This is a genomic window from Enterobacter sp. kpr-6 (genome assembly GCF_900116015.1).
Lineage (GTDB): Bacteria > Pseudomonadota > Gammaproteobacteria > Enterobacterales > Enterobacteriaceae > Enterobacter_D.
In genome coordinates, this window is record NZ_FOYH01000009.1 from 57,672 (window position 1) to 163,831 (window position 106,160).

Annotated in this window: 104 protein-coding genes, 4 tRNA genes and 1 pseudogene (1 of these 109 only partly in view); 55 read left to right on the plus strand and 54 right to left on the minus strand. The window is 54.8% G+C overall.

All coding sequences use genetic code 11. The features are described 5' to 3' along the window. Positions 1-242, minus strand: partial view of a superoxide response transcriptional regulator SoxS gene (gene soxS, locus BM373_RS17910; RefSeq protein WP_090464505.1) — the 5' portion only. The gene continues 82 nt to the left of window position 1, outside the view; 242 of the gene's 324 nt are visible here — the first part of the coding sequence; the start codon lies at positions 240-242; its stop codon lies beyond the left edge, outside the window. Positions 243-325: 83 nt separating this feature from the next. Here soxS and soxR point away from each other — a divergent pair, with 83 nt between their 5' ends. The 4 genes from soxR (at position 326) to BM373_RS17930 (ending at position 5,361) form a co-directional block, all read left to right on the plus strand. Further along, positions 326-784 (plus strand): redox-sensitive transcriptional activator SoxR, encoded by a 459-nt coding sequence (gene soxR, locus BM373_RS17915; RefSeq protein ID WP_090464508.1) that lies wholly within the window; start codon positions 326-328, stop codon positions 782-784. Between the two features lie 271 nt (positions 785-1,055). After that, positions 1,056-1,724, plus strand: coding sequence for a glutathione S-transferase family protein (locus BM373_RS17920; RefSeq protein ID WP_090464512.1), 669 nt, complete (start codon positions 1,056-1,058; stop codon positions 1,722-1,724). A gap of 340 nt (positions 1,725-2,064) precedes the next feature. Continuing rightward, complete coding sequence (locus tag BM373_RS17925; protein WP_090464515.1) at positions 2,065-3,414, plus strand: NCS2 family permease; 1,350 nt, start codon at positions 2,065-2,067, stop codon at positions 3,412-3,414. A 300-nt stretch (positions 3,415-3,714) separates the two neighbouring features. Next, complete coding sequence (locus BM373_RS17930; RefSeq protein ID WP_090464517.1) at positions 3,715-5,361, plus strand: Na+/H+ antiporter; 1,647 nt, start codon at positions 3,715-3,717, stop codon at positions 5,359-5,361. 162 nt (positions 5,362-5,523) lie between these two features. On the opposite strand, the gene BM373_RS17935 is transcribed toward BM373_RS17930, so the two are convergent. After that, positions 5,524-6,411 (minus strand): LysR family transcriptional regulator, encoded by an 888-nt coding sequence (locus BM373_RS17935; RefSeq protein ID WP_090464520.1) that lies wholly within the window; start codon positions 6,409-6,411, stop codon positions 5,524-5,526. Between the two features lie 103 nt (positions 6,412-6,514). Here BM373_RS17935 and BM373_RS17940 point away from each other — a divergent pair, with 103 nt between their 5' ends. Together BM373_RS17940 and BM373_RS17945 are read left to right on the plus strand one after the other, a co-directional pair. After that, positions 6,515-6,925 carry a CidA/LrgA family protein gene (locus BM373_RS17940; RefSeq protein WP_090464523.1) on the plus strand — a complete coding sequence of 137 codons (411 nt, stop codon included), beginning with the start codon at positions 6,515-6,517 and terminating at the stop codon, positions 6,923-6,925. Then, entirely contained in the window at positions 6,918-7,607 is a 690-nt protein-coding gene (locus BM373_RS17945) for an LrgB family protein (RefSeq protein WP_090464526.1), read from the plus strand. The genes BM373_RS17940 and BM373_RS17945 overlap by 8 nt, the downstream gene beginning before the upstream one ends. 25 nt (positions 7,608-7,632) lie before the next feature. On the opposite strand, the gene BM373_RS17950 is transcribed toward BM373_RS17945, so the two are convergent. Beyond that, positions 7,633-8,910, minus strand: a complete 1,278-nt coding sequence (locus tag BM373_RS17950; RefSeq protein WP_090464529.1) for an ABC transporter substrate-binding protein — start codon at positions 8,908-8,910, stop codon at positions 7,633-7,635. Between the two features lie 112 nt (positions 8,911-9,022). Next, the gene (locus tag BM373_RS17955) at positions 9,023-10,318 is read right to left on the minus strand and encodes a Gfo/Idh/MocA family protein (RefSeq protein WP_090464532.1); all 1,296 of its coding nucleotides are present in this window, start codon (positions 10,316-10,318) and stop codon (positions 9,023-9,025) included. A 48-nt stretch (positions 10,319-10,366) separates the two neighbouring features. Between BM373_RS17955 and BM373_RS17960 the strand changes: the two genes are divergently transcribed. Next, complete coding sequence (locus tag BM373_RS17960) at positions 10,367-11,926, plus strand: hypothetical protein (protein ID WP_090464535.1); 1,560 nt, start codon at positions 10,367-10,369, stop codon at positions 11,924-11,926. Between the two features lie 215 nt (positions 11,927-12,141). Here the strand turns inward: BM373_RS17960 and actP are convergent, their stop codons facing one another. From actP to acs, 3 genes are all read right to left on the minus strand, one after another. After that, positions 12,142-13,794 carry a cation/acetate symporter ActP gene (gene actP / locus BM373_RS17965; protein ID WP_090464538.1) on the minus strand — a complete coding sequence of 551 codons (1,653 nt, stop codon included), beginning with the start codon at positions 13,792-13,794 and terminating at the stop codon, positions 12,142-12,144. Further along, a complete protein-coding gene (locus BM373_RS17970; protein WP_090464541.1) occupies positions 13,791-14,105 on the minus strand; it encodes a DUF485 domain-containing protein in 315 nt (104 codons plus the stop codon). The genes actP and BM373_RS17970 overlap by 4 nt, the downstream gene beginning before the upstream one ends. A 163-nt stretch (positions 14,106-14,268) precedes the next feature. Continuing rightward, on the minus strand, positions 14,269-16,227 hold the full coding sequence (gene acs, locus BM373_RS17975; protein ID WP_090464544.1) for an acetate--CoA ligase: 1,959 nt from the start codon (positions 16,225-16,227) through the stop codon (positions 14,269-14,271). A 414-nt stretch (positions 16,228-16,641) separates the two neighbouring features. Between acs and gltP the strand changes: the two genes are divergently transcribed. Next, positions 16,642-17,955, plus strand: coding sequence for a glutamate/aspartate:proton symporter GltP (gltP, locus tag BM373_RS17980; RefSeq protein WP_090464547.1), 1,314 nt, complete (start codon positions 16,642-16,644; stop codon positions 17,953-17,955). A 104-nt stretch (positions 17,956-18,059) separates the two neighbouring features. Here gltP and BM373_RS17985 read toward each other — a convergent pair whose 3' ends face one another. Further along, on the minus strand, positions 18,060-18,212 hold the full coding sequence (locus BM373_RS17985) for a Hok/Gef family protein (RefSeq protein ID WP_090464550.1): 153 nt from the start codon (positions 18,210-18,212) through the stop codon (positions 18,060-18,062). A 589-nt stretch (positions 18,213-18,801) separates the two neighbouring features. Here BM373_RS17985 and BM373_RS17990 point away from each other — a divergent pair. Then, a complete protein-coding gene (locus tag BM373_RS17990) occupies positions 18,802-19,533 on the plus strand; it encodes a response regulator (RefSeq protein WP_090464552.1) in 732 nt (243 codons plus the stop codon). On the opposite strand, the gene BM373_RS17995 is transcribed toward BM373_RS17990, so the two are convergent. The 6 genes from BM373_RS17995 to BM373_RS18020 all read right to left on the minus strand — a co-directional run bounded on the left by BM373_RS17995 (position 19,530) and on the right by BM373_RS18020 (position 25,693). Beyond that, positions 19,530-20,537, minus strand: a complete 1,008-nt coding sequence (locus BM373_RS17995; protein ID WP_090464555.1) for a carbohydrate kinase family protein — start codon at positions 20,535-20,537, stop codon at positions 19,530-19,532. The two genes, BM373_RS17990 and BM373_RS17995, sit on opposite strands and share 4 nt — an antisense overlap. Next, on the minus strand, positions 20,534-21,394 hold the full coding sequence (locus BM373_RS18000; protein WP_090464558.1) for a ketose 1,6-bisphosphate aldolase: 861 nt from the start codon (positions 21,392-21,394) through the stop codon (positions 20,534-20,536). Before BM373_RS18000 ends, BM373_RS17995 begins: the two co-directional genes overlap by 4 nt. 11 nt (positions 21,395-21,405) lie before the next feature. Next, positions 21,406-22,092, minus strand: coding sequence for a D-lyxose/D-mannose isomerase (locus BM373_RS18005; protein WP_090464561.1), 687 nt, complete (start codon positions 22,090-22,092; stop codon positions 21,406-21,408). 115 nt (positions 22,093-22,207) lie between these two features. Continuing rightward, positions 22,208-23,149 (minus strand): ABC transporter substrate-binding protein, encoded by a 942-nt coding sequence (locus tag BM373_RS18010; RefSeq protein ID WP_090464564.1) that lies wholly within the window; start codon positions 23,147-23,149, stop codon positions 22,208-22,210. Between the two features lie 32 nt (positions 23,150-23,181). After that, entirely contained in the window at positions 23,182-24,189 is a 1,008-nt protein-coding gene (locus tag BM373_RS18015) for an ABC transporter permease subunit (protein ID WP_090464567.1), read from the minus strand. Then, complete coding sequence (locus BM373_RS18020; protein WP_090464569.1) at positions 24,182-25,693, minus strand: sugar ABC transporter ATP-binding protein; 1,512 nt, start codon at positions 25,691-25,693, stop codon at positions 24,182-24,184. Before BM373_RS18020 ends, BM373_RS18015 begins: the two co-directional genes overlap by 8 nt. A 406-nt stretch (positions 25,694-26,099) precedes the next feature. Between BM373_RS18020 and BM373_RS18025 the strand changes: the two genes are divergently transcribed. Together BM373_RS18025 and yjdP are read left to right on the plus strand one after the other, a co-directional pair. After that, entirely contained in the window at positions 26,100-28,403 is a 2,304-nt protein-coding gene (locus BM373_RS18025; protein ID WP_090464572.1) for an ATP-binding protein, read from the plus strand. A gap of 71 nt (positions 28,404-28,474) precedes the next feature. Next, complete coding sequence (gene yjdP, locus BM373_RS18030; RefSeq protein ID WP_090464575.1) at positions 28,475-28,801, plus strand: DDRRRQL repeat protein YjdP; 327 nt, start codon at positions 28,475-28,477, stop codon at positions 28,799-28,801. On the opposite strand, the gene phnH is transcribed toward yjdP, so the two are convergent. Both phnH and BM373_RS18040 read right to left on the minus strand, forming a co-directional pair. Next, entirely contained in the window at positions 28,798-29,346 is a 549-nt protein-coding gene (phnH, locus tag BM373_RS18035) for a phosphonate C-P lyase system protein PhnH (RefSeq protein WP_090464578.1), read from the minus strand. The genes yjdP and phnH overlap by 4 nt on opposite strands. A gap of 164 nt (positions 29,347-29,510) precedes the next feature. After that, positions 29,511-29,846 (minus strand): zinc ribbon domain-containing protein YjdM, encoded by a 336-nt coding sequence (locus BM373_RS18040; RefSeq protein ID WP_090464581.1) that lies wholly within the window; start codon positions 29,844-29,846, stop codon positions 29,511-29,513. 568 nt (positions 29,847-30,414) lie between these two features. On the opposite strand from BM373_RS18040, the gene crfC reads away from it, so the two are divergent. Together crfC and BM373_RS18050 are read left to right on the plus strand one after the other, a co-directional pair. After that, positions 30,415-32,766, plus strand: coding sequence for a clamp-binding protein CrfC (gene crfC / locus BM373_RS18045; protein WP_090464584.1), 2,352 nt, complete (start codon positions 30,415-30,417; stop codon positions 32,764-32,766). Beyond that, positions 32,763-33,647 carry a diguanylate cyclase regulator RdcB family protein gene (locus BM373_RS18050; RefSeq protein ID WP_090464586.1) on the plus strand — a complete coding sequence of 295 codons (885 nt, stop codon included), beginning with the start codon at positions 32,763-32,765 and terminating at the stop codon, positions 33,645-33,647. The genes crfC and BM373_RS18050 overlap by 4 nt, the downstream gene beginning before the upstream one ends. A 37-nt stretch (positions 33,648-33,684) precedes the next feature. Here the strand turns inward: BM373_RS18050 and kdgT are convergent, their stop codons facing one another. Continuing rightward, positions 33,685-34,683 carry a 2-keto-3-deoxygluconate transporter gene (gene kdgT, locus BM373_RS18055; RefSeq protein ID WP_090464589.1) on the minus strand — a complete coding sequence of 333 codons (999 nt, stop codon included), beginning with the start codon at positions 34,681-34,683 and terminating at the stop codon, positions 33,685-33,687. A 683-nt stretch (positions 34,684-35,366) separates the two neighbouring features. Here kdgT and proP point away from each other — a divergent pair. Further along, positions 35,367-36,869: a glycine betaine/L-proline transporter ProP gene (proP, locus tag BM373_RS18060; protein ID WP_090464592.1), complete on the plus strand. Its 1,503-nt coding sequence runs from the start codon at positions 35,367-35,369 to the stop codon at positions 36,867-36,869. A 187-nt stretch (positions 36,870-37,056) separates the two neighbouring features. On the opposite strand, the gene BM373_RS18065 is transcribed toward proP, so the two are convergent. Further along, a complete protein-coding gene (locus BM373_RS18065; protein WP_090464595.1) occupies positions 37,057-38,010 on the minus strand; it encodes a nickel/cobalt transporter in 954 nt (317 codons plus the stop codon). A 228-nt stretch (positions 38,011-38,238) separates the two neighbouring features. Between BM373_RS18065 and BM373_RS18070 the strand changes: the two genes are divergently transcribed. Then, positions 38,239-39,318: an acyltransferase family protein gene (locus BM373_RS18070; protein WP_090464597.1), complete on the plus strand. Its 1,080-nt coding sequence runs from the start codon at positions 38,239-38,241 to the stop codon at positions 39,316-39,318. Positions 39,319-39,364: 46 nt separating this feature from the next. Here BM373_RS18070 and BM373_RS18075 read toward each other — a convergent pair whose 3' ends face one another. After that, positions 39,365-42,373, minus strand: coding sequence for an autotransporter family protein (locus BM373_RS18075; RefSeq protein ID WP_090464600.1), 3,009 nt, complete (start codon positions 42,371-42,373; stop codon positions 39,365-39,367). A gap of 197 nt (positions 42,374-42,570) precedes the next feature. Between BM373_RS18075 and BM373_RS18080 the strand changes: the two genes are divergently transcribed. After that, the gene (locus BM373_RS18080; protein WP_090464603.1) at positions 42,571-43,413 is read left to right on the plus strand and encodes an alpha/beta hydrolase; all 843 of its coding nucleotides are present in this window, start codon (positions 42,571-42,573) and stop codon (positions 43,411-43,413) included. A gap of 40 nt (positions 43,414-43,453) precedes the next feature. Here the strand turns inward: BM373_RS18080 and BM373_RS18085 are convergent, their stop codons facing one another. Next, positions 43,454-44,005 carry a flavodoxin family protein gene (locus BM373_RS18085; protein ID WP_090464606.1) on the minus strand — a complete coding sequence of 184 codons (552 nt, stop codon included), beginning with the start codon at positions 44,003-44,005 and terminating at the stop codon, positions 43,454-43,456. Between the two features lie 244 nt (positions 44,006-44,249). Here BM373_RS18085 and BM373_RS18090 point away from each other — a divergent pair, with 244 nt between their 5' ends. Beyond that, on the plus strand, positions 44,250-45,284 hold the full coding sequence (locus BM373_RS18090) for an MBL fold metallo-hydrolase (RefSeq protein ID WP_090464608.1): 1,035 nt from the start codon (positions 44,250-44,252) through the stop codon (positions 45,282-45,284). A 77-nt stretch (positions 45,285-45,361) separates the two neighbouring features. Here BM373_RS18090 and BM373_RS18095 read toward each other — a convergent pair whose 3' ends face one another. From BM373_RS18095 to BM373_RS18110, 4 genes are all read right to left on the minus strand, one after another. Continuing rightward, positions 45,362-45,706: a DUF1869 domain-containing protein gene (locus tag BM373_RS18095; protein WP_090464610.1), complete on the minus strand. Its 345-nt coding sequence runs from the start codon at positions 45,704-45,706 to the stop codon at positions 45,362-45,364. A gap of 10 nt (positions 45,707-45,716) precedes the next feature. Next, complete coding sequence (locus tag BM373_RS18100) at positions 45,717-46,049, minus strand: TehB family protein (RefSeq protein WP_090464613.1); 333 nt, start codon at positions 46,047-46,049, stop codon at positions 45,717-45,719. After that, on the minus strand, positions 46,046-46,408 hold the full coding sequence (locus BM373_RS18105) for a TehB family protein (RefSeq protein WP_090464616.1): 363 nt from the start codon (positions 46,406-46,408) through the stop codon (positions 46,046-46,048). Before BM373_RS18105 ends, BM373_RS18100 begins: the two co-directional genes overlap by 4 nt. A gap of 237 nt (positions 46,409-46,645) precedes the next feature. After that, positions 46,646-46,721: transfer RNA gene (locus BM373_RS18110), tRNA-Phe, on the minus strand. A gap of 171 nt (positions 46,722-46,892) precedes the next feature. Here BM373_RS18110 and BM373_RS18115 point away from each other — a divergent pair. Both BM373_RS18115 and BM373_RS18120 read left to right on the plus strand, forming a co-directional pair. After that, the gene (locus tag BM373_RS18115; protein WP_090464618.1) at positions 46,893-47,738 is read left to right on the plus strand and encodes an AraC family transcriptional regulator; all 846 of its coding nucleotides are present in this window, start codon (positions 46,893-46,895) and stop codon (positions 47,736-47,738) included. Between the two features lie 39 nt (positions 47,739-47,777). Further along, positions 47,778-48,380 carry a LysE family translocator gene (locus BM373_RS18120; protein ID WP_090464621.1) on the plus strand — a complete coding sequence of 201 codons (603 nt, stop codon included), beginning with the start codon at positions 47,778-47,780 and terminating at the stop codon, positions 48,378-48,380. Between the two features lie 2 nt (positions 48,381-48,382). Here the strand turns inward: BM373_RS18120 and BM373_RS18125 are convergent, their stop codons facing one another. From BM373_RS18125 to aspA, 5 genes are all read right to left on the minus strand, one after another. Next, positions 48,383-48,958, minus strand: coding sequence for a transcriptional regulator (locus BM373_RS18125; protein WP_090464624.1), 576 nt, complete (start codon positions 48,956-48,958; stop codon positions 48,383-48,385). A 47-nt stretch (positions 48,959-49,005) separates the two neighbouring features. After that, positions 49,006-50,772 carry a protein-disulfide reductase DsbD gene (locus BM373_RS18130; RefSeq protein WP_090464627.1) on the minus strand — a complete coding sequence of 589 codons (1,767 nt, stop codon included), beginning with the start codon at positions 50,770-50,772 and terminating at the stop codon, positions 49,006-49,008. Then, complete coding sequence (cutA, locus tag BM373_RS18135) at positions 50,748-51,071, minus strand: divalent cation tolerance protein CutA (protein ID WP_090464629.1); 324 nt, start codon at positions 51,069-51,071, stop codon at positions 50,748-50,750. Before cutA ends, BM373_RS18130 begins: the two co-directional genes overlap by 25 nt. 93 nt (positions 51,072-51,164) lie before the next feature. Further along, positions 51,165-52,466 (minus strand): anaerobic C4-dicarboxylate transporter, encoded by a 1,302-nt coding sequence (locus tag BM373_RS18140; RefSeq protein WP_090464631.1) that lies wholly within the window; start codon positions 52,464-52,466, stop codon positions 51,165-51,167. A 109-nt stretch (positions 52,467-52,575) separates the two neighbouring features. Beyond that, positions 52,576-54,012 (minus strand): aspartate ammonia-lyase, encoded by a 1,437-nt coding sequence (gene aspA, locus BM373_RS18145; RefSeq protein ID WP_090464633.1) that lies wholly within the window; start codon positions 54,010-54,012, stop codon positions 52,576-52,578. Between the two features lie 338 nt (positions 54,013-54,350). On the opposite strand from aspA, the gene BM373_RS18155 reads away from it, so the two are divergent. Next, positions 54,351-54,818 carry an FxsA family protein gene (locus BM373_RS18155; RefSeq protein ID WP_090464635.1) on the plus strand — a complete coding sequence of 156 codons (468 nt, stop codon included), beginning with the start codon at positions 54,351-54,353 and terminating at the stop codon, positions 54,816-54,818. Between the two features lie 28 nt (positions 54,819-54,846). Here BM373_RS18155 and yjeH read toward each other — a convergent pair whose 3' ends face one another. Next, positions 54,847-56,085 (minus strand): L-methionine/branched-chain amino acid transporter, encoded by a 1,239-nt coding sequence (gene yjeH / locus BM373_RS18160; protein WP_090464637.1) that lies wholly within the window; start codon positions 56,083-56,085, stop codon positions 54,847-54,849. A gap of 239 nt (positions 56,086-56,324) precedes the next feature. On the opposite strand from yjeH, the gene BM373_RS18165 reads away from it, so the two are divergent. The 3 genes from BM373_RS18165 (at position 56,325) to BM373_RS18175 (ending at position 58,822) form a co-directional block, all read left to right on the plus strand. Beyond that, positions 56,325-56,618 carry a co-chaperone GroES gene (locus tag BM373_RS18165; RefSeq protein WP_072570243.1) on the plus strand — a complete coding sequence of 98 codons (294 nt, stop codon included), beginning with the start codon at positions 56,325-56,327 and terminating at the stop codon, positions 56,616-56,618. A gap of 43 nt (positions 56,619-56,661) precedes the next feature. Then, a complete protein-coding gene (groL, locus tag BM373_RS18170) occupies positions 56,662-58,308 on the plus strand; it encodes a chaperonin GroEL (protein ID WP_090464640.1) in 1,647 nt (548 codons plus the stop codon). 160 nt (positions 58,309-58,468) lie between these two features. Continuing rightward, positions 58,469-58,822, plus strand: a complete 354-nt coding sequence (locus BM373_RS18175; protein ID WP_090464643.1) for a DUF4156 domain-containing protein — start codon at positions 58,469-58,471, stop codon at positions 58,820-58,822. Between the two features lie 45 nt (positions 58,823-58,867). Here BM373_RS18175 and yjeJ read toward each other — a convergent pair whose 3' ends face one another. Together yjeJ and epmB are read right to left on the minus strand one after the other, a co-directional pair. Continuing rightward, positions 58,868-59,725 carry a YjeJ family protein gene (gene yjeJ / locus BM373_RS18180; protein WP_090464647.1) on the minus strand — a complete coding sequence of 286 codons (858 nt, stop codon included), beginning with the start codon at positions 59,723-59,725 and terminating at the stop codon, positions 58,868-58,870. 144 nt (positions 59,726-59,869) lie between these two features. Further along, positions 59,870-60,898 (minus strand): EF-P beta-lysylation protein EpmB, encoded by a 1,029-nt coding sequence (gene epmB / locus BM373_RS18185; RefSeq protein ID WP_090464652.1) that lies wholly within the window; start codon positions 60,896-60,898, stop codon positions 59,870-59,872. Positions 60,899-60,939: 41 nt separating this feature from the next. On the opposite strand from epmB, the gene efp reads away from it, so the two are divergent. Together efp and ecnB are read left to right on the plus strand one after the other, a co-directional pair. Beyond that, the gene (gene efp / locus BM373_RS18190; RefSeq protein WP_090464655.1) at positions 60,940-61,506 is read left to right on the plus strand and encodes an elongation factor P; all 567 of its coding nucleotides are present in this window, start codon (positions 60,940-60,942) and stop codon (positions 61,504-61,506) included. Between the two features lie 167 nt (positions 61,507-61,673). Continuing rightward, positions 61,674-61,820, plus strand: coding sequence for a lipoprotein toxin entericidin B (ecnB, locus tag BM373_RS18195; protein WP_006178941.1), 147 nt, complete (start codon positions 61,674-61,676; stop codon positions 61,818-61,820). Between the two features lie 41 nt (positions 61,821-61,861). On the opposite strand, the gene BM373_RS18200 is transcribed toward ecnB, so the two are convergent. Continuing rightward, positions 61,862-62,461, minus strand: a complete 600-nt coding sequence (locus tag BM373_RS18200) for a helix-turn-helix transcriptional regulator (protein ID WP_090464658.1) — start codon at positions 62,459-62,461, stop codon at positions 61,862-61,864. A gap of 263 nt (positions 62,462-62,724) precedes the next feature. Here BM373_RS18200 and sugE point away from each other — a divergent pair, with 263 nt between their 5' ends. Further along, entirely contained in the window at positions 62,725-63,042 is a 318-nt protein-coding gene (gene sugE, locus BM373_RS18205; protein WP_090464659.1) for a quaternary ammonium compound efflux SMR transporter SugE, read from the plus strand. On the opposite strand, the gene BM373_RS18210 is transcribed toward sugE, so the two are convergent. Further along, entirely contained in the window at positions 63,039-63,569 is a 531-nt protein-coding gene (locus BM373_RS18210) for a lipocalin family protein (protein ID WP_090464662.1), read from the minus strand. The genes sugE and BM373_RS18210 overlap by 4 nt on opposite strands. A gap of 213 nt (positions 63,570-63,782) precedes the next feature. Here BM373_RS18210 and BM373_RS18215 point away from each other — a divergent pair, with 213 nt between their 5' ends. From BM373_RS18215 to BM373_RS18230, 4 genes are read left to right on the plus strand one after another with little or no spacing between them, the layout of a single operon-like run. Next, positions 63,783-65,318: a PTS transporter subunit EIIC gene (locus tag BM373_RS18215; protein ID WP_090464665.1), complete on the plus strand. Its 1,536-nt coding sequence runs from the start codon at positions 63,783-63,785 to the stop codon at positions 65,316-65,318. A 3-nt stretch (positions 65,319-65,321) separates the two neighbouring features. Then, positions 65,322-67,055, plus strand: a complete 1,734-nt coding sequence (locus BM373_RS18220; protein WP_090464668.1) for a sulfatase — start codon at positions 65,322-65,324, stop codon at positions 67,053-67,055. A 2-nt stretch (positions 67,056-67,057) separates the two neighbouring features. Further along, the gene (locus BM373_RS18225; RefSeq protein WP_090464671.1) at positions 67,058-67,927 is read left to right on the plus strand and encodes an aldose epimerase family protein; all 870 of its coding nucleotides are present in this window, start codon (positions 67,058-67,060) and stop codon (positions 67,925-67,927) included. A gap of 1 nt (position 67,928) precedes the next feature. Beyond that, positions 67,929-68,873 (plus strand): MurR/RpiR family transcriptional regulator, encoded by a 945-nt coding sequence (locus BM373_RS18230; RefSeq protein WP_256214687.1) that lies wholly within the window; start codon positions 67,929-67,931, stop codon positions 68,871-68,873. A gap of 54 nt (positions 68,874-68,927) precedes the next feature. Here BM373_RS18230 and frdD read toward each other — a convergent pair whose 3' ends face one another. Genes frdD through frdA form a run of 4 tightly spaced genes read right to left on the minus strand, consistent with a single transcriptional unit; the run spans position 68,928 to position 72,220 of the window. Next, positions 68,928-69,287: a fumarate reductase subunit FrdD gene (gene frdD, locus BM373_RS18235; protein WP_090464677.1), complete on the minus strand. Its 360-nt coding sequence runs from the start codon at positions 69,285-69,287 to the stop codon at positions 68,928-68,930. A 9-nt stretch (positions 69,288-69,296) separates the two neighbouring features. Further along, positions 69,297-69,692, minus strand: coding sequence for a fumarate reductase subunit FrdC (frdC, locus tag BM373_RS18240; RefSeq protein WP_090464680.1), 396 nt, complete (start codon positions 69,690-69,692; stop codon positions 69,297-69,299). A 10-nt stretch (positions 69,693-69,702) separates the two neighbouring features. After that, positions 69,703-70,437, minus strand: coding sequence for a succinate dehydrogenase/fumarate reductase iron-sulfur subunit (locus BM373_RS18245; protein WP_090464683.1), 735 nt, complete (start codon positions 70,435-70,437; stop codon positions 69,703-69,705). Then, positions 70,430-72,220, minus strand: coding sequence for a fumarate reductase (quinol) flavoprotein subunit (gene frdA, locus BM373_RS18250; RefSeq protein ID WP_090464686.1), 1,791 nt, complete (start codon positions 72,218-72,220; stop codon positions 70,430-70,432). Before frdA ends, BM373_RS18245 begins: the two co-directional genes overlap by 8 nt. A 238-nt stretch (positions 72,221-72,458) precedes the next feature. Between frdA and epmA the strand changes: the two genes are divergently transcribed. The 4 genes from epmA (at position 72,459) to mtgA (ending at position 77,576) form a co-directional block, all read left to right on the plus strand. Further along, positions 72,459-73,436 carry an elongation factor P--(R)-beta-lysine ligase gene (gene epmA, locus BM373_RS18255; RefSeq protein WP_090464689.1) on the plus strand — a complete coding sequence of 326 codons (978 nt, stop codon included), beginning with the start codon at positions 72,459-72,461 and terminating at the stop codon, positions 73,434-73,436. 201 nt (positions 73,437-73,637) lie between these two features. Beyond that, positions 73,638-75,974, plus strand: a complete 2,337-nt coding sequence (gene arcB, locus BM373_RS18260) for an aerobic respiration two-component sensor histidine kinase ArcB (RefSeq protein WP_090464691.1) — start codon at positions 73,638-73,640, stop codon at positions 75,972-75,974. A gap of 232 nt (positions 75,975-76,206) precedes the next feature. Further along, positions 76,207-76,860 (plus strand): isoprenoid biosynthesis glyoxalase ElbB, encoded by a 654-nt coding sequence (gene elbB / locus BM373_RS18265; protein ID WP_090464693.1) that lies wholly within the window; start codon positions 76,207-76,209, stop codon positions 76,858-76,860. Further along, entirely contained in the window at positions 76,857-77,576 is a 720-nt protein-coding gene (gene mtgA, locus BM373_RS18270; RefSeq protein WP_090464697.1) for a monofunctional biosynthetic peptidoglycan transglycosylase, read from the plus strand. The genes elbB and mtgA overlap by 4 nt, the downstream gene beginning before the upstream one ends. Positions 77,577-77,818: 242 nt before the next feature. On the opposite strand, the gene npr is transcribed toward mtgA, so the two are convergent. The 11 genes from npr to BM373_RS18325 form a co-directional block, all read right to left on the minus strand. Further along, positions 77,819-78,091, minus strand: coding sequence for a PTS phosphocarrier protein NPr (gene npr, locus BM373_RS18275; protein ID WP_047058971.1), 273 nt, complete (start codon positions 78,089-78,091; stop codon positions 77,819-77,821). After that, a complete protein-coding gene (gene rapZ, locus BM373_RS18280; RefSeq protein ID WP_090464699.1) occupies positions 78,088-78,942 on the minus strand; it encodes an RNase adapter RapZ in 855 nt (284 codons plus the stop codon). The genes npr and rapZ overlap by 4 nt, the downstream gene beginning before the upstream one ends. A 45-nt stretch (positions 78,943-78,987) precedes the next feature. Further along, positions 78,988-79,479: a PTS IIA-like nitrogen regulatory protein PtsN gene (ptsN, locus tag BM373_RS18285; RefSeq protein WP_090464702.1), complete on the minus strand. Its 492-nt coding sequence runs from the start codon at positions 79,477-79,479 to the stop codon at positions 78,988-78,990. 82 nt (positions 79,480-79,561) lie between these two features. Next, on the minus strand, positions 79,562-79,849 hold the full coding sequence (hpf, locus tag BM373_RS18290; protein WP_090464705.1) for a ribosome hibernation promoting factor: 288 nt from the start codon (positions 79,847-79,849) through the stop codon (positions 79,562-79,564). Between the two features lie 22 nt (positions 79,850-79,871). Next, complete coding sequence (rpoN, locus tag BM373_RS18295; RefSeq protein WP_090464708.1) at positions 79,872-81,305, minus strand: RNA polymerase factor sigma-54; 1,434 nt, start codon at positions 81,303-81,305, stop codon at positions 79,872-79,874. Between the two features lie 45 nt (positions 81,306-81,350). Continuing rightward, the gene (gene lptB / locus BM373_RS18300; RefSeq protein ID WP_090464711.1) at positions 81,351-82,076 is read right to left on the minus strand and encodes an LPS export ABC transporter ATP-binding protein; all 726 of its coding nucleotides are present in this window, start codon (positions 82,074-82,076) and stop codon (positions 81,351-81,353) included. 6 nt (positions 82,077-82,082) lie between these two features. After that, complete coding sequence (gene lptA, locus BM373_RS18305; protein ID WP_090464713.1) at positions 82,083-82,637, minus strand: lipopolysaccharide ABC transporter substrate-binding protein LptA; 555 nt, start codon at positions 82,635-82,637, stop codon at positions 82,083-82,085. Continuing rightward, the gene (gene lptC, locus BM373_RS18310; protein ID WP_090464716.1) at positions 82,606-83,181 is read right to left on the minus strand and encodes an LPS export ABC transporter periplasmic protein LptC; all 576 of its coding nucleotides are present in this window, start codon (positions 83,179-83,181) and stop codon (positions 82,606-82,608) included. The genes lptA and lptC overlap by 32 nt, the downstream gene beginning before the upstream one ends. Then, positions 83,178-83,744 (minus strand): 3-deoxy-manno-octulosonate-8-phosphatase KdsC, encoded by a 567-nt coding sequence (gene kdsC / locus BM373_RS18315; RefSeq protein ID WP_090464719.1) that lies wholly within the window; start codon positions 83,742-83,744, stop codon positions 83,178-83,180. Before kdsC ends, lptC begins: the two co-directional genes overlap by 4 nt. 13 nt (positions 83,745-83,757) lie before the next feature. Continuing rightward, the gene (gene kdsD, locus BM373_RS18320; RefSeq protein ID WP_090464722.1) at positions 83,758-84,744 is read right to left on the minus strand and encodes an arabinose-5-phosphate isomerase KdsD; all 987 of its coding nucleotides are present in this window, start codon (positions 84,742-84,744) and stop codon (positions 83,758-83,760) included. A 12-nt stretch (positions 84,745-84,756) separates the two neighbouring features. Further along, positions 84,757-85,734, minus strand: coding sequence for a calcium/sodium antiporter (locus BM373_RS18325; RefSeq protein ID WP_090464725.1), 978 nt, complete (start codon positions 85,732-85,734; stop codon positions 84,757-84,759). A 217-nt stretch (positions 85,735-85,951) separates the two neighbouring features. Between BM373_RS18325 and mlaF the strand changes: the two genes are divergently transcribed. The 7 genes from mlaF (at position 85,952) to murA (ending at position 90,748) form a co-directional block, all read left to right on the plus strand. Next, complete coding sequence (gene mlaF, locus BM373_RS18330) at positions 85,952-86,764, plus strand: phospholipid ABC transporter ATP-binding protein MlaF (protein WP_090464728.1); 813 nt, start codon at positions 85,952-85,954, stop codon at positions 86,762-86,764. 7 nt (positions 86,765-86,771) lie between these two features. Beyond that, positions 86,772-87,554: a lipid asymmetry maintenance ABC transporter permease subunit MlaE gene (mlaE, locus tag BM373_RS18335; RefSeq protein ID WP_090464732.1), complete on the plus strand. Its 783-nt coding sequence runs from the start codon at positions 86,772-86,774 to the stop codon at positions 87,552-87,554. 4 nt (positions 87,555-87,558) lie between these two features. Continuing rightward, positions 87,559-88,113 carry an outer membrane lipid asymmetry maintenance protein MlaD gene (gene mlaD, locus BM373_RS18340; RefSeq protein WP_090464735.1) on the plus strand — a complete coding sequence of 185 codons (555 nt, stop codon included), beginning with the start codon at positions 87,559-87,561 and terminating at the stop codon, positions 88,111-88,113. Positions 88,114-88,126: 13 nt separating this feature from the next. Then, the gene (gene mlaC, locus BM373_RS18345; RefSeq protein ID WP_090464738.1) at positions 88,127-88,762 is read left to right on the plus strand and encodes a phospholipid-binding protein MlaC; all 636 of its coding nucleotides are present in this window, start codon (positions 88,127-88,129) and stop codon (positions 88,760-88,762) included. Next, complete coding sequence (mlaB, locus tag BM373_RS18350) at positions 88,762-89,055, plus strand: lipid asymmetry maintenance protein MlaB (RefSeq protein WP_090464741.1); 294 nt, start codon at positions 88,762-88,764, stop codon at positions 89,053-89,055. Before mlaC ends, mlaB begins: the two co-directional genes overlap by 1 nt. Positions 89,056-89,180: 125 nt before the next feature. Then, positions 89,181-89,435, plus strand: coding sequence for a BolA family iron metabolism protein IbaG (gene ibaG, locus BM373_RS18355; protein ID WP_143102680.1), 255 nt, complete (start codon positions 89,181-89,183; stop codon positions 89,433-89,435). Between the two features lie 53 nt (positions 89,436-89,488). Then, positions 89,489-90,748, plus strand: a complete 1,260-nt coding sequence (gene murA / locus BM373_RS18360) for a UDP-N-acetylglucosamine 1-carboxyvinyltransferase (protein WP_090464746.1) — start codon at positions 89,489-89,491, stop codon at positions 90,746-90,748. Between the two features lie 78 nt (positions 90,749-90,826). Here murA and sfsB read toward each other — a convergent pair whose 3' ends face one another. Together sfsB and ispB are read right to left on the minus strand one after the other, a co-directional pair. Further along, the gene (gene sfsB / locus BM373_RS18365) at positions 90,827-91,099 is read right to left on the minus strand and encodes a DNA-binding transcriptional regulator SfsB (protein ID WP_090464749.1); all 273 of its coding nucleotides are present in this window, start codon (positions 91,097-91,099) and stop codon (positions 90,827-90,829) included. A 225-nt stretch (positions 91,100-91,324) separates the two neighbouring features. After that, a complete protein-coding gene (gene ispB, locus BM373_RS18370) occupies positions 91,325-92,296 on the minus strand; it encodes an octaprenyl diphosphate synthase (protein WP_090464752.1) in 972 nt (323 codons plus the stop codon). A gap of 256 nt (positions 92,297-92,552) precedes the next feature. Here ispB and rplU point away from each other — a divergent pair, with 256 nt between their 5' ends. The 4 genes from rplU (at position 92,553) to cgtA (ending at position 95,395) form a co-directional block, all read left to right on the plus strand. Further along, the gene (rplU, locus tag BM373_RS18375) at positions 92,553-92,864 is read left to right on the plus strand and encodes a 50S ribosomal protein L21 (RefSeq protein WP_062774179.1); all 312 of its coding nucleotides are present in this window, start codon (positions 92,553-92,555) and stop codon (positions 92,862-92,864) included. A 20-nt stretch (positions 92,865-92,884) separates the two neighbouring features. Continuing rightward, positions 92,885-93,142: a 50S ribosomal protein L27 gene (gene rpmA / locus BM373_RS18380; protein WP_002434222.1), complete on the plus strand. Its 258-nt coding sequence runs from the start codon at positions 92,885-92,887 to the stop codon at positions 93,140-93,142. Positions 93,143-93,235: 93 nt separating this feature from the next. Further along, on the plus strand, positions 93,236-94,201 hold the full coding sequence (locus tag BM373_RS18385) for a DMT family transporter (RefSeq protein WP_090464755.1): 966 nt from the start codon (positions 93,236-93,238) through the stop codon (positions 94,199-94,201). 15 nt (positions 94,202-94,216) lie between these two features. Continuing rightward, positions 94,217-95,395, plus strand: a complete 1,179-nt coding sequence (cgtA, locus tag BM373_RS18390; RefSeq protein WP_090464758.1) for an Obg family GTPase CgtA — start codon at positions 94,217-94,219, stop codon at positions 95,393-95,395. Between the two features lie 45 nt (positions 95,396-95,440). On the opposite strand, the gene dacB is transcribed toward cgtA, so the two are convergent. Then, positions 95,441-96,874 (minus strand): serine-type D-Ala-D-Ala carboxypeptidase, encoded by a 1,434-nt coding sequence (gene dacB / locus BM373_RS18395; RefSeq protein ID WP_090464761.1) that lies wholly within the window; start codon positions 96,872-96,874, stop codon positions 95,441-95,443. Between the two features lie 246 nt (positions 96,875-97,120). Between dacB and greA the strand changes: the two genes are divergently transcribed. Next, entirely contained in the window at positions 97,121-97,597 is a 477-nt protein-coding gene (gene greA / locus BM373_RS18400) for a transcription elongation factor GreA (protein WP_090464764.1), read from the plus strand. A 154-nt stretch (positions 97,598-97,751) separates the two neighbouring features. Here the strand turns inward: greA and yhbY are convergent, their stop codons facing one another. Next, a complete protein-coding gene (gene yhbY, locus BM373_RS18405) occupies positions 97,752-98,045 on the minus strand; it encodes a ribosome assembly RNA-binding protein YhbY (protein ID WP_143102681.1) in 294 nt (97 codons plus the stop codon). Between the two features lie 123 nt (positions 98,046-98,168). On the opposite strand from yhbY, the gene rlmE reads away from it, so the two are divergent. The 6 genes from rlmE (at position 98,169) to BM373_RS18435 (ending at position 103,752) form a co-directional block, all read left to right on the plus strand. Continuing rightward, complete coding sequence (rlmE, locus tag BM373_RS18410; RefSeq protein ID WP_090464768.1) at positions 98,169-98,798, plus strand: 23S rRNA (uridine(2552)-2'-O)-methyltransferase RlmE; 630 nt, start codon at positions 98,169-98,171, stop codon at positions 98,796-98,798. Positions 98,799-98,897: 99 nt separating this feature from the next. Further along, on the plus strand, positions 98,898-100,832 hold the full coding sequence (gene ftsH, locus BM373_RS18415; RefSeq protein WP_090464770.1) for an ATP-dependent zinc metalloprotease FtsH: 1,935 nt from the start codon (positions 98,898-98,900) through the stop codon (positions 100,830-100,832). Positions 100,833-100,917: 85 nt separating this feature from the next. After that, a complete protein-coding gene (folP, locus tag BM373_RS18420; protein ID WP_090464773.1) occupies positions 100,918-101,766 on the plus strand; it encodes a dihydropteroate synthase in 849 nt (282 codons plus the stop codon). Continuing rightward, on the plus strand, positions 101,759-103,096 hold the full coding sequence (gene glmM, locus BM373_RS18425) for a phosphoglucosamine mutase (protein ID WP_090464776.1): 1,338 nt from the start codon (positions 101,759-101,761) through the stop codon (positions 103,094-103,096). The genes folP and glmM overlap by 8 nt, the downstream gene beginning before the upstream one ends. 227 nt (positions 103,097-103,323) lie before the next feature. Beyond that, a complete protein-coding gene (gene secG, locus BM373_RS18430; protein ID WP_090464778.1) occupies positions 103,324-103,656 on the plus strand; it encodes a preprotein translocase subunit SecG in 333 nt (110 codons plus the stop codon). Positions 103,657-103,665: 9 nt separating this feature from the next. Continuing rightward, a tRNA-Leu gene (locus tag BM373_RS18435) sits at positions 103,666-103,752 on the plus strand. A gap of 119 nt (positions 103,753-103,871) precedes the next feature. Here BM373_RS18435 and argG read toward each other — a convergent pair. Beyond that, positions 103,872-105,218 (minus strand): argininosuccinate synthase, encoded by a 1,347-nt coding sequence (gene argG / locus BM373_RS18440; RefSeq protein WP_090464781.1) that lies wholly within the window; start codon positions 105,216-105,218, stop codon positions 103,872-103,874. A gap of 469 nt (positions 105,219-105,687) precedes the next feature. Here argG and BM373_RS18445 point away from each other — a divergent pair. The 3 genes and pseudogenes from BM373_RS18445 to BM373_RS21515 form a co-directional block, all read left to right on the plus strand. Further along, a tRNA-Met gene (locus tag BM373_RS18445) sits at positions 105,688-105,764 on the plus strand. A 47-nt stretch (positions 105,765-105,811) separates the two neighbouring features. Further along, positions 105,812-105,888, plus strand: a tRNA-Met gene (locus BM373_RS18450). A 208-nt stretch (positions 105,889-106,096) separates the two neighbouring features. After that, positions 106,097-106,160 (plus strand): annotated as a pseudogene (locus BM373_RS21515) (ribosome maturation factor RimP); the annotation flags it as partial.

The following is a 106,160-nucleotide window of genomic DNA, read 5'->3' on the forward strand; positions in this document are numbered from 1 at the left end:
CCTAAATCCATCGCGATATCAAAAATAGGCCGCTGTGTGGTGCGCAGCGCTTCTGCCGCCAGCAGTAATCGCCGCTGACGAATGTAATCCCCCAGGGTCTGATGCATCACCGTGCGGAACATCCGTTGCAGGTACCACTTCGAATAACCGGATTTTCTGGCGACCACGTCGATGTTCATCGGCTGATCGATATGTTCATCAATCCATTCAATAAGTGTCTGAATAATTTGCTGATGGGACATACATGCCTCTTTCTCAGTTCTGGATTCGTCGTTTTGTCTGCGGGCGAGTATAATTCCTCAAGTTAACTTGAGGTAAAGCGATTATGGAAAAGAAATTACCGCGTATTAAAGCGTTACTGACGCCGGGCGAAGTGGCGAAACGTAGCGGTGTTGCGGTTTCTGCTCTACACTTTTACGAGTCGAAAGGCCTGATCAAAAGCATCAGAAATAAGGGTAATCAGCGGCGTTATACGCGTGATGTGTTGCGATATGTCGCGATTATCAAAATTGCTCAACGCATCGGTATTCCGCTGGCGACTGTCGGTGACGCATTTGGCGTGTTGCCGGAAGGCCATACCTTAAGCGCAAAAGAGTGGAAACAGCTCTCATCGCAATGGCGTGAAGAACTGGACCGGCGCATTCACACGCTGGAGGCGCTCCGTGACGATCTGGATGGCTGTATCGGGTGTGGATGTCTGTCGCGAAGCGACTGCCCGTTGCGTAACCCCGGCGATGAACTGGGCGCGCAGGGCACCGGTGCCCGGTTGCTGGAAGATGACTGATTCAACGCACAAAACTAAAGCGCCACTGGGGCGCTTTAGTTTATTTCCGGTCTTTGTCTTTCTCTCTATCCCATTTTTTGGGAGGGTTTCCCCCGACATCAGCTCCCCTCAGTAAACTCAATCAGGTTGGAGGTTCCGGTTTGTGCTGACACTTTGATTGTATGACACGGCGATGACATTGCCAGTCATAAGGGTGAGTTTCTCGGCGAAATATTTTGCACAAAACCGGCGGTTTTTTGCCGCAAACGTGAAAACGGTAAGGGAGTCAATCATGATCACCATTCACCATTTAAATCAGTCCCGATCTCAGCGCGTGCTGTGGGCGCTGGAAGAGCTGGGCCTGCCTTATCATATCGAGCGCTATCAACGCGAAAAAACCATGCTGGCCCCCGAATCACTGAAGAAAGTGCATCCGCTGGGTAAATCGCCGGTACTGGAAGATGACGGGCTTATCATCGCCGAATCCGGGGCGATCCTTGAATATCTCCAGGAAACCTGGGACCCGCAGCAGACGCTCAAACCGGCGGGCAAAGAGCAGCGGCTGCAATACCGTTTCTGGCTGCACTACGCCGAAGGCTCGCTGATGCCGTTGTTGCTGATGAAACTGGTCTTTAGCAGCCTGGGTAAACCACCGGTCCCCCTCGGCTTTCGAACCCTGGGCAAAGCGCTGGGGCAGGGCGTACAAAAAGCGTGGCTTAACCAGCAACTGGAAGCGCATGCCCGTTATATGGAAGCGGAACTTGGCAATAATCCCTGGTTTGCGGGGGATGAACTGAGCATGGCCGATATCCAGATGAGTTTCCCGGTCTTCGCGCTGCTGGCCCGTGGGGGCATCGAATCGCTGCCCAACCTTAAGGCCTGGCAAAAGCGCGTGGAAATGCGTCCGGCCTGGAAACGGGCGATTGAGAAGGGCGGCCCGCTGGATATCCCCGGTGGCTGAAACATCATTAAAAATGATGAGCGCTGAAAATTGCGGCGAAAAGGCGACAAAAATGTTGCAAGGTTGCGCACCAACGATAACGTTTGCGCATCCACTGACCACTTCTTCGCCATCATAAGTGAAATTTAGTAAAAAGGCGCAAAGTTAAGTTGAAAAACCCCTGTGGAAGGCTAGATAATCGTTTGCCTTTTTTCTCAGCCGTTTTGTTTGCGCGGAGTTAAACGTTTGCTTTTTGTGGCGCGCCTTGCCGCAACGTAGCACAGGGAGATGACGTTTAGCTGGCAGTGGATTGTCCACCACGCAAATCAGCGTTTATAAAAATTCTCAGGGGATGTTTTCTATGTCTACGCCTTCAGCGCGTACCGGCGGTTCGCTTGACGCTTTCTTTAAAATCTCTGCGCGCGGCAGCACCGCCCGTCAGGAAATTGTAGCCGGTCTCACCACCTTCCTGGCGATGGTTTATTCCGTGATCGTCGTACCGGGTATGTTGGGTAAAGCGGGCTTCCCGCCTGCCGCCGTCTTTGTTGCCACCTGTCTGGTCGCGGGTGTGGGCTCTATCGTCATGGGGCTTTGGGCAAACCTGCCGCTGGCGATCGGTTGCGCGATCTCGCTCACCGCATTCACAGCGTTCAGCCTGGTACTGGGTCAGCAAATCAGCATTGAAGTGGCGCTGGGTGCTGTGTTCCTGATGGGTGTTCTGTTCACCGTCATCTCCGCGACTGGTATCCGTAGCTGGATCCTGCGCAACCTGCCGCAGGGCGTTGCGCACGGCACCGGGATTGGTATCGGCCTGTTCCTGCTGCTGATTGCCGCGAGCGGCGTTGGTCTGGTGGTTAAAAACCCGATTGACGGTCTGCCGGTTGCTCTGGGCCACTTCGCCAGCTTCCCGGTGATCATGTCGCTGATTGGTCTGGCGGTCATTATCGGTCTGGAAAAACTGAAAGTGCCGGGCGGCATTCTGCTGACCATCATCGGCATTTCGATTGTGGGTCTGATTTTCGATCCGACCGTGCACTTCTCCGGTATTTTTGCCATGCCGTCGCTGAGTGACGAACACGGTAACTCCCTGATTGGCAGCCTGGATATCGTCGGCGCGCTGAATCCGCTTGTGCTGCCGAGCGTACTGGCACTGGTGATGACCGCGGTATTTGACGCCACCGGGACTATCCGTGCGGTCGCGGGTCAGGCGAACCTGCTGGACAAAGACGGGCAGATCATTGATGGCGGCAAAGCGCTGACCACTGACTCCCTGAGCAGCGTGTTCTCAGGCCTGGTGGGTGCAGCGCCTGCGGCGGTCTATATCGAATCCGCAGCGGGTACCGCAGCGGGCGGCAAAACCGGTCTGACCGCGATCACCGTTGGCGTTCTGTTCCTGCTGATTCTGTTCCTCTCCCCGCTCTCTTATCTGGTTCCGATCTACGCAACCGCACCTGCACTGATGTATGTTGGCCTCCTGATGCTGAGCAACGTGGCGAAAATCGATTTTGCTGATTTCGTTGACGCCATGTCCGGGCTTATCACCGCGGTGTTTATCGTGCTGACCTGTAACATCGTGACCGGCATCATGATCGGTTTCGCCTCTCTGGTGATTGGCCGTCTGGTCTCCGGTGAATGGCGTAAGCTGAACATCGGCACTGTGCTCATCGCAGTGGCGCTGGTGGCCTTCTACGCGGGCGGCTGGGCGATTTAATCGTTTATTCCCCTCACCCTAACCCTCTCCCTCAGGGAGAGGGGACAGATCGAGCACGGACTGGCCTTTCCCCCTCTCCCTGAGGGAGAGGGCCGGGGTGAGGGTGACAGTCTGAGCACGAACCCGCCTTTCCCCCTCTCCCTGAGGGAGAGGGCCGGGGTGAGGGTCTGTCCCTCCCACATCATCTTTTTTCTTTTTTTAAGGCACATCCTGTTTCCCATGCGTTAATCTGCATGTTCTATTATGAGAGGCATGATGCCTCGCATCGATTTATAAAAAATCATCGCAAACAGGGAACGCATGGAAATATTCTTCACCATCCTCATCATGACCCTCGTGGTTTCGCTCTCAGGGGTAGTCACTCGTGTTCTGCCTTTTCAAGTCCCCTTACCGTTAATGCAAATCGCCATCGGTGCCTTACTGGCGTTACCGACCTTTGGCCTGCATGTAGAGTTTGATCCGGAACTGTTTCTGGTCCTGTTTATTCCGCCGCTGCTGTTTGCCGACGGCTGGAAAACGCCGACGCGCGAGTTCCTGGAACATGGGCGGGAGATCTTCGGCCTGGCGCTGGCGCTGGTGGTCGTCACCGTGGTCGGCATCGGCTATCTGATTTACTGGATCGTCCCAGGCATCCCGCTGATACCGGCCTTTGCGCTGGCGGCGGTGCTGTCACCGACCGACGCCGTGGCGCTGTCCGGCATTGTCGGCGAAGGCCGCATCCCGAAAAAAATCATGGGCATCCTGCAAGGCGAAGCGTTAATGAACGACGCGTCGGGCCTGGTGGCGCTGAAATTTGCGGTCGCCGTGGCGATGGGCACCATGGTCTTTACCGTGGGTGGTGCCACGCTGGAGTTCTTCAAGGTGGCATTTGGCGGCATTCTGGCAGGGTTTGTTGTTAGCTGGCTCTATGGTCGCTCGCTGCGTTTTCTCAGCCGCTGGGGTGGCGACGAGCCCGCCACGCAAATCGTTTTACTGTTCCTGCTGCCGTTTGCTTCTTACCTGATCGCCGAACACATCGGCTTTTCCGGCATTCTGGCGGCGGTGGCGGCGGGGATGACCATCACCCGTTCCGGCGTGATGCGTCGTGCGCCGCTGGCGATGCGCCTGCGCGCCAACAGCACCTGGTCGATGCTGGAGTTTGTCTTTAACGGCATGGTGTTCCTGCTGTTAGGTCTGCAACTGCCGGGCATTCTTGAGACTTCACTGGTGGCGGCGGAAGCCGATCCGAACGTTGAAACCTGGATGCTGTTTACCGACATCGTCCTGATTTACGCCGCGCTGATGCTGGTTCGCTTCGGCTGGCTGTGGACGATGAAAAACTTTAGTCGCCGTTTTCTGGATAAGAAGCCGATGGAGTTTGGTTCGTGGTCAACGCGCGAGCTGATGATCTCGACTTTCGCAGGCGTGCGCGGGGCGATTACCCTTGCGGGTGTGCTCTCTATCCCGCTGCTGCTGCCGGACGGTAACGTCTTCCCGGCCCGTTATGAACTGGTGTTCCTCGCGGCGGGCGTGATCCTGTTCTCGCTGTTTATCGCGGTGATTGTGCTGCCGATGCTGCTGCAACACATGGAGATCGGCGACCATATGCAGCAGGCTAAGGAAGAGCGTCTGGCGCGGGCAAAAACCGCTGACGTGGCGATTGTGGCGATTCAGAAAATGGAAGAGCGCCTGGCGGCCAACAGTGAAGAGAACATTGATAACCAGCTACTGACCGAGGTGAGTTCCCGGGTTATCGGTAATCTGCGCCGCCGTGCCGACGGGCGTAACGATGTGGAAAGTTCGATGCAGGAAGAAAACCTCGAACGCCGCTTCCGCCTCGCCGCACTGCGTTCAGAGCGCGCCGAGCTGTATCACCTGCGCGCCACCCGGCAGATCAGCAATGAAACGCTGCAAAAACTGCTGCACGATTTGGATTTGCTCGAAGCGCTGCTGATAGAGCATAAGTAAGGGAGTTTTCCCCTCACCCTAACCCTCTCCCTAAGGGAGAGGGGACAGATCGAGCACAGACTCGCCTTTCTCCCTCTCCCTCAGGGAGAGGGGACAGATCGAGCACAGACCCGCCTTTCTCCCTCTCCCTAAGGGAGAGGGCCGGGGTGAGGGTAAAATGACTTACTCCGCCGGCAGCCAAAACCCCTCGCAGCACTTCAGCCACGCATGTGCACTGTGCGACAAATACACCCCGTCGCGCCAGATCATCCCCAGTTCCCAGTGCAAATTGCTTTGCAGCGGGATCCACTTCAGCGTCTGCTTATCCAGCCGCTGGCAGATCGGCTCCGGCAGAATCGCAATCCCCACGCCTGCCTGCACCATCGCGGCCAGAAAATCCCACTGGCCGCTGCGCACCGCGATACGCGGTTTCACCCCATGCTGATTAAACAACTGCATCAACTGGCGGCTCAGGGCGAAATCTTCGTTGTAAATCAGTAGCGGATGTTCGGCCAGTTCTGCCGGGGAGAGCGCTTCGCATTCTAGCCAGTAGCCAGAGCGGGGCACCAGCACGCACAGCGGATGGCGGAAAAGGGGGAGGGTGGCAAGCCCGCTCTCTTCTTCCACCGGCAGCGCCGTCATCGCCAGATCCAGCTCGCCGTTGATCACCGCCTGCTGCACGGTCAGACCGCCGAACTCCGAAATCTTCAGTTCCACGCCCGGATAGCGCTGGCGAAAAAGACCGATCGGTCCCGCCATCAGCATCCCGACCATCGGGGGAATACCCAGCCGCAGCACGCCCTTATTGAGATGATTAATATCGCCAAGCTCGGCTTCAAGCTGGCGAAATTCCGCGAGGATCATAAGCCCGCGCTCAAACACCACGCGTCCGGTATCGGTTAACAATAATTTGCGCCCGTCACGAATAAGCAACGTGCAGTTAAGCTCATCCTCAAGGTTTTTAAGCATCTTACTGATCGTCGGTTGCGTGACGAATAAGCGCTCCGCTGCGCGAGTGAAACTCTGCTGACGCACAACCTCCACAAAATAACGCAGCGTTCTGATATCCATGATTATTCCCTGAGCCTATGCATCCGATGAGTTTAATTCATTTCAATCGCCAGTGGTGGCTCCTTATACTGGCCGCCTGACTTATTTTGATGGAAATATTTCCATGATGCTGGCGTTAAGCCGTGTTACGCCTGCCCTCCTGCGAGGCGCTCAGGTACCGGTTCAGGTCCTTCTCTACGTCGCGCTTTTTGTCTTCGCAGAATATCTGGTGCAATGGCTGCATTTACCGCTGCCCGCCAATCTGGTGGGAATGATGATCCTGCTGACATTAATACTGTGCCGGATTATTCCGCTTAACTGGGTGCGGGCGGGTGCACGCTGGTTACTGGCGGAGATGCTGCTGTTTTTTATTCCCGCCGTGGTCGCGGTGGTAAATTACGCGCAGCTCCTGCTGATTGATGGCTGGCGGATATTTACGGTCATTGCCCTCAGCACACTGATGGTATTAGGCGCAACCGCCTGGGTCGTCGATAAAGTCTATCAGTTTGAAATTCGCAGGCTGAAAAGTGAGTAGCTTTTTAATCGGCGTGCTGTATCTGGCTATCACGCTGATCATTTATTTCGCCAATAAACGACTCTACCGCCGCTGGCGCGCACTGCCTTTTATGCCGCTGGTACTCACGCCTATTTTGCTGGTGTTGATGCTGGTGCTCGGGCATATCTCTTATCAGAATTACATGGGCGAAACCCAGTGGCTGTTATGGCTGCTTGGGCCGTCGAGTATCGCCTTTGCCGTCCCGGTATATGACAACATGGCGATCATTAAACGCCACTGGATGTCGCTCAGCGCGGGCGTTCTGACCGCGACGGTGGTGGCGGTTACCAGCTCCATCTGGCTGTCGCGGCTGTTCACACTCTCCGATGAGATCCAGCGCAGCATGGCGGTGCGCTCCGTCACCACGCCGTTTGCGCTGGCGGCGGCCAAACCGCTCGGCGGTCAGCCGGATCTGGTGGCGCTGTTTGTGGTGGTGACGGGCGTTTTTGGTATGGCGGTGGGCGATATGCTGTTTTTACGCCTCTCAATTCGTGAAGGAATGGCGAAAGGCGCAGGATTCGGCGCGGCATCGCACGGGGCGGGCACCGCGCGTTCCTATGAACTCGGCCAGCAGGAGGGCGTGGTCGCAAGCCTGGTGATGATGCTTTCCGGCGTGGTGATGGTGCTGGTCGCCCCGCTGGTGGCGTGGCTGATGTTTTAGCCGCCGGTTGCCCGGCGGCGTCAGGTTAGCGGGTTAAACGGCGCATAATGCGCTCGGCCTGCTGGCGAAATTCCACCGCGGCCTGGGCGGGGGTCAACGTGCCGTGATCCATCTTCTCCCGCACGGCGGCAAACAGATCGACAATCTGTAAATCCTCGATCCACGGCGTCGCCACCACCGTCGTCGGCAGCGACTGCGCCTGGCGTAACCCGGCGACCACCGGATCGTTCGGATCGATAGTGCCATTATCGGTGAGCTGTTTTTCCGCCACTTTGCTAAGAGGAATGCCGCGCTCCAGCCCCAGCGCGGTGACCGCCTGTGGATCGTTAAGCAGGAAATTAATCAGCATGGCCGCTTCTTTGGGATGGCGCGTCGATTTCGCCACCGAAAACATCTGCGCAGTTTTGAAATAAATGCCCGCTTCTTTCGCACCCGGCTCCGTCACATAATCTCCGAGCACCAGTTTTGCAGGCGGCGTCAGATTATTAATGTACATGCGAATCGAAATATTCCAGGTGTAGGTTCCGCCCCATTCCCCGGCGATCCACGGCTTCATCTCATACAGATTGCCTTTGCCGTATGAGGACATGATTTTCGGGCGCGGGACAATATGTTCATCTGCCAGCCGTTTCACAAAACTAAACGCCTCTGCCCATTGCTCATCATTCCAGTTGAATTTCCCTTCCGGGCTGAACATCGACAGCGCGTATTTTTGCACCATGTAAGAATTAAGCAGCAATATCACATCCTGATCGACCATCGCGTAGGGGTAATATTTCTCGCCCAGTTTCTGCGAAAATATTTTTCCGGCAGCAAATAATTCATCCCAGGTTTTTGGGTAGGCGATCCCGGCTTTTTTCCAGGTCACGTCGTTGTAGAAAAATACCGGCGCATTCACCGAAATGGGCAGGCCGTTTAATTTGCCCTTAACTGTGGTGGAGAGCAGATCTTTTTGCTGATACTGGCTGAGATCGAGCGTTTCTTTCAGTTTGAAAAGATCGTAATACCCTTCGCCATTTTTAGAGAAAATCGGCAGCCAGGGCCAGTTAGTCTGCATGACATCAGGCTCGGTGCCGCTTGCCATTTGCGTGGTCAGGCGGGCGAGATGGCCGTCCCAGCCGGTATATTCCGCCCTCACGCGAATATCCGGGTATTTGTGCTCAAAGGCTTTAATAGCGCTCAGTGTGGCCTGGTGACGGCTGTTTCCGCCCCACCACGACATGCGTAATTCAACCGGCTCAGCGGCACAAACGCCACTGGCGAGCAGGGATAATGCGATAACGCCTGTACAGATTTTCTTCATGCTATGACTCCGGGACAGAGATTCTTATTATTGAAGTGGCGTGCAGGTGAGTAACCACAAAATACTGACCGGCAAAACGGGCGCGGCATCCTTCCGCCCCGTTGCCCGTGTATTACTGTTTTTTAAGACGTGAAACGAGTTCAAATTCGCGGAAGTTTACCGGGCGCTGCTGCTGCATTGAGATATTCCCGGCAATCCCGGTGAGGATAGACATTGCGCCCGCGCGGTGATCGGCGGCCCGCTTAAGGGGATCGTCACCCGGCTCGCCAAACAGATCCGCGAGCATGGCGTTATCGCCGCCGCCGTGACCGCCTTCGCCGAGGCTGAATTCTGCCTTCCATGGCGCGGCAAACATCGGGAACACGGTGATGTCACAGGCTTCGAGACTCCCTTCGTTTTCGCGCTCGCCGCCCGCGTTAACGTAGGATTTCTCAACGATTTTCATCTCCAGGCGGCCTTCGCTGCCGTTAAACACCACGTTCAGCCCTTCCCACGGCAGATAGGTATTAAGCGAGTAAGTGAGCTGCACCTGGTTCTGGTATTTCACCAGCACCGACATCGTATCTTCGATGGTGATGCCGTCGCTGAACACGCTCTGGTCGCGGAAGTAGTTATCTTCATGCTCGGCATCCAGATAGAGCGCTTTGAGCTGGGCGTTCTCCGCCATGTGCAGAGCGAACGGATCGTTCTGGGCCGTGCTGTAACCGTGGGCGCGCGGGTAGAACTGCGTCACGCCGCGCCGCTCGGCGTTCTCTTTGCCGTAAAAACGCAGGCTGCCTTCGGCGTACACCCGCTCCGGGTAGCTCGCCAGCCAGAAGTTCATCAGGTCGAAGTGGTGGGTAGATTTGTGCACCAGCAGGCCACCGCTGTTGCGTTTTTCCCGGTGCCAGCGGCGGAAATAATCCGCGCCGTGCTCGGTGTTCAGCAGCCATTCGAAGTGGACGGAATTGACCTCGCCAATGGTGCCGTTCATCAGCAGTTCGCGCACTTTGCTGTGGTGCGGCGCGTAGCGGTAGTTAAAGGTGACGCGTACCTGACGCCCGGTTTCTTCAATGGCGTCGAGAATGCGCAGGGCGCGTTGTTCATCGATGGTCATTGGCTTTTCGGTGATCACATCGCAGCCCGCGTGCAGGGCGCGCACGATGTAATCGTCATGGGTGCGGTCCATGGTGGTGACAATAATCACGTCCGGGCGCGTTTCCGCGATCATCGCTTCAAACTGCGAGGCGTGCCAGGTGGAAACGGGTTCCGCGCCCTCGTTTTTCAGAAGCTGATTGGCGTACTGCATTCGCGTCTGGTTGGTATCGCAAAAGGCGACCAGTTTCGCATTCGTCTTCCACTGCCCGCCGATGGCGGAAATATAAAGTCCGGCGCGTCCCCCGGTGCCGACAAGCGCATATTTTTTCATCCGATCCTCTATTATCATTCACCAAAGAAAAATAACCTGGATGAAGTGATGAAACGTATTCCGCATCAGTTAATGGAACTGAACAGCACGTTTATCTGGCACTGGCCGTGGTTTGTGCAGGGCGTTGCCAGCGCAAAACAGCACGGATTTACCGGCATCATTCTTCATCAGCAGGAGTTGCTGTCGATCCTCGCCACGCCGTCGCCGTTAAGTACGCGGCTGAATGTCGAAAATCTTATTCATCAACAAAATTACGCGGTGCAGTATTTAAAACGGGTCAGCCTTTATTTGCAGGAGCAGCAATTAACTTTCTGGCTGCAAGGGGAGGCCGCGCCCTCTGACGATATTATTAAGCGCAAATTCCCGGAATTTGCCTTCGATGAAAAAAGCGCCCCCGATTTCTGGCCGCATTTTTATGCCACCATTCTGACCTCGTTATTACCCGCGCTGCCGCACTTCGGCGGTCTTATTCTGAGCCTGACCACACCCTCGTTTCAGACTTCCGGCTGGCAGCAGGGCCTGCGCCAGGTCTGGAGTATGCTGCGCGCCCAGGGCAAAAAGCTGATCCTGCGCGACTTTATCGATCACTCCTGGCCGCGCCAGCAGCTCTCGTCGGTGCTCTCGCAACTGCCGGACGACGTGCGCGCCTCCATCAAGGCCACCGAACTCGACTATCACCCCGGCTTTGCCAATCACCCGCATATCGCCACGCTCCCCGGCCATAAAAAGTGGATCGAATACGATCTCTGGGGCACCGGTTACGGCTGGACGATCCTGCCCTGTTATCTCGGCGATGAGATCAGCGGGCGGCTAAGCTGGGCGCTGAGCGTCACCGATAACGAGGTGGAGGCCATCACCTCCCGCGTCACCTGGCAGTGGCTGCCGGACAGCCGGGTTACGGAGTCGGCCAACGCCATCAATCTGACGGGCCTGACGGCAGCGAACCAGCCGTCACTGTCAGTGTTCGATACCTGGAGCGAGCAGCACGGACTGCGTTTTCGCCAGCACGCCGACAAACAGCGGCTCGCCGCGCTTCTGCACTCCAGCTACGACTGGCTGTGCAAAACCCCCAATCTGCTCGGCAGGCGGCTGCATTACCAGAGCCAGGTGCCGTTGAGCCTCGCCCAGGCGCAACAGTTGCTGCATATGGACACCCGCAGCGCCAACTGGATGCAGGCCTATCAGCCGCTGATGCCCGCCGACGATCGCGCCCTCGGTGAAGAACAGCGCCAGCTCATTACGCTTGAAAAAGAAACCGCCTGCTTTCTTGCTGCGCACGCCGTGCAATCCCTGCGGGAACTGGCTCCGCGCATCGTCTGCGCCGACGACACGCTGGAGGTGCTGCTCGCCGCATGGCGCAATGCGGAAATTTACAGCCAGATGTTTTCCCGCGTCAGCGCCGCCGTCAGCGATCTGACCTGGGGCGATCACTATGGCGAACCGGGGCGCGAAGTGGCGCTGCGTCATCAGCAGGTGCTGTTGCGCTACGCCGACACGCTCGCCCGCTGGGTGGATGCGCCACCGCCAGGCAGCCCGCTGTTTTTGCCGCTGCTGCTAAGTCCCGAACGATTAAGCGATTTTGCCCGCAGCCTGACTGAACTGAGATAAGCATAAAAAGCCCCGGCGCGGTTGTCGCCTGACGGGAAGGCGCAAACGCCGCGCCTGCGGGCACAGGGCGAAAAAATGTGATGCTGTTGGCGAAACGGGGTTAAACCCTGTGAGGAAGATCGACTTTCGTGGTTTTAAAGACGTGATGCGGCTCACCTGGCGGGGCAGAAAATGTGATCTGAAAACCCGGCCATTGCTGGCCGGGGGAGGGAGGATTAATGTGCGCGGCCCTGCTCGATGCCGATGCCGGTTTGCGAGCGGATGAACTGGGCGCGGAATTTGTCACGCTCCAGATTCCCCTCAGCGGAGTTATCGGTAATTGAGAAGACCCAGATGCCAATAAAGGCCACGGCAATGGAGAACAGCGCCGGGTATTCATACGGGAAGATGGCGCTCTCATGACCGAGGATTTGCACCCAGATGGTCGGGCCCAGCACCATCAGTACCACGGCGGTGAGCAGTCCCAGCCAGCCGCCAACCATCGCGCCACGGGTAGTGAGCTTCGACCAGTACATTGAGAGCAGAATGATCGGGAAGTTACAGCTTGCGGCAATGGAGAACGCCAGGCCAACCATGAAGGCGATGTTCTGATTTTCGAACAGGATGCCCAGCAGGATCGCAATCACGCCGAGGACCAGCACGGTGATTTTTGACACCCGCAGTTCATCGCGTTCTGACGCGCCTTTGCGGAACACGTTGGCATACAGGTCGTGCGATACCGCCGATGCGCCTGCCAGCGTTAAGCCCGCAACCACCGCCAGAATTGTGGCGAATGCCACCGCCGAGATAAAGCCGAGGAACAGGTTGCCGCCGACGGCGTTGGCGAGGTGAACCGCCGCCATGTTGTTGCCGCCAATCAGTGCGCCCGTCGCATCTTTAAACACCGGATTTGCACCCACCAGCATGATTGCGCCAAAGCCGATGATAAAGGTCAGAATGTAGAAGTAACCCATAAAACCGGTGGCGTAGAACACGCTTTTGCGCGCTTCGCGGGCATCTGACACCGTGAAGAAGCGCATCAGAATGTGTGGCAGCCCGGCGGTACCAAACATCAGCCCCAGGCCTAATGACAGGGCGGAAATCGGATCTTTCACCAGCCCGCCAGGACTCATGATTGCCGACCCTTTCGGGTGCACCGCCATCGCTTCGGTGAACAGATTACTGAAGCTGAAGCCCACGTGACGCATCACCATAAAGGCCATGAAACTTGCGCCGAACAGCAGCAGCACGGCTTTGATGATCTGTACCCAGGTGGTCGCCAGCATGCCGCCGAACAGCACGTACATCACCATCAGCACGCCCACCAGCACCACGGCGACGTGGTAGTTCAGGCCAAACAGCAACTGAATGAGTTTGCCCGCGCCGACCATCTGCGCAATCAGATACAGCGCCACCACCACCAGCGAACCGCAGGCAGAGAGGGTGCGAATCGGCCCTTGTTTAAGGCGATACGATGCGACATCGGCAAAGGTATAGCGCCCCAGGTTACGCAGTCGCTCGGCGATCAAAAACAGAATGATCGGCCAGCCGACGAGGAAACCCAGCGAGTAAATCAGCCCGTCGTAGCCGGAGGTAAACACCAGCGCGGAGATGCCGAGGAACGACGCCGCCGACATGTAATCCCCGGCAATCGCCAGCCCGTTTTGCAGACCGGTGATGTTACCGCCTGCGGTGTAATAGTCGCTGCGTGTGCGGGTGCGTTTCGACGCCCAGTAAGTGATCCCAAGGGTAAAGGCCACGAACACCACAAACATAATGATCGCCTGCCAGTTGGTCGGCTGGCGCTGCACCGCGCCGGTCAGGGCATCGGCAGCATTGGCGGAAAGCGGAAGAAGAAGGGCGGCCAGCGCCGTCGTTAATTTCTTCATGATGCTTTTACCTCGCGGATCACCGCATTATTGAGACGATCGAATTCGCTGTTCGCGCGCCAGACGTAAACGCCGGTTAAGGCAAAAGAGATCAGGATGACGCCCACACCAATGGGGATCCCGCGCGTCACGCTGGTGCCCGCATGCAGCGGCGTACCGAGCCAGCCGGGTGCGAAGGCGATAAGCATGATAAAGCAGATGTAAATCACCAGGACGATCAGTGACAGGATGACGGCAAACCGTTGCCTTTTTTCAACAAGCTCCCTGAAATGCGCGTTATGTTCTATCCGCTGATAAATAGGGTCATTCATCACAGATTCTCCAGAGGTAGAGTGGTGGATGCAGAGTGTGTTGTTGTTATTAATGTAGGGCGCGAACAGTTCCCTCTCCTGGGGGAGAGGGTTAGGGTGAGGGCGGTTAGCATGGCTCGCCCTCACCCCGGCCCTCTCCCGCAGGGAGAGGGAGAAAGCGTCGTCAGGATGGCATAGTAATACCCTGCTTTTCTTCGAGCAGTTTTTCCACAACGCCCGGATCTGCCAGCGTCGAGGTATCACCAAAGTTGCTGGTGTCACCGGCGGCGATTTTTCGCAGAATGCGGCGCATAATCTTCCCGGAGCGGGTTTTCGGCAGCGAGTCCGTCCAGTGCAGCACGTCCGGCGTTGCCAGCGGGCCGATCTCTTTACGCACCCAGTTACGCACTTCGGTGTAGAGTTCAGGCGTAGGCTCTTCGCCGTGGTTAAGGGTCACGTAGGCATAAATCGCCTGGCCTTTGATGTTGTGCGGAATGCCGACCACCGCCGCTTCGGCGATTTTCGGGTGTGACACCAGCGCCGACTCGATTTCAGCCGTACCCAGACGGTGCCCGGAGACGTTCAGCACGTCATCCACGCGCCCGGTGATCCAGTAGTAACCATCTTCGTCACGGCGCGCGCCGTCACCGCTGAAGTACATGTTTTTGAAGGTGGAGAAATAGGTTTGCTCAAAGCGCTCATGGTCGCCAAACAGCGTGCGCGCCTGGCCCGGCCATGAATCAACAATCGTCAGGTTGCCCTCGGTCGCCCCGTCCAGCGGATTGCCTTCGTTATCCACCAGCGCAGGCTGAACACCAAAGAACGGACGGGTCGCAGAACCGGCTTTCAGCTCGGTCGCACCCGGCAGCGGGGTGATCATAAAGCCGCCGGTTTCGGTCTGCCACCAGGTGTCCATCACCGGGCATTTTTCATTGCCGATTTTCTTCCAGTACCACTCCCAGGCTTCCGGGTTGATAGGCTCGCCCACCGATCCCAGAATGCGCAGCGAAGAACGGTCGGTGCCTTCAATTGCTTTATCGCCTTCCGCCATCAGCGCGCGGATCGCCGTCGGCGCGGTATAGAGAATGTTGACCTGGTGCTTATCCACCACCTGCGACATGCGCGCGGGCGTTGGCCAGTTAGGAACGCCCTCAAACATCAGCGTCGTTGCGCCGCAGGCCAGCGGACCGTACAGCAGGTAACTGTGCCCGGTCACCCAGCCGACATCGGCGGTGCACCAGTAGATCTCGCCCGGATGGTAATCGAAGACATATTTAAAGGTAGTGGCGGCGTAGACCAGATAACCGCCGGTGGTATGCAGCACGCCTTTCGGTTTGCCGGTGGAACCGGAGGTATAAAGGATAAACAGCGGATCTTCGGCATTCACCGCGACGGGCTGATGCTCGCTGCTGGCGTCAGCAACCACATCGTGCCACCACAGATCGCGCCCTTCCTGCCAGTCGATATTCCCGCCGGTGCGTTTGAACACCACCACGTGCTCGATGGTTTTCACGTTCGGGTTTTTCAGCGCGTCATCGACGTTTTTCTTCAGCGGAATAGTGCGCCCGGCGCGTACGCCTTCGTCGGCGGTGATCACCAGCCGTGAGCTGGAATCCACAATACGCCCGGCAACCGCTTCCGGCGAGAAGCCACCGAAGATCACCGAATGCACCGCGCCAATGCGCGCACAGGCCAGCATCGCAACGGCGGCTTCCGGCACCATTGGCATATAGATGGCGACCACATCGCCTTTTTTGATGCCAAGGGTTTGCAGCGCGTTGGCGAACCGGCAGACATCGGCGTGCAGTTCGCGGTAGCTAATGTGCTTGCTCTGAGAGGCGTCGTCGCCTTCCCAGATAATGGCTGTCTGGTCGGCACGCTCCGCCAGATGACGATCAAGGCAGTTCGCCGCCAGGTTTAACTGACCGTCTTCAAACCATTTAATGGAGATATTACCGGGGGCAAAGGAGGTGTTTTTGACTTTGGTGTAGGGGGTCATCCAGTCAAGGATTTTACCTTCTTCGCCCCAGAATGCTTCAGGATCGCTGACGGATTGCTGGTATTTCGCCTCGTACTGCTCCGGGTTTATCAGGCAATTTTCCGCAATTCCAGCGGGAACAGAGTGTTTGTGTATTTGGCTCATGGCTTTTGTTCTCCTTGTAGGATGTTAATAATATGTCGCAAAAACGTTAATTGTAGGGGCTCTGAAAGCTTTGTTTATTATTTGCGCGGCAGATCACGCATTGCAGGACTGTCTGAAAAAACAGCAGATGATGCTTAGAGAGTAAATAATTTCTGATAATGACTATTTGGTGAGGTAAGAATAAAAACTTATCTATAACAGGTGGTTATGTACGATGAATGGTATAAATCCGGGTTATTATGCATTTAACCAGTGAAAGGCCCTGATCTTAAAGGGTTGCGCAGGATACCATGCAAATGGTACTGATACTGCGCGTTAAAAACCCCGCTTTTCTGCGAAACGCTACCCATACCCCCTTTCAGTATGTGTCGTTCCTGCTTCTGGAATGGCGCTTCATTGAGGATGTTTGTTGTTATGAAAAATGTGAAAGTCAGCCTGGCCTGGCAGATTTTGCTGGCCCTTGTGCTGGGTATTCTTCTGGGCAGTTACCTGCATTACCAAAGCGACAGCCGCGAATGGCTGATTGCGAATCTCCTGTCTCCGGCAGGCGATATCTTTATCCACCTGATCAAAATGATTGTGGTGCCTATCGTTATCTCCACGCTGGTGGTCGGGATTGCAGGCGTCGGTGATGCGAAACAGCTTGGCCGTATCGGTGCAAAAACCATTCTTTATTTCGAAGTGATCACCACGGTGGCGATCGTGCTCGGCATTACGCTGGCCAACGTCTTCCAGCCGGGGGCCGGGATCGACATGTCGCAACTGGCAGCGGTGGATATTTCGAAATACCAGAACACCACGGCGGAAGTGCAAAGCCACGCGCACGGGCTGATGGGAACTATCCTCTCGCTGGTGCCGACCAATATTTTTGCCTCAATGGCAAAAGGCGAAATGCTGCCCATCATCTTCTTCTCGGTGCTGTTTGGTCTGGGGCTTTCCTCACTGCCTGCCACGCACCGTGAACCGCTGGTGACCGTGTTCCGCTCCGTTTCCGAAACCATGTTTAAAGTCACCCATATGGTGATGCGCTATGCGCCAGTTGGCGTGTTCGCGCTGATCTCGGTCACCGTGGCGAACTTTGGTTTCGCCTCCCTGTGGCCGCTCGCCAAGCTGGTGATTCTGGTGTACATGGCGATCCTGTTCTTCGCGCTGGTGGTGCTGGGTGCGGTGGCGCGGATGTGTAAGCTGAGCATCTGGACGCTGATCCGCATTCTTAAAGATGAATTGATTCTGGCTTACTCCACTGCCAGCTCCGAAAGCGTACTGCCGCGCATTATTGAGAAGATGGAAGCCTACGGCGCACCGGCTTCGATCACCAGCTTTGTGGTGCCGACCGGTTACTCCTTTAACCTTGACGGCTCCACGCTGTACCAGAGCATCGCAGCGATTTTCATCGCGCAGCTCTACGGCATTGAGCTGTCGCTGGGCCAGGAAATCATCCTCGTGCTGACGCTGATGGTGACCTCCAAAGGCATTGCCGGCGTACCGGGCGTCTCCTTCGTGGTGCTGCTGGCAACGCTCGGCAGCGTCGGTATTCCGCTGGAGGGCCTGGCCTTTATTGCAGGCGTTGACCGACTCCTCGACATGGCGCGTACCGCCCTGAACGTGGTGGGTAATGCGCTGGCAGTGCTGGTAATTGCCAAGTGGGAACACAAATTCGACCACAAAAAAGCGCAGGCCTACGAGCGCGAAATGCTGGGTAAATTTGATAAGACCGCGAATCAATAATCCAGTCGCCCCGCACGCTCTGTGCGGGGCTTTTTGTACATAAGTAAAAGGGTGCAATAAGGCCACAGCCTCAACAGTGCGGGCGGGTTTCCCCGCCCGTAGAGTTAGCCCACAGCGCAGGCTAGTTTTGCCGCCACCTCCTGATTCTTATTCTTTATATTCAGCTCGCATAATTGACCGCGATGAATAAAAGAAAAAATCAGTATCGTCAGACACACTATTAACAGAATGCCTAAAACATATTTAAATGGCGTCATGCCTTTTACTCCTTGCAAACAAAAGGGTAAGAGGCTACTCTCCACTTGTTGAAGGTGGTTGAGAGTAGCCTCGGGTTAATGGAAACATTGCCCGGGGCTTTCAACTTTCTGCCTCTCACATACTCACCATCGTTCGGAATGACGTAGAGAAATGCTTAAGACAGAAAGCCTTAAGCACCCGCGAAATAGCATATCCCTCTTAAATAAAAATGAAAGAAAATTCGCGATGTAATTTCAGTGTGTTAATTACATTGCACTGGAATACGCGCCGCAAAATTAATCCCATCCTGTTAAATTAACCTGTAATAAATACTGGAAATATTTAAATAAGATTATGGTTAATACAGATAAATATATAAGGCGAAAGTTTCCTGAAAAAATAATTCACTGTGACGACATCCAGTTAATTTCGCCTTCTCATAGCCATGCTTGCACTGCAGGTTTTAGAGAAGAACGCGGGTCAAAACCCCGGCGGAGGAGAGACAGATGTGACCGGGGTTGAAAATCCGTTACGTGGACGCGTATTTTGCAGACGCCGTGCGCCAGACCAGCTAAAACTTACAGAAGAGTTCCTGGGCGGATACGGATGATGAAACCGGCAATACTGGTAGTGGATGACGACACGGCGGTATGTGAGCTGTTACAGGATGTGCTTCATGAGCACGTCTTTGCGGTGCACGTCTGCCATAACGGTGAAGATGCGCTGACCCTCGCGACTAACACGCCGGACGTGGCGCTGGTGCTGCTTGATATGATCCTGCCTGATATCAACGGTCTGATGGTGTTACAGCGTCTGCAAAAAGTGCGCCCGGATCTGCCCGTGGTCATGCTGACCGGCCTTGGCAGCGAGTCGGATGTGGTCGTCGGCCTTGAAATGGGCGCGGATGACTACATCGCCAAGCCGTTTAATCCGCGCGTGGTCGTGGCGCGGGTGAAAGCGGTGCTCAGAAGAATGGGCGCGCTGGCGGCCGATGTGCCTGCTGAAAGAAGTGCCGACCGGGTGTTCAACGGCTGGCGGCTGGATACCACGCGCTGCGAGTTGTCCAACCCGCAAAACACCGTGGTGCCGCTGACGCAGGGGGAATATGCCCTCCTGCTGGCGCTGGTGTCCCACGCCCGCCGGGTGCTTAACCGCGAGCAGTTGCTGGAGCTGACCCACAGCGAAAGCATGGATGTGTTCGACCGTACCATTGACGTGCTGATCATGCGGCTGCGGCGCAAAATCGAAATCAACCCGCACCAGCCGACGCTGATTAAAACCATTCGCGGCCTCGGCTACGTCTTTGCCGCCGATGTGCTTCACAACGAGCAGGCGGCTTAAGCGTTACCGGCGAGAAACGTTTTCAGCTCATCGAGGGTTTTCGCGCCGTCGATGGCATTGGCCGCCAGCAGACTGGCGCGCGCGCAGACATGGGCCAGCCGTACGCTGTCGGTGAGCGGCCAGCGCTCGTGACAGCCGTAGAGAAATCCGGCGCAAAACGCATCCCCCGCGCCGACACTTCCCACAATCTCGCTGGTGCTTAAATGCCATGACGGGATCCAGCCGCCAGCCTCCTGCGGCGTCTGTCCCCACGCGCCTTCCGGGCAGTGGATCACCACCCGCTGACGCACGCCCGCCGCCAGTAACTGTTGCGCCGCCTGCGCGATGTTCTCCACGTGCGGTTCATCGCTGGCGTGGCGGATCTCAAGCCCGCTAAATTCCCCGGCTTCGAGTTCATTAATCACCAGATAATCGAGATATTTCAGCGCCGGATTGACCAGCGGGCGATAGCGCGGATCGCCCTTGCGCGACACCAGATCCAGCGAGGTTTCAAATCCCAGCGCCTGCATCTGCGCCAGCAGGCGGGCGCTGCGCGTGCCAAATTCGTCATCCGGCATATCCAGGCTGTCTAACAGCAGCAGATAGCCGAGATGGAAAATCTTCATCGTCGAATCAAGGCGGTCAAAGGCCGGGAGATCCAGCAGGCGGTTCGCGCCGGGCGAGTGGAAAAAGGTGCGCTGCCCGTCGGGATCGGTCATCACCTGCGACATCGACGTAGGAGCAAAGGTGGTGCGCTGCACGTGCTGGCGATTGACGTGGTACTGCTCCAGCATCGCCATAATATAATCGCCATCGTTATCTTCACCCACCAGCCCGACCGCCTGAAGCGGCAGGCCGGTGCGCATCTTCGCCAGCGTCAGCAGCACGTTTAATGGCGCGCCGCCGGTTGAGCGCTCGCTGTGGACGATTTCCGCCAGCCAGCCGCGCTCCGGCCACTGCACGATCTGATGGACGTGATCCACCAGCATATTGCCCGCCGCGATGATGCCTTTTCGTTCCATCAGATTTTCCCCTGGCTGCCAAAAATACGCATCTGCTCCGCCACGGTGTCGGCAATCGCCTGCTCAATGCCGAGCAGCAGTTCGGCGAATTCATCGTAAATCGGCTGCCGGGTGGTCATCCGGCTTTCCACCGCGTCGAGCGCGGCCTGTGACATGCCGGTGTAGAAGTTGATTTTATGGATGCCGAGGGAGATGGCGTGTTTAAAATCCGCTTCGCTGATCCCTGAGCCGCCGTGCAGCACCAGCGGCAGCCCGGTTTGCTGGCGGATGGCATCAAGGCGCGCAAAATCGAGTCGCGGTTCGCCTTTATATTTGCCGTGGGAATTGCCAATCGCCACCGCCAGCGCGTCGATGCCGGTGCGGTCAACAAAATCCCGCGCCATCGCCGGATCGGTAAAATAGGCTTCGTCGGCGTGACCATACAGCGCGCCGCCTTCATCGCCGCCCACCGCGCCGAGTTCCGCTTCCACCGACACGCCGACTGCATGGCACATCTTCACCACTTCCCGGGTCTGGCGAATATTTTCTTCGTACTCCAGCGTCGAACCGTCGAACATGACCGAGCTAAACCCAAGCCGCAGGGCACGCACTACCGCCTCAAAATGCAGGCCGTGATCGAGATTAAGCACCACCGGAATGTCGTGCCGCGCGGCTTCAAACTTCACCGCTTCCACCAGCGAATCCAGCGACACGTACTTAAAATGCACTTCGGCGATATTGATGATAAACGGCGAACGCTCCTGTTTTGCGGCGGCGAACAGGGCGCGTAAAAAATGTGAATCCAGCACGTTAAACGCGCCGAGGGCATACTGGTGCTCACGGGCATGCGCCAGACCTTCGGCAAGAGAAATCAACGGCATAACAGTCTCCTTTAGCGGCGAAAGAGCGCGTATTCATTGCACAGCACCAGGTTCGCCGGTTCGTCTTCTTCAATATGGCTGAAGCGATCGATGGGTTGCAGAAAGTGGTTATCGTGGTCGTCGTCATTGACCGATGAGACTTCACCCACCAGCACATCGCCAAAGCCGTGCTCGCCCCAGAAGCTGTGATACAACCCCGGCGGCAGGCAGATACTTTCGCCGGGCGACAGGCGTAACTGGCTGCCCGCCGCGTGAGTCTGGCGCGCGCCGTCGATGGCGACGGTGACGTCAGTGGTATCGGTGAGTTCATCCGCGCCTGCGTTCCACAACTCAATAATCAGGTTGCCGCCGCCGCGATTGATGATGTCCTCGCGCTTGCGCCAGTGAAAATGCATCGGCGTCAGTTGCCCGTCGCGTACATGCATGATTTTTTCGGCATAGGTTTTGGGCCAGGGCGTGCCGTCGGGCGAGCCGTTGCGCAGGGTGAACAGCGTCAGCCCTTGTGTGGCGAAGGACTCGCCGCCAAACGCGGTGACATCCCAGCCGAGCTTGAGGGCAAAAATTTCCGCGGTGGCTTCGGGTTCAAGCTGCTGCCACCGGGTCGGCGGGTAGCTGGCAAACGGCGGCAGGTGAACGTCGTGCATGGAAAAAAACTGCCGGGTGTGGCCGAGGATTTCGTTGATTGCGGAGCGTTTCATGGGGCCTCCTGTGCAGGGGTTTTCCCCTCACCCTAACCCTCTCCCGGTGGGAGAGGGGATAGATTGGTGTTCTCCCTCTCCCCTGGGAGAGGGCCGGGGTGAGGGGGCAAAGCAATTACTTAACCGTCCAGCCCTTATACGTCCCCACGCTCTGCTTATCGATCATCGTCACCGGGATCAGCACAGGCTCTTTCGGCGCGGCTTTACCCTGCAGAATGTCGTAGCCGATCTCCACCGCTTTCGCCGCCATTACCTGCGGGTCCTGCGCCGGGGTCGCCACGAACAGGGAGTTTTCACGCTTGAGCGCCTCTTCGCCGTCCGGGGAACCATCGACGCCGACAATAAAGAACTCTTTACGCTGCGCCTGTTTCGCCGCCAGATCCGCGCCGATCGCCGTCGGGTCGTTGATCGCAAACACGCCGTCGATCTTCGGATTCGCCGCCAGCAGCGAGGTCATCACTTCCAGCCCGCCTTCACGACTGCCTTTGGCGTTCTGGTTCCAGGAGAGCACTTTGATATCCGGGTGGCGTTTGAATTCTGTCTGACAGCCTTCGACGCGGTTCTGCACCGCTGACACCGGCGGTCCGTTGATGATCACCACATCGCCTTTGCCTTTCAGACGGTCGGTGATGTATTTACAGGCAATCTCGCCCGCCTGGGTGTTGTCGGAAGTAATGGTCGCGTCCGCGCCTTCGGCGGCCACGTCAACCGCCACCACCACGATCCCGGCCTCTTTCGCCCGTTTCACCGCCGGGCCGATGCCCTTCGAATCCGCAGCGTTAAGGATGATCATGTCCACTTTCGCGGCAATAAAGTTGTCGATTTGCGATACCTGCTGGCCGAGATCGTAGCCGCTGGACACCAGCGTCACTTTCACGTCATCGCCCGCCAGCTTGCGCGCTTCCAGCTCAGCGCCCTTGGTGATCTGCACGAAGAACGGGTTCGCCAGATCGCCCACCGTCACGCCAATGGATTTCAGTTCTTTTGCCTGCACAAACGGGCTTGCGGCAAGCAGTGCGCCCGCACAGAGCGCAGTCACTAACGGTTTCAAACGCATATTCTTTTCCTCGAAGCTGTAGGGTTTTGTTGTTATGCACTTTGATGGTGTCGGGTACGGTATTTGTCGATCAGCACCGCAATGATGATCACCGCACCCTTGATCACCAGTTGCCAGAAATAGGAGACGCCCATCAGCGTCATGCCGTTGTTGAGCGTGGCGATGATCAGCGCCCCCACCAGCGTGCCGGTGATGGTGCCGATGCCGCCGACAAAACTGGTGCCGCCTAAGATCACCGCGGCGATGGCGTCCAGCTCGTAGCCCATGCCGAGGTTGCCGTTGGCGCTGTAGAGGCGCGAGGCGCTCATCACCCCGCCAAGCCCTGAGAGCAGGCCGCTCATGCCGTAAACGAACAGCAGCACCATCCAGACTTTGATGCCGGTGAGCCGCGCCGCCTGCATGTTGCCGCCGACCGCGTAGATATGAACGCCGAGCGTGGTACGTCTGAGGATGAACCAGCACACCACGATCACCGCCAGCGCAATCACCACCAGCCACGGCACCGGGCCGAGATAGTTGTTACCGATCCACTCAAAGCTGATGTCAGAGTTAATCACCGTGGTGCCGTCGGCCAGCAGATAAGCCGCCCCGCGTAGCGCCGTGTAGGTGCCGAGCGTGACGATAAACGGCGGCAGTCCGGCGAACGCCACCAGCGCGCCGTTGAACAGTCCGAGCACCAGGCCAAGCATCAGCGCGGCGGGAATGGAGAGCATGGCGAATTCGGGGATCAGCGACACCACCATCGCCCCTACCGCCGTGGTGCCGAGAATCGACCCCACCGACAAATCGATGCCGCCCGTCAGAATAATAAAGGTCATCCCGGCGGCGAGAACGATGTTAATCGACGCCTGGCGGGTGATATTGAGCAGGTTACTTTCGGTAAAAAAGTTCGGCGTGATAAAGCCAAAAACGGCGACGATGAGGATTAAAATCGGCAGGATGCCGACCGTTTGCATCAGATCGCCCATCAACTGCTTTTTCGCCGAGGAGGATTTTGCCGCCTGCTGCGGCGTGGTCACGGGAGTTTGCTTATCATTCATGATGCACCGCCTGATCGACGCCGGTGGCCAGCGTCATAATATTTTCCTGGGAAATATTTCCATGTTGCAGCTCGCCTGCGATGGCACCTTCGCGCATCACGTACACCCGGTCGCTCATGCCGACCACTTCGGGTAGCTCGCTTGAGATCATCAAAATCGCCACGCCTTTGCGCGCCATCTGGTTCATGATGCGGTAGATTTCGCTTTTCGCGCCGACGTCGACGCCGCGCGTCGGTTCGTCGAGGATCAGAATGCGCGGGCCAATCGCCACCCAGCGTGAAATCAGCAGCTTTTGCTGATTGCCACCGGAGAGACCACCCGCCCGCACCTGCGCATGGGGCACGCGGATATTGAGCAGCTTGATGGCGTCGTCGGAGATGCTCTGCGCTTTTTTGCGATCCAGCATGCCGAAATTGGCATCGCGCTCCAGCGTCGCCATGGTGATGTTTTCCGCCGCCGCCAGTTCTAAAAACAGCCCCTGCTCTTTGCGGTTTTCGGTCAAAAATCCGATCCCTAAATCGATGGCAGCGCGCGGGGAGTGGATCACCACCGGCTCGCCATCCACTTCAATCACACCGCCCGTGGCATGACGCACGCCGAAAATCAGTTGTGCCAGTTCTGAACGTCCGGCCCCGACCAGCCCCGCCAGGCCGACGATTTCACCGGCGCGCACGTGCAGGCTGACGGGCTTGATTTTGCCGCCGTCGGTCAGGTGATGGACGTTAAGACGCGGGTTGCCGAGCGGGATGTCGCGCTCTTTATTAAACAGATCGCTAAGCGGGCGGCCCACCATCATGCGCACCAGTTCGGTGGCGTTAAGGGATTCGCGCAGCAGGCTGCCGACATACTGCCCGTCGCGCAGCACGCTGACGCGGTCGGACAGTTCATACACTTCCGCCATGCGGTGGCTGATGTAGATAATCGCCATTCCCTCGTCACGCAGACGGAGGATCAGTTCAAACAGGCGGTGTGTTTCCCGCGAGGAGAGGGCGGCGGTGGGTTCATCCATCACCAGAATGCGGCTGTTACGGTGCAGCGCGCGGGCGATTTCCACCTGCTGCTGTTCGGCGATGGTCAGCCTCGACACCAGATCGCGGGCGCTGAATTGCGCGCCGAGGCGGTTAATCACCACCTGCGCCTGGGCGACCATCTCTTTGCGCTGCACCAGCCCGCCGCGCGACAGCTCGCTGCCGAGGAAAATGTTTTCCGCCACCGTCAGGTTCGGGGCGAGCTGCATCTCCTGATAAATCAGGGTAATACCTGCGGCTAATGCGTCTTTTGGCCCTTTGATGGAATAGGGTTTCCCGTCGATAAGGATCTCGCCGCTGGTGGCGGTGTACGCCCCGGCGAGGATTTTCATCAGCGTACTTTTGCCCGCGCCGTTTTCACCCATCAGCGCGTGGATCTCACCGGGATACACCGTCAGATCGACGCCTTTGAGCGCGTAGAATTTGCCAAAGGCTTTGGCAATATTGCGCATTTCGAGTACCGGCGTTTTGCTCATGGCGAGACTCCTGTGTGGGTCGATTCACGCAGTCAATCACGCCTCTGTAAATGCTCCATGTCAGACGCTGTTCATAATTGTCATATTGCGAAATAGTTAACGGGGATCACAATTACGTAACGGGAGAGTGTGCGAATCTCCACCCTCACCCCGGCCCTCTCCCTGAGGGAGAGGGGGAAAGGCCAGCCCGCGCTCGATCTGTCCCCTCTCCCTCAGGGAGAGGGAGAAGGGCCAGCCCTCGCTCGATCTGTCCCCTCTCCCTGAGGGAGAGGGGGAAGGGCCAGCCCGCGCTCGATCTGTCCCCTCTCCTTGAGGGAGAGGGAAGGGCCAGCCCGCGCTCGATCTGTTCCCTCTCCCTCAGGGAGAGGGTTAGGGTGAGGGTAAAAAAAACAACCACGGAGCCATCATGCCCTATCGCCGTAACCCCTTTTTCGCCAGCGCGCGCGGGCGGCTGCTGTTCTTCAACCTGCTGGTGATGGGCGTGACGCTGATGGTCAGCGGGGCGGCGGTTTTCGGCTTCCGCCACGCCAGCCTTATCCAGGAGCAGGTGCAGCAGCAAACGCTGGATGACATGACCGGCAGCATGAATCTGGCGCGGGACACGGCGAATGTCGCTACGGCGGCGGTGCGGCTGTCGCAGGTGGTGGGGGCGCTGGAATATAAAGGCGAGGCGGAGCGGCTGAAAGAGTCGCAAACCGCGCTGAAACGCTCGCTGGATCTGCTGGCCGCCGCGCCGCTGGCGACGCTTGAACCGCAACTGGTGGCGCGCATCACCTCGCGCAGCAACGAGCTTCAGCACAGCGTCACCCAGATGCTGGAGCGCGGGCAGCGCCGCCATCTGCAACGCAACGACCTGCTCAGTTCGCTGTACCAGAATCAGAGCTATCTGCGCCATGTGCAGACGATCAACGGGCGCACGGGCGCAACCGTGCCGGACCCGCGCCTGCTCGATGAGATGGATCGGCTGATCGACGCGGCGATCCAGTCGCCGTCGCCGCGTCCGACCGTGCTGGCGCTGAATGCCCTGGTGACACAATTGCCGACCGACAGCGCCGATCCAACGATCAACGCGATCCTCGCGGATTTTAGCGCCGAGCTACGCAAGCTCGGGCCGCTGGCGCAGCAGCTTGACGAGAGCGATCTGGCGATCAACTGGTACATGTACCACATCAAAGCGCTGGTGGCGTTTCTCAACAGCGACATTAATCAGTACGTCGAACGGGTGGCGCAGGCATCGCAGGAGCGCACCGCGCAAAGCCATCAGGAGTTGCGTTCTATCATCCTGTTTATCATCGCGTTTGCGGTGCTGGCGCTGGTGATCACCGGCTTTGCCGGCTGGTATATCTATCGCAACCTGGGCTCCAATCTGACGGCGATTTCCCGCGCCATGACCCGGCTGGCGCGTGGCGAGCCGGATGTCTCGGTGCCTGCTTTGCAGCGGCGCGATGAACTGGGCGAGCTGGCCCGCGCATTCAGCGTCTTTGCCCGTAACACCGCATCGCTTGAGCGCACCTCGCGGTTGCTGAGAGAAAAAACCACCCAGATGGAAATCGACCGCACCGTGCGCCAGGGCCTGGAAGAAGCCTTACTGCACAGCCAGAAAATGAAGGCTGTCGGGCAACTGACCGGCGGGCTGGCGCACGATTTTAATAATCTGCTGGCGGTGATCATTGGTAGCCTGGAACTGATCCCACCCGATTCCCCCGACGCCACGCGCATCAGCCGGGCGCTGAAAGCCGCCGAGCGCGGGGCGCTGCTGACTCAGCGTCTGCTGGCATTTTCCCGTAAGCAATCGCTGCACCCGCACGCGGTAGACATGCAGCCGCTGCTGGAGAACCTGAGCGAACTGATGCGCCATTCTCTGCCCGCCACGCTGACGCTTTCCATCGAAGCGCAAAACCCGGCGTGGGCGGCGTGGATCGATGTCGGACAACTGGAAAATGCGCTGATAAACCTGGTGATGAACGCCCGCGATGCGATGGAAGGTCAGAGCGGAGAGATTAAAATTCGCACGTGGAATCAGCGTGTTACCCGCAGCGATGGCCGCCGTCAGGATATGGTGGCGCTGGAGGTGAGCGATCAGGGCTGTGGCATGTCGCAGGCGATCAAAGCCCAGGTCTTCGAGCCGTTCTTTACCACCAAACAGACCGGCAGCGGCAGCGGGCTGGGGCTGTCGATGGTGTACGGTTTTGTACGCCAGTCGGGTGGCCGGGTGTCGATTGAGAGCGCGCCGGGGCAGGGCACCACCGTGCGACTGCATTTGCCGCGCGCGCAAACCCAGGCGGTGCGCCTGCCGGAGCCGGAACCGGTGCTGCCGGGCGATACCCGCGATATGCTGATTCTGGTGCTGGAGGATGAAGCCGACGTGCGCCAGACCCTGTGCGAACAGCTTCATCAACTGGGGTATTTGACGCTGGAAGCGCAAAGCGGTGAAGAAGCATTAAACCTGCTGGCGGCCTCTTCGGACATCGGTTTCCTGCTTACCGATCTGATGCTGCCGGGGCGTTTGAGCGGGGCGGAGGTGATCCAGTCCGTGCGCCTGCATTATCCCGATCTGCCGGTGCTGTTAGTCAGCGGCCAGGATTTACGCCCGGCGCACAACCCTGCGCTGCCGGACGTGGAGTTATTGCGCAAGCCCTTTACCCGTGTGCAACTGGCGCAGGCGCTGCGTAAGGCGGTTGCGGCGGTGGAGCGGCAACCGCGGCTTTGAGATTTCTCCGCTACTCGCTTTTTTCCCGGCGGATTAACGTGAAGCCAGCTCAGCACACAGAGACTGGCTCTATGACACGTTACGCGACCGTACTGATTTTCAGCTTCCTTTCGTTCACCAGCCAACTGGCGCATGCCGATGTGGTGGACGACGCCCTTGGCAACATCCAGCGGGCAATTAATGATGCCTATAACGGCAACGATTCGTCCCGCGATGATGAGGACGACAGACGCTATGACGATGACCGGCGACATCGCGACGAGGATCGCCGTCGGTATGAAGATCGCCAGCGTCAGCTTAAGGATCGGCGTCGACAGCTTGATGAGCGTCAGCGCCAGCTTGATGAGGATCGCCGCCAACTGGAAGATGACGCACGACGGCTGGAACAGGAGTATTAATACGCTTCGATGTGGGTGGTTGCCGGGATCGCCAGCAGGCGTTCACCGCAGGTGAGCAGCAGATCGAAACCTAACTGGAAGGCGTGCTCATGCTCGCTCAGCACGTTAATCAGGCTGCCCGGCAGTTGTGGCGCGACCATGCGTTCTTCGCGTATGCCCGCGCCGGTCAGACGCAACATCCGTCCACCGCTTAAGCTGGCGACCTGCAATACCAGCGTTCGGGCAGCCAGCGTGTGCAGTTGATCCGCACTGAGCGTCTCATCCGCCAGCGCAAACTCCGCCTGAGGGGGGTGATCAACCCGCACGGTGCGCGTATGTAAGCGCAGGTTTTGCGTGACCAGATCGTTTTCAAGTGCAGGGCTCATCCACAGCGCGGTGTCGCGGTCATTTAGCGTCATCAGCAGGGTGGTGGAGGCGAGGTTTAGCGGCTGCCAGCCATGTTTAAGCTGGTTGAGCGTGACGATCACGCCCGGTTCACTCATCGCTTTTAATAAACGACGCATATCTTGCTGTGCATCCTGCACGGGTTGACTCATTAAATGCATTCAGTTCTCCACGGTGGATTCGACCGTATCAGTACGGTGACAGGTATCCTGACCGGAGAATGTGACATTCAGGTTAACAGAAGATGACAAACAGATGAGGGGGCGGGCGCAGAGAAGATGAAACACGCCCGGCGATGACCGGGCATTGGGTATGGCGCGTTAAATCAGTTCTTTTTCACGAACTCGGATTTCAGCTTCATCGGACCAAAACCGTCAATTTTGCAATCAATATTATGATCGCCTTCCACCAGACGAATATTTTTCACTTTGGTGCCGATTTTCAGCATTGAAGAACTGCCTTTTACTTTCAGATCTTTAACGACGGTGACGCTGTCGCCATCGGCCAGCAGATTGCCATTGGCATCTTTCACAATTAAGGCATCGCTGTCGGCAGCGGGTTCGGCGTCGTTCCATTCATGGGCGCATTCCGGGCAGATGAACATGCCGTTATCTTCATAGGTGTATTCAGAATTGCATTTCGGGCAGTGGGGTAATGACATGATGATTCCTCGGTAAACGTGACGGGCACCCGTAAAAGAATGGCAGGTGACCAAAAAGGGCGCAGATTATACACCAATTCCCCACAGTTGTCGGTGCTATTATTTTTTTAAGAAAAACGGAGAAATGAGTGTATTGACACATCCTGTCACTCGGGTATGTGATGGTATTGCTCAGTTAAGATTGTTCTCAAGCCCGTAATTTGAATATTTTCCGGTGGAAATTGCCACTCCTGGTTAATTCATATATGGTGAGATAAGCACCCGGGTATTAAATAGAACACTGTCAGCACCTGCTGAGCATCTGCGGCGGGGGGTTAATTACCTCTCAAATCAGGTGGGTAAATAAATGAAGATATATCCTGGCGGCTCATAAAAATGCGCTACGCTCACACAGGCCCTCCTGCCCGGGCCTGCCAGTCAGACGAAGCGCGCAGACTAAATACTTATTTTTCCTGATTTTCATCAGGCAGTTATTTTCCACACGTAATTATAAAAGCCGAAACTTCATTAATAAAACAGCAAGGCTTAATAAAAGTTAGTAAATTTGCGTTAAGGAAAGACTTTTATCATGCACACACAGACAATCCTCGAATTAAGCCAGGAAGCCGAAAGGTTGCTTCAACTTTCATTGCATAATCTTCAGTCGCTTAAAGCGATGCCCACTGGCGCACTGGATGAAGCGTTAACGGGTGAGAAAAGCGATGTGGCCAATGTGCATCCCTTACATTTCAGCCCGCGTGGCATTGACGTTCAGCAGGCGACCTTAAATAACGAACTGCGAAAAATTACCCGTCTGGAAATGGTGCTGGCTATCGTCGGGACCATGAAAGCCGGTAAATCCACCACCATCAATGCCATCGTGGGCACGGAAGTGCTGCCCAACCGTAACCGCCCCATGACGGCGCTGCCAACGTTAATCCGTCATACGCCGGGCCAGAAAGAGCCTGTTCTGCATTTTTCTCACGTTGGCCCTATTGATACGTTAACGCAGCAGCTTCAGACGCGTCTTTTTGGCGTTGACCGGGAGAAGCTGGCGCAAAAGCTGGAGATTGATAAGGACATGTCCATTCTGCTTGAGCGTATCCAGCAGGGTGATGCCTTTGATAAACACTACCTTGGCGCGCAGCCTATTTTTCTGTGTCTGAAAAGTCTGAACGACCTGGTGCGCCTGTCGAAGGCGCTGGACGTGGATTTCCCGTTTTCTTCCTATACCGCTATTGAGCATATCCCGGTGATTGAGGTGGAGTTTGTTCATCTCGCCGGGCTGGCAAACGATATGGGTCAGTTGACCCTGCTCGACACGCCGGGGCCCAACGAAGCGGGGCAGCCGCACCTGCAACAGATGCTTAAAGAGCAACTGGCGCGGGCCTCTGCGGTGCTGGCGGTGATGGATTACACCCAGCTTAAGTCGATCTCCGATGAAGAGGTGCGCCAGGCGATTGCCGCCGTGGGGAAATCGGTGCCGCTGTATGCGCTGGTGAACAAGTTCGATCAGAAGGATCGTAACAGCGATGATGAAGAGCAGGTGCGGGCGCTGATCGCCGGTACGCTGATGAAAGGGCATATTACGCCGTCGCAGATTTTCCCGGTGTCGTCGATGTGGGGGTATCTGGCTAACCGCGCACGCCATGAGCTGAATCTGCGCGGTAAGTTGCCCGATCCGCAGGAGCAGCCCTGGGTGCAGGATTTTGCCGAAGCGGCGTTAGGCCGTCGCTGGCGGCTGGCCGATCTGCATGATATTCAGCACATCCACCACGCCACGGAACTGCTGTGGGAAGATTCGCTGTTTGAGCAGCCGATCAGAAAACTGCTGCATGCGGCCCACGCCAATGCGTCACTGTATGCGCTGCGTTCGGCCTCTCACAAATTGCTCAACTATGCGCAGAGCGCCCGCGAATATCTCGATTTTCGCTATCAGGGGCTGACCGTCGCGCTGGATACGCTTGAGCAAAATATTGCCCGCCTGGAAGAGGACACCCGGCTGTTGAAAACCTGTCAGGAACAGGTCAGCGACGAGGTGGGGCACGAAGTGGACGAAGCGCTGAACGCTGTCGAACTCTTCCTTAATAGTGAGCAGGCGACAATTACTAAGGCTATCGACAGCTATTTCAGCGATGGCAGCATGGCGGAGATGGTCAGCCAGAGCCAGGCCGGTTTCCGTGAAGATGAGGCGTTCGGCCAGGGCAAACTGGTGCTGGAAGATGAAAGCCAGGCGCAGATCGTGTTGAGTAAAATCCGCTCCTCCTGTGAGGCGATTTTACTGGTCGCCCAGGAGAGTATTACCCGCGAACTGGCGCAGCGTTTCGACCAGCTTAGTAACACGCTGACCCGCGCGCTGCATGATGCGATGCGCCCGATTGAGCTGCGCATTAAAGACGAGCTGCATCAGGCCGGGTTTCGTGCGCGGATCAGCTTACCGGCGTTTCAGGCCAGCGCCCTGAACTTTAATTCGCGCCAGCTTTTTGCCGATGCAATCGCCTCTGAGGATTTGCCTCTGGGCCAGTCGCGCGTGGGCGGTGTGCGTGAAAGCATGGCCCGCTGGCTGAATAATCCCGGCTGGGGCTGGAACGATTATGTCGTTACCCGGACGCGATATGTTATCGATATCAGGGCGTTACATAATAATCTGAACGAACATGTGGCCTGGTTTTGTGCACAAATTCGTAAAGCTTTAGCAGCCCAGGTCGATGTTTCAGTAACGGCAGGCATGGCGACGTTTTTTGCCGACTTTTCCCAAAGCCTGGCGGCATTGCAGGAGAGTCTGAGCGACAGTCTGGCTATCCGCCAACAAAACGAAGCTACGGCCCTGAAGTTTCGTCAGCATTTACGACAATGTATCTCGACAGCGGACTGGATCCATGAAGATGCCCGCCTGTTACGCGATGATATTCAAACTCTGTTCGCGGCAGATCAACCATGAAAAATCGACTACTGGATGGCCCCGGGAGAACACTGGAATGTATCCACCCTAAGTTTATCGTGGATCTGGTTCAGGGGATTGATGCGCCCCGGCAGGCGCAGGTGGTACCTCAGCAGCAGCTCTTCCGGGAGCGCTTAACGCAGGAGATCATGGCCCAGACGCAGTTGCGCCCGTGGGCGATGTCGGGCATGTACAACGAAAATGACGCGCTGCGCCTGGGGCTGGTGGAAAAACTCTCCAGCATGTTCGATCCCGGTCAACTGGCGCTGACCCGCATTACCCAGCGTCTGACGATGTTAAAGCAGAACGTGGAGCGTCGCGCGGCCCCCTCCGCCACGCTGGAAAAACAGTATGACGATTTGTGCGAGCATTTCAGCCGCCGCGCCGCGTGGAAAACAAAGGCGCTGACGCAGCGCGGGCTGATGGTACAGGCGGGTTTGCACAGCGAGCAGATTTTTACCCGCTGGCGCGCCGGGCAGTATAACGGCTGGTCGCTGGTCGGACGCTGCTATGTTGCCCTTGAGGAATTACGCTGGGGCGCGTTTGGCGATGCGTGTCGCCTGACCAATCCTGAAGTTTCTACCCTGTTAAAAGATAACCTGCGCGTAATGGCGGCTGATTTTCTGGCGCAGGGGATTGGCGCATCACCGGCAACCCGTCACTTTTATCATCAGTGGTTGAGTACGCCGACTTCACCGGGACTGATGGATTATAAAGACCTGTTAGGCTGGCTGGGGGACTGGTGCGATGCCGATCGTCATCCGGTGAGCTGGTCGGTGACCCAGAGCTGGCAGACGGTGGCGTTAGGGATGCCGAGACTTTGTTCGGCGGCGCGACTGGCGGATGCGCTGGTGGATGAGATCTTTAGTGAGGGTGTGTAACACCCCTTCCGTTTTGCGGAAGGGGCGAAGGCCATCGTTAATGGTTTAACGACTCTGTTCTTTCTTCCTGATTTTCCACCGCACCCTGCGGGTTACCGAAGCGCTTCGCATACAGCGCGGTAATAATCGGCACCAGAATCGCGGTTACAATGACGCTTGCTGCCACCAGCGCGGTTGCTGATGCTGCGACCGGTTCAAATGCCGGGTTAATTTGCGCGATGATCACCGGGTTCGCCACTGCCGCACCTGCCGCAGAAGAGGCAGCCACACCCGCAGTACCGTTACCGCCACCAATCAGTCGGTCTGCCAGAATCAGCGGAATACCGGTGATGATGATGACAGCCACGCCCAGCACGATGCCCAGCAGACCGGTATCCATAATCACTTTCAGGTTGATGGTGTTACCCAGCGCGAAGCCGAAGAACGGGATCAGCACCGGAGTCGCTTTGCTGAAGAAAGCGCGGAAATCGTGGTCCAGGTTGCCGAGTGCAAAACCGATCAGGAACGGCAGTACCGCGCCGACGAAGTGATGCGGTTCAAACGACGCCAGGCCTGCGGAACCGAGGATCACCATGGTCATCAGCGGACCGGATTCCAGTGACATCAGAACGAACGCGCCCGATTCTTCTTTGGTGCCGTACTGATTCATCAGGCTGGCGTACAGGCCGCCGTTGGTCATGTCCATCGCAGAGACGATAGCCAGTACGGAAAGACCGGCAAAGAAGCCCGCTTCAATACCGTGCTCAGGAATGAAGGTCGCGGCCAGCATCGCCACAATCCAGGCGACCGCGATTTTGGTGATCACAAGGGTGCCGGATTTGCGTAATACCGTGCCCGTTGCGCGTAAATCAATAGATGCACCAATACAGAAGAACCAAACTGCCAGAATCGGCACGGTGCCTGTAATCATGCCTTTAGTAAATGATCCAAAATAAGCGCCCGTGTCTGGCGCTAAAGTATTTAACAGCGCGCCGAGCAGCAGCGGAACCAGCATCATCCCACCGGGGATACGTTCGATTGTGGCCTTGATTTTCATTATGAATCCTCACTTTGATCACGACAGCAACGTGACGAAAGCTAATCAATTAATAATTAGTATATTCAACAAGTTATAAATCCTGGTGTCAGGGTCTTTTGTCTTTCACTGCAGAGGGTGATTTGCGCGCCTGCGGTGTCCTCACAAAGTTTGCCTGCCGTTATGATGCGATCTTTGGAATATTGATTCAACGAAAACGAAACAGTGTTTTAGTTATCTTCATCACATATTTCGCGTAAAGATTTTTCAAGACTGGCGTTATTAAAAATGCTGTAAATGAGATGTAAAAAATCAGGGTGGAATTTAAACTAGCAGAGTAATAATTTCCTCAGTGATTGCCCTCGCATTTAAACTGAATTAAGCCGATTCTAATTTTTCTGGAAAGAGTTTCCTGTTAGCCGCAGCGCGTCAGAAGAATTAATGCAGGCCGCAGAAGTATCCCTGTAATAAAAGGGGAAATATCTGTGAAGTTGATCACAAATATAAACCCTGATAGGGTAAAGAGGTCATTAACTGCCCGATGAGGCGTCAACAGGTTTGGTTGTCCAGGCTTTAACCAGCTCATGTAACTAAACCTGCTACGCTTGAAAGAGAATGCTGCTACACAGCGAGATTCACCGTACCGTGCTTTTTTGGAAAGCGCGCCAGTTAACTGTGCGGTTTTGGGCCTGCGAGGAGATAACATGTTAAAAAGGAAAAAGGTTAAGCCTATTACGCTGGGTGACGTCACCATTATTGATGACGGCAAGCTGCGCAAGGCCATTACTGCGGCATCGCTCGGTAATGCGATGGAATGGTTTGATTTTGGTGTTTATGGTTTTGTGGCTTACGCACTCGGTAAGGTGTTCTTCCCCGGTGCCGATCCCAGCGTGCAGATGATTGCTGCGCTCGGGACCTTCTCTGTCCCGTTCTTAATTCGTCCGCTGGGCGGATTATTCTTCGGGATGCTTGGCGATAAATATGGTCGTCAGAAAATCCTTGCTATCACTATTGTTATTATGTCGGTCAGTACCTTCTGTATTGGCCTGATCCCTTCTTACGCCTCTATTGGTATCTGGGCTCCGATCCTTCTGTTGCTGTGTAAGATGGCACAGGGCTTCTCGGTCGGGGGTGAATATACCGGGGCGTCGATCTTTGTGGCCGAATATTCCCCGGACCGTAAGCGCGGATTCATGGGAAGCTGGCTGGACTTTGGTTCCATCGCCGGGTTCGTACTGGGTGCGGGCGTTGTGGTGCTGCTCTCCACCGTGGTCGGCGAAGAGAACTTCCTCGCCTGGGGCTGGCGTATTCCGTTCTTCCTGGCGCTGCCGCTGGGTCTGATCGGTCTGTATCTGCGTCACGCACTGGAAGAGACGCCTGCGTTCCAGCAGCATGTGGATAAGCTGGAGCAGGGCGATCGTGAAGGGTTACAGGATGGTCCGAAGGTCTCGTTTAAAGAGATCGCCACCAAACACTGGCGCAGCCTGCTGACCTGTATTGGTCTGGTAATTTCCACCAACGTCACCTATTACATGCTGTTGACCTACATGCCGAGTTATCTGTCGCATAACCTGCATTACTCTGAAGATCACGGTGTGCTGATTATCATCGCCATTATGATGGGGATGCTGTTTGTCCAGCCGATTATGGGCCTGTTGAGCGACCGTTTTGGCCGTCGTCCGTTTATCATTCTGGGCAGTATTGCGCTGTTCCTGCTGGCTATCCCGGCCTTCATTATGATTAACAGCGATATTATCGGGCTGATCTTTGCCGGTCTGCTGATGCTGGCGGTGGTCCTCAACTGCTTTACCGGGGTGATGGCGTCGTCGCTGCCTGCGATGTTCCCGACACACATTCGCTTTAGTGCCCTGGCCAGCGCGTTCAATATTTCGGTGCTGATCGCCGGTCTGACGCCAACGCTTGCCGCATGGCTGGTGGAAAGCTCAGAAAACCTGATGATGCCTGCGTATTACCTGATGGTGATTGCGGTGATTGGTTTGATTACCGGGATCACGATGAAAGAAACGGCTAACCGCCCGCTGCGCGGCGCAACGCCTGCGGCCTCTGACATTCAGGAAGCCCGCGAAATCCTGCGTGAGCATCACGACAATATTGAGCAGAAAATCGAAGATATTGATAAAGAGATCGAGGAACTGCAACAGAAGCGTACGCGACTGGTACAGCAGCATCCCCGGATTGATGAGTAGGTTTTAGCTCAGGTTGCCCTCACGGGAAATCTGCCCCCTCACCCCGGCCCTCTCCCCAAAGGAGAGGGGGAAAGGCGAGTCTGTGCCCGATTTGTCCCCTCTCCCCAAAGGAGAGGGTGAAAGGCAAGTCTGTGCTCGATCTGTCCCCTCTCCCTGGGGAGAGGGTTAGGGTGAGGGGGACGTAAACCTAACACCCCGCCGCAATAAAATCCCCGTTCGCACTCACCGGGATCACCGTCAAAAACAGCACCGTTGCAAACAGGATCAGCGCTACCCCGGCGGCGATTTTCAACACCGGAACCACCCACTTCAGCCGCTGCGCATCGTCGCTAAACAGCGCTGCCGTGCGATTACGCGCGTAGCGCACCGCCAGCGACAGTCCCATAATCGACAGCCCCGTACCGAGCGACATCGTCATCACGGCGGCCATGCCCCAGGTGACCATTCCCAGCGCATTTGAAAACAGCAAAATCATAATTGCGCCGCTACAGGGCCGTGCGCCAATCGCCAGAATCACCCCAAGGCGCGCCTTTATGTCCCCCTCCGTCGCCGCGCCGACGCCATGATGCCCGCACTCGCAGTCCGGTGAGTGCCGGGCGTGCGGCGTCAGTGCGTGAATGCGCATTTTACGTGGCCGCATACTTCTGGCGGCCTGGTACATCACATACGCGCCAAAACTGCCGATAAGGAGCGCGCTGATTTTCTCGACGTACCAGCGGCTCTGACTGAGATCGCCGGCGGCAAGGTTAAAGCCCACCGCGAGAATAAACACAAACAGAATAGCGCTGACGCCCTGCATCAGGCTGCCAAAGAACGGGATCAGCCGCGCAGCCAGCCGGGGTTCGCTGTGGGTGCTCAGGTAAGTGGCGACGATAAACTTGCCATGCCCCGGCCCGATCGCGTGCAGTACGCCATAAACAAATGCGCCTGCCAGCAGCCACAGCCCGCCGCTCGTCTGATGGTTATTGAGCTGGAGCAGGTACATCACCAGATAGCGATGGAGCGTGATTTGCGCCGCGAGACACCATTGAATAAACGCGCCCCAGTGGGCGTGCAGGATCATAAACGCCAGTAGCGCGATAAAGGTTAAGGTGATTGCGCCAGGAATGCGCCACTGGCGGATAAGCGATTGGGTCGTCATAGGCGGCTCAGATAAAGGACGGTCCGGCAATTATAGACGCCAGACAGGGTTTCTTTTCCGTGAATATACTCTCGCTTTAGAATCATCTTATGGCTGAGATAAGCGGAAAACGGCGTCGTGGGACAAGCTGAACTACTTTGTATGATAGTATTCCGCAGGGCCAGGGAGTGATATAAATCCCACCTGTTTTCTGACGTCTCTATCAACTTTCACGCAAAGAATCTATTTATGAATCCTGGTGTATTACGAAGCGTTCAGGCCCTTCGCGGTCTGGCGGCGCTGAGCGTTATGCTTTTTCATTTTCGCTTTAATCTCAATGCCACCTGGCCGGGCCTTGGGGATAAATTATTTATATGGGGAGCATCGGGGGTCGATCTCTTCTTTCTTATTAGCGGCTTCGTCATCACCCTCACCATCAAGAAGACCCCGGCAGACTTCTCCGGCGTGCTGACGTTCTTTAAACGCCGGGCGCTCAGGATCCTGCCTGCCTATTACGTTATTTTGCTGCTCACCTTCTTTTTATCGGGTGCGATGAGCGTTTTCCACTATTCAGATAAAACCCTGAACTTCATCAGTTCTCTCATTTTTCAGCCGGCATATACCAACAACGCCCCTTTTTATATTGATGACAGCGGAATGTATAACATTCGCTGGACGCTGAATTACGAGATCTATTTTTATCTGGCAATTGGTGTTCTGGCATTAATACCGATGCGGTTATTTGCCTTTGCGAGCTATTTTATTCTGACGCTGATCGTCCTGCCGCTGGCCTGTGGACAGACATTTACGCTTTCTCCTGCCGGGTACGACCTGGGTATTAAACAGTTAAACCTGATCACTAACCCGATTATCTTCCTGTTTTTAGCGGGCATGGTGCTGGGCTATCTCTATCCCTTGCTTTTGCGCGCCAATGGCCGCGTGATGGCGGTTCTGCTGGCCGTATCGTTAGGGATGACGATCTGGTTTTTCAGCAACGGGCAATATCAGGGGCACGGGGTGCTCAGTTCTGGCTGGCTCTATTTCCTGATCCTCGCCTTTGCGATTGGCGCAGAAAAGACGCTGGGACGCTATGTGCCTGACGTGCTGGTGAGACTGGGCGATATTTCGTTCTCGCTTTACCTCATTCACACCCTGGTCAATAAGACATTACGGAAACGGTTAGAAGGCGTGGGGATGGAGCCGGGGTTACTGATGTTCATCGCCGCTATCGTACTGGCGTTGCTGTTTGCCTGGCTGTCATGGCGTTACATCGAAAAGCCTTTCCAGGCAAAGCGGGCGGGTCGTTCGCCGCTTCAAAAAGCATCATAAAAAAACGGGGCTGTTGCCAGCCCCGTGAGTCCTGATTCAAACAAACTTAGAACGATTTGTTTAAGCGCAGGCTGAAGGTATGCGCCTGATAACGTTCGCCTGCCTGCAGGTCATAACGTGCATCGAGGCTGATGTCATTGGCGTTGTACAGGGTGCTGCCGAGAGACAGGCCTGCCATATCTTTCACCGGCGTCGCCCCTTTGCTGGTGAATTGTGTTTCACCCAGGGTATCCGCCGCGAAAGTCGCGTTGCTGCTGGTGCGACGGTTATCGTACTGGTGGATCCAGGAGACCTGTGCGAACGGCGTCAGGCTACCCAGACCGGTATCGAAGGTTTTTGCCACGCGGGCACCGATATCGCTGGTCACCGACTGGGTGTGAGAGGCATCAACATCCAGCGCCATCCCGTTACCACCGGTTTCTTTGTAGCCGTCAACGTGCTGATAGCTGTAGGCCAATGCCGCCAGCGGGGTGACGATCACATCAGCAGGCAGCGTCAGCGGGTAGCCGAATTCGCTTTGCAGCGTTACGGACTGACCGTTGAATTTACCGTTTGCCGCGCCATCGAAGCCTGTGAAATCAGCGCGACGCACCGAGTCATAGTTCTGACGGTTTACTGCGGCCGACAGGTTCATAAACCACGGATTGCCGGTGTAGCCTGCGTAACCAATCACGCCGTAGTTATCGGCGGTAGAGGTGTTGCCGCTCAGGTTATCTTTACCGTGTACCGAGGTGTTGCTGTAGTTCAGCGCCGCACCGGCACGCCAGTTGTCGCCGAGCGCACGGTCAGCACCAAGGATCAGGCCGCCGAATTTCGCGCTGTAGCCGCTCACATCATCAGAGCTGTCCTGACGGGCATAACCACCGAACGGCTGGCCCCAGAGGATCCAGTCGCTGTAAGCATCACCGGTAGACACGCCGCTAATGCCTGCGGTCTGCGGATTGCGTGCTGAATCCATATGGTTGCCCACTACGGAGAGCGCGGTGTTGGTCGCAACGTTTGTCGCTGAGCTGGCGTTGATGTTCTGGCTGCCGGACAGAAGTTCACCGACGCGGTTCGCTTCTTTTTTGCCTTCAATCGCCAGTGAGGCGTTGTACAGCTCAAGCAGTTGCGGGGAGATGCCGGAGTAGTGGCCCAGACCGCCCAGTGATGCTGTGGCGTTAGGAATGGTTGCCCACTCAGGTTTCGGCGTCGGCTGAGGCGTCACAACCGGTGGCGTTACGACTGGAGGCGTAACCACTGGCGGCGTAGTCACCGGCGGGGTGACGACAACCGGCGGCGTCGTGTCCGGAGGGGTGACGACTGGAGGCGTAACCACTGGCGGTGTAACAACCGGCGGGGTCACGACCGGAGGCGTTACGACAGGCGGTGTAACCACAACCGGTGCGTTTTCCAGCGTGACAACCAGCGCGCTGTTAGTCCCGTCGTTATAGGTTGAGCCTTTAGCAACACCGTTATAACCCACGGCGGTGTAGTGCAGCGCGTCGGCGTTGTAGTTGGTGTCGGTGCTGTTTGCATCAATCACCACGTAACGCTGGCCTGCCGCGAACTGGTAGGTATTACCGGTACGGGCGAGGGAGACGCTGGAGCCGGATTCCACGTTAGCGGAGCCCGATACGTTCAGACGACCATAGCTGGCATCTGTGGTTTTATCACCGGTGGCAACGGCGGCATCGCTTACGCCCAGAATCAGCGCTGCCGCTGCATTCTGACGATAGTTGCCGGTGATGTTCACCGCGTCATTAACCTGCAGGGTTGCCGCGTCGTTGAGAACAGTGCCGCTGGCATTACTGCTGCTAATAGCGATGTTGTCGTTGAGCAGCATCGCGCCCGATCGGAAGATGACATCGCTTGAACTGGAAATTTCACCCACACCACTATTGCCAGTCAGAACACCCATGGTGCTGGTGCCGCCAGTGAATTCCAGCGCAGAACCGTTACCAGAATCAATGTTGCCGTTGATAGTTCCGGTGTTGGTGATAGTGATGCTGGAGCCACTGTTACCCGAGGCAGAAATCGCGAAGCTAGACCCGGTGATGGTGCCATTGTTGGTAATATTAGACGAGTTGGCACCATTATTATAATTGTAGGTATAGATACCGTAAGAGCCGTTGATGTCGCCATTATTAATAATGGTATTGGTATTGCTCGTGTTATTACGGTTATAAATACCGACGACTGAACCGGTTATATTCCCGTTATTGGTCAGCGTGTCAATTTCACCATCATTATAAATACCAGAGTAAGAACCGTTAATAGAACCATCATTGATTAAATCATTAATGATTCCCCGGTTGTAAATACCCATACTCGCATGGCTGGAAGAGTTATTTGAACTGGTAATGATACCGGAGTTTTTCAGCGTACCAATTGTGCCGCTGTTGGTGATGCCACCAGCAAAAGTTCCGCCACCATAATTTAAACCGAGGGAGGTAATGGTGCCTGCGTTATTCAGCACGTCGATAACGCCAGAGTTAGACACACCGCTGTTGCCAGAGATGGTGCCTGTTGCCAGGTTTTTCAGTGAGCCCAGGTGACCAGCGTTAACGATACCGCCGTTAGTGTTGTAACCTATGCCGCCGCCGCCGTAGTTATTACCGATTGGGCCGGTAATAGTACCGCTGTTAATCAGCGTACCGACGTCACTGCTTGCGGTCAGGTTTACGGCGCTCCCAGGATAATAGCCGCTGGAACCACCACCGACGTTGGCGATCGAACCTGAGTTATCGATAGTGGTAATCGTGCCTTCGTTCTGCAGCGCGTATGAATAGTTACTCAATCCCGACGTGTTGGTGGAAATCGCGCCCTTGTTATCAAGCGTGTTCAGCATGACACCCTGGCCAACGTTTAACGCCGTCCCGCCAGCGGGGCTGTTCACGGAACCCTGATCGGTGATGATAACCTTATCGTAGGAATGCGAAATTTGGACGTCAGACTCGGCCGTAGAGATCGTATAGTCACTCGGAATAGCCTGGGCATGCGGTGCCAGCAGTCCTTGCGCGGAGGTTAGTGCTACCAGCAATGTGCCATGCTGGCGAATGCGTGATTTCTTCATGGTGTACCGTGCGATGTCGCGCTTGTTATCGAAAAATGAAGCTGGTGTGAATTGCCTTCAGATTAATCTGATTTTCATCCAGTCGCAGAATATACATTTGGTTGCGAAAAAAACAATAAGCGATGCTTAACTATTTTACGGCGGGCACATTTCTGCTCTTAATATTTTACTTAAAGCAATCCCACGAAAGACTGGTAATGACAAAAATACATCCTATATTTTCATTTGCCGCATTGATAAATATAATTTTATTGTTGACGGCATGTGCGCAAAACGATCCCCGGGAAACCGCGCGGGTATTTACAAAAAAATCTGGGCTGACCAGTACACAATTTGCAACATCCTGGATCAATTTGCAGGGCTGGCAGCGGATCGCTCCGCCCGTTTCGCTGGTGCGTATTTACATTGAAGGGGACGGTTTTGCCTGGATGAGTCGTACGCAACCTTCTGCCGATCCCACCCCGCGAAATCCCGTTGGACTGCAACTGGCGGCAGCGGACAAGTCGGCCAATGTGATCTATCTCGCAAGGCCGTGTCAGTTTATCGGCCCGCCGTTACCAGCCGTCTGTACGACTCATCTGTGGACAGATAAACGTTTCTCATCTGAGGTGGTGCAGGCGATGGATGAGGCAATAAGCCAGGCGGTGCAACCTTATCCGCAGGCAAAAATTGAGCTGGTGGGGTACTCCGGTGGCGCGACGATTGCCGCACAACTGGCGGCGCGTCGGCGTGACGTGGTGTCGCTGCGTACGGTGGCGGGAAATCTGGATGTGGCGTACGTCAACGCGCTTCATCATGTCTCTGCGATGCCTGATGCACTGAGCGCCATCAACGTGGCGACGGATCTGAAAAACCTGCCGCAACTGCACATCAGCGGTGGGGATGACAGCACGGTGCCGCCTGCGGTGGCGACGCGGTTTCAGCGGGCGACGGGGACACAATGCGCGAAGGTGGTGAGTGTGCCGGGTATGCGTCACGGTTCGGATTGGGCGGCGGTCTGGCCGGGGCTGCTGGCAAGGCCGCTCAACTGCGAACCCTAAGCAAAAAAGGAGAGCGGGCGCTCTCCCTGGCAATAAAAAATTACTTCATACGGGCGGTAATGGCAGCCACGCGCTCACCATAGTGGTGGGCGGTTTGCAGATCGCCTGCCGGGATTTTATCCGCGCCAGCATCGGAAGGAGACTGCACCAGCAGGCCAACAGAACCGCCGAGATTATTGATATCGTCACGGGTGGAGGCCAGAGCGTTTGCCGGAGCCTGACCCAGGCTTACCCAGATCCCGCCGTGCTGTGAAGCGAGAGTTTGCAGGTAAATCAGGGTAACCTGCTTGTCACCGTTCAGGCTGGCGCTGTTAGTGAAGCCGCCAAAAATCTTGTCCTGCCATTTACGGGCAAACCAGGCCTTTGAGCTGGCGTCCGCGAATTTCTTGAACTGCCACGGCGCGCCGCCCATGTAAGTCGGAGAGCCTAAAATGATCGCGTCTGCGGCATCAAGTTTCGCCCAGTCCTGCTCGCTGATATTGCCTTCTTTATCAATCGCAATCAGCTCTGCTTTTGCGCCTTCCGCGACTTTTTCCGCCACTAACTGAGTGTGACCATAACCGGAATAATAAACCACAGCTATATTTGGCATATAAAACGTCCTGTATTATTGATAATTTATATAAATAAGAGGGTGACGTGCTTAAATACGTCGGTACGCATTATGAATTCCCCGCATATATAAATCCAGAAAATAACGCTCAGTGTTTTTGATGCTGTTGTTCAATTTATTTTCGTTCATGATTAAGCGGCATGCCTCTATCATCCACTGGCCCACAGGAAGGGATTTAAATATATACCATCAATGTAATAAACGTATTTATAAAGGATTTTATATGAATAACGTCCGGCCTTTGGTTTACCTTATTACCGCATTAACCTCCGCCAGCGTCATGGCACAAACGCCTGTCCCGGCGGTTTCCACCGTGGATGCGCATTATGTTGCGCCGTCCGGCAAAATCACGCTGGCCCCAGGCGATAAAATCGATAATCTGCATCAGCGAAATATGGAGCAGCCTTATATATTGCAGAAAATTGGCGAGCGGACGTATTACGTTCAGCGCTATTTTTATTCCACCACTTTCTACGTGGGCGACAAGGGCGTACTGCTGTTTGATGCTCCCGAAGGCCGGGGACAGTTTCTGCTCCAGGCGATCCGCGAGGTCACCCCGCTGCCAGTGACGACGCTGGTTTACTCCCATTATCACGTTGACCATATCGGTGACAGCCCGTTCTGGGTTAGCGAAGCGCAAAAGGCGGGCGCGAAACTGCATATCGTTGCAAGCGAGGCGACTGTTGAGAAAATGCGCTTTATGAACAGTCGCCTGCCTGTGGCGGATCGGGTGCTGAAAAGTGCGGACAATCGCTTCACCTTTGAAAATCTGACGGTAGAACTGCACCGTTTCCTGAAGGCGGCGCACACCGACGATCATTCGGCGTGGTTATTGAAAGAAGAAAAAGTGGTTCACAGCCCGGATCTGCTGAATCCTGATCAGTTGCCGATGATGGGCTTTGCGGTGTCCGATACCGTGGTGTATCACGACGCCAATCTGCTCCAGGTGGAAGCGCTCGACTGGAACTACTTTGTCGGCGGGCATGGCAACGTGGGTTCGCGCGATGACTTTCAGTTCCAGCGCCGTTTCCTGAACAATTTGCGTGAAGCGACGCTGAAAGCCAGAAAAGAAGAAGCATTCGGTAAATTTATGAATAAGACCGCCAATAACCACGCCGAGTTTGCCCGTGCGCAGCGCGAGGCGATCATTAAACGCGTCACCGAGGCGCTGCGCCCGCAGTACGGGCATATGTACGGTTATGATGCCTCGATGCCCGCCAACGTTGAGCTGGCGATTAGATTGGTGGGTTCTTATTAATACGCAATGTAGTGGGGCGCTAACCGGCTATTTCCCGCGCCAGCGCCAGAAACGTCGCAATGGAGATAACGACGGCATTACCATCCGCAGACGTTGTGATCGCCGTCGTCATCGTAGCCGCGCACGATATTAATCAGTTCTTTTACCGCGTCGGCGGCGGTCGTCTCGTCCGTCAGGTCGGCAAACGAGGCAAAATCCTTATCCACTGATACGCCGTTATTATTGTTGGTCACCGTGAGGGCGCAGCGCTCGTCGCTGCCCTCAGACGCACCGAGGTTTTCAAGCAGGTCGCTCACGGCGGCGGCGGCCACGGACGGCACATACAGCGCCATCGGTTTCAAATAGACCTTTTGAGCGCTGCGCGTTGTTTTGCGGTTCAGCACTGCCAGCGTATAGCCTTTGTTTTCAACCATTACATCCATTATTTCTGCCTCACTCCTCGAGAAGAATTTGTGGATCGACATAAAAATCCACACTGAAAATCACATCGTCAGTTTCTGCCTCAATCAGATGCCACTGCTCCGGCGGGAAGACGCCAAACTGACCGGCTTCAATGAGATAGCTTTCCACCGGTTCCAGGCTGTGTTCATCCGCAAAACGGCAAAAGCGTATTGCGCCACGCATTACCGCCAGCCGGGGATAAACGCCCTGGCGGGTGCCGGCATCCAGATGACGTTGCCAGATCCCGGCGGGTGCAGTTTCCCGTGTCCAGAAGGGCGTGCTGCGAACGTGAACGTAGTCTGCGGGGATTTCGATGCGGCTCACGATGACGTCCTGTTGGTATTTACCACCTGACCAAACCCTTTACCCGTAAGTTGTGCTTCCGGTTCGGCAAAGAAATCGATATTGAAATAGGTGTCATCTGTCAGAAGCTCAATGCGATGCCACTTCTGCGGCGGGCTGATGCCAAAAGTCCCCGCTTCAATCACCACTTCCATATCCGGTGTTAAGTTTTCACCGTCCGGGAAACCAAAATATTTAACCGCGCCGCGCATCACAGAGAGACGGCCATAGACGCCTGCTTTAGTGTTGTGATGGCTTAACAGCGCAGCGGGAACATTTGATTTATCAAAGAAAGATGTCGCGCGGGTATGCACGTAGTGGGCGGGAATGATCAAGCTCATAATCTTACCTCATGCTGTAAGCCCGTCAGGCTTAAGTTTGCGCGCCCCATGGAGCGCAGGTACGCGAATGATGTCGTTGAACGTAAAGATTAAAGTGCATTTAAAATACGCTTTTAAAAGCGCAGTTGCAAAGCGTGATCGATACCTCATTTTGGGAGGGAAGGGGTAGGCGAGGGAGGTAGGAGTTGGGATGCTGAAACGCAAAAACCCGCCTTTTGGGCGGGTTCTTTAGAATAGTGGTGCCCGGACTCGGAATCGAACCAAGGACACGGGGATTTTCAATCCCCTGCTCTACCGACTGAGCTATCCGGGCAACGGAGCGCATTAAACCTTAATCGCTCTGTGGCGTCAACCCTAATTCAGGAAAAGCCGTTCAGTTGCTTAACTTTGCGCCATTCTGCCGGAATCTCAGCCATTCTGCACAAATCTTCCAGACATTAGACGCGGGCACATCAATGCTACACTTCATCGTTCAGGAGGCGACATGGCAAAAGACTGGCTGGAACTGCGGCAGCATGCGGATACCGGCATCGAAACAATTCGCGCCCATTTTGAGGGGCACGCATACGATCCGCACTGGCATGACAGCTACCTGGTGGGAATGACGCTGACCGGCACTCAGCAGTTTCAGTGTCGTCGCGAACGCCATCGCAGCACGCCGGGAGATGCCTTTCTGCTTGAGCCGGGTGAGATCCACGACGGCGATGCGCCGGTAATGGGCGGCTTCACTTATCTGACGTTTTATCTGGACGAGCGCTGGCTTGGCCAGACGTTGCGCGGATTATACGAATCCGTTCCCGACAGCTATTCACTGCATTTTTCCCATACCATCGCCCGCGAACCGCAACTAGTGCGTGCCATCGCCGGGACGTTTACGGCGCTGCATAACGATGAAATGCGTATCGTGCAGCAAAGCAATATGGATGCCTTATTAAGCCAGCTTACTTACCATTGCCAGTGGCGTAAGCGCCTGCCTGCGCAACGGCAAAGCGCCGCCATCGCTCATCGTGCGCGGGAGTATTTGCATGCGCATATGGGTGACAATCTGGGCCTTGACGATCTGGCGCGGGAAACCGGCACCGACCGCTTTACACTGACGCGCTGTTTTAAGCGTGAGTTTCATTTAACGCCGCACGCGTGGTTGATCCAGTTACGTCTGGCACACGCCCGCGCGATGCTGGCGCAGGGTGAGCAGCCTGCCAGCGTCGCCGCCGCGTTAGGGTTTGCTGACCAAAGCCACCTCGGTCGCTGGTTTGTGCGTGTCTACCGGCTGACGCCCGCGCACTACCGACGTTTATGCACAAATCTTCCAGACGACGCCCGCAAATAACGCCACAGTCACAGGCAACATCAAAACGGAGAACAGCCTGTGGAGTGGTTATACGCGTATCTGCCTTTTTTACTTTTCGCTTTTGTCGCCTCGATAACGCCGGGGCCGACGAACATTTTGATTCTTACCAGCAGCCAGCGCTTTGGCATCAAAGCAACGTTACCGGCGGTGCTGGGCGCGTGCGTCGCCGCCAGCCTGATTGTCTTTGTGTCGGGAGTGGGTGCAGGCGAATTGCTACGGGATTATCCCCGCGTGCGTGACGCGATGAGCTGGGCGGGCGCGCTGTGGCTAAGCTGGATGAGCTGGCAGCTTTTCCGCGCTCCGGCTGCGAATTTTGAAGAGGGCGCACAGCGGCCTTTTAGCGGGAAAGCCGCAGCGATGTTACAGCTGATCAACCCCAAAACCTGGATGATGGCACTGGCGGTGGTCAGTCTGTTCGCGCCACACGGCGGGCATCCCCTGCGGGATATTACGGTGCTGACGCTGTGGTTTTTACTGATTTCCCTGCTTTGCCTGAGCGCCTGGACACTGCTGGGGAAGGCGGCGAACCGATTTTTTCGCAGTGCCGCCTCACGGATTTGGTTCCAGCGGGGAATGGCATTGTGCCTGCTGGCATCAGCATGGGCCGGTTTCTGGCAATGAAATCAGGTTAACGCGCCGCCCTGTCGACACTGGGCAAAGCGCAGAATGTCTTCGGCCAGGCGGTGTGCGGTGTCCACATCAGTCTGGCTGCGATTTATCAGCATCCGGCTGAGACAGCCTTCGAGCACCAGCTCCATTTGTTTCGCCACCATCGCCGGATCGTCCACTTCCAGTTGCGTCAGCAAATCGTGGGAAAAATCATACGCCGCGCGCTTTTGCTGGTCGGCCAACTGATGAATAGGGTGCTCAGGATCCGGGTAAAAAGTACAGGCGGCGATAAACAGGCAGCCAGGGTAGCGGTTATTGGTCACGCAGTCGGTGAGCGCGCCATAGCGGGCCAGCAGTTTCTGCTCATTGCTCAGCTCTTCGTTGAGCAATAACTGCCTGCGCCAGGTATCGATCTGCTGGCTCAGAAAGCGCAGCGCGTCATAAACCAGCGCTTCTTTATCGGGCCAGAAACGCAAAAACTCATCCATTGGATAGTTAATCTGCTCCACGACCATTTCCGGCGTGGCGGCAGCAATCCCTTTTAGTTCAAGTAATTGCAGAGTTTTCCCTAAAACATCTTCACGTTGCACGGTGTCCTCCTGCTTATTGAACCGTTATTTCCCACTCATAGTGTCGTTTACGGTTGTCGATTGCGCAAATGCGCAGTGAATGCGGCGGCGTCCATAAAACCGGCCACCCGCAGCGTGGATTGTTCATTCCCCTGGGCATCGAAGAATAAAATGGTGGGCAGCCCGTGAACATTCAGGGACTTCAGCAGTGCGGCATCCTGCGCCGTATTTGCCGTCACGTTCGCCTGCAATAACAGGGTGTCTTTCAGTGCGGCCTGCACCTGGGGATCGCTGAAGGTATACTTTTCAAACTCTTTGCAGGCAACGCACCAGTCGGCGTACAGATCGAGCATTACCGGTTTGCCCTGCGCCAGCGCCTGGTTGAGATCGGAAACGTTAGCGACGGGCGTAAAGTTCAGGTGCGGCGTGTTTTGCGCGACGCTTGTGCCAAACGCCCAGTCCTGCAACGGACGTGCGCACACTAAAGCCCCGCCCAGGAGAATAATTTGCAGCACGCGCATCCACGCGGGTTTCGCCGCAAGGCTTACGATAAATGCCCAGCCGAAGAACGCCACGCCGAGCAGCGACCACAGGCGTAATCCCCAGATGTCGCCGATGACGCGTTCCAGTAAAAAGACCGGCAGGGCGAGGATCACAAAGCCAAACGCGATTTTGACCTGCGCCATCCACGGGCCGCTTTTGGGCAGCAGCCGGTTGCCGAACACGGTCACCAGGATTAGCGGCAGGCCCATCCCCAGCGCGTACAGGTACAGCGTGCCACCGCCGAAAACGAGATTTCCGCTCTGGGCGATATACAACAGAATGGCGCTGAGCGGCGCAGTGGTGCAGGGCGAGCAAATCAGCCCGGCAATCGCGCCCATCGCAAATACGCCGCCAGGCGATCCGCCCTGCTGACGGTTGCTCATCAGTGCGAGCCGCGTTTGCAGTGAGGAGGGGAGTTGCAGCGTAAACAGGCCAAACATCGACAGCGCCAGCAGCGTGAAGATAGCCGCGAGTCCGATGAGCACGTAAGGATGTTGCAGCGCCGCCTGGAATTGCAGGCCAGCGGCGGCGACGATCAGACCGAGCGCGGTGTAGGTCAGCGCCATCCCCTGCACATAGATGAATGACAGCACTAATGCGCGGCGGGTAGAGAGGCGCTGTTGACCGCCGAGCACGATGCCGGAAATGAGCGGGTACATCGGCAGTACGCAGGGGGTGAAGGCAATGCCGATACCGATGAGCAGCGCCCAAAGGGGAGAGAAGGGGAGATCGGTTCCCCTCACCCCGGCCCTCTCCCCAGGGGAGAGGGAGTTATTAGCATCGGAGCCGATTTTATCTCCCTCCCCCTCGAGAGGGGGAACACCAGCTCCCTCTCCCTGTGGGAGAGGGTCGGGGTGAGGGGCGGCAGCCACGGCAGAAAGTGGCACCACCCGCGTCTCCGGCGGATAGCAGAACCCGGCGTCGGCGCAGCCCTGGTACGTCACGGTGAGCGTGGCATTTTTCGCGGCTTGTTGCACTGAAACCGGCAGATCCAGCCGCTGACGGTAAATCTCGCTTTTGCCGTAAAACTCATCTTCATGTTGCTCGCCCGCAGGCAATGTCAGCGGCGCGATATCGGCCTGAGCCGCCGTCACTTTCACTTGCTGGCGGTAGAGGTAATAGCCCTCTTTAATCTGCCAGTTAAGCTGTAAATCATGCTGGTTTTGCTGGAAATCAAACGCGAAAGCCTGATCGGCAGGCACGAAATCAGAGCGGCCCGGCGCGTCAAAAAGTCCGGCAAACGTAGGGGCACTGCAAAGCAGTAAAATCAGCGTAAGGATGCGTTGAGCCATGAGAGGTAATCAGTGTCTCCGTGCGTAACCGGCAAAACCAGTAATTCAGGCGTTTGATAAGGGTGGTGAGACTTCAGACAGGCAAGCAGCGCGTCCTGATGCGTAAGGTCGCTTTTGAGCAGCATCTGGACTTCATACTCCTGCTCCAGCTTGCCTTCCCAGTAATACAGCGAGGTCGCGCCCGGCAGGATGGTCACGCAGGCTGCAAGTTTATCAGCCAGCACTTTGGCCGCCAGATCCTGGGCGGTGGCTTCATCCGGGGCGGTACAGAGCACAACAACGGCGTCAGGCGTGTTCATCGTCAATCTCGACTCGGCGAAAACAGCCACTATAGCACGCGTCCGGGCGGGGGTTCATGCAACGGGCCGCGAGCGGCCCGATTTTAAGCAGATTTACAACAGTACGCCGCCGAAGATAAAGCCCAGGATCACGCACAGCGCAATGGCAATGACGCCGGGAACCAGGAAGGCGTGGTTGAACACATATTTGCCGATACGCGTTGAACCGGTGTCATCCATTTCCACCGCTGCCAGCAGCGTCGGATAGGTGGGCAGCACGAACAGCGCAGAGACGGCGGCAAAAGAAGCCACTGCCGTCAGCGGGCTGACGCCCAGCAGCAGGGCCGCAGGCATCAGCGCTTTGGTGGTCGCCGCCTGGGAGTAAAGCAGCGTGGCGGCAAAGAACAGTACCACTGCCAGCAGCCACGGATAGTTATTCAGCAGATCGCCCGCCACCGTCTGAATATCCTGAATGTGGTTTTTAACAAAGGTGTCGCCAAGCCAGGCCACGCCCAGCACGCAGATACAGGCGCTCATCCCGGATTTAAAGGTGCCGGCGTTGAGGATCTCCCCGGTATCCACTTTACAGGTCAGGCAGATCAGCGTGGCGATGGTCAGCATAAAGACCACAATCGCTTCGTTACGCGGCAGCACCGGATCGGTGATCAGGCCGACAGTAGGGCTGATGGCTGTTGCATAGACCATCACCGCCACGATGCCGATTAAAAACAGCACTACCGAACGTTTGGCGTGCGGCTTGAGCTTGAACACCTGGCTGCCGCGCAGTTTCACTTCGCCTTTCGCCAGACGCTCCTGATAAACCGGATCGTCTTTCAGTTCGCAGCCGAGGAAGTTACACACGATGGCGGTGAGCATCACGGCGATAAGCGTTGTCGGAATACAGATCGCCAGCAGCGTCAGGTAGCTCACTCCCAGCGGCTCCAGAATACCGGCGAAGAACACCACGGCAGCGGAAATGGGCGAGGCGGTAATCGCAATTTGTGACGCGACCACTGCAATGGAGAGTGGGCGCGACGGGCGAATACCCTGTTCTTTTGCCACCTCGGTGATCACCGGCAGCGTGGAGAACGCCGTGTGCCCGGTGCCTGCCAGAATGGTCATAAACCAGGTCACCAGCGGGGCGAGAAAGGTGATGTATTTCGGATGGCGGCGCAGCATGCGCTCCGCGAGGCTGACGAGGAAATCCATCCCGCCCGCCACCTGCATGGCCGCGATCGCGGCGATAACCGCCATGATGATTTCAATAACGTCAAAGGGGATCGCGCCGGGTTTGATTTGAAAAAAGAGCGTCAGGACGAGTACGCCAAACCCACCGGCAAAACCGATGCCGATGCCGCCGAGCCGGGCACCCAGATAAATAGCCAGCAGGACGATAACGAGTTCTGCACCAAACATAAGAGCCTTCCTTGTTTATTAACAAGTTGATATTGGATTGTTGTATTTTAGTAACGCATATAAACAAAAAGGCACGTCATCTGACGTGCCTTTGTTTTAGTGGAGCAATTTATTGCTCGCTTTCATCGGTGTACCGTTTCGCCTTGTACGCCGGATGCATCAGGTTTTGCGCCGAGAAGATATCATCCAGCTCCGCTTCTGTCAGCAGGCCGCGCTCCAGCACGACTTCGCGTACGCTCTTGCCGGTTTCGGCGCAAATCTTGCCGACGATATCGCCATTGTGATGGCCGATAAACGGATTGAGGTAGGTCACGATGCCGATGGAGTTGTACACGTAGCTTTCGCACACCGCTTTGTTGGCGGTAATGCCGTTAACGCATTTTTCCAGCAGGTTGTAGCAGGCGTTGGTCAGAATGTGGATGGATTCAAACATCGCCTGACCAATCACCGGTTCCATCACGTTAAGCTGCAACTGGCCCGCTTCAGAGGCCATGGTCACGGTGATGTCGTTGCCGATCACTTTAAAGCACACCTGGTTAACCACTTCCGGGATAACCGGGTTCACTTTGGCTGGCATGATGGATGAGCCCGCCTGCAGTTCCGGCAGGTTGATTTCATTCAGACCGGCGCGCGGGCCAGACGAGAGCAGGCGCAGGTCGTTACAGATTTTAGAGAGCTTGACGGCCAGACGCTTCAGGGAGCTGTGCACCATGACATATGCGCCGCAGTCGGAGGTGGCTTCAATCAAGTCTTCCGCCGGAACGACCGCCAGGTTGCTCACTTCTGCCAGCTTTTGCACTGCCAGCTGCTGATAGCCGTCCGGGGTATTTAAGCGCGTGCCGATGGCGGTTGCGCCAAGGTTCACTTCCAGCAGCAGTTCAGCGGTACGCAGCAGGTTTTTGGTTTCTTCATTCAGCAGTACGTTAAAGGCATGGAATTCCTGACCGAGGGTCATCGGCACCGCGTCCTGCAACTGCGTGCGGCCCATTTTCAGAATGTCCTGGAACTCTACCGCTTTGTTCTGGAAACCTTCGCCTAACTGATGGATAGCGTCGATCAGTTTCACAATAGAGGCATACACCGCGATGCGGAAACCGGTCGGGTAGGCGTCGTTGGTGGACTGGCATTTGTTGACGTGATCGTTCGGGTTGAGGAACTGGTACTCACCTTTCTGGTGGCCCATCAGCTCAAGGCCAATGTTCGCCAGCACTTCGTTGGTATTCATGTTGACGGATGTGCCCGCGCCGCCCTGATAGACGTCGACCGGGAACTGATCCATGCATTTGCCGTTATTCAGGACTTCATCACATGCGGCGATGATGACATTAGCCACGCTTTTAGGAATGGTTTGCAGCTCTTTGTTAGCCATCGCTGCGGCTTTCTTGACCATCACCATTCCGCGTACAAACTCAGGGATATCGCTGATTTTGTTATTGCTAATGTAAAAGTTTTCAATCGCTCTCAGAGTGTGAACACCATAGTAGGCATCCGCTGGAACTTCCCTGGTACCCAACAAATCTTCTTCGATACGAATGTTGTTTAACATGTGAACCTTCTTAATTAAAGCTGCCAATGAATGCACCAAACACACAGTAGATCTGTGGTTATGTGTGTTTACTGACCGACGATTATTTCCTTAATCAGCCACGTAACCGGGATCATATGCTGATGATAGCGAAATGCCGTAATCTGGATCACTTATTATCTTAGCTGCTGCATTAGTTTTATTGATTTGTGAAATACATCACCGGATGAATGATTCCTGAAAAATAGTCGCCTGCTCCGATTGATTTTTGCCAGGCTGACACCATCTCAGGATCACGCGTGTCGAAAAATGATACCCACAGCGGTCAGAAATCCGCTGGTTACTAACAGGAGAAGCCAGTGCGCTGGATACCGTTAATTGCTGTTTTTTTATATGTTTACATTGAAATATCGATTTTTATCCAGGTCGCCCATATCTTCGGCGTCCTGCTGACGCTGGTGCTGGTGATATTCACTTCGGTTATTGGTATGTCGCTGGTGCGCAACCAGGGCTTTAAGAATCTCATGCTGATGCAGCAGAAAATGGCGGCGGGTGAAAGCCCGGCGGCAGAGATGATCAAAAGCGTGTCGCTGATTATTGCCGGGCTGTTACTGCTGTTACCGGGCTTTTTTACCGACTTCCTTGGCCTGCTGTTACTGCTGCCGCCGGTGCAAAAGCTGCTGACCGTGCGCCTGATGCCGCATCTGCGCTTTTCCCGGATGCCGGGTGGTGGATTCAGCGCCGGAACCCAGGGCGGTCAGACTTTTGACGGGGAATACCAGCGCAAAGACGATCAGCGCGACCGCCTCGATCATAAAGACGATTAATCTCTCAAGGCCGGGTACTCCGGCCTTTTTAATTCACGCGGCGTTTCGGTAAAAACAGCCACAGCGCCGCCAGCATGATGATGGCGTAGAGACTTTTCCAGCCCACCATCGCCAGCAATAACAGACAGAGCACCCCGCCCACCGCCGCCAGCGCGCGGTAACGCCCCTTCAGTAACCGGCAGCCCGCCAGCATACACAGCAGATAAATCATGATGAAAATGCCGTTGGCATAAATGATGAGCGCGTCCAGATTGATATCCAGCATATAAATGCACAGCGTACTGACCACGCAGCAGGCGAGCACAGCGAAAAGCGCGTTGCGCGGGATGTGGCGCGGCGAGAGACGGGCGAGGCGGCTTTCCGGCAGATACTGCGCCTGCGACCAGACCAGCCGGGAAAAGCTCTGGATATAAATGTTCAGGCTGGCAAAGCAGGCGAGATAACCAATCACGCAGGCCACCCACAGCGCTTTTACCCCAAACAGTTGCACAACGATATCCGGGAGCGACGTGGCAGCGGCACGGTCGGCGCTGTAAGCATTAAAATGCAGTACCAGCACGGTACAGGCCCAGTACACGGTACCTGCCAGCAGCAGGCCAATCATCAGGGCGCGCGGAAAATCGCGTTCCGGCTGTTTGAACTCAGACGCCAGATGCGCAAAGGCTTCCAGACCGACAAAACACCAGAACATCACGGAAAGTGCGGCGAAAAGCTGTGAAGAGTCGACATCGGTGAGCGCCGGGAAGGGGATCGCTGTGAGGGTAATATCGCCCACCAGCCAGATAGCGGCGATAAGGGCGACGATTAAAATGGCGACCAGAGTTTGCAGATTGGCGCTGGAGCGTGCGCCGCGCGAGCCAATCCAGCCGATGATCCCCAGTGTGCCAAGCTCGGCCAGCAAAAGTTGTTCATCGTGCCAGCCAAACAGCGACTGACCAAAACCGGTGGCAATGTGCAGGGCCGCAGGTAACCCAACCGGAATGACCGATAAAAACAGCCAGCCGGTGACCCGCTCAAGCCGCTTACCAAACGCCAGCCCGACGAAGTGCGCCACGCCGCCCGCGCTGGGGAAATGGCGGCCCAGCAGGGCAAAAACAATAGCGACGGGGAAAACCAGAATAATCAGCGCAGGCCAGGCCCACAGGCTGTTATTGCCCGCGACCAGCGCCGCCAGAGCCGGAACGGCAAATACGCCGGTGCCTAATAACGACGTGGACAGCAAGCCCACTCCCTGAGCTAACCCCAGCTCTTGTTTCAATCCGCTCATTGTTTTTTCTCACCGCGTCAAAGAGCACGGAGGATAGCATAACCGCCTCTGCCATTGCGGTCGGGTTCCCCCCTCACTTCTGGCAGGGAGACGATTTTGTACCTTGGGCAAAATTTTTTTTCCGATCCCCCCTTGAAGGGTTATCGATATACCCCCATCTCTGACGTCACCAGCCGGGAACCACCAAAAAACCGGCGTCATCGATAACCGATACTGACTTTCTCAAAGGAGAGCTATCAATGAGTATTCGTCCATTGCATGACCGTGTCATCGTCAAGCGTAAAGAAGTTGAGTCCAAATCCGCGGGCGGCATCGTACTGACCGGAAGTGCTGCGGGTAAATCTACTCGTGGCGAAATCATCGCTGTTGGTAAAGGCCGCATCCTGGAAAACGGTAGCGTACAGCCGCTGGACGTGAAAGTGGGCGATATCGTCATTTTCAACGACGGCTACGGTGTGAAGTCTGAAAAGATCGACGATCAAGAAGTGCTGATCATGTCCGAAAGCGACATTCTGGCAATTGTTGAAGCGTAATCCACGCGCGAACTGAACCTACGAATTTAAGGGAAAGAAGAAAATGGCAGCTAAAGACGTAAAATTCGGTAACGACGCCCGTGTGAAAATGCTGCGCGGCGTAAACGTACTGGCAGACGCAGTGAAAGTTACCCTCGGCCCGAAAGGCCGTAACGTTGTTCTGGATAAATCTTTCGGTGCACCGACCATTACTAAAGATGGCGTTTCTGTGGCACGTGAAATCGAGCTGGAAGACAAGTTCGAAAACATGGGTGCGCAGATGGTGAAAGAAGTAGCCTCTAAAGCGAACGACGCTGCGGGCGACGGTACCACCACTGCAACCGTACTGGCACAGGCTATCATCACCGAAGGTCTGAAAGCCGTGGCGGCGGGCATGAACCCGATGGATCTGAAGCGCGGTATCGATAAAGCCGTGATTGCAGCCGTTGAAGAACTGAAAACCCTGTCCGTACCGTGCTCTGATTCCAAAGCCATTGCTCAGGTAGGCACCATCTCTGCGAACTCCGACGAAACCGTGGGTAAACTGATCGCAGAAGCGATGGAAAAAGTAGGCAAAGAAGGCGTTATCACCGTTGAAGAAGGCACTGGCCTGCAAGACGAGCTGGACGTTGTTGAAGGTATGCAGTTTGACCGTGGCTACCTCTCTCCTTATTTCATCAACAAGCCGGAAACTGGCTCCATCGAACTGGAAAGCCCGTTCATCCTGCTGGCTGATAAAAAAATCTCCAACATCCGCGAAATGCTGCCGGTTCTCGAAGCTGTAGCAAAAGCAGGCAAACCGCTGCTGATCATCGCTGAAGATGTTGAAGGCGAAGCGCTGGCGACTCTGGTGGTGAATACCATGCGCGGCATCGTTAAAGTAGCTGCGGTGAAAGCACCGGGCTTCGGCGACCGTCGTAAAGCCATGCTGCAGGATATCGCTATCCTGACTGGCGGTACCGTTATCTCTGAAGAGATCGGTATGGAACTGGAAAAAGCCACCCTGGAAGACCTGGGCCAGGCAAAACGCGTTGTGATCAACAAAGACACCACCACCATCATCGATGGCGTGGGTGAAGAAGCGACCATTCAGGGCCGCGTTGGTCAGATCCGTCAGCAGATCGAAGAAGCGACCTCCGACTACGATCGTGAAAAACTGCAGGAGCGCGTAGCTAAACTGGCTGGCGGCGTTGCAGTCATCAAAGTTGGCGCGGCAACTGAAGTTGAAATGAAAGAGAAAAAAGCCCGCGTTGAAGATGCCCTGCACGCGACCCGTGCTGCGGTTGAAGAAGGTGTGGTTGCAGGCGGCGGCGTTGCGCTGATCCGTGTTGCTTCTAAACTGGGCGAACTGCGTGGCCAGAACGAAGATCAGAACGTGGGTATCAAAGTTGCGCTGCGCGCAATGGAAGCTCCGCTGCGTCAGATCGTGCTGAACTGCGGTGAAGAGCCCTCTGTTGTTGCTAACACCGTGAAAGCGGGCGACGGTAACTACGGTTACAACGCAGCGACCGAAGAATACGGCAACATGATCGAAATGGGTATCCTGGACCCAACCAAAGTGACCCGTTCTGCTCTGCAGTACGCCGCTTCGGTTGCAGGTCTGATGATCACCACCGAGTGCATGGTTACCGACCTGCCGAAAGCCGATGGCCCTGATTTAGGTGCTGCTGGTGGTATGGGCGGCATGGGTGGTATGGGCGGCATGATGTGATTGCCCTGCGTCCAGCATTCTGAATGATTTGGACGCACACCTCGCATAAATGAACAAACCCCTGGGCAGAAATGTCCGGGGGTTTTTCTTTTGGTCATCTTTTTAGTATAAGGTTTAGACACGGACAGCTTTTGTCGGGTTGATTAAAACGAGGAATAAAATGCGCGTTATCGTTGGTGCAGGGATTGTCGGGGCAGCGCTGCTGCTGGCTGGGTGTAGCGCCAGTAATGAACTGACCTCTGGCGGGCAAAACGTCCGCTTTGTGGAAGATAAGCCGAGTGCGGATTGCCGCTTGATTGGCACCGCCACCGGTAAGCAAAGTAACTGGCTTTCCGGTCAACATGGCGAAGAGGGCGGTTCAATGCGTGGGGCAGCAAATGCGCTGCGTAATGAGGCGGCAAATATGGGCGGCAACGTGATTTATAGCGTCAGCAGTCCGACGCAGGGCTTTATGTCGAGCTTTGTCCCGACCGCCAGCGAAATGACCGGCCAGGTTTATAATTGCCCGAACTGATTGTCGGGCAAAGACAAGTGAACCCCCTCGCGGGGTTCACTGCTATCAGGCAGCGGATTGCTCAGATTGATGACGCAGACTATGCACCGCATGCAGGCACTGATCCTGCGTCAGCGTTACGGGTTTATCAGCGACCAGCGTTCTGACCAACACCTTACAAGGTATATTCTCCAGTTTGCGCAGACGATTGCTGTAACGCAGAAGGCGTTTCGCAATGCTTTGTGCTTCTTTTGAATTTGAAGGGGCGCGTGTTTTAATCACCGTGCCGCAGGCTTGCTCCTCTCCCTGCTCATTTTTATACAGATACACCAGCGTCAGATAATAATTAAACAGCGCGTGTTTCCATTCCGGATGCTGATAAGTATCAAATTCCAGTTGACCTTTATCTTTGCAATCGACGTCATACAGCGGCAGAAAATCCAGAATTGAAGACACGCTGTCTAAAATAGCGCGCAGTCCGGCGTTATTCATCGCCAGAATAATCACATTTACCAGCAGGCGCATTTGCGTATCATTGATGAGTAAGGTGACGGTATCACCCCCGTTAAGAGACAACTCAAGCGTCACGCTGTCAGCGGCATTGTGGGTTAAGGTTACGCGCTCCACACGCTGGCGCACATCCGCATTTTTTAATTCATCTTCCATCATGACTGGCGCATTTTGCTGCAATTTTTTTTCAGCCGATTCAGTGGCTTTATCAAAATTTTTGCGCGCGCTGTCGCTGAGTAAACTTTTCATATGCAAACGTTGCTCAATACTGAGCAGGAGATCTTTTAAAGATAATAAAGGGAAGAACAGTAAATTTTCTTTTTTCTTGTCGTGCTTAATTTTTAAAGCCAGTGCAATAAATTGATTATTATGACGAATAACACCAGTGTTCATTCCATGAATAGTTAAGGGCATTTTAATATTCCATGATTGCAAAAGATAAATATATTCCGGGCTATGAAACGTCAGGGCGTTTCGCCATTACGGAGAGGAAACCGGGGCAGTATAAAGTGAGATGAGGGGCAAAAAAGAGTCCGAAAACGGACTCTTAAAAAAGGGTTATTGCTGACGTAACTGTAAATCCAGCGGCGTTTTGCTCGGCTCTCCGCCGATTTCACGGGCCAGACGCGGCACCATATAACCGGATACCAGCGTCAGCAGCTCACGCACGATTTCCCGCGCCTCATCGTCGCTCACCATAAAGTGCGCCGCGCCCTGCACTTTATCCAGCACGTGCAGGTAATAAGGCATGACGCCCGCATCAAACAGCGCATTGCTTAAGTCCGCCAGCGTGTGAGCGTTATCGTTAACACCGCGCAGTAACACGCTCTGGTTGAGCAGCGTCACGCCCGCCTGTCGCAGAGCGGTCATCGCCTGGCGAAATGCCTCGTCGATCTCGTTGGCGTGATTGATGTGGTTAACCAGCAAAATTTGCAGCGTGGAGCGGGCAAAACGCGCTGTTAATGCCTCAGTAATGCGCGCCGGGATCACAACAGGCAAGCGGCTGTGAATGCGCAGACGCTTGATGTGCGGAATAGACTCAAGCTGTGTGACCAGCCAGTCAATCTCATGATCTTTCGCCATCAGCGGATCGCCGCCGGAGAAAATGATCTCATCAAGCTCCGGATGCTGAGAAATATAGTCAATCGCCGCCTGCCAGTTGCGTTTATTGCCCTGATTATCGCTATAGGGGAAGTGGCGGCGGAAACAATAACGACAATTTACTGCACAGCCGCCTTTCACCAACAGCAGCGCCCGGTTACGGTATTTATGCAGCAATCCCGGCACCACGCTGTGCTGTTCATCGAGCGGATCGGTGCTGAAACCGGGGGCAGCGACGAACTCCTCCTGTGAGGTAAGTACCTGTCTTAAAAGAGGATCGTGCGGATTGCCTTTTTCCATACGGGCTGCAAACGCGCGGGGAACCCGCAGGGCAAACAGTTTTCTTGCGTCACGTCCGGCGAGCAAATTTTCATCAGCGTCTACATTTAAAAGACGCAGGAGTTCATCCGGGCTGGTGATTACATCTGCAAGTTGTAATAACCAATCTTCTCTGGATGGGGTATTTAGGGTTACAATATGCGCCATTTTGTGGCTTAGCTACCAGTTAACATTTTTCAGAGGGCCTTATGGCAACGTACTATAGCAACGATTTTCGTGCTGGTCTTAAAATCATGATGGACGGCGAACCGTACGCGGTTGAAGCCAGCGAATTCGTTAAACCAGGTAAAGGCCAGGCATTTGCGCGCGTTAAACTGCGTCGCCTGCTGACCGGTACCCGCGTTGAGAAGACATTCAAATCCACTGACTCTGCCGAAGGCGCAGATGTTGTCGATATGAACCTGACCTTCCTGTACAACGACGGCGAATTCTACCATTTCATGAACAACGAAACTTTCGAGCAGCTCGCTGCTGACGAGAAAGCCGTTGGTGATAACGCGAAATGGCTGCTGGATCAGGCTGAGTGCATCGTGACCCTGTGGAACGGCCAGCCTATCGCTGTGACCCCGCCGAACTTCGTTGAGCTGGAAATCGTTGAAACCGATCCAGGTCTGAAAGGCGATACCGCAGGTACCGGCGGCAAACCAGCAACCCTGACCACTGGCGCTGTGGTGAAAGTACCGCTGTTCGTACAGATTGGCGAAGTGATCAAAGTTGACACCCGCTCTGGCGAATACGTATCCCGCGTTAAGTAATTGACGTAAGGTATTCAGCGGCGCAGGCCGCTGAATACATTTCCAGCCCGTTTTATCCCCGCTATTTGCCAGCAACTTCAATTGTTCCTAAAAACCTTCCTTTCCCGTGATTTTGTCTATGCTTAAGTGGCTATACACAAATAACATTGGTTATAAAGGAAGATATTATGGTTAAGAAAACAATTGCAGCGATCTTTTCTGTTCTGGTGCTTTCTTCAGTCTTAACAGCCTGTAACACCACGCGTGGCGTGGGCGAAGACATCTCTGATGGCGGCAGCGCTATTTCAGGTGCAGCGACCAAAGCACAGAACTAATGCAGGCGGTACGGCTGCGCGCCGTACCGTTAACTTCTTTCTCAGGCTGTTTCAGGCAGTGACAAAAACGGTGAAAAACGATTTCCCATGCCCAGCTTCATGCGGATATTACGTTTGTAGGTATATACCGTCTTCCCGTTAATACCCAGTCGCGTAGCGATATAATGATTATTCGCCCCGTCCATCCATAGCGATAACACTTTCTCTTCCTGACGCGTCAGTAACGGCGTCGCCATATTCACTTCATCATCCGCCGGACGCGAGCGCAGCGCGTCATTAATGCTGTTTGCCAGCGTCGCCAGCGACGTGGATTTGCTCAGGCTTGCCCATACGGGGAACTGCTGGCAAAAATTCTCTATTTGCGCGTCAACGCCGGATTGCAATAACAGCAACGGGCTTTGGGCGCTACAGGCTTGTAATACAGACGATAATTGCTGCACGTGGTGTAAATCACTGGCAAATCCGTATAAATCCGCAATAACCAGATCGGGATGCCATTGCAGTGCATGCTCTTTAGCAAGCATCAAATTATTCAGGCCGGTAACCAGTAATGGCGATGGAAACAGACCCGTTTGATTGAGCCAGTTCTCAAGCCCGGTGCGGGCAAAGTTGCAGCGATCAATCAATAAAATTTTGAACATATTTTTATTCGCAGTCAGGAGAAGGTTGACGGCTTTCAGGATTTAGAAAGCACATCATCATAGTGGGGAGAGATAGCGGATAAATGCGGGAACTACGCTGCGAACTACGCCTATTTCTTGCTATAAGCCTATAAAATTTGGGTTAAATAAAAAAGTTGAAATAGATAATGCTCCAGGTGAGAATATTTATCTATTCACAAGCCTTATGGGACGACCTGTAAGCGCTCTCTTCACCGGGGACGGCCCCATAACAGGAGCCAACCATGTCCTGGTTAGTTTTAGTTATTGCAGGTCTTCTTGAAGTGGTCTGGGCCGTCGGCCTGAAATATACCCAGGGTTTTACCCGACTGACACCGAGCGTGATCACCGTCAGTGCGATGATCATCAGTATCGCGATGTTGTCATGGGCGATGAAAACGCTGCCCGTCGGTACCGCTTATGCAATCTGGACCGGCATTGGCGCGGTGGGCGCGTCCATCACCGGCATTATTCTGCTTGGGGAGTCAGCAAGCCCGGCGAGGATCATAAGCCTGGTGCTCATCGTCGCCGGGATTATTGGATTAAAACTCAGCACCCATTAACGGTTCTGCGCCACCCAGATTAATTTTTCCACGGCGAAACCCTGCCGGGCCGCGACGCTCAGCATCTGTTGTTTCACCTCATCAGGAATGGTGCGGGTACGGGACAGGATCCACAGATAATCGCGGTTCGGCCCACAGACCAGCGCGTGCTGGTAATCCTTATCGAGCGCAATGACGTTATACCCGCCATAGAAAGGGCCAAAGAACGAGACTTTCAGCGCCGCCCGACTTTTATCCCCGGTAAAGTACGCTTTACCGTCCGTCGACTGCCACATGCCCCGCTCACGGTTATACCCCTTATTGATGACATTAATTCCGCCATCTTCACGCAAACTGTAGGTTGCCGTGACGTTATCCAGCCCGCGTTCAAAGCGGTGATCCAGACGGGCGATTTCATACCAGGTGCCGAGATAGCGGGTGGAATTGAAATTTTCTACAACGGTGACGCCCGAAGGCGGAGTAGGGGAACTACAGGCAACCACCAGAAACGCAGCGGCAACGGTTGCAACAATGGGCAGCACACGCATGGGATTTTCCTTCCAGGTTTTTTAGCTAAGTGTAGAGCGTGGCTGGAATTTTGCCTGATTGTGGTGAACGTTATTTCCGCTAAAAGCAAAAAGTGACATCGCTCACTGTTTCACCATCTGACGTTGACTTTGCGGCGCAATGCTGGAAATAATAATTTCACTGAAAAATATAAAACTGAAATATAAAATTCAAATCCAACATCAGGGGCCTTTATGAGCAAATTCTTCGCAGGCGCACAAAACCTGGGAAAATCATTCATGTTGCCGATAGCCGTGCTGCCCGCAGCCGGTTTATTACTCGGGATCGGCGGCGTGTTTACCAACCCGGTTACCGTCGCCACCTATCCGGTGCTGGATAATCAGGTTATGCAGGCCATTTTCACGTTGATGAAACTCTGTGGCAGCGTGGTGTTCGATAACCTGGCATTGCTGTTTGCCGTGGGGATCGCCGTCGGGCTGGCGCGCAGCGATAAAGGCACGGCGGGGCTGGCTTCCGTCCTGTGCTTTATCGTGATGAACAAGGCGATTAACGCCATGCTGCTGCTGACCGGCAAACTGGCGGTGGATAACCTGGCGGCGGCGGGGCAGGCGAGCGTACTGGGCATCGTTACGCTGCAAACCGGCGTCATGGGGGGTATTGCCAGCGGCCTGCTGACCGCGTGGGTGCACAATCGCTACAACAAAACCGAGCTGCCCAACCTGCTGGCGTTTTTCAGCGGTTCGCGGCTGGTGCCTATCGTCACCTCCTTTTTTGCTATTTTCCTGGGTGTGGCGCTGTTCTGGGCGTGGCCGCCGGTGCAGGCCGGGATCACGCATCTCGGCGGGCTGGTGGAAAAGACCGGCTACATCGGGACGCTGTTCTACGGCATGATTTTGAAGTGCCTGATCCCGCTCGGGTTACATCACCTCTTTTATCTCCCGTTCTGGCTGACCAGCGTTGGCGGCGAAGTCATGGTTAACGGTCATCTGGTGCAGGGCACGCAGAAAATCTTCTTTGCGCAGCTGGCCGATCCAAGCGTGACCCAGTACTACATCGGCGTGTCGCGCTTTATGGCCGGACGTTTTGCCGACTTTATGTTTGGCTTGCCGGGTGCGGCGCTGGCGATTTACCACAGCGCGAAACCAGAAAACCGTAAAAAAGTGGCCAGCCTGATGATTTCTGCCGCGCTGACGGCTTTCGTCACCGGCATCACCGAACCGCTGGAATTCGCCTTCATGTTCTGCGCTCCGCTGTTGTATGGCGTGCATATCGTGCTGACGGGCGTGGCGTTCATGCTGACGCACATTCTGGCTATCACCGTCGGACAAACCTTCTCTGGCGGGCTTATCGACTTCCTGCTGTTTGGCGTGTTGCAGGGCAATGCCAAAACCAACTGGGTGCTGATGCTGCCGCTGGGCGCAGTCATGTTCTGCCTCTACTACTTCAGCTTCCGCTTCCTGATCCGCTGGCGTCAGCTTAAAACACCGGGCCGTGAAGATGATAACGACGCACCGGCAGTGGAGCAGGCCGAAGGTTCACGTTCCGCCGGGATCGTCGATGCGCTCGGCGGGCGGGACAATATTCTCGATGTGGACTGCTGCGCAACCCGACTGCGCGTTACGGTAAAAGAGCCGTCGCAGGTGCAGCTCGATGATTTCAAAAAATATGGCAGTAAAGGGGCGTTTATTCGCGGGCAGGGAGTGCAGGTCGTCTACGGTCCTCACGTCACCATTATTAAAAATGAAGTTGAAGAGTACATCGGGTTATAAATCATGAAAGCAGTCATGTTGATGTTCGATACGCTGACGCGTAACCACCTCGCCCCTTACGGGGGCGATGCCATCACGCCAAACTTTTCGCGGCTGGCAAAAGAGTCAGTGCAGTTCGATAACTTTTACGTCGGCAGCATGCCGTGCATGCCCGCCCGCCGTGAGCTGCACACCGGGCGTTACAACTTTTTGCACCGTAGCTGGGGGCCGCTGGAGCCGTTTGATTTTTCGGCGATGCAGGCGCTGCACCAGAATGGGGTGCACACCCACATGGTCACCGACCATAAACACTACTGGCGCGACGGCGGCGCGACGTACCACACGCGCTACTCCACCTTTGAGTTCATTCGCGGTCAGGAAGGCGATTGCTGGAAAGGGCAGGTCGAAAAACCGCAAATTAGCTGGCAGGGGATGGAAGATGACGAAACCCGCCGTCGCCGCGCCGGGCGCATGACCCAGGATCTGATCAACCGCGCCGCGATGCCCACCCAGGCGGAGCATTTCACCCATCGCACTATTGCGGCGGGCATGGAGTTTCTCGATACCAACCAGGACCAGGACAACTGGTTTTTGCAGATTGAGTGTTTCGATCCGCACGAACCGTTTTTCGTCCCGGAAAAATATCTGGCGCAGTACGGCTGCAAACCCGGCGAATTTGACGGCTGGGTGCCCTATTACTGCGGCGCACCGGGCGGGGAGAATGACGACAAAGCGCGGAAGTTTTACCAGGCGCTGATCACCATGTGCGACGATTATCTCGGTCAGGTGATGGATAAGCTCAAAGCGCTGAACCTGTGGGAAGACACGCTGTTTATTGTCTGCACCGATCATGGCTTCCTGCTCGGCGAGCACGACTGGTGGGGCAAAAACATCATGCCGGTCTATAACGAAATCGCCAACACGCCGTTCTTTATCCGCGATCCGCGCTGTAAGGTGACGGGCGAGCGGCGCAGCGCGCTGGCGCAAACCATTGATATTCCGGCCACCCTGCTGGAGTACTTCAACGTTGAGCGTCCGGCGACCATGACCGGCAAACCCCTGCGTCCGGTGATTGAAAACGACACCCCCATTCATGACCACGCGCTGTTTGGCTACTTTGGCGGTCATCTGAATATTACCGACGGTGAATCGGTGTATATGCGCTGCCCGCGCGAGCAGGGTAAAAAGCACCTGTTTGAATACACCCTGATGCCGACGCGCATCGACAGCCCGTTTAACGTCAAAGAGCTGACCGACATCCGCATCCATCCTGGCTTTGATTTCACCCGTGGCGCACAGGTGATGCAGATCCCGGCGAGCTTTGGCTACCTCAATCCGTGGCGCTTTGGCGACAAGCTGTTTGATGTTAAACGCGATCCCCAACAGCTACAGCCGCTGGATGATGCGCAAAAAGCGCTGGAGATGGCCCACGCCATGCGCCCACTGCTGGAAGCACACGATGCGCCGCCGGAACTCTATACCCGCTTTGCGCTGGATACCCTGACGGCAGAGCAGGAGGAGCAGTTTGCCCGGCACTGGCAGCAGGATGCCCGCTGTGAAGATCAGGGCGTTTATGAGGCGCTGATGTTTTTAAGCAAAGCGCTGCCTGCGATCTCGCCCGATGCCGTGCTGGCGGAGGTGAACGACGGGCAGGTGTTGACGCAAAACCACATCTTTGCGCTGATTGACCAGCATGCCAGTGGCGATAAACACAAGGCGCTGGTGTATCAGATCCGTCTGTTGCTGCGGGTGGATTAATCATGACGAGCTGGACGCTGGAAAACGACCGCTGGCGCATAACCGTTAAGGCCAAGGGCGCGGAACTGTGCGAACTTCTGGATAAACGCCAGCAGCGCCAGCGCCTGTGGACGCCCGATCCGGCGGTGTGGAACAACAGCGCCACCCAGCTTTTCCCGGTTGTCGGCAGGCTTATCCATAACGGCCTGCATCATGACGGGGAATTCTGGCCGCTTCCCGCCCACGGGTTTTTGCGCCAGCAGCGTTTTCGCCTCGTTAAGCAACGTGATGACAGGCTGACTCTGTGCTGCGAAGAGAGCCCGGAAACCCAGGCGATCTGGCCGTTTCGCTGGCGGGTAACAACGCACTGGCATCTGACCGCCACCGGCCTTACGGTGCGCTGGCAGGTGGAGAACCGGGACAGCCGGGCGTTTCCCTTTGCGCTCGGCTGGCATCCGGGCTTTGCGCTGCCGATCGCCACGCAGCCGGGCTGGTCGGTACGCTTTGACCGGCCCGCTAGCGGGCCATTTTTCACGGATAATCGCACGCTGATCACGCCCGAAACACCAGCACGTACCACCGGCTTTGCTCTCACCGCTGACAGCTTCACGAACGGTGCCGTCTATTTTGGTGACATGGCCGATTGTGGCGTTTCGGTGATCTCCCCGCAGGGCGACTGTGCGTTGCGTCTGGACTCGCCGCAGACACCCTGGCTGGCGCTGTGGAGCGTACCGGGCGCGGATCTGCTGTGCATCGAGCCGCTGACCGGCACCACCGACGATCCGCAGTTTGACGGCGACGTGTGCCATAAGCGCGGAATGCAGTGGCTGGCGGCGGGTGACACGTATCATCAACAGCTTAGCGTGACGCTGGCGCAAGACGGCGAAGAATAAGATGGCTACACTACCCGGCATTATTCGTTCGCGTGACGCCATGTTCGCGAATGCGCCGGGAGAGCCAGAGATGAGTGTGAATAAAGAGAACGTCCGCGTATATGTGGCCAATATTATGGCAAGCCTTGCGGATACCGATCGGAAAGTGGCGGAATTTATTCTGCGAAACCCGGCGCGGGTAGTGCAACTGCCGGTGAAAAAACTGGCGCTGGAGTCGGGCGTCAGCGAAGCCACCATCGTGCGTTTTTGCAAAAAAATTGGTTACGGCGGCCTGCTCAGTCTGAAAACGGAATTAAAGCGAGAACTGCTGGAAGAGAGCGATTTAACGCTGCCGTCCTCGCCCGATATTTTTCTCGGTGATTCCCGTAATGACGTGGCGCAGAAAATCGCGCTGACGCTCGATACCACGGTTAAAGAGACGATCGACCTGATCGACATGCGCAAAATCAAGCACATCGTCGAGCAATTTATTCACGCCCGCCGGGTGATGTTTGTCGGTTTTGGCGCGTCGGGTTTATCCGCACTGGAAGCGCGCGACAAAATGAACCGCATCGGGATTGATTCAGAGGCGTTTACCGACCGCTTCACCATGACGCTCAAGCTCGCCAATCTGAAAAGCGATGACATGGTGATCGCGTTTTCCCATTCAGGTGAAACGCCGGAAGTGGTGAACGCCTTTCGGCTGGCTCGCAAAGCGGGCGCGCACCGGCTGGCGATCACCCACAGCCCGCAATCGCCGCTTAACGAACTGGCGGATAACTTTCTGCTGACCTGCGGATCTGCCGGGCCGTTGCAGGGCGATTCCATCGCCACGCGGATTTCTCAGCTGTTTATCATCGAGTTTTTGTGCACGGAAATTACCCTGCACAAAGCCAAAGACAGCGCCTCGCCGGGTGAGTCGATTAAAGAGATTTTGATCAAAGAAAGAATCAAGCGCGAAGGATAAGAGAGCAGGCCGGGTCAGGCGAAGCTGCCGCCCGGCACTGTGAGACAGAAAGTATTACAGGAAAATCACGCCCACCAGCGTCACCACCGTGAGTATCGCCGCCAGTCCGTAGAACACCCATTTGCCGTTCGGCACGTGGATTTTCAGATCGTGCATCAGGTGATGAATGCGGTGCAGGCCGCACCACAGCGGCAGGACGATCATCAGGAAGATAAACGCGCGACCGATAAAGCTCTGCGCAAACGCCAGCACCCGCTCATAGCCGAGCGCATCGCCAGGGTACAGTCCCAGCGGCAGCATCACGCCAACCAGCAGCACGATCACCGGCGCGACAATCGCTCCCCACATGCCGCCTGCGCCAAACAGCCCCCAGAAAACAGGTTCGTCAGAACGTTTTGGATTTGGATTAATCATTTGGCCTCCTTACCAGAACAGGGCGACAGCGAGAATCACCCCGGTTGCCAGCACCGTTACCACCCACAGACCTTTAATAATCGGCTGCGGCCCCAGTTTCTCGTCTTTGATAATGATATTTGCCGCTTTCGGGGCCAGTTCAAACCAGGTTTTGGTGTGCAGCAGCGCGCCCGCCAGGGTAATGAGATTGAGGATCACCACAATCGGGTTTTGCAGAAATCCCACATAGCCCGCCCAGCTTTCCGCGCCGTGTTTCAGGGCGAACAGCCCGTAAATCAGCACAATGCTGAACCACACGGTGGTGATCGCCGTGCCTTCACGCAGCATATAGAAGCGGTAAAACGGCAGGGTTTTCCACCAGCCTGATGGCATGGGCCGCACGTAGGGTTTGCGTTTCGTCGTCATAATGCGCTCCTTAGCGGGGTTTCAGGGTGGCGATAAGAAAGTCTTTCGAGCTTTCCACTTTACCCTGCTGAATGGCCGCCGCCGGATCGACATGCTTCGGACACACCTCAGAGCAGTAGCCGACGAACGTACAACTCCAGACACCGTTCTGGCTGTTCAGTTGCGCCATGCGCTCCTGCTTACCGTGATCGCGGCTGTCTTCGTTGTAGCGGTGCGCCAGCGTAATCGCCGCCGGGCCGATGAATTCCGGGTTCAGGCCAAACTGCGGGCAGGCGGCGTAGCACAGACCGCAGTTGATGCAGCCGGAGAACTGGTGATACTTCGCCATTTGCGCCGGGGTCTGTGTGTTCGGCCCCTGATCCGGCGTGCGCGGATTGCCGATAATGTACGGCTTGATCGCCTCCAGACTCTCGATAAAGTGGGTCATATCGACCACCAGATCGCGCTCAATCGGGAAATTCGCCAGCGCCTCGACCTTCATGCCCTTCTCGTACTCACGCAGAAAGGTTTTGCAGGCCAGTTTCGGCACCTTGTTGACCATCATGCCGCAGGAGCCGCAGATCGCCATCCGGCACGACCAGCGGTAGCTGAGGTCTGGTGCGAGGTTATCCTTGATATAGCCGAGCGCGTCCAGCAGCGAGGTTTGCTCATCAAAAGGCACATCATAGAAAGCGCTGCGCGGTGCGGCGTCCTCTTCCGGGTTATAGCGCACCACCTCAACTTTCAGGGTTTTCATCTCAGCCATTCGCCTTCTCCTTTTTATCGGCGGCTTCCGCTTCACCGCCATACATGCGCTTTGCCGGTGGCAGCGTGGTGATCTTCACGTCGCTGTATTCCAGACGCGTCGTGCCGTCGGCATCGCGGAAAGCGAGGGTATGTTTCAGGAAATTAACGTCGTCGCGCCCGGTGCAGCCTTCATCAAGACGCTGATGCGCGCCGCGCGACTCTTTACGTGCCAGCGCAGAGTGCGCCATGGATTCGGCGACGTTAAGGCCGTGGCCCAGTTCGATGGCGTAAAGCAGATCGGTGTTAAACACGCTGGAGGTGTCGGTGATGCGCACGCGTTTGAAGCGCTCCTGCAATTCCGCCAGCTTATCGACGGTTTTTTGCATCAGTTCCGTGGTGCGGTAAATGCCGCAGCCTTCTTCCATCGACATGCCCATTTCATCGCGGATTTTTGCCCAGCTTTCGTTGCCCTGCTGATTGACCAGCGCTTTCAGGCGCTGCTCAACATCGCCCGCCTGCGCGTTAAGGACCGTATCACTGGACGAACCGGCGTTTGCGGCATGCTCCACGGCTTTTTCACCCGCCAGGCGGCCAAACACCACCAGTTCAGCCAGCGAGTTCGAACCCAGACGGTTCGCGCCGTGCAGACCGACGGAGGAACATTCCCCGACGGCAAACAGCCCTTTGATGCGGGTTTCGCACTGGCTGTCGGTTTCGATGCCGCCCATGGTGTAGTGCGCGGTGGGGCGCACCGGAATAGGATCTTTGACCGGATCGACGCCGACGTAGGCTTTGGACAGTTCACAGATAAACGGCAGACGTTCGAGGAGTTTTTTCTCGCCGAGGTGACGCAAATCGAGATAGACCACATCGCCACGCGGCGTGGGAATGGTGTTGCCTTTGCGCCATTCATGCCAGAAGGCCTGGGAGACTTTGTCGCGCGGGCCAAGCTCCATATATTTGTTTTTCGGCTCGCCGAGCGGGGTTTCCGGGCCCATGCCGTAATCCTGCAAATAGCGGTAGCCGTCTTTGTTCACCAGAATACCGCCTTCGCCGCGGCAGCCTTCGGTCATCAGGATGCCGGAACCCGGCAGACCGGTCGGGTGATACTGGACAAATTCCATGTCACGCAGCGGCACACCGTGGTTGAGCGCCATCCCCATGCCATCGCCGGTGACAATCCCGCCGTTGGTGTTAAAGCGATAAACGCGCCCCGCGCCGCCGGTCGCCATGATCACCGCATTGGCGCGGATTTGCGTCAGGGTGCCTTCCATCATATTCATCGCCACCAGGCCGCGGACGGCACCGTCATCCACCAGGATGTCGAGGACGAAGTGCTCATCGAAACGCTGAATTTGCGGGAACTGGAGAGAGGTCTGGAACAGCGTGTGCAGCATGTGGAAGCCGGTTTTGTCGGCGGCAAACCAGGTACGTTCGATCTTCATGCCGCCGAAGCGCCGCACGTTGACCGAACCATCCGGGCGACGGCTCCACGGGCAGCCCCACTGTTCAAGCTGGGTCATTTCCCTCGGGCATTGATGCACGAAATAATCAACGACGTCCTGCTCGCACAGCCAGTCGCCACCCGCTACGGTGTCGTGGAAATGGTATTCAAAGCTGTCATGATCCTGCGCAACGGCAGCGGAACCGCCTTCCGCGGCAACGGTATGACTGCGCATGGGATAAACTTTTGATATAAGAGCGATTTTAGCGTGTGGATTCGCATGTGCTGCGGCAATTGCTGCACGTAATCCAGCGCCGCCAGCGCCAATTACGGCAAGATCGGCTTGAACGGTTTGCACGACATTCCTCCAGATATTTGATTATCTCGCACCGCACGATTTACATGAAAAAGGGCGTTACGAAAGCATTTCCACTGCTCCATGATGGGTACGGCAGTATAACCGCGTGCTCAGGAGGGAAATTTGACGTGTTCGATTTTTTTGCCCATCTGTGCGGTCTAAATTGCCGTACAAAATTTGTCTCTCTTCGTGGTTACGAGTAGACTTCGTGCCCTTATCAGATTACGGAGAAAGCACCATGAGCGAAACGGCCACCTGGCAGCCGAGCGCGTCCATCCCCAACTTGTTGAAACGTGCGGCAAAGATTGCGGAGATCCGCCGCTTTTTTGCCGATCGGGGGGTGCTGGAAGTGGAAACGCCCTGCATGAGCCAGGCAACGGTGACGGATATTCATCTGTTCCCGTTCGAAACCCGTTTTGTAGGTCCAGGCCATTCTCAGGGCATGAATCTTTATCTGATGACCAGCCCGGAATACCACATGAAGCGCCTGCTGGCGGCGGGATGTGGCCCTGTCTTTCAGTTGTGTCGCAGCTTCCGTAATGAAGAGATGGGCCGCCATCACAACCCGGAATTCACCATGCTGGAGTGGTATCGCCCCCACTACGACATGTACCGCCTGATGAATGAAGTGGACGATCTGCTGCAACAGGTGCTGGAGTGCGCACCAGCGGAGTCGCTCTCTTACCAGCAGGCGTTCCAGCGCCATCTGGACATCGATCCGCTCTCCGCCGATAAACAGCAACTGCGCGACGCGGCGGCGAAGCTGGATCTCAGCAATATCGCCGATACCGAAGAGGATCGCGATACGCTGCTGCAACTGCTGTTCGCCATGGGCGTAGAGCCGCACATTGGTAAAGATCGTCCGGCGTTTGTGTACCATTTCCCGGCAAGCCAGGCATCGCTTGCGCAGATCAGCACCGAAGATCACCGCGTGGCGGAACGCTTTGAGGTTTACTTCAAGGGTATTGAGCTGGCGAATGGTTTCCACGAACTGACCGACGCCCGCGAGCAACAGCAGCGTTTTGAGCAGGATAACCGTAAGCGCGCGGCGCGCGGCCTGCCGCAGCAGCCGATTGATGTCAATTTGCTGGAAGCGCTGAAAGTGGGTATGCCGGACTGCTCCGGCGTGGCACTCGGCGTAGACCGCCTGGTGATGCTGGCGCTGGGCGCGGAAAGCCTGGCAGATGTGCTCGCCTTTACGGTAGATCGGGCGTAAGGCCACTTCTCACAATACCCCTCACCCTAACCCTCTCCCTATGGGAGAGGGGACAGCCCGGGCACGGACCCGCCTTCCTCCCTCTCCCCTGGGGAGAGGGCCGGGGTGAGGGGGAACAAAACCCCACATTTTTTGCACAACCTTCAACGCGTTGCTCAGAATTGAGTATTATTGAGCGACGTTGTCGTGAAGGAATCCCTTATGAAGCAAATCCGCTTACTGGCGCAATACTACGTCGATCTGATGATGAAGCTCGGCCTGGTGCGATTTTCTCTGCTACTGGCGCTGGCACTGGTTGTGCTGGCGATCGTGGTGCAGATGGCTGTGACAATGGTGCTTCATGGCCGTGTCGAAAGCATTGATGTTATTCGCTCCATCTTCTTTGGCCTGCTGATTACGCCCTGGGCGGTGTACTTCTTATCGGTGGTGGTTGAGCAACTGGAAGAGTCGCGCCAGCGGTTGTCACGGCTGGTGGATAAGCTCGAAGAGATGCGTGACCGCGATCTGAAACTCAATGTGCAGTTAAAAGACAATATTTCCCAGCTTAATCAGGAAATCAGCGATCGCGTCAAAGCCGAGGCGGAGCGCCAGGCCACTTTTGAGCAGCTCAAAATTGAGATGCAGGAGCGCGAGCAGACGCAAATCCAGCTTGAACAGCAATCCTCTTTCCTGCGTTCATTTCTCGATGCTTCCCCGGATCTGGTGTTCTATCGCAACGAAGATAAAGAGTTCTCCGGCTGTAACCGGGCGATGGAACTGCTGACCGGCAAAAGCGAAAAACAACTGGTGAGCCTCAAGCCGCAGGATGTCTACTCACCGGAAGCGGCAGAGAAAGTGATCGAAACCGACGAAAAAGTCTTTCGGCATAACGTCTCTCTGACCTATGAACAGTGGCTGGATTACCCGGACGGGCGCAAAGCCTGCTTTGAGATCCGCAAAGTGCCGTACTACGACCGCGTCGGCAAGCGCCATGGACTGATGGGCTTTGGCCGCGACATCACCGAGCGGAAGCGCTATCAGGATGCGCTGGAGCGCGCCAGCCGCGACAAGACCACCTTTATCTCCACCATCAGCCATGAACTGCGTACCCCGTTAAACGGCATCGTCGGGTTAAGCCGCATTCTGCTGGATACCGAGCTTTCCGACGAGCAGGAAAAATATCTCAAAACCATTCATGTTTCGGCGGTGACGCTGGGGAATATTTTCAACGATATTATCGACATGGATAAAATGGAGCGGCACAAAGTCCAGCTGGATAAACAGCCTGTCGACTTCACCAGTTTCCTTGCCGATCTGGAAAACCTCTCCGGCCTCCAGGCGCAGCAAAAAGGGCTGCGATTCGTTCTGGAACCTACGTTGCCGCTGCCGCACAAAGTCATCACCGACGGCACCCGTCTGCGCCAGATCCTGTGGAATCTCATCAGCAACGCCGTCAAATTTACGCCTGAAGGCCAGGTGGTGGTACGTATCCGTTACGATGCCGATGAGATGCTGAGCTTTGAAGTGGAGGACTCCGGCATCGGTATCCCGCAGAGCGAGCAGGATAAAATTTTCGCCATGTATTATCAGGTCAAAGACAGCCATGGCGGTAAGCCGGCGACCGGCACCGGCATCGGTCTGGCGGTTTCCCGCCGTCTGGCGAAAAGCATGGGCGGTGACATTACCGTCAACAGTCAGCCGGGCAGGGGCTCCATCTTCATGCTTTCGGTTCATGCGCCTGCCGTGGCGGAAGAAGTGGAAGATGCATTTGACGACGACGATATGCCGCTGCCCGCGCTCCATGTGCTGCTGGTGGAAGATATCGAACTGAACGTGATCGTCGCCCGCTCGGTGCTTGAAAAGCTCGGCAGCAGCGTCGATGTGGCGATGACCGGGACGGCGGCGCTGGAGATGTTTACGCCGGGTGAATACGATCTGGTGTTGCTGGATATCCAGCTACCGGACATGACCGGACTGGATATCTCCAGGGAATTAACCAGCCGCTATGCCGCCGACGATCTGCCGCCGCTGGTGGCGCTGACCGCCAACGTATTGAAAGACAAACAGGAATATCTGGACGCCGGGATGGACGATGTCTTAAGCAAACCGCTGGCGGTACCGGCATTAACTGCCATGATTAAGAAGTTTTGGGATACCACTGACGACGAGGAGATTGCCGTGACATCAGTAGACGACAGTAAAGCGCAGGCGCTGTTAGACATTGCGATGCTGGAACAGTACATGGAGCTGGTGGGGCCGAAGCTCATCACCGATGGTCTGGCGGTATTTGAGAAAATGATGCCGGGCTACATCAGCGTGCTGGAATCGAATTTCACCGCCCGCGATCAGAAGGGCATTACGGAAGAAGGGCATAAAATCAAAGGGGCCGCGGGCTCAATTGGTTTGCGCCATTTACAGCAGCTCGGTCAGCAGATTCAGTCACCGGATCTTCCTGAGTGGTGGAATAACGTCGGTGAATGGATCGACGAAATGAAACAGACGTGGCCGCACGATGTGGCGGTGCTGAAAGCATGGGTGGACGGGGCGAGAAAAAAATGACCCCGGATAAACCGGGGTGCGCGAATACTGCGCCAACACCAGGGAAACCTTGGCTGCGCCGGGATTTTTAATTTTGTAATGGGAAAAGCGCAGACGACATGATTGGACTGCCCGCTCTTAAGATAGCAAATCTTAAATTATTTGTTACATGAATCAGTTAAATGTGTGAAGCATAGCGTCCTTATCAAAATTTTTAATAGTCTTCAGCATGTTGCAACAAAGGATTAGCAAGATGAAAAAAGTGGGTATCGTACTCGGTGGATGTGGCGTCAATGATGGTGCCGAAATTCACGAAGCGGTCATTACGCTCCTGGCGCTTGCCCGCCACGGCGCACAGGCGATCTGTTTTGCCCCGGACAAAAACCAGGCAGACGTGGTCAACCATCTGACGGGCGAGCCGATGGCCGAAAGCCGGAATGTGTTGGTTGAGGCGGCGCGGATCGCGCGCGGTGAGATCCAGCCGCTCAGCGAAGCGCGGGCCGATGAGCTGGATGCGCTGATCGTGCCCGGCGGTTTCGGTGCCGCAAAAAATTTGAGTAATTTTGCGCAGTTAGGCGCGGATTGCACCGTTGATGAGGATCTCAAACGGCTGTCGCAGGCAATGCATGCGGCGGGAAAACCGCAGGGCTTTATCTGTATCGCCCCTCCTATGTTGCCGAAAATTTTTGATATCCCGCTGCGTCTGACGATTGGTACCGATATCGACACTGCTGAACTGCTTGAAGTGATGGGGGCGGAACATGTGCCGTGTCCGGTGGATGATATTGTGGTCGATGAGGAGCACAAAATCGTCACCACCCCGGCGTATATGCTGGCGCAGACGATCGCCGAAGCTGCCACGGGTATCGAAAAACTGGTCACCCGCGTGCTGGTTCTGGCGCAATGAAGTGGCGGCGCTTATCGCTAAAAGGGGTTCTCTGGCGGCTGGTACTGGTTTTCGCGCTGTTCTGGGGCGGGGGGATCGCGCTGTTTAGCGTGGTGCCGGTGCCGTTTTCAGCGGTGATGGCCGAGCGGCAGATCTCGGCCTGGCTTAGCGGCGATTTCGGCTATGTTGCCCATTCAGACTGGGTCGGCATGGATGAGATCTCACCGTGGATGGGGCTGGCGGTGATTGCCGCGGAAGATCAAAAATTCCCGCAGCACTGGGGTTTTGATATGGCGGCGATTGAAAAAGCGCTGTCGCACAATGAGCGTCATGAAAACCGTATTCGCGGGGCCTCGACGCTGTCACAGCAGACGGCGAAAAATCTCTTTCTCTGGGACGGGCGAAGCTGGGTGCGCAAAGGGCTGGAAGCCGGTCTGACGCTGGGGATGGAGACGGTGTGGAGCAAGCGGCGGATCCTGACGGTCTATCTGAATATCGCGGAGTTTGGCGAAGGGATATTTGGCGTTGAGGCTGCGGCACAGCGCTATTTTCATAAGCCCGCCAGCCGGTTAACTCAGGCGGAGGCCGCGCTGCTGGCGGCTGTATTGCCGAATCCGCTGCGCTTTAAGGCTGATGCGCCGTCGGGGTATGTGCGAAATCGTCAGGCGTGGATTATGCGGCAGATGCGCCAGTTGGGTGGGGAAGAGTATGTGCGCAGGAATGGGTTGTATCCTTAAAGGACGATCACCCTCACCCCAGCCCTCTCCCTGAGGGAGAGGGAGAAAAGCGAGCCGGTGCTTAATCTCTGAGGGCGAGGGAGAAAAGCGAGCCGGTGCTCAACTCTAAGGGTGAGGGGGAAACAAAACCCGCGCACAATCTGTCCCCTCTCACCTGGGGAGAGGGTCAGGGTGAGGGCAAAATCAAGTTTGTGCACAATCTGTCCCCTCTCCCATGGGGAGAGGGGGAGGGTGAGGGGAAATCAGTCCTCATCAAACCCGGCGTTAAACAGCGCAATCACCGCGGCCAGGGCTTCTTCTTCCTGCGGGCCGGTGGCTTCGATCTCAATCTGACGGCCTTTGGCGGAGTCCAGCATCAGCAGGGCGATCACGCTGTTCGCTTCCGCCTCGGTGCCTTCGTCGTTTCGCAGCAGCACTTCCGCATCAAAGCCCTGCATCAGCTCAAACAGTTTCATCGCCGGGCGCGCGTGCATGCCCAGCTTATTGGTGATTTCAACAGTTTGTTTTACGGTCATGTTTTGCGTTTTTCCAGCGTACGATGGCGGGACTGCACATTTTTGCCCCGGGAGCGGAAGTAATCCGCCAGTTGCTCAGCCACGTACACAGAACGATGTTTACCGCCGGTACAGCCAATCGCCACGGTCAGATAACTGCGGTTATTGGTTTCCAGCATCGGTAACCACAGCTCAAGGTAGCTGCGCGTCTGATAGATAAAATTGTGCACTTCAGTATGACGATCAAGAAACGCCGCAACGGGCTTATCAAGGCCGGTCATCGGGCGTAATTTGGGGTCCCAGTGCGGGTTCGGCAAAAAGCGCACGTCAAAAACATAATCCGCATCAATCGGGATGCCGTGCTTAAAGCCAAACGATTCAAACACCATCGTCAGCTCGCGTTCGCGCTTACCTAATAGACGCGTGCGCAGCATTTCTGCCAGCTCGTGAACCGACATTTCGGAGGTATCGACGATCAGATCGGCACGCGAACGCAGCGGTTCCAGCAGGTCGCTCTCCTGATCGATGGCACTTTCCAGCGACAGATTTTTACTGGAAAGAGGGTGCAAACGGCGCGTATCGCTGTAGCGGCGGATCAGCGTATTGCGATCGGCATCCAGGAACAGCAACTGAGGGGAGAACGCATCCGGCAGATTGTTCATCGCCTGTTCAAAAATCTCAGGTGATTCAGGCATGTTACGCACATCGATGCTGACTGCCGCAGAAATCTGGCGGTCAGCAAGCGAGCGCGCCAGTTCAGGCAGTAACACGACCGGCAGGTTATCGACACAGTAAAAACCCATGTCTTCCAGCGCTCGCAGGGCGACCGATTTCCCCGACCCCGAACGACCACTGACGATCATCAGTACCATGTACCGTTTCTCCTCAGGACAACAAACATGAAGGCGATTTCCGGGTTATGCATCATCCTGGCTGCCTTCTGTTTCCGTGATGATTTGGTAGAGTTCTTCATCGCTTTGCGCGCTGCGCAGACGGCGACAAATGGTTTTATCCGCCAGACGACGCGCCACCAGCGAAAGCGTGTGCAGATGGGTCTTCGTCTGATTAGCTGGCACCAGCAGCGCAAACAGCAGATCAACGGGCTGATTGTCGATGGCGTCGAACGCAATCGGCGTTTCAAGCTGCACAAAGACGCCTACCGCTCGCAGGGTATCTTCTTCCAGCTTGCCGTGAGGAATAGCGATACCGTTGCCGATACCGGTACTGCCCATTTTTTCACGGGTCAGAATCGCTTCAAACACCACCTGTGGCGGCAAACCTAACTGTTTAGCGGCCAGTTCACTGATGATTTCCAGCGCACGTTTCTTGCTCTGGCAGTGGACGGCGCTGCGGGTACATTCCTGGTTAAGGACATTGCTCAACTGAAGAGCGGAATCGTTGTTCATCATAATTTCACCTAAGCGCTAACTGTACAAATGGCCCGTTGTGTTCCACAACAGGCCGTCCTGCACCCGTTAACCGCCCGGACAATTAGTGTTGTTTTAGTTTATCTTTATGTTTAGTGAGCTGCCGGGAAAGTTTATCAATTAAACCATCGATGGCGGCATACATATCCTGCCCATCCGCACTGGCGTGGATTTCTCCGCCGTTGACATGCAGGGTGGCGTCGGCAACATGCGTCACCTTTTCCACCTTCAACACAATGTAGACCTGATTGATCCTTTCAAAAAATTGCTCCAGCTTGGCAAATTTGGTGTTTAAAAATTCACGCAATGCTTCGGTAATTTCGACGTTGTGCCCTGTGATATTGAGCTGCATAGTGTCTTCCTTATCGGTTGGGTCAAACCAGTTGTTTACGCTGGTTAGACGGCGGAATGGATAAAGACTCTCGATACTTCGCAACGGTACGGCGAGCCACCATGATACCCTGGTCGGACAGCAGGGTGGTTAGCTTACTGTCACTCAGTGGTTTCGCAGGGTTTTCTGCGGCTATCAATTTCTTCACCAGCGCGCGGATTGCCGTGGACGAGGCTTCGCCGCCGCCCTCGGTATTCACATGGCTGGAGAAGAAATATTTAAGCTCAAAAATGCCCCTGGGGCTGTGCAGATACTTCTGGGTGGTAACACGTGAAATGGTCGATTCGTGCATTTCGACGGCCTGAGCGATATCCGCCAGCACCATCGGCTTCATAAATTCTTCGCCTTTATCGAAAAAGGCCTGCTGCTGCTCAACGATACAGCGGCTGACGCGCAGCAGTGTGTCGTTACGGCTTTCAAGGCTTTTAATCAGCCACTTCGCATCCTGCAAATTACTGCGGATGAACTGGGTGTCGGCATCGTTACGCGAGCCGGTACACATAGAAGCATAGTGCTGATTGATTTGCAGGCGCGGAATGCTGTCGGAGTTCAGCTCAACCGTCCAGCGGCCATGATGCTTACGCACCAGCACGTCAGGAATAACGTATTCGGGTTCGCCTGTCTGGATCGACTGACCCGGACGCGGATCCAGAGACTGAATCAGGTTAACGGCTTCTTTCAGCACGTCTTCTTTTAAACGCGTAACGCGCATCAAAGAGCGGAAGTCATGGTTTGCCAGCAAATCCAGATGATCGCTGATGATTAACTGGGCTTCTTCGCGCCACGGCAGATCTTTGGCGAATTGAGAGAGCTGGATCAGCAGGCAGTCGCGCAGATCTTTTGCCGCAACGCCGACGGGATCGAAACGCTGTACGCGCTTGAGCACGGCTTCCACTTCATCCAGGCCGATCTCTTCGTCGCCCATGCTTTCAAGAATATCTTCCAGCGAGACGGTGAGATAACCGGTTTCATCGACTGCATCGACGATCGAGGTTGCGATGGCGCGGTCGGTGTCGGAAAACGGGGTCAGTTCCACCTGCCACATCAGGTAATCCTGTAGCGACTGGGTGGTTTCGCCCTGATAGACGGGAAGTTCATCGTCCTGATAATCGACGCCGTTACCGGAAGGGGTGCCAGCGGTGTAGATTTCGTCCCAACTGGCATCAAGCGGCAGTTCTTCGGGCATATCTTTCTGCTCAAGGGCGTCGACGGAATCCAGCGTTTCGGTGTCCTGCGCCTGCTGCGCGTCGATTTCTTCATGAAGATCGGTTTGTTCCAGCAACGGATTACTCTCCAGCGCCTGCTGAAGTTCCTGCTGAAGTTCCAACGTAGACAATTGCAGCAAACGGATCGCTTGTTGCAATTGTGGCGTCATGGCGAGCTGTTGGCTCAGCCGTAGTTGCAAACCTTGCTTCATATTCAGAGCAGTTTTCTCCGTAAGACCCTAATTTTCTCTACCCTATCAGAGTCTGAAGTCTTCCCCAAGATATACGCGCTTAACATGTTCGTCTTCAAGGATTTGCTGCGGTGTACCGTGCGCAATTAAATGCCCCTGGCTAACGATATAGGCGCGTTCGCACACCGCCAGCGTTTCGCGCACGTTATGGTCGGTGATGAGCACCCCAAGGCCGCTATCGCGCAGGTGTTCGATAATGCGCTTGATGTCGATAACGGAAATCGGGTCAACGCCCGCAAAGGGTTCATCGAGCAAAATAAATTTTGGATTGGCGGCCAGCGCACGGGCGATTTCTACACGGCGACGTTCACCGCCGGAGAGCGCCTGGCCGAGGCTGTCGCGCAGATGCTCAATGTGGAACTCTTCCATCAGCTCATTGGCGCGGTCTTCACGCTGCTGGCTGCTGAGATCGTCACGGATTTGCAGGACGGCCATCAGGTTATCAAATACGCTCAGACGACGGAAAATAGAGGCTTCCTGCGGCAAATAACCAATGCCACGACGCGCACGCGCATGCAGCGGCAGCAGGCTGATATCTTCGTCATCAATAATGATGTTACCCGCGTCGCGCGAGACAATACCGACCACCATGTAAAAAGTGGTGGTTTTACCCGCACCGTTAGGGCCAAGCAGACCCACAATCTCGCCGGAGTTGACGGTCAGACTCACATCTTCCACCACGCGGCGGCCTTTGTAGGCTTTAGCGAGATTTTTTGCAGTTAAAGTTGCCATAACGAATCAGTTACTCTTTTTTTGTGCCGGAGCGGGGGTCTTGTTTTTGTCCTGCAACTGCGAAGGCACCAGAACGGTCGTCACGCGCTTGCCTTTCTCGCTGTAGGCCTGCATTTTTTGCTCTTTTACCAGATAGGTGATCTTGTCACCCTTGATGTTGCTGTCGAGCTGTTCCAGGAAAGCGTCGCCGGTCAGTACCACAAAATCGTTTTGCAGTTCGTAATGCAACTGCGAGGCATGGCCCTGTACCGGTTTGCCGCTGTCCTGCATCTGGTAGAAGGTGGCGGGCTTACCAAAGCCATCAATCACTTCTTTACCTTCCTGACCGCCAGGACGGGTCACGACGACTTTGTCGGCATTAATCTTGATCGTCCCCTGGGTCACCACGACGTTGCCGGTGAAGGTCACCACGTTGCCCTGCATATCCAGCGATTGCTGGTCGGACTCAATGTGGATCGGCTGATCGGTATCACCCGTCAAAGCAAGCGCGGGAAGGCTGGCGGCCAGAAGGGTGCTGGCAAGCACAAGTTTAAGGCTGAGTTTGTTTGTTTTGAATTTCATATGAGGATCTAACCTTTTCAATCAGCTCTGCGTTTTTGCTGCGTAAGTTGCCGCGCATTTTTAGGCCGCTGGAATTAAATGTCGTACCGTATAACGTGACCAGATCGTTTGACGTCACATCCTGCGTGATCAGGTTAATCTGGGCGTTATCCGTCGTAATTTTTCGCAGTTGAGAGTCTGCTGTCAGGGCATTAACCTCAACGTGCCCATAAAGATAAAGCATCCGGTCATCGGTCAGCTTGGCTTTGTCCGATTTAATTGACCACGTCGGGACTTTATCTTTATCAAACGTTGTCAGTACGGGCTGTGTGAACCATGACAACGCCTCTTCGGAGAAATACTCCACGTGCTGCGCGATAAGGCGGTAATTCAGCGCTCCTTCCGGACTGTAAACGACCGTATCGGTGTGCTCGCTGCGGTAAGTCGGCTCATTGTTGTTAACGACGACCTGCTCAGTGTCATCTCTGTCTGCAAGGTTAACGCCAATCAGCACGAGTATCGCCAGCGACAGCAGAATGATAACCCAACGTCTGGTTTTACTCATATCGATTGCCCTATGGCCTCTTCAAGTTTGCCCTGCGCCAGTAGCAGCAGGTCGCAGACTTCACGAACGGCCCCACGACCGCCGTTAATATAAGTGACGTAATCGGCACGCGGGATAAGCATTGGATGTGCGTCTGCCACGGCGACACTCAGTCCGACATCCGCCATCACCGGCCAGTCAATCAGGTCGTCACCAATATAAGCGACTTCCTCCGCTGAGACGGCAAGATTTGCCAGTACTTCTTTAAAAGCAATGCGTTTATCGGACTGGCCCTGGTACAGATGGGTAATGCCCAGCGTCGCGCATCGGTCTTCTAACAGTTTAGCCTTACGCCCGGTAATAATGGCAACCTCAATTCCCGAGGTCAGCGCACAACGAATGCCATAACCATCGCGGACGTTGAACGCTTTCAGCTCTTCGCCATTGTTGCCCATAAAAATTAATCCGTCCGACATCACACCATCGACATCGAGGATCAGCAGGCGAATTTTTTCCGCCTTTGCCATGACTTGCGTACTGACCGGCCCGTAGCAGGTTGTCAGTGACGCACCAGCATTACTCATTCTCTTATCCTTATTACACTACGCCTGCGCGCAGGAGATCATGCATATGTACCACACCCAGCAACTGGTCGCCATCGGCAACCATAACCACCGTAATATGCCGGGACTGCATCAAATTCAGCGCCTCGACCGCCAGCGTTCCCGAGCGGACGCGAACCCCGCCCGGCGTCATAACATCCGCAATGTCGAGGCTGCGGACATCGGCACCCATATCAAATACACGACGTAAATCCCCGTCGGTAAAGATGCCTTCAATTTTCATCAGATCATCGCAAATGACCGTCATACCGAGATTTTTGCGTGTAATTTCCAGCAACGCGTCGCGTAGAGAGGCTTCTTTGCTGACGTGCGGGATCTCATCCCCGGTATGCATGATGTCATTCACGCGCAACAGCAGTTTACGGCCCAGCGCACCACCCGGATGGGAGAGCGCAAAATCTTCGGCCGTAAAACCGCGGGCTTTCAGCAGCGCAACGGCAAGGGCATCGCCCATCACCAGCGCGGCGGTGGTGCTGGAAGTGGGAGCCAGTCCCAGCGGGCACGCTTCACGCGGTACTTTAACGCATAAATGAATATCCGCCGCCCGCGCCATACTGCTTTCAGGCCGACTGGTGACACAGATAAGTGGGACCTGAAGGCGCTTTAACACCGGGATCAGCGCCAGAATCTCGTTGGATTCGCCGGAGTTCGACAGGGCAATCACGATATCCTGTGGGCTTACCATACCGAGATCGCCGTGCGCGGCTTCGCCCGGATGCACAAAGAACGACGGGGTGCCGGTACTGGCAAAGGTCGCGGCCATTTTTCTGCCGATATGACCTGACTTGCCCATTCCCATCACCACGATTTTCCCGGTGCAATAAAATAACTTCTCACAGGCTTCGTTGAAATCCTGATTGATGTACTGGTCGAGATGAGCCAGGCCTTCACGTTCAATTTCCAGCACATCTTTGCCTGCTTGCTGAAAGTCAAAGCCCGGCGGCAAATCTATCTGCGACATATGCAATTCCGATTAACCAGTGAAAAACGGCGATAGCCAGTACAGCATCGCCATCCAGATGAAAAACCCGCTTATCAACAGCAGCCCCGCGCCTTTACCCGTTTCACGTTTACGCCGCCAGCACAGGAGGGCGAAAATCACGCTGACCACCAGCATCACACCATAATCGCGGGTAAAGGCCAGTGGATTAAACGCTCCCGGCGCAATCAGCGCGGGCAGGCCAAGAACGAAGGCAATGTTAAAGATGTTTGAACCGATAATGTTGCCGATGGCGATGTCATCTTCGCCTTTTCGCGTACCGGCAATGGCGGTCGCCAGTTCCGGCAGGCTGGTGCCAATCGCGATGACGGTCAGCCCAATGGTCAGTTCACTCATCTCAAAGAAATTCGCCAGCACCGTGGCGTTATCCACCACCATGCGGGTGGCCATCGGCATAATAATCAGCGCCACGCCAAGCCATAAAAAAGCGACCGACAAACTGCCTTCCCTGGGAAGTTCAGCCAGTTGTTCGCGGGTCAGGCTATCATTACCCTGACGTTCAGCCAGGCGGGCGATTTTAACAATGAACAGCAGCCACATCACCGCCAGCAGCAATAAAAAGAGGCCGTCCAGACGGGTTAACTCGCCGTCATACAGCACGCTGCCTGCCAGCAGGCTCACAATTAACATTAGCGGCAATTCACGGCGCAGAATATCAGAATGCACGGTAAATGGATGAAGCAGGGCGGCAAGACCAAGGATCAGCAGAATGTTAACAATGTTGGATCCGATCGCCGTCCCGATAGCGAGATCGATCTGCCCATGCATGGAGGCGGCGGCGGAGACAATGATTTCCGGCAGGGAAGTGCCGATACTCACCACCGTCATGCCAATGATCAGCGGCGGGATCCCCAGACTGCGACAGAGAATAGACGCGGCAAACACCAGACGATCGGCACTGTAGACCACCAAAAGTAAACCAATTATTAACAGCGCCGTGGCTAAAAGCATCTAAAGTCCTTTCTTCAGGTATAATCGCCAGTCCGCGTGAAGGATCGTTTCAGATCCTATGGGCGCAGCGAGCCTATGATTTTGACTTTATGCGGCTTAAAAGTAAAACAAATGCCAGCTTTCGCTAACTCAAGCAGGTAATATTCTGTAAAAATATTGGGTTTGTGGCGCAGACACGCGCCATGCTTACACCTGATAAGGCTAAAAGGATGAGTGAATGAGCCAGAATGTGGCGAATTTAGTCGATGTTCGCGGCGTCAGCTTCTCCCGTGGCAGCCGGAGTATTTTTGATAATATTTCACTAACGGTGCCGCGCGGTAAGATCACCGCGATCATGGGGCCGTCAGGGATTGGCAAGACAACCTTGCTTCGTCTGATTGGCGGTCAAATCCCGCCGGATTCTGGTGAAATCCTGTTCGATGGCGAAAACGTGCCGGAAATGTCCCGTTCACGGCTCTATACCGTGCGTAAAAGAATGAGCATGTTGTTCCAGTCGGGCGCGCTGTTTACAGACATGAATGTGTTTGAAAACGTGGCTTATCCGCTACGTGAGCATACACACCTGCCCGCACCGCTGCTGAAAAGTACGGTGATGATGAAGCTGGAAGCGGTGGGTTTACGTGGGGCGGCTAAACTGATGCCGTCGGAACTCTCTGGCGGTATGGCGCGGCGTGCGGCCCTGGCGCGGGCGATCGCGCTGGAACCTGACTTGATCATGTTTGATGAGCCTTTCGTCGGGCAGGATCCCATCACCATGGGTGTGCTGGTGAAGCTCATTTCAGAACTGAACAGCGCGCTGGGCGTCACATGCATTGTGGTTTCGCATGACGTACCGGAAGTGCTGAGTATCGCGGATTACGCGTATATCGTGGCGGATAAAAAAATTGTCGCCCATGGTAGCGCGCAGGGATTACAGGAAAATTCAGACCTCAGAGTGCGTCAGTTCCTTGATGGCATTGCTGATGGCCCGGTTCCTTTCCGTTATCCCGCTGGCGACTATCTTCACGATTTATTAGGAACAGGGAGTTAAGCCACTCATGCTGTTAAATGCACTGGCATCGCTTGGACATCGTGGGATCAAAACGATCGCCACGTTTGGGCGCGCCGGGTTGATGTTATTCAATGCGCTGGTCGGTAAACCCGAGTTTCGCAAGCACGCGCCATTGCTGGTTCGCCAGCTTTATAACGTGGGCGTGCTGTCGATGCTGATCATCATTGTGTCCGGTGTGTTCATCGGTATGGTGCTGGGGTTGCAAGGATATCTGGTGCTCACCACCTACAGCGCGGAAACGGGTCTCGGTATGCTGGTGGCGCTTTCGCTGCTGCGCGAGCTGGGGCCGGTGGTGGCCGCGCTGTTGTTTGCCGGACGGGCAGGGTCGGCGCTGACGGCTGAAATCGGCCTGATGCGCGCGACTGAACAACTTTCCAGTATGGAAATGATGGCTGTCGATCCGCTGCGTCGGGTTATTTCACCGCGCTTCTGGGCGGGCGTCATCTCTTTGCCGCTGTTAACGGTCATCTTTGTGGCGGTGGGGATCTGGGGCGGCTCGCTGGTTGGTGTTAACTGGAAAGGCATTGATGCAGGCTTCTTCTGGACGGCGATGCAAAATGCCGTCGACTGGCGCAGGGATCTTGTGAACTGTCTGATTAAGAGTGTGGTGTTCGCCGTGTCGGTAACATGGATTGCCTTATTTAATGGCTACGATGCGATTCCGACTTCAGCAGGGATTAGCCGGGCAACTACACGTACCGTTGTGCATTCATCGCTGACCGTATTGGGTCTTGATTTTGTGCTCACCGCACTGATGTTTGGGAATTGAGTTCATGCAAACGAAAAAGAGTGAAATCTGGGTTGGTATCTTTTTGCTGGTGGCGATGCTGGCAGCGCTGTTTATTTGCCTGAAGGCGGCTGATGTTGCGTCGATGCGCAGTGAGCCGACGTACCGTATCTATGCCACCTTCGATAATATCGGTGGCCTGAAAGCACATTCGCCGGTGCGTATCGGCGGTGTGGTGGTTGGGCGCGTAGCGGATATTTCCCTCGATCAGAAAACCTATTTACCCCGCGTGGCGCTGGATATCGAAGAGCGCTATAACCAGATCCCGGATACCAGCTCGCTGGCGATCCGCACGTCTGGTCTGTTAGGTGAGCAATATCTGGCGCTGAACGTCGGTTTTGACGACCCGGAGCTGGGAACCTCTATGCTTAAAGAAGGCAGCACGCTTCAGGACACCAAGTCCGCGATTGTGCTTGAAGACCTGATCGGACAATTCCTTTACAACAGTAAAGGTGGCGACAATAAGAGTTCTGACGATGCGGCAGCACCAGCGTCTGCTAATACTGAAACGACATCGCCTGCTGGCCAGACGAATCCTTGAGGAGAATTAACGCATGTTCAAACGACTTTTGATGGTAGCTATGCTGGTCATTGCGCCACTGAGTGCTGCGATGGCGGCAGACCAGACTAACCCTTACGTACAGATGCAGGAAGCGGCGAAAAAAACCTTCGATCGCCTTAAGAATGAGCAGCCGAAAATCCGTTCTAACCCGGATTATCTGCGTGACATTGTCGATCAGGAACTGCTGCCTTATGTGCAGGTGAAATACGCCGGTGCGCTGGTACTGGGTCGCTACTACAAAGAAGCAACGCCTGCGCAGCGCGAGGCTTACTTTGCGGCGTTCCGCGAATATCTGAAACAGGCTTACGGCCAGGCGCTGGCAATGTACAACGGTCAGAGCTACCAGATTGCCCCGGAAAAACCGCTGGGCGATGCGTCAATCGTTCCGATTCGCGTGACCATCATCGATCCGAACGGCCGCCCGCCGGTACGCCTGGACTTCCAGTGGCGTAAGAATACCCAGTCAGGTAACTGGCAGGCTTATGACATGATTGCTGAAGGTGTCAGCATGATCACCACCAAACAAAACGAATGGAGCGATCTGCTGCGTACAAAAGGCGTTGACGGCCTGACGGCGCAACTGAAATCCATCTCTGCGCAGAAAATCACGCTGCAAGAGAAGAAATAATGACGCAGCAGCTAACGTGGACGCGTGAAGGCGAGCGCCTCTCCCTGCAGGGTGAACTGGATCAGGATGTGCTTAATCCGCTTTGGGAATCACGCGTTCAGGCGATGCAGGGTGTGAGCGTAATCGACCTTTCCGCGCTGTCACGGGTTGATACCGCAGGCGTCGCGTTGCTGGTACATTTAATTGCAGAGGCAGGTCAGCAAGGCCAGTCTGTGACGCTTGCAGGGGTCAGCGACAAAGTAGTGACCCTGGCGCAGCTCTATAATTTGCCCGCCAACGCATTGCCACACTAATATTTTCAGTACGTTACTAACCAAAGCCTCGCATGATTTCATAGCGAGGCTTTTTGTTATTTCAGACAGCGCCACTTTCCACTAAGATGTTGGACTGTTTTCATTATCAGACAATAGTAGAGCCCATGGAAAATCATGAAATTCAGAACGTGCTGGTAAATGCACTTTCTCTCCAGGAAGCCCACGTCACAGGCGATGGCAGTCACTTTCAGGTTATCGCTGTGGGTGAAGTGTTTGACGGCATGAGCCGGGTCAAGAAGCAGCAAGCTGTCTATGGCCCGCTGATGGAATACATTGCGGATAACCGCATCCACGCCGTCTCGATCAAAGCCTTTACGCCCGCAGAGTGGGCGCGCGATCGTAAACTCAACGGTTTTTGAGCTGCCGGTGATCCACCGACAGTACTTATGAATTCTTAACAGAGATCAGATTAATGGATAAGTTTCGTGTACAGGGGCCAACCCGGCTTCAGGGCGAGGTGACAATTTCCGGCGCAAAAAATGCGGCCCTGCCGATCCTTTTTGCCGCCCTGCTGGCAGAAGAGCCTGTCGAAATTCGTAACGTTCCGAAGCTGAAAGATATTGATACCACCATGAAGTTACTCAGCCAGTTGGGTACCAAAGTGGATCGCAATGGTTCCGTGTGGATCGACGCGAGCGACGTTAATATTTTCTGTGCACCGTATGAGCTGGTAAAAACCATGCGTGCCTCTATCTGGGCGCTTGGCCCGCTGGTGGCGCGTTTTGGTCAGGGACAGGTTTCGCTGCCGGGCGGTTGCGCCATTGGCGCGCGTCCGGTCGATCTGCACATTGCCGGTCTTGAGCAGCTTGGTGCACAGATCAAACTGGAAGAGGGTTACGTGAAAGCCTCTGTCGATGGACGCCTGAAAGGGGCGCACATCGTCATGGATAAAGTCAGCGTGGGCGCAACCGTGACCATCATGTCCGCGGCAACGCTGGCGACCGGTACCACCATTATTGAAAACGCCGCCCGTGAGCCGGAAATCGTCGATACGGCGAACTTCCTGAATACGCTGGGCGCGAAAATCACCGGCATGGGTACGGATAAAATCACCATCGAAGGCGTTGAACGTCTGGGTGGCGGTGTGTACAGCGTCCTGCCCGATCGTATCGAAACCGGGACTTTCCTGGTCGCTGCGGCCATTTCCGGCGGGAAAATCGTCTGCCGCAATGCGCAGCCAGATACCCTGGACGCCGTGCTGGCGAAGCTGCGTGAAGCTGGCGCGGATATTGAAGTGGGTGAAGACTGGATCAGTCTCGACATGCACGGCAAGCGTCCGAAAGCAGTCAACGTGCGTACCGCACCGCATCCGGCTTTCCCGACCGATATGCAGGCGCAGTTTACTCTGCTGAACCTGGTAGCCGAAGGGACTGGCGTGATTATCGAAACGATCTTTGAAAATCGCTTCATGCACATCCCGGAACTGATCCGTATGGGCGCGCATGCAGAAATCGAGAGCAATACCGCGATTTGCCACGGCGTTGAGACGCTGTCTGGCGCGCAGGTAATGGCGACCGATTTGCGTGCATCTGCAAGCCTGGTGCTGGCGGGTTGTATTGCTGAAGGCACAACCATTGTCGATCGTATTTACCATATCGATCGTGGCTACGAGCGTATCGAAGATAAACTGCGTGCGCTGGGTGCCAATATTGAGCGTGTAAAAGGCGAGTAATATCTTGCTGATTCGGCAGCCCCCTGTCGCAATGACAAGGGGGTTGCTGCTCTGATGCCAGTGCAGCGTTGCAGGGGACTACTTCTGTTTCGGCTGACGGATCATGCTTGAACGGTCGATAAACTCATGGGTGACCGGATCGTGGTAACGTGACGGCCAGATAATCCATGGATCGGTGTCCAGCGCTTTCGCGATGATCAACTCTCCTTTAGGCCATGAGCGCGTTAAGGCATTCGCAAGCGTTGATGAGCTTAATCCATTCTTGCGCGATTCTGCCGCCAGCGATGTCCCTCTTTTACGCAGTCCGGCAATGATATCGGCAGAGTGCCAGTCGATAAACTTACGTTCCATCATTCCTCCCTGTAGTGAAGTGCGCAGAACGCCATCTGAAATGACGCTGCGTGACCACTATACTACGTCAGAAGTGTTGTTCTAAAAAGTTCCTGTAAGTGAAGGCTAAATTAAGAATTCATTAATATCTTCTTGCAGATATACAGGAATTATCAGGCAGATAATAAAAGGATAACAGGAATTTACTGGAATCTTTCCGCGCTTGGCACGGAAAGATCGGGGAGGTTAGCGATCGCGCTGAACGGCAATATGTGCCAGCGCAATGAGTGCATCGCGCCATGGGGTGTCAGGTAAAACCTGGAGCGCGGCAATGGCTTTGTCCGCTTCTTCTTCCGCACGCTGACGCGTCCATCCCAGCGAACCACAATCGGCCATCGCTTCCAGAACAGGTTCCAGAAGATGACGACCGTTGCCTTGCTCAATGGCTTCGCGGATCATTTGTGCCTGGACGGGCGTGCCGTTACGCATTGCATGCAGCAGAGGCAGCGTCGGTTTGCCTTCATTAAGGTCGTCACCGACGTTTTTACCCAGCGTTTCGCCGTCGGCGCTGTAATCCAGCAGATCGTCAATGAGCTGGAATGCCGTGCCCAAGTACCGTCCGTAGTCCTGAAGGCCTTTTTCCTGTGCATCGGTACAGTTTGCCAGAATGCCGGAACATTGCGCCGCCGCTTCAAACAGACGCGCCGTTTTGCTGTAAATCACGCGCATGTAGTTTTCTTCAGTGATGTTCGGGTCGTTGACGTTCATCAGTTGCAGCACTTCACCTTCTGCAATGACGTTTACGGCTTCGGACATCACTTCCAGCACTTTGAGGGAGCCTAAACGGGTCATCATCTGGAAAGAGCGGGTGTAGATGAAATCACCGACCAGTACACTTGCCGCATTGCCAAAGGCAGCGTTAGCCGTCGCTTTGCCGCGGCGCATGTCCGATTCATCCACGACATCGTCATGCAAAAGTGTCGCGGTGTGGATAAATTCGATTAAGGCCGCGATAGTGACATGCGCATTTCCTTCGTAACCCACTGCTCGTGCAGCCAGCACGGCAATCATTGGGCGGATGCGTTTACCGCCGCCGCTGACGATGTAATAGCCCAGTTGGTTAATCAACTGAACATCGGAATCGAGCTGTTGCAGGATGGTCTGATTCACACCCGCCATGTCTTGCGCGGTTAACTCATTGATTTTTTCTAAATTCATCGCTAAAGCCGGGCTTTATGTCCTGTTTACCACATATCAAAATGGGATAACGAAGGGTTACGGGTTAGATAGTATTGTTGATTGTACTGAAAAAACACGCCAGATAAACGTTACCGTACACGTTGTGTTTTTTTTCTTCGTGTATTGACGATCACACTTGTCAAAGCTTCGCGTTTTGCGTAATATTCGCGCCCTATTGTGAATATTTATAGCGCACTCTGAATCACACAAAAGGTGCGCGGAAGCGGAGTTTTTTATGTACGCGGTTTTCCAAAGTGGTGGTAAACAACACCGAGTAAGCGAAGGTCAGACCATTCGCCTGGAAAAGCTGGACATCGCAACTGGCGAAAGCATTGAGTTCGCTGAAGTTCTGATGATCGCAAACGGTGAAGAAGTCAAAATCGGCGTTCCTTTCGTTGATGGCGGCGTTATCAAAGCTGAAGTTGTTGCTCACGGTCGTGGCGAGAAAGTTAAAATCGTTAAGTTTCGTCGTCGTAAACACTATCGTAAGCAGCAAGGCCATCGTCAGTGGTTCACTGATGTTAAAATTACTGGCATCAGCGCTTAAGACTAGGGGAGCAGATTTAAATGGCACACAAAAAGGCTGGCGGCTCAACTCGTAACGGTCGCGATTCAGAAGCTAAACGTCTGGGCGTAAAACGCTTCGGCGGTGAAGCAGTTCTGGCAGGTAGCATCATCGTTCGTCAACGTGGTACCAAATTCCACGCTGGCACCAACGTTGGTTGCGGCCGTGACCACACTCTGTTCGCTTTGACTGACGGTAAAGTTAAGTTCGAAGTTAAAGGCCCGAAAAACCGTAAATTCATCAGCATCGTTGCTGAATAAGTTTTTCGCGTCCCGGTAACGGATGAAAGCCCCGCAACACGTTGCGGGGCTTTTTACATTAGAAGTCCGGAAAATCTCTTGTAGGGAACGGGCATGAAGCAGCAGGCAGGCATTGGTATTCTTTTGGCACTCACGACAGCTATGTGCTGGGGTGCATTGCCTATTGCAATGAAGCAGGTGCTGGAAGTGATGGAACCGCCGACAATCGTGTTCTATCGCTTTTTAATGGCGTCTATTGGCCTGGGATTGATATTGGCCATGAAAGGCAAGCTGCCGCCGATGCGCATTTTTCGTCATCGTCGTTGGCTAGTGTTACTTGCTATCGCCACTGGCGGCCTGTTCGGAAACTTCATCCTCTTTAGCTCTTCCCTGCAATATTTGACCCCAACGGCGTCACAGGTGATTGGACAACTCTCACCGGTGGGCATGATGATCGCGAGCGTGTTTATCCTGAAGGAGAAAATGCGCGGTACGCAGGTCATTGGGGCGATCATGCTGCTCTGCGGGCTGGTGATGTTTTTTAACACCAGCCTGGTGGAGATCTTTACCAGACTGACCGATTACACCTGGGGTGTGATCTTCGGCGTGGGAGCGGCCACGGTCTGGGTAAGCTATGGCGTCGCACAAAAGGTGTTATTGCGTCGCCTTGCTTCACAGCAGATCCTCTTTTTGCTGTACACTTTGTGTACAGTGGCGCTCTTGCCGCTGGCGAAGCCTGCGGTAGTTGTTCAGTTAAGCCAGTGGCAATTGGCCTGCCTGCTGTTTTGCGGCCTGAATACACTGGTGGGTTACGGCGCGCTGGCCGAGGCAATGGCGCGCTGGCAAGCCGCACAAGTAAGCGCATTAATCACGCTTACTCCGCTGTTTACGTTGTTATTTTCAGATTTATTATCACAGGCCTGGCCCGATTTCTTCGCCAGACCGATGTTAAACCTTATGGGTTATCTCGGTGCGTTTGTCGTGGTTGCGGGCGCAATGTATTCCGCCATTGGTCATCGCCTTTGGGGTGGCTTGCGCAAGCGTGAAGTGGTTGTCACTTTACCCCGCTCAGGCGAATGAGTAACGGAGAGTAAAATGAAGTTTGTTGATGAAGCTACGATTCTGGTCGTGGCAGGTGACGGTGGTAATGGCTGCGTAAGCTTCCGCCGTGAAAAATACATCCCACGTGGCGGCCCTGATGGTGGTGACGGTGGTGATGGCGGTGACGTCTGGCTGGAAGCGGATGAAAACCTGAATACCCTGATTGACTACCGCTTTGAAAAGTCTTTCCGCGCTGAGCGTGGTCAGAATGGTCAGAGCCGTGATTGCACCGGGAAACGCGGCAAAGATATCAGCGTTAAAGTGCCGATCGGTACCCGTGTTATCGATCAGGGTACGGGCGAAAACATGGGCGATATGACCAAACATGGTCAGCGCCTGATGGTGGCGAAAGGCGGCTGGCACGGCCTCGGCAACACCCGTTTTAAATCTTCCGTTAACCGTACTCCGCGTCAGAAGACGATGGGTACGCCTGGCGAGAAGCGCGACCTGCAACTGGAACTGATGCTGCTGGCTGATGTCGGTATGCTGGGTATGCCAAATGCCGGTAAATCGACCTTTATCCGCGCAGTATCTGCGGCGAAGCCGAAAGTTGCGGATTATCCGTTTACCACCCTGGTGCCAAGCCTGGGCGTGGTGCGTATGGATAACGAAAAGAGCTTCGTGGTCGCTGACATTCCCGGCCTTATCGAAGGCGCTGCGGAAGGTGCCGGTCTGGGTATTCGCTTCCTGAAGCACCTTGAGCGTTGCCGCGTCCTGTTGCACCTGATCGACATCGATCCGATTGATGGATCCGATCCGGTTGAAAACGCGCGCATCATCACTGGCGAGCTGGAAAAATACAGCGAGAAACTGGCTGCGAAACCGCGCTGGCTGGTCTTTAACAAGATCGACCTGATGGACAAAGCGCAGGCTGAAGAGAAAGCGAAAGCTATCGCCGAAGCTCTGGGCTGGGAAGAGAAGTTTTATCTGATTTCTGCGGCAAGCCAGCAGGGCGTAAAAGACCTGTGCTGGGATGTGATGACCTTCATCATTGAGAATCCGATTACTCACGCGACAGAAGAGAAGCAGCCTGAGAAAGTCGAATTCATGTGGGATGATTACCATCGCCAGCAGCTTGAAGAAGCTGAAGTGGAAGCGGAAGACGACGAAGACTGGGATGACGACTGGGATGAAGAAGACGACGAAGGCGTCGAGTTCATCTACAAACGTTAATCTTAAAAGAACCCCGGCTAAAGTGCCGGGGTTTTTGTTTCTGGATTAGTTGTTCTGATAAATATCTTTGTACAGGCGGCTTTCAAATCTCACCAGCGGAATACGGCGATTACGCTGATCGGCAGGTTCTACCGCATAGCCGGAAAGATACTGTACGAACGCCATACGCTGACCGCTTGCGGTAGTAATAAAGCCCGCCAGGTTATACACCCCTTGCAGAGAGCCTGTCTTTGCTGACACTTTGCCATCCACGCCTGCGGCATGAAGCCCCGCACGATACTGCAACGACCCGTCGTAGCCCGCCAGAGGCAGCATAGAGATAAAGTTAAGCTCAGTATCATGCTGGGCAATATATTGCAGCACCTGCATCATGGTGGCAGGCGAAATCAGATTATGGCGGGAGAGCCCTGAACCATCGACGACAATGCTGTTACCTAAATCAACGCCCGCCTGCTGACGTAAAAGCTGACGAACTGCATCTGCGCCCGCGCGCCAGGTGCCCGGCACGCCAAAGCGCTCGTGACCAATGGTGCGGAATACGGTATCGGCGATCATGTTGTCAGATTTCTTCAGCATGATTTTCAGCAGGTCATGCAACGGCGCGGACTGTTTGCTGGCGAGCACCGTTCCCGGTTCATTAACCAGCGTCTGGCGTAGCAGCGTGCCGGAATACGTAATCCCCGCCTGTTTTAATTCATCTTTAAGGATCGCACCGGCGTAGCTTGCGCCATCCTGGATGGCAAAGGCCAGCGGCAATGGGTCAGCACGCTGCGTCATACAGCCTGTAAGCGTGAAGCGGTTTAAATCACCCGGCACCACGTCCAGTTCGCAGTACTGGCCTTCAGCGCTGCCACGGGCGAGCGTACGCACCTGGCTGAACATATTCACCGGGTAGTAGGAAGCCACGCGGATGAACGCCAGGTCATTGGCTTTGGGCGCACTGTAGAGCGAAATAGAGAAACAGTTACGATCGATGATTGCCGCTGCGGGCGGTGCACTAAAGCATTGGGTCATGTCGTTCCACGGCCAGCCGGGGGCTTTATCATGACTGGCAAAAACGGAGGTATCGATAAGAACGTTGCCTTCGATTTGCTGCACGCCGGATTTCTTCAGAATGGCCACCATATTGCGGATATCCTGACGTTTTAGCGTCGGATCGCCGCCAAAGCGGGCTGTCAGGTCCCCTTTTAGCACGCCGTTATCCACGGTGCCTTTGCTTTCCAGCGTGGTCGTGAAGCGGTAATCCGGCCCCAGTTGCAGCAGGGCGGCAAGCGCGGTAATCACTTTTTGCGTACTGGCGGGCAGAGCCATTTGCTGGCTATGGTATTCAATGTCCGGTGCCTGAGCGCCTACCTTCTGCACCATCAGCGCGAGGTTCGCACCGTCCGGCAATTGGTTGACGTAATCCTCAACATTCGCGGCCTGGACATTCAACGCTATACTGGTGGTCAATCCGATGACAAATCTGGAAAATCGCATAATCTCGCGCTAACAACCTGGAAACAAGCCGTCATACTACGGTGCATCGCACCGGAAAGTAAACGATGACCCATAGTGAACTTCAGGGTAAAATGCGTATCAAATTGAAAAATTGCTTCTGACCTGGGGCTTCGTCTCCGGGTCAGTTTTCTTTTGCTTCTGGCCCGGCGTTTTGTCTTTTCCGGGCGGGCTAAGCTGCCGGGGCAGGTCACTGCTCCCTACAGGAATGTTCAAGAGGTATAACAAATGCAAGCTATTCCGATGACTTTACGTGGCGCTGAGAAATTGCGCGAAGAACTGGATTTTCTGAAAACAGTACGTCGTCCAGAGATCATTGCTGCCATTGCCGATGCGCGTGAGCACGGCGATCTGAAAGAAAATGCTGAATACCATGCTGCCCGCGAACAGCAGGGATTCTGCGAAGGCCGTATTGCCGATATCGAAGCCAAGCTGTCGAATGCGCAGGTGATTGATATCTCTAAGATGCCAAAAAATGGCCGCGTGATTTTTGGCTGCACCGTTACCGTCTTAAACCTGGATAACGATGAAGAGCAGACATATCGCATCGTGGGCGATGACGAAGCGGACTTTAAGCAGAATCTGATTTCTGTGAATTCGCCTATCGCGCGTGGTCTGGTGGGCAAAGAGCAGGACGATGTTGTCGTAATTCGCACACCTGGCGGTGAAGTAGAATACGAAATCATCAAAGTGGAATATCTTTAATTACGTTACAACAGGTAATATGTTGACGTATTGTAAAGAAAAGAAAAAGGCCGCATAGCGGCCTTTTATCAACTCACAGAGCGTGGCATTTTGCTCGTCTGCTTGTAGAAAACCCCTCGTTTTACACAGCTTTTGTGTTCAATTCAGGATATTCTTACCGTGGCAGCGAGATTTTACGATCTGCAGTTGGGCGATACAGTACCAGCGTTTTACCGATGACCTGTACGTTACAGGCGCCGGTTTCACGTACAATCGCTTCCACGATCAAAGTCTTAGTTTCGCGATCTTCAGTAGCGATCTTAACCTTGATAAGTTCATGGTGCTGCAACGCATGTTCAATCTCGGCCAGTACCCCTTCGGTCAAACCATTGTTGCCAAGCTGTACTACAGGCTTGAGCGGATGTGCCAGACCTTTCAGGTGCTGTTTTTGTTTAGTACTCAGATTCATCGTATATTTTTGCTTACGTTGGGATTGAAAACGGTTCATTCTACCGCCATCTCCCTTATATCGCCAAATTGCCGTGTGGAAATTTACACCATCGGCTCACGATGAACCCAGATGGAAAGTTAAATGACAGGTAAAAAGCGTTCTGCCAGCTCAAGCCGCTGGCTCCAGGAACACTTTAGCGATAAATATGTTCTCCAGGCACAGAAAAAGGGGTTACGTTCCCGAGCCTGGTTTAAACTTGATGAAATACAGCAAAGTGACAAACTTTTTAAGCCCGGGATGACGGTTGTTGACCTTGGCGCAGCGCCGGGTGGCTGGTCACAATATGCGGTGACGCAAATTGGTGGTTCGGGCCGCATCATCGCTTGCGATCTTTTGCCTATGGATCCCATCGTTGGTGTGGACTTCCTTCAGGGCGATTTTCGTGATGAATTAGTGCTGAAAGCGTTACTTGAGCGTGTTGGTGACAGCAAAGTTCAGGTTGTTATGTCCGATATGGCACCCAATATGTGTGGGACACCGGCGGTGGATATCCCCCGCTCCATGTATCTGGTAGAACTGGCGTTAGAAATGTGCCGTGATGTGTTAGCGCCAGGCGGTAGTTTTTTAGTGAAGGTGTTTCAGGGCGAAGGTTTTGAGGAGTATCTAAAGGAAATTCGCTCTCTGTTTACGAAGGTGAAAGTTCGTAAGCCGGACTCTTCGCGTGCGCGTTCACGTGAAGTGTACATTGTAGCGACCGGGCGAAAATCATAACTGGCTGTTTTCAGGCGAAAGTTTGAAAGCAACTGGATATAGAGTATCCTGACGCTGTTTTTAACACAGTTGTAATGTGAGGTTAATCCCTTGAGTGACATGGCGAAAAACCTAATACTCTGGCTGGTCATTGCCGTCGTGCTGATGTCAGTATTCCAGAGCTTTGGGCCCAGCGAGTCTAATGGCCGTAAGGTGGATTACTCTACCTTCCTGCAAGAAGTCAACCAGGATCAGGTTCGCGAAGCGCGTATCAACGGACGTGAGATCAACGTTACCAAGAAAGATAGTAACCGTTACACGACTTACATCCCGGTTAACGATCCGAAACTGCTTGATAACCTGCTGACCAAAAACGTCAAAGTGGTTGGCGAGCCGCCGGAAGAACCGAGCCTGCTGGCTTCAATCTTTATTTCCTGGTTCCCGATGCTGCTGTTGATTGGGGTCTGGATATTCTTTATGCGCCAGATGCAGGGCGGCGGTGGCAAAGGTGCCATGTCGTTCGGTAAAAGCAAGGCGCGCATGCTGACCGAAGATCAGATTAAAACCACTTTTGCTGACGTCGCAGGTTGTGACGAAGCAAAAGAAGAGGTGGGTGAACTGGTCGAATACCTGCGTGAACCGAGCCGTTTCCAGAAACTGGGCGGTAAAATTCCGAAAGGCGTATTGATGGTTGGCCCTCCGGGTACCGGTAAAACGCTGCTGGCGAAAGCCATCGCAGGTGAAGCAAAAGTTCCCTTCTTCACGATTTCGGGTTCTGACTTCGTAGAAATGTTCGTGGGTGTTGGTGCATCTCGTGTGCGTGACATGTTCGAGCAAGCTAAAAAAGCCGCACCGTGCATCATCTTTATCGATGAAATCGACGCCGTAGGCCGGCAGCGTGGTGCAGGTCTTGGCGGTGGTCACGACGAGCGTGAACAGACTCTGAACCAGATGCTGGTTGAAATGGACGGCTTTGAAGGTAACGAAGGTATTATCGTTATCGCAGCAACCAACCGTCCGGACGTGCTTGACCCGGCGCTGCTGCGTCCAGGCCGTTTTGACCGTCAGGTTGTTGTCGGTCTGCCAGATGTGCGTGGCCGTGAGCAAATCCTGAAAGTGCATATGCGTCGCGTACCCCTGTCTCCAGATATCGACGCGGCAATCATTGCCCGTGGTACCCCTGGTTTCTCCGGTGCAGATCTGGCGAACCTGGTGAACGAAGCGGCTCTGTTTGCTGCTCGTGGTAACAAACGTGTTGTTTCGATGGTTGAGTTCGAGAAAGCGAAAGACAAAATCATGATGGGTGCGGAACGTCGCTCCATGGTGATGACGGAAGCGCAGAAAGAATCGACGGCGTACCATGAAGCAGGCCATGCGATTATCGGTCGTCTGGTACCGGAACACGATCCGGTGCATAAAGTGACGATTATTCCGCGTGGACGCGCACTGGGTGTGACCTTCTTCCTGCCGGAAGGCGATGCTATCAGCGCCAGCCGTCAGAAGCTGGAGAGCCAAATCTCCACGCTGTACGGTGGCCGTCTGGCTGAAGAGATTATCTACGGCGTAGAACATGTCTCTACCGGTGCATCGAACGACATTAAAGTCGCGACAAACCTGGCGCGTAACATGGTGACCCAATGGGGCTTCTCCGACAAACTCGGTCCGCTGCTGTATGCAGAAGAAGAGGGCGAAGTATTCCTGGGCCGTTCCGTGGCAAAAGCGAAACATATGTCTGATGAAACTGCCCGTATCATCGACCAGGAAGTTAAATCTCTCGTTGAGCGGAACTACAATCGTGCTCGTGAAATCCTGAATGAAAACATGGATATTCTGCACGCGATGAAAGATGCGTTGATGAAGTATGAAACCATCGACGCACCGCAAATCGACGATCTGATGGCACGCCGTGATGTGCGTCCACCAGCAGGTTGGGAAGATCCTGGTACGAGTAATTCAGACAACAGCAATGGCACCCCTCGCGCGCCACGTCCGGTTGATGAACCACGTACGCCGAATCCGGGTAATACCATGTCTGAGCAGTTTGACGACAAATAAGCCTTCCGCTGTAAACCTGAAACCCTGGAGCTTGCTCCGGGGTTTTTTCTTATTCAGTTCACCTCATTGTCAAAAGGGATAATTCATGAAGCTTTTTGCTCAGGGATCCTCACTTGATCTGACTCATCCACATGTGATGGGTATCCTTAACGTAACGCCAGACTCGTTTTCCGATGGCGGTACACATAACACGCTGGTTGAAGCGGTGAAACACGCCAACCTGATGATTAATGCTGGCGCAACCATCATTGATGTGGGCGGTGAATCTACCCGCCCTGGCGCGCTTGACGTGAGTGTTGAGGAAGAATTATCTCGTGTTGTCCCTGTCGTTGAAGCCCTGGCTCAGCGTTTTGAAGTGTGGATATCGGTGGATACCTCAAAAGCGGAAGTGATACGTGAAGTGGCACGGGTAGGGGCGCACATCATTAATGATATTCGCTCACTCTCAGAGCCTGGCGCGCTGACTGCGGCGGCTGAAACCGGTCTGCCAGTGTGTCTGATGCATATGCAGGGCGATCCTAAAACGATGCAGGTTGCGCCAAAATACGATGATGTTATTACTGACGTTACCCGCTTCTTTATCGACAATATTGCTCGTTGCGAGCAGGCGGGGATCGCAAAAGAAAAATTGTTGCTCGACCCGGGATTCGGTTTCGGTAAGAATCTGTCGCATAACTACGCGCTGCTTGCACGTCTGTCAGAGTTTCATCAGTTTGATTTACCGTTGCTGGTGGGGATGTCACGTAAATCGATGGTCGGCCAACTTCTCAACGTTGGACCATCGGAGCGCCTGAGCGGCAGCCTGGCGTGCGCCGTTATTGCGGCGATGCAGGGTGCACATATAATTCGTGTTCATGATGTAAAAGAAACGGTTGAGGCGATGCGAGTGGTCGAAGCTACGCTGTCAGCGAAGGGAAATAAACGCTATGAGTGATCGTAAATATTTTGGTACAGATGGTATTCGTGGTCGCGTGGGCGACGCGCCGATTACGCCTGATTTCGTTCTTAAACTGGGCTGGGCAGCCGGTAAAGTACTGGCCCGTCACGGCTCACGTAAAATCATTATCGGTAAAGATACTCGTATCTCAGGTTATATGCTGGAGTCTGCTCTTGAAGCCGGACTGTCAGCGGCAGGGATTTCCGCGTCCTTTACCGGGCCGATGCCTACTCCCGCAGTGGCTTACCTGACGCGTACTTTCCGCGCTGAGGCAGGGATTGTCATTTCTGCATCCCACAACCCGTTTTATGACAACGGGATTAAATTCTTCTCTATCGACGGTACCAAGCTGCCGGATGAGGTTGAAGAAGCCATTGAAGCCGAACTGGAAAAAGAGATCAGCTGCGTAGACTCGGCTCTGCTGGGTAAAGCCAGCCGCATCGTTGACGCCGCCGGCCGATATATCGAGTTCTGTAAAGGGACGTTCCCGAACGAACTGAGTCTGAAAGCGTTGAAGATCGTGGTGGACTGCGCGCACGGCGCAACCTATCACATCGCCCCGAATGTATTCCGCGAACTCGGTGCAAATGTAATTACGATTGGCTGTGAGCCAAACGGCGTCAATATTAACGAAGAAGTGGGCGCGACGGATGTGCGTGCGTTACAGGCGCGCGTCGTAGCGGAAAAAGCGGATATCGGTATCGCCTTCGACGGTGATGGCGATCGCGTGATTATGGTTGACCACGAAGGTAATAAAGTCGATGGCGATCAGATCCTCTATATCATCGCGCGTGAAGGCCTGCGGCAGGGGCAACTGCGCGGTGGCGCGGTCGGCACGCTGATGAGCAACATGGGGCTGGAACTGGCGCTCAAACAGCTGGGTATTCCTTTTGCACGTGCCAAAGTTGGCGACCGTTATGTGCTGGAAAAGCTCCAGGAGAAAGGCTGGCGCATCGGTGCTGAAAACTCAGGTCACATCCTGTTACTGGATAAAACCACGACCGGTGACGGCATCGTGGCAGGCTTGCAGGTTGTCGCAGCGATGGTGCGTAACCACATGACACTTCACGATCTGTGCAGCGGCATGAAACTCTTCCCCCAGATTCTGATTAACGTGCGCTTTACCGCTGGGAAGGGCGACCCACTTGAAGACGAAACGGTCAAAGCAGTGACAGCCGAGGTTGAAGCCGCGCTGGGTAATCGTGGCCGCGTGTTGCTGCGTAAATCAGGTACTGAACCTCTGATCCGCGTGATGGTGGAAGGGGAAGACGAAACGCAGGTAACGACCTTTGCGACTCGCATTGCCGATGCAGTAAAAGCGGTATAAATGCTTTATTAAGTGTTTAAAAAGGCGGCATTTGCCGCCTTTTTTCTCGCCCGCCAGCACGCTTTTGCTGTTTTTTTCCGCACTTGATACAATGCGCTGAAATTGCCCTTGCGAAGCCCATTCGCTTTGGTTAGTATTCACACCCGCTTCAGTGGGAAAAGAAATTTAATCCTGCTTTTGGTCAGAAGCTAATGTTACGCGGCAACCCCGCAAGGAACAGGTTGATTATGTACGAAGCTCTTTTAGTTGTTTTCCTTATTGTGGCAATTGGCCTTGTTGGTCTGATTATGCTGCAGCAAGGTAAAGGCGCTGATATGGGAGCCTCCTTTGGCGCAGGCTCATCTGCTACGCTGTTCGGTTCAAGTGGTTCTGGTAACTTCATGACCCGTATGACGGCTGTATTAGGTACCCTGTTCTTCATTATCAGCCTGGTGTTGGGTAACATTAATAGCAACAAAACCAACAAAGGAAGCGAGTGGGAAAATCTGAGCGCACCAGCACAGACTGAGCAAACTCAGCCAGCTGCTCCGGCTAAGCCGACCAGCGATATCCCGCAGTAAGTATTCAGTACCGAGGTGGTGGAATTGGTAGACACGCTACCTTGAGGTGGTAGTGCCCTAACGGGCTTGTGGGTTCGAGTCCCATCCTCGGTACCAATATTCCGAAAAAAAGACATCGCAAGATGTCTTTTTTTTCGTCTGTTGTTTGCCTGGTGAAGGGTAAATGCCAGATCAAAAAAGGGCGCTCAATGCGCCCTTTTTCTTTTTAGTGGGTGTTACTTTTTATCGTTATGTTCCAGGCTGTCCATCTGCGGTAAACCGGTGCTGGCAGAAGAGGAAAGTAGGCCCGTTTCCACATAGTTGATTAACTTCGCACGGGTGTCGGTAATGTCCAGATTACGCATCGTCAACTGACCAATACGATCGTCCGGGGAGAATACCGACTCGCCTTTTTCCATCGTCAGACGTTCTGCCTGATAGGTCAGATTATCAGACACGGTATTCAGGATGGAATAATCATTACCACGGCGCAGTTCCAGAGTTACTTCGCCGGTAATCGCACTGGCCACCCAGCGTTGCAGCGCATCACGCAGCATCAGCGCCTGTGGATCGAACCAGCGACCCTGATACAACAATTTACCTAACTGACGACCGTGGGCGTGATATTGCTCAATGGTGTCTTCGTTATGAATACCTGTCAGTAAACGCTCATAAGCAATGTGCAGTAGCGCCATACCCGGAGCTTCGTAAATGCCACGGCTCTTCGCTTCAATAATACGGTTTTCAATCTGATCGCTCATGCCCAGACCGTGACGACCGCCAATGCGGTTTGCTTCCATCATCAGCTCGACATCATCACTGAAGGTTTTACCATTCAGCGCAACGGGGTAGCCGCGATCGAAACGGATAGTCACTTCCTCCGCAGGGATCTTAACGTTCTCGTCCCAGAATTTGACGCCCATGATCGGGTTGACGATTTTCACGCTGGAGTTCAGGAATTCCAGATCTTTGGCTTCGTGCGTCGCGCCCAGCATGTTGGAATCTGTGGAGTAGGCTTTCTCAACCGACATCTTGTAATCAAAGCCGCAGGCAATCATAAATTCAGACATTTCCTGACGGCCACCGAGCTCGTCAATGAAATCGGTATCGAGCCACGGCTTATAAATTTTCAGTTCCGCATTGGTCAGCAAACCGTAACGGTAGAAACGTTCAATGTCGTTGCCTTTATAGGTGCTGCCATCACCCCAGATGTTAACGCCATCTTCTTTCATCGCAGCGACCAGCATCGTGCCGGTAACAGCACGACCCAGGGGAGTGGTATTGAAGTAGGTCAGACCGCCGGTAGTGTTGTGGAATGCGCCACACTGGATAGCCGCAATACCTTCTGCAACCAGCTGCTTACGGCAGTCGATCAGGCGAGCATTCTCAGCGCCATATTCCTTAGCACGGCGAGGGATCGCGTCATAGTCATCCTCGTCGGGTTGGCCCAGATTTGCGGTGTAAGCGTACGGAACCGCACCTTTCTGGCGCATCCACAGCAGGGCTGCGCTGGTATCTAGGCCTCCGGAAAAAGCAATGCCAATACGTTGTCCAACCGGAAGATGCTTGAGAATCGTCGTCATAAAAAAATCCCTGCTTAATATATCTGGGTGAGAGACTTAGCAGCCACGCCATGATGTTATGCCATACACAGTGAGCACTCACTGCTTAGATGTTCTTCGCTATTGCATGTTTATGCAAAAATAGTGAGTTTTCATTTAAACATCTTTTAGCGACAACCGAAAGAGAAGAGTGAAGAGAACGTTAAAAAAACTGTGTAAAATGCTCAGTGGCAGGGCACAGATGACAGATTAGGAGATTCATAAATGATGACAGGCTGCTCCGCTGCGCTATTCAAATAAACGCGTGGCGCATATGACGGTGAGTGTATTTTTCTTTTAATGCCGTCCCGATTGCTGTAAGCGGTGGTTTTTACTTGAATGAATAAAATCAAATGATTATAATGCCCGTCTTACCAGTCGTTCCCGGTGTTTACACCTGTCTTAACTTGCATTTATTGCACGATCGGCGTAGTATTTGCCACGTTTCAGGCGCGGGGTGGAGCAGCCTGGTAGCTCGTCGGGCTCATAACCCGAAGGTCGTCGGTTCAAATCCGGCCCCCGCAACCAATTAAGTGCATTAAAGAAAGATTACTCGATAGCAGAGTAAAGACGGACGCGGGGTGGAGCAGCCTGGTAGCTCGTCGGGCTCATAACCCGAAGGTCGTCGGTTCAAATCCGGCCCCCGCAACCACTTTCCCTTAGTGTTCTTTTTCAAATATACTGTGGAGACTTTATGCCTTCATCGTTAGATTTGAAAAAAATACTTTCGGAAGGTTCTCCAGGCCGCATTTGCGGCTATAGGGTTCAGTTATCTAAAGCCCCGATTTATCGGGGTTTTTTGTTATCTGACTACAGAATAACTGGGCTTTACGCCCTTTTTTTATGTCTTGGGGGTGGGTTTGTCCACATTAGAGCAAAAATTAACAGAGATGATCACGGCACCAGTTGAAGCACTGGGTTATG

Coding starts and splice junctions, on each gene's coding strand:
- soxR (WP_090464508.1), top strand. CDS start 326: ATGGAAAAGAAATTACCGCGTATTAAAGCGTTACTGACGCCGGGCGAA.
- BM373_RS17920 (WP_090464512.1), top strand. CDS start 1,056: ATGATCACCATTCACCATTTAAATCAGTCCCGATCTCAGCGCGTGCTG.
- BM373_RS17925 (WP_090464515.1), top strand. CDS start 2,065: ATGTCTACGCCTTCAGCGCGTACCGGCGGTTCGCTTGACGCTTTCTTT.
- BM373_RS17930 (WP_090464517.1), top strand. CDS start 3,715: ATGGAAATATTCTTCACCATCCTCATCATGACCCTCGTGGTTTCGCTC.
- BM373_RS17935 (WP_090464520.1), bottom strand. CDS start 6,411: ATGGATATCAGAACGCTGCGTTATTTTGTGGAGGTTGTGCGTCAGCAG.
- BM373_RS17940 (WP_090464523.1), top strand. CDS start 6,515: ATGATGCTGGCGTTAAGCCGTGTTACGCCTGCCCTCCTGCGAGGCGCT.
- BM373_RS17950 (WP_090464529.1), bottom strand. CDS start 8,910: ATGAAGAAAATCTGTACAGGCGTTATCGCATTATCCCTGCTCGCCAGT.
- BM373_RS17955 (WP_090464532.1), bottom strand. CDS start 10,318: ATGAAAAAATATGCGCTTGTCGGCACCGGGGGACGCGCCGGACTTTAT.
- BM373_RS17960 (WP_090464535.1), top strand. CDS start 10,367: ATGAAACGTATTCCGCATCAGTTAATGGAACTGAACAGCACGTTTATC.
- actP (WP_090464538.1), bottom strand. CDS start 13,794: ATGAAGAAATTAACGACGGCGCTGGCCGCCCTTCTTCTTCCGCTTTCC.
- BM373_RS17970 (WP_090464541.1), bottom strand. CDS start 14,105: ATGAATGACCCTATTTATCAGCGGATAGAACATAACGCGCATTTCAGG.
- acs (WP_090464544.1), bottom strand. CDS start 16,227: ATGAGCCAAATACACAAACACTCTGTTCCCGCTGGAATTGCGGAAAAT.
- gltP (WP_090464547.1), top strand. CDS start 16,642: ATGAAAAATGTGAAAGTCAGCCTGGCCTGGCAGATTTTGCTGGCCCTT.
- BM373_RS17985 (WP_090464550.1), bottom strand. CDS start 18,212: ATGACGCCATTTAAATATGTTTTAGGCATTCTGTTAATAGTGTGTCTG.
- BM373_RS17990 (WP_090464552.1), top strand. CDS start 18,802: ATGAAACCGGCAATACTGGTAGTGGATGACGACACGGCGGTATGTGAG.
- BM373_RS18000 (WP_090464558.1), bottom strand. CDS start 21,394: ATGCCGTTGATTTCTCTTGCCGAAGGTCTGGCGCATGCCCGTGAGCAC.
- BM373_RS18005 (WP_090464561.1), bottom strand. CDS start 22,092: ATGAAACGCTCCGCAATCAACGAAATCCTCGGCCACACCCGGCAGTTT.
- BM373_RS18010 (WP_090464564.1), bottom strand. CDS start 23,149: ATGCGTTTGAAACCGTTAGTGACTGCGCTCTGTGCGGGCGCACTGCTT.
- BM373_RS18015 (WP_090464567.1), bottom strand. CDS start 24,189: ATGAATGATAAGCAAACTCCCGTGACCACGCCGCAGCAGGCGGCAAAA.
- BM373_RS18020 (WP_090464569.1), bottom strand. CDS start 25,693: ATGAGCAAAACGCCGGTACTCGAAATGCGCAATATTGCCAAAGCCTTT.
- BM373_RS18025 (WP_090464572.1), top strand. CDS start 26,100: ATGCCCTATCGCCGTAACCCCTTTTTCGCCAGCGCGCGCGGGCGGCTG.
- yjdP (WP_090464575.1), top strand. CDS start 28,475: ATGACACGTTACGCGACCGTACTGATTTTCAGCTTCCTTTCGTTCACC.
- phnH (WP_090464578.1), bottom strand. CDS start 29,346: ATGCATTTAATGAGTCAACCCGTGCAGGATGCACAGCAAGATATGCGT.
- BM373_RS18040 (WP_090464581.1), bottom strand. CDS start 29,846: ATGTCATTACCCCACTGCCCGAAATGCAATTCTGAATACACCTATGAA.
- crfC (WP_090464584.1), top strand. CDS start 30,415: ATGCACACACAGACAATCCTCGAATTAAGCCAGGAAGCCGAAAGGTTG.
- BM373_RS18050 (WP_090464586.1), top strand. CDS start 32,763: ATGAAAAATCGACTACTGGATGGCCCCGGGAGAACACTGGAATGTATC.
- kdgT (WP_090464589.1), bottom strand. CDS start 34,683: ATGAAAATCAAGGCCACAATCGAACGTATCCCCGGTGGGATGATGCTG.
- proP (WP_090464592.1), top strand. CDS start 35,367: ATGTTAAAAAGGAAAAAGGTTAAGCCTATTACGCTGGGTGACGTCACC.
- BM373_RS18065 (WP_090464595.1), bottom strand. CDS start 38,010: ATGACGACCCAATCGCTTATCCGCCAGTGGCGCATTCCTGGCGCAATC.
- BM373_RS18070 (WP_090464597.1), top strand. CDS start 38,239: ATGAATCCTGGTGTATTACGAAGCGTTCAGGCCCTTCGCGGTCTGGCG.
- BM373_RS18075 (WP_090464600.1), bottom strand. CDS start 42,373: ATGAAGAAATCACGCATTCGCCAGCATGGCACATTGCTGGTAGCACTA.
- BM373_RS18080 (WP_090464603.1), top strand. CDS start 42,571: ATGACAAAAATACATCCTATATTTTCATTTGCCGCATTGATAAATATA.
- BM373_RS18085 (WP_090464606.1), bottom strand. CDS start 44,005: ATGCCAAATATAGCTGTGGTTTATTATTCCGGTTATGGTCACACTCAG.
- BM373_RS18090 (WP_090464608.1), top strand. CDS start 44,250: ATGAATAACGTCCGGCCTTTGGTTTACCTTATTACCGCATTAACCTCC.
- BM373_RS18095 (WP_090464610.1), bottom strand. CDS start 45,706: ATGGATGTAATGGTTGAAAACAAAGGCTATACGCTGGCAGTGCTGAAC.
- BM373_RS18105 (WP_090464616.1), bottom strand. CDS start 46,408: ATGAGCTTGATCATTCCCGCCCACTACGTGCATACCCGCGCGACATCT.
- BM373_RS18115 (WP_090464618.1), top strand. CDS start 46,893: ATGGCAAAAGACTGGCTGGAACTGCGGCAGCATGCGGATACCGGCATC.
- BM373_RS18130 (WP_090464627.1), bottom strand. CDS start 50,772: ATGGCTCAACGCATCCTTACGCTGATTTTACTGCTTTGCAGTGCCCCT.
- cutA (WP_090464629.1), bottom strand. CDS start 51,071: ATGAACACGCCTGACGCCGTTGTTGTGCTCTGTACCGCCCCGGATGAA.
- BM373_RS18140 (WP_090464631.1), bottom strand. CDS start 52,466: ATGTTTGGTGCAGAACTCGTTATCGTCCTGCTGGCTATTTATCTGGGT.
- aspA (WP_090464633.1), bottom strand. CDS start 54,012: ATGTTAAACAACATTCGTATCGAAGAAGATTTGTTGGGTACCAGGGAA.
- yjeH (WP_090464637.1), bottom strand. CDS start 56,085: ATGAGCGGATTGAAACAAGAGCTGGGGTTAGCTCAGGGAGTGGGCTTG.
- BM373_RS18165 (WP_072570243.1), top strand. CDS start 56,325: ATGAGTATTCGTCCATTGCATGACCGTGTCATCGTCAAGCGTAAAGAA.
- groL (WP_090464640.1), top strand. CDS start 56,662: ATGGCAGCTAAAGACGTAAAATTCGGTAACGACGCCCGTGTGAAAATG.
- BM373_RS18175 (WP_090464643.1), top strand. CDS start 58,469: ATGCGCGTTATCGTTGGTGCAGGGATTGTCGGGGCAGCGCTGCTGCTG.
- yjeJ (WP_090464647.1), bottom strand. CDS start 59,725: ATGCCCTTAACTATTCATGGAATGAACACTGGTGTTATTCGTCATAAT.
- epmB (WP_090464652.1), bottom strand. CDS start 60,898: ATGGCGCATATTGTAACCCTAAATACCCCATCCAGAGAAGATTGGTTA.
- efp (WP_090464655.1), top strand. CDS start 60,940: ATGGCAACGTACTATAGCAACGATTTTCGTGCTGGTCTTAAAATCATG.
- ecnB (WP_006178941.1), top strand. CDS start 61,674: ATGGTTAAGAAAACAATTGCAGCGATCTTTTCTGTTCTGGTGCTTTCT.
- BM373_RS18200 (WP_090464658.1), bottom strand. CDS start 62,461: ATGTTCAAAATTTTATTGATTGATCGCTGCAACTTTGCCCGCACCGGG.
- sugE (WP_090464659.1), top strand. CDS start 62,725: ATGTCCTGGTTAGTTTTAGTTATTGCAGGTCTTCTTGAAGTGGTCTGG.
- BM373_RS18210 (WP_090464662.1), bottom strand. CDS start 63,569: ATGCGTGTGCTGCCCATTGTTGCAACCGTTGCCGCTGCGTTTCTGGTG.
- BM373_RS18215 (WP_090464665.1), top strand. CDS start 63,783: ATGAGCAAATTCTTCGCAGGCGCACAAAACCTGGGAAAATCATTCATG.
- BM373_RS18220 (WP_090464668.1), top strand. CDS start 65,322: ATGAAAGCAGTCATGTTGATGTTCGATACGCTGACGCGTAACCACCTC.
- BM373_RS18225 (WP_090464671.1), top strand. CDS start 67,058: ATGACGAGCTGGACGCTGGAAAACGACCGCTGGCGCATAACCGTTAAG.
- BM373_RS18230 (WP_256214687.1), top strand. CDS start 67,929: ATGGCTACACTACCCGGCATTATTCGTTCGCGTGACGCCATGTTCGCG.
- frdD (WP_090464677.1), bottom strand. CDS start 69,287: ATGATTAATCCAAATCCAAAACGTTCTGACGAACCTGTTTTCTGGGGG.
- frdC (WP_090464680.1), bottom strand. CDS start 69,692: ATGACGACGAAACGCAAACCCTACGTGCGGCCCATGCCATCAGGCTGG.
- BM373_RS18245 (WP_090464683.1), bottom strand. CDS start 70,437: ATGGCTGAGATGAAAACCCTGAAAGTTGAGGTGGTGCGCTATAACCCG.
- epmA (WP_090464689.1), top strand. CDS start 72,459: ATGAGCGAAACGGCCACCTGGCAGCCGAGCGCGTCCATCCCCAACTTG.
- arcB (WP_090464691.1), top strand. CDS start 73,638: ATGAAGCAAATCCGCTTACTGGCGCAATACTACGTCGATCTGATGATG.
- elbB (WP_090464693.1), top strand. CDS start 76,207: ATGAAAAAAGTGGGTATCGTACTCGGTGGATGTGGCGTCAATGATGGT.
- mtgA (WP_090464697.1), top strand. CDS start 76,857: ATGAAGTGGCGGCGCTTATCGCTAAAAGGGGTTCTCTGGCGGCTGGTA.
- npr (WP_047058971.1), bottom strand. CDS start 78,091: ATGACCGTAAAACAAACTGTTGAAATCACCAATAAGCTGGGCATGCAC.
- rapZ (WP_090464699.1), bottom strand. CDS start 78,942: ATGGTACTGATGATCGTCAGTGGTCGTTCGGGGTCGGGGAAATCGGTC.
- ptsN (WP_090464702.1), bottom strand. CDS start 79,479: ATGATGAACAACGATTCCGCTCTTCAGTTGAGCAATGTCCTTAACCAG.
- hpf (WP_090464705.1), bottom strand. CDS start 79,849: ATGCAGCTCAATATCACAGGGCACAACGTCGAAATTACCGAAGCATTG.
- rpoN (WP_090464708.1), bottom strand. CDS start 81,305: ATGAAGCAAGGTTTGCAACTACGGCTGAGCCAACAGCTCGCCATGACG.
- lptB (WP_090464711.1), bottom strand. CDS start 82,076: ATGGCAACTTTAACTGCAAAAAATCTCGCTAAAGCCTACAAAGGCCGC.
- lptA (WP_090464713.1), bottom strand. CDS start 82,637: ATGAAATTCAAAACAAACAAACTCAGCCTTAAACTTGTGCTTGCCAGC.
- lptC (WP_090464716.1), bottom strand. CDS start 83,181: ATGAGTAAAACCAGACGTTGGGTTATCATTCTGCTGTCGCTGGCGATA.
- kdsC (WP_090464719.1), bottom strand. CDS start 83,744: ATGAGTAATGCTGGTGCGTCACTGACAACCTGCTACGGGCCGGTCAGT.
- kdsD (WP_090464722.1), bottom strand. CDS start 84,744: ATGTCGCAGATAGATTTGCCGCCGGGCTTTGACTTTCAGCAAGCAGGC.
- BM373_RS18325 (WP_090464725.1), bottom strand. CDS start 85,734: ATGCTTTTAGCCACGGCGCTGTTAATAATTGGTTTACTTTTGGTGGTC.
- mlaF (WP_090464728.1), top strand. CDS start 85,952: ATGAGCCAGAATGTGGCGAATTTAGTCGATGTTCGCGGCGTCAGCTTC.
- mlaE (WP_090464732.1), top strand. CDS start 86,772: ATGCTGTTAAATGCACTGGCATCGCTTGGACATCGTGGGATCAAAACG.
- mlaD (WP_090464735.1), top strand. CDS start 87,559: ATGCAAACGAAAAAGAGTGAAATCTGGGTTGGTATCTTTTTGCTGGTG.
- mlaC (WP_090464738.1), top strand. CDS start 88,127: ATGTTCAAACGACTTTTGATGGTAGCTATGCTGGTCATTGCGCCACTG.
- mlaB (WP_090464741.1), top strand. CDS start 88,762: ATGACGCAGCAGCTAACGTGGACGCGTGAAGGCGAGCGCCTCTCCCTG.
- ibaG (WP_143102680.1), top strand. CDS start 89,181: ATGGAAAATCATGAAATTCAGAACGTGCTGGTAAATGCACTTTCTCTC.
- murA (WP_090464746.1), top strand. CDS start 89,489: ATGGATAAGTTTCGTGTACAGGGGCCAACCCGGCTTCAGGGCGAGGTG.
- sfsB (WP_090464749.1), bottom strand. CDS start 91,099: ATGGAACGTAAGTTTATCGACTGGCACTCTGCCGATATCATTGCCGGA.
- ispB (WP_090464752.1), bottom strand. CDS start 92,296: ATGAATTTAGAAAAAATCAATGAGTTAACCGCGCAAGACATGGCGGGT.
- rplU (WP_062774179.1), top strand. CDS start 92,553: ATGTACGCGGTTTTCCAAAGTGGTGGTAAACAACACCGAGTAAGCGAA.
- rpmA (WP_002434222.1), top strand. CDS start 92,885: ATGGCACACAAAAAGGCTGGCGGCTCAACTCGTAACGGTCGCGATTCA.
- BM373_RS18385 (WP_090464755.1), top strand. CDS start 93,236: ATGAAGCAGCAGGCAGGCATTGGTATTCTTTTGGCACTCACGACAGCT.
- cgtA (WP_090464758.1), top strand. CDS start 94,217: ATGAAGTTTGTTGATGAAGCTACGATTCTGGTCGTGGCAGGTGACGGT.
- dacB (WP_090464761.1), bottom strand. CDS start 96,874: ATGCGATTTTCCAGATTTGTCATCGGATTGACCACCAGTATAGCGTTG.
- greA (WP_090464764.1), top strand. CDS start 97,121: ATGCAAGCTATTCCGATGACTTTACGTGGCGCTGAGAAATTGCGCGAA.
- yhbY (WP_143102681.1), bottom strand. CDS start 98,045: ATGAATCTGAGTACTAAACAAAAACAGCACCTGAAAGGTCTGGCACAT.
- rlmE (WP_090464768.1), top strand. CDS start 98,169: ATGACAGGTAAAAAGCGTTCTGCCAGCTCAAGCCGCTGGCTCCAGGAA.
- ftsH (WP_090464770.1), top strand. CDS start 98,898: ATGGCGAAAAACCTAATACTCTGGCTGGTCATTGCCGTCGTGCTGATG.
- folP (WP_090464773.1), top strand. CDS start 100,918: ATGAAGCTTTTTGCTCAGGGATCCTCACTTGATCTGACTCATCCACAT.
- glmM (WP_090464776.1), top strand. CDS start 101,759: ATGAGTGATCGTAAATATTTTGGTACAGATGGTATTCGTGGTCGCGTG.
- secG (WP_090464778.1), top strand. CDS start 103,324: ATGTACGAAGCTCTTTTAGTTGTTTTCCTTATTGTGGCAATTGGCCTT.
- argG (WP_090464781.1), bottom strand. CDS start 105,218: ATGACGACGATTCTCAAGCATCTTCCGGTTGGACAACGTATTGGCATT.